Origin of the sequence: Nitrobacter vulgaris (assembly GCF_002028545.1) — a bacterium.
Lineage (GTDB): Bacteria > Pseudomonadota > Alphaproteobacteria > Rhizobiales > Xanthobacteraceae > Nitrobacter > Nitrobacter vulgaris.
Genome location: NZ_MWPQ01000026.1, coordinates 25,066 through 127,914, shown reverse-complemented (window position 1 = coordinate 127,914; position 102,849 = coordinate 25,066). Strand labels below are relative to the sequence as shown.

Annotated in this window: 89 protein-coding genes, 1 tRNA gene and 1 pseudogene; 30 read left to right on the top strand and 61 right to left on the bottom strand. The window is 60.0% G+C overall.

Annotation, left to right across the window (positions count from 1 at the left end; genetic code table 11):
• Positions 1-274 precede the first annotated feature (274 nt).
• Positions 275-1,423: an efflux RND transporter periplasmic adaptor subunit gene (locus B2M20_RS06700; protein ID WP_079446290.1), complete on the top strand. Its 1,149-nt coding sequence runs from the start codon at positions 275-277 to the stop codon at positions 1,421-1,423.
• A gap of 1 nt (position 1,424) precedes the next feature.
• Entirely contained in the window at positions 1,425-4,556 is a 3,132-nt protein-coding gene (locus tag B2M20_RS06695; RefSeq protein WP_079446289.1) for a multidrug efflux RND transporter permease subunit, read from the top strand.
• A gap of 76 nt (positions 4,557-4,632) precedes the next feature.
• Here B2M20_RS06695 and arsB read toward each other — a convergent pair whose 3' ends face one another.
• Genes arsB through B2M20_RS06680 form a run of 3 tightly spaced genes read right to left on the bottom strand, consistent with a single transcriptional unit; the run spans position 4,633 to position 6,531 of the window.
• Positions 4,633-5,688, bottom strand: a complete 1,056-nt coding sequence (gene arsB / locus B2M20_RS06690; protein WP_079446288.1) for an ACR3 family arsenite efflux transporter — start codon at positions 5,686-5,688, stop codon at positions 4,633-4,635.
• 9 nt (positions 5,689-5,697) lie between these two features.
• A complete protein-coding gene (gene arsC / locus B2M20_RS06685) occupies positions 5,698-6,123 on the bottom strand; it encodes an arsenate reductase (glutaredoxin) (protein WP_079446287.1) in 426 nt (141 codons plus the stop codon).
• 45 nt (positions 6,124-6,168) lie between these two features.
• Positions 6,169-6,531: an ArsR/SmtB family transcription factor gene (locus B2M20_RS06680; RefSeq protein ID WP_079446306.1), complete on the bottom strand. Its 363-nt coding sequence runs from the start codon at positions 6,529-6,531 to the stop codon at positions 6,169-6,171.
• Positions 6,532-7,036: 505 nt separating this feature from the next.
• Between B2M20_RS06680 and B2M20_RS06675 the strand changes: the two genes are divergently transcribed.
• The 8 genes from B2M20_RS06675 to B2M20_RS06640 all read left to right on the top strand — a co-directional run bounded on the left by B2M20_RS06675 (position 7,037) and on the right by B2M20_RS06640 (position 14,189).
• Positions 7,037-7,110 (top strand) — tRNA-Gln (locus tag B2M20_RS06675).
• 343 nt (positions 7,111-7,453) lie between these two features.
• On the top strand, positions 7,454-9,214 hold the full coding sequence (locus B2M20_RS06670; protein ID WP_079446305.1) for an ATP-binding protein: 1,761 nt from the start codon (positions 7,454-7,456) through the stop codon (positions 9,212-9,214).
• A 223-nt stretch (positions 9,215-9,437) separates the two neighbouring features.
• Entirely contained in the window at positions 9,438-9,782 is a 345-nt protein-coding gene (locus B2M20_RS06665) for a hypothetical protein (RefSeq protein ID WP_079446286.1), read from the top strand.
• A 189-nt stretch (positions 9,783-9,971) separates the two neighbouring features.
• Positions 9,972-10,253, top strand: a complete 282-nt coding sequence (locus tag B2M20_RS06660) for an acyl carrier protein (protein WP_011510017.1) — start codon at positions 9,972-9,974, stop codon at positions 10,251-10,253.
• 10 nt (positions 10,254-10,263) lie between these two features.
• Positions 10,264-10,737, top strand: a complete 474-nt coding sequence (locus tag B2M20_RS06655) for a 3-hydroxyacyl-ACP dehydratase FabZ family protein (RefSeq protein WP_079446285.1) — start codon at positions 10,264-10,266, stop codon at positions 10,735-10,737.
• Positions 10,730-11,935: a beta-ketoacyl-ACP synthase gene (locus tag B2M20_RS06650; protein WP_079446284.1), complete on the top strand. Its 1,206-nt coding sequence runs from the start codon at positions 10,730-10,732 to the stop codon at positions 11,933-11,935. Before B2M20_RS06655 ends, B2M20_RS06650 begins: the two co-directional genes overlap by 8 nt.
• Positions 11,936-11,963: 28 nt before the next feature.
• Positions 11,964-13,244 carry a beta-ketoacyl-ACP synthase gene (locus tag B2M20_RS06645; protein ID WP_079446283.1) on the top strand — a complete coding sequence of 427 codons (1,281 nt, stop codon included), beginning with the start codon at positions 11,964-11,966 and terminating at the stop codon, positions 13,242-13,244.
• A gap of 12 nt (positions 13,245-13,256) precedes the next feature.
• On the top strand, positions 13,257-14,189 hold the full coding sequence (locus B2M20_RS06640) for a lipid A biosynthesis lauroyl acyltransferase (protein ID WP_079446282.1): 933 nt from the start codon (positions 13,257-13,259) through the stop codon (positions 14,187-14,189).
• Between the two features lie 49 nt (positions 14,190-14,238).
• Here B2M20_RS06640 and B2M20_RS06635 read toward each other — a convergent pair whose 3' ends face one another.
• The 9 genes from B2M20_RS06635 to B2M20_RS06595 all read right to left on the bottom strand — a co-directional run bounded on the left by B2M20_RS06635 (position 14,239) and on the right by B2M20_RS06595 (position 24,972).
• A complete protein-coding gene (locus B2M20_RS06635) occupies positions 14,239-15,354 on the bottom strand; it encodes a polyamine ABC transporter substrate-binding protein (RefSeq protein WP_087881130.1) in 1,116 nt (371 codons plus the stop codon).
• Between the two features lie 13 nt (positions 15,355-15,367).
• Positions 15,368-16,522: an aminotransferase gene (locus tag B2M20_RS06630; protein ID WP_087881129.1), complete on the bottom strand. Its 1,155-nt coding sequence runs from the start codon at positions 16,520-16,522 to the stop codon at positions 15,368-15,370.
• Between the two features lie 15 nt (positions 16,523-16,537).
• Positions 16,538-16,873 carry a rhodanese-like domain-containing protein gene (locus tag B2M20_RS06625; protein ID WP_079446303.1) on the bottom strand — a complete coding sequence of 112 codons (336 nt, stop codon included), beginning with the start codon at positions 16,871-16,873 and terminating at the stop codon, positions 16,538-16,540.
• Positions 16,874-16,979: 106 nt separating this feature from the next.
• On the bottom strand, positions 16,980-18,884 hold the full coding sequence (locus B2M20_RS06620) for a potassium transporter Kup (RefSeq protein ID WP_079446280.1): 1,905 nt from the start codon (positions 18,882-18,884) through the stop codon (positions 16,980-16,982).
• Between the two features lie 148 nt (positions 18,885-19,032).
• A complete protein-coding gene (locus B2M20_RS06615) occupies positions 19,033-19,863 on the bottom strand; it encodes an OmpA/MotB family protein (RefSeq protein WP_079446279.1) in 831 nt (276 codons plus the stop codon).
• Positions 19,864-19,977: 114 nt separating this feature from the next.
• Entirely contained in the window at positions 19,978-20,751 is a 774-nt protein-coding gene (locus B2M20_RS06610) for a motility protein A (protein WP_079446278.1), read from the bottom strand.
• 427 nt (positions 20,752-21,178) lie between these two features.
• On the bottom strand, positions 21,179-22,090 hold the full coding sequence (gene pssA / locus B2M20_RS06605) for a CDP-diacylglycerol--serine O-phosphatidyltransferase (protein WP_244553442.1): 912 nt from the start codon (positions 22,088-22,090) through the stop codon (positions 21,179-21,181).
• Between the two features lie 58 nt (positions 22,091-22,148).
• Positions 22,149-22,895, bottom strand: coding sequence for a phosphatidylserine decarboxylase (locus B2M20_RS06600; protein ID WP_079446277.1), 747 nt, complete (start codon positions 22,893-22,895; stop codon positions 22,149-22,151).
• A 118-nt stretch (positions 22,896-23,013) separates the two neighbouring features.
• Positions 23,014-24,972 carry an ABCB family ABC transporter ATP-binding protein/permease gene (locus tag B2M20_RS06595; RefSeq protein WP_079446276.1) on the bottom strand — a complete coding sequence of 653 codons (1,959 nt, stop codon included), beginning with the start codon at positions 24,970-24,972 and terminating at the stop codon, positions 23,014-23,016.
• A 208-nt stretch (positions 24,973-25,180) separates the two neighbouring features.
• On the opposite strand from B2M20_RS06595, the gene B2M20_RS06590 reads away from it, so the two are divergent.
• A complete protein-coding gene (locus tag B2M20_RS06590) occupies positions 25,181-25,783 on the top strand; it encodes an LOG family protein (protein ID WP_079446275.1) in 603 nt (200 codons plus the stop codon).
• A 20-nt stretch (positions 25,784-25,803) separates the two neighbouring features.
• Here the strand turns inward: B2M20_RS06590 and cimA are convergent, their stop codons facing one another.
• From cimA to B2M20_RS19455, 4 genes are all read right to left on the bottom strand, one after another.
• Positions 25,804-27,402, bottom strand: a complete 1,599-nt coding sequence (cimA, locus tag B2M20_RS06585) for a citramalate synthase (protein ID WP_079446274.1) — start codon at positions 27,400-27,402, stop codon at positions 25,804-25,806.
• Positions 27,399-27,899: a GNAT family N-acetyltransferase gene (locus B2M20_RS06580; RefSeq protein ID WP_079446273.1), complete on the bottom strand. Its 501-nt coding sequence runs from the start codon at positions 27,897-27,899 to the stop codon at positions 27,399-27,401. The genes cimA and B2M20_RS06580 overlap by 4 nt, the downstream gene beginning before the upstream one ends.
• Before the next feature lie 114 nt (positions 27,900-28,013).
• Complete coding sequence (gene cysS, locus B2M20_RS06575) at positions 28,014-29,447, bottom strand: cysteine--tRNA ligase (RefSeq protein WP_079446272.1); 1,434 nt, start codon at positions 29,445-29,447, stop codon at positions 28,014-28,016.
• A 71-nt stretch (positions 29,448-29,518) separates the two neighbouring features.
• On the bottom strand, positions 29,519-29,842 hold the full coding sequence (locus B2M20_RS19455; RefSeq protein WP_158081508.1) for a hypothetical protein: 324 nt from the start codon (positions 29,840-29,842) through the stop codon (positions 29,519-29,521).
• On the opposite strand from B2M20_RS19455, the gene B2M20_RS20160 reads away from it, so the two are divergent.
• Positions 29,747-30,019 carry a hypothetical protein gene (locus B2M20_RS20160; RefSeq protein WP_244553443.1) on the top strand — a complete coding sequence of 91 codons (273 nt, stop codon included), beginning with the start codon at positions 29,747-29,749 and terminating at the stop codon, positions 30,017-30,019. The two genes, B2M20_RS19455 and B2M20_RS20160, sit on opposite strands and share 96 nt — an antisense overlap.
• Before the next feature lie 279 nt (positions 30,020-30,298).
• The gene (locus B2M20_RS06565) at positions 30,299-31,393 is read left to right on the top strand and encodes a DUF2865 domain-containing protein (RefSeq protein WP_079446271.1); all 1,095 of its coding nucleotides are present in this window, start codon (positions 30,299-30,301) and stop codon (positions 31,391-31,393) included.
• A gap of 81 nt (positions 31,394-31,474) precedes the next feature.
• Here the strand turns inward: B2M20_RS06565 and B2M20_RS06560 are convergent, their stop codons facing one another.
• The 5 genes from B2M20_RS06560 to rpiA all read right to left on the bottom strand — a co-directional run bounded on the left by B2M20_RS06560 (position 31,475) and on the right by rpiA (position 37,515).
• Positions 31,475-33,226, bottom strand: a complete 1,752-nt coding sequence (locus B2M20_RS06560) for an NAD+ synthase (RefSeq protein ID WP_079446270.1) — start codon at positions 33,224-33,226, stop codon at positions 31,475-31,477.
• Between the two features lie 25 nt (positions 33,227-33,251).
• Positions 33,252-34,640, bottom strand: coding sequence for a class II 3-deoxy-7-phosphoheptulonate synthase (locus tag B2M20_RS06555; RefSeq protein WP_079446269.1), 1,389 nt, complete (start codon positions 34,638-34,640; stop codon positions 33,252-33,254).
• Between the two features lie 239 nt (positions 34,641-34,879).
• Positions 34,880-36,265, bottom strand: a complete 1,386-nt coding sequence (gene gor, locus B2M20_RS06550; RefSeq protein WP_079446268.1) for a glutathione-disulfide reductase — start codon at positions 36,263-36,265, stop codon at positions 34,880-34,882.
• Positions 36,266-36,284: 19 nt separating this feature from the next.
• Entirely contained in the window at positions 36,285-36,794 is a 510-nt protein-coding gene (locus B2M20_RS06545; RefSeq protein WP_079446267.1) for a DUF2059 domain-containing protein, read from the bottom strand.
• Between the two features lie 22 nt (positions 36,795-36,816).
• Positions 36,817-37,515, bottom strand: a complete 699-nt coding sequence (gene rpiA, locus B2M20_RS06540) for a ribose-5-phosphate isomerase RpiA (RefSeq protein ID WP_079446266.1) — start codon at positions 37,513-37,515, stop codon at positions 36,817-36,819.
• Positions 37,516-37,692: 177 nt separating this feature from the next.
• Between rpiA and B2M20_RS06535 the strand changes: the two genes are divergently transcribed.
• The 4 genes from B2M20_RS06535 (at position 37,693) to B2M20_RS06520 (ending at position 42,313) form a co-directional block, all read left to right on the top strand.
• Positions 37,693-38,391: an HAD-IA family hydrolase gene (locus tag B2M20_RS06535; RefSeq protein ID WP_079446265.1), complete on the top strand. Its 699-nt coding sequence runs from the start codon at positions 37,693-37,695 to the stop codon at positions 38,389-38,391.
• Positions 38,392-38,657: 266 nt separating this feature from the next.
• Positions 38,658-39,689, top strand: coding sequence for a GTP 3',8-cyclase MoaA (gene moaA / locus B2M20_RS06530; protein WP_079446264.1), 1,032 nt, complete (start codon positions 38,658-38,660; stop codon positions 39,687-39,689).
• A gap of 471 nt (positions 39,690-40,160) precedes the next feature.
• On the top strand, positions 40,161-40,700 hold the full coding sequence (locus B2M20_RS06525; protein WP_079446263.1) for a TRAP transporter small permease subunit: 540 nt from the start codon (positions 40,161-40,163) through the stop codon (positions 40,698-40,700).
• Entirely contained in the window at positions 40,697-42,313 is a 1,617-nt protein-coding gene (locus tag B2M20_RS06520; RefSeq protein ID WP_079446262.1) for a TRAP transporter large permease, read from the top strand. The genes B2M20_RS06525 and B2M20_RS06520 overlap by 4 nt, the downstream gene beginning before the upstream one ends.
• A 236-nt stretch (positions 42,314-42,549) precedes the next feature.
• Here the strand turns inward: B2M20_RS06520 and B2M20_RS06515 are convergent, their stop codons facing one another.
• From B2M20_RS06515 to B2M20_RS06505, 3 genes are all read right to left on the bottom strand, one after another.
• Positions 42,550-43,638 (bottom strand): TRAP transporter substrate-binding protein, encoded by a 1,089-nt coding sequence (locus tag B2M20_RS06515; RefSeq protein WP_079446261.1) that lies wholly within the window; start codon positions 43,636-43,638, stop codon positions 42,550-42,552.
• A 187-nt stretch (positions 43,639-43,825) separates the two neighbouring features.
• Positions 43,826-44,965 carry an Mrp/NBP35 family ATP-binding protein gene (locus B2M20_RS06510; protein WP_079446260.1) on the bottom strand — a complete coding sequence of 380 codons (1,140 nt, stop codon included), beginning with the start codon at positions 44,963-44,965 and terminating at the stop codon, positions 43,826-43,828.
• A 157-nt stretch (positions 44,966-45,122) separates the two neighbouring features.
• Complete coding sequence (locus tag B2M20_RS06505; RefSeq protein WP_079446259.1) at positions 45,123-45,512, bottom strand: VOC family protein; 390 nt, start codon at positions 45,510-45,512, stop codon at positions 45,123-45,125.
• 240 nt (positions 45,513-45,752) lie between these two features.
• Here B2M20_RS06505 and B2M20_RS06500 point away from each other — a divergent pair, with 240 nt between their 5' ends.
• The 3 genes from B2M20_RS06500 to B2M20_RS06490 all read left to right on the top strand — a co-directional run bounded on the left by B2M20_RS06500 (position 45,753) and on the right by B2M20_RS06490 (position 48,961).
• Positions 45,753-46,622, top strand: a complete 870-nt coding sequence (locus B2M20_RS06500; RefSeq protein WP_079446258.1) for an NAD(P)-dependent oxidoreductase — start codon at positions 45,753-45,755, stop codon at positions 46,620-46,622.
• Between the two features lie 169 nt (positions 46,623-46,791).
• A complete protein-coding gene (locus tag B2M20_RS06495; protein ID WP_079446257.1) occupies positions 46,792-48,402 on the top strand; it encodes a sensor histidine kinase in 1,611 nt (536 codons plus the stop codon).
• 46 nt (positions 48,403-48,448) lie between these two features.
• The gene (locus B2M20_RS06490; protein WP_079446256.1) at positions 48,449-48,961 is read left to right on the top strand and encodes a TIGR02281 family clan AA aspartic protease; all 513 of its coding nucleotides are present in this window, start codon (positions 48,449-48,451) and stop codon (positions 48,959-48,961) included.
• Between the two features lie 119 nt (positions 48,962-49,080).
• Here the strand turns inward: B2M20_RS06490 and malQ are convergent, their stop codons facing one another.
• The gene (gene malQ / locus B2M20_RS06485; RefSeq protein ID WP_079446255.1) at positions 49,081-51,024 is read right to left on the bottom strand and encodes a 4-alpha-glucanotransferase; all 1,944 of its coding nucleotides are present in this window, start codon (positions 51,022-51,024) and stop codon (positions 49,081-49,083) included.
• A gap of 128 nt (positions 51,025-51,152) precedes the next feature.
• On the opposite strand from malQ, the gene B2M20_RS06480 reads away from it, so the two are divergent.
• The 6 genes from B2M20_RS06480 to B2M20_RS06455 all read left to right on the top strand — a co-directional run bounded on the left by B2M20_RS06480 (position 51,153) and on the right by B2M20_RS06455 (position 65,087).
• Positions 51,153-53,126 carry an alpha-1,4-glucan--maltose-1-phosphate maltosyltransferase gene (locus B2M20_RS06480; protein ID WP_079446254.1) on the top strand — a complete coding sequence of 658 codons (1,974 nt, stop codon included), beginning with the start codon at positions 51,153-51,155 and terminating at the stop codon, positions 53,124-53,126.
• An 8-nt stretch (positions 53,127-53,134) separates the two neighbouring features.
• Positions 53,135-56,419, top strand: coding sequence for a maltose alpha-D-glucosyltransferase (gene treS, locus B2M20_RS06475; protein ID WP_079446253.1), 3,285 nt, complete (start codon positions 53,135-53,137; stop codon positions 56,417-56,419).
• Positions 56,416-58,566: a 1,4-alpha-glucan branching protein GlgB gene (gene glgB / locus B2M20_RS06470; RefSeq protein WP_079446252.1), complete on the top strand. Its 2,151-nt coding sequence runs from the start codon at positions 56,416-56,418 to the stop codon at positions 58,564-58,566. Before treS ends, glgB begins: the two co-directional genes overlap by 4 nt.
• On the top strand, positions 58,563-60,641 hold the full coding sequence (gene glgX, locus B2M20_RS06465; protein WP_079446251.1) for a glycogen debranching protein GlgX: 2,079 nt from the start codon (positions 58,563-58,565) through the stop codon (positions 60,639-60,641). Before glgB ends, glgX begins: the two co-directional genes overlap by 4 nt.
• Entirely contained in the window at positions 60,638-62,401 is a 1,764-nt protein-coding gene (gene treZ / locus B2M20_RS06460; protein WP_079446250.1) for a malto-oligosyltrehalose trehalohydrolase, read from the top strand. Before glgX ends, treZ begins: the two co-directional genes overlap by 4 nt.
• 190 nt (positions 62,402-62,591) lie before the next feature.
• Positions 62,592-65,087 (top strand): glycogen/starch/alpha-glucan phosphorylase, encoded by a 2,496-nt coding sequence (locus B2M20_RS06455; RefSeq protein ID WP_087881126.1) that lies wholly within the window; start codon positions 62,592-62,594, stop codon positions 65,085-65,087.
• 120 nt (positions 65,088-65,207) lie between these two features.
• Here B2M20_RS06455 and B2M20_RS06450 read toward each other — a convergent pair whose 3' ends face one another.
• A complete protein-coding gene (locus tag B2M20_RS06450; RefSeq protein ID WP_079446299.1) occupies positions 65,208-65,507 on the bottom strand; it encodes an HU family DNA-binding protein in 300 nt (99 codons plus the stop codon).
• A gap of 280 nt (positions 65,508-65,787) precedes the next feature.
• Here B2M20_RS06450 and B2M20_RS06445 point away from each other — a divergent pair, with 280 nt between their 5' ends.
• The 3 genes from B2M20_RS06445 (at position 65,788) to B2M20_RS06435 (ending at position 70,172) form a co-directional block, all read left to right on the top strand.
• A complete protein-coding gene (locus B2M20_RS06445) occupies positions 65,788-66,144 on the top strand; it encodes a VanZ family protein (protein ID WP_079446249.1) in 357 nt (118 codons plus the stop codon).
• A 135-nt stretch (positions 66,145-66,279) separates the two neighbouring features.
• Positions 66,280-67,662 carry a cation diffusion facilitator family transporter gene (locus tag B2M20_RS06440; RefSeq protein WP_079446248.1) on the top strand — a complete coding sequence of 461 codons (1,383 nt, stop codon included), beginning with the start codon at positions 66,280-66,282 and terminating at the stop codon, positions 67,660-67,662.
• 203 nt (positions 67,663-67,865) lie between these two features.
• Complete coding sequence (locus B2M20_RS06435) at positions 67,866-70,172, top strand: PAS domain-containing sensor histidine kinase (RefSeq protein ID WP_079446247.1); 2,307 nt, start codon at positions 67,866-67,868, stop codon at positions 70,170-70,172.
• A gap of 7 nt (positions 70,173-70,179) precedes the next feature.
• Here the strand turns inward: B2M20_RS06435 and B2M20_RS06430 are convergent, their stop codons facing one another.
• The 27 genes from B2M20_RS06430 to B2M20_RS06300 form a co-directional block, all read right to left on the bottom strand.
• The gene (locus B2M20_RS06430; protein WP_079446246.1) at positions 70,180-73,143 is read right to left on the bottom strand and encodes a bifunctional [glutamine synthetase] adenylyltransferase/[glutamine synthetase]-adenylyl-L-tyrosine phosphorylase; all 2,964 of its coding nucleotides are present in this window, start codon (positions 73,141-73,143) and stop codon (positions 70,180-70,182) included.
• Positions 73,140-74,600 (bottom strand): sensor histidine kinase, encoded by a 1,461-nt coding sequence (locus B2M20_RS06425; RefSeq protein WP_079446245.1) that lies wholly within the window; start codon positions 74,598-74,600, stop codon positions 73,140-73,142. The genes B2M20_RS06430 and B2M20_RS06425 overlap by 4 nt, the downstream gene beginning before the upstream one ends.
• Before the next feature lie 71 nt (positions 74,601-74,671).
• Complete coding sequence (locus tag B2M20_RS06420; RefSeq protein ID WP_079446244.1) at positions 74,672-75,409, bottom strand: response regulator transcription factor; 738 nt, start codon at positions 75,407-75,409, stop codon at positions 74,672-74,674.
• A 322-nt stretch (positions 75,410-75,731) separates the two neighbouring features.
• Positions 75,732-77,282: a Do family serine endopeptidase gene (locus B2M20_RS06415; RefSeq protein WP_079446243.1), complete on the bottom strand. Its 1,551-nt coding sequence runs from the start codon at positions 77,280-77,282 to the stop codon at positions 75,732-75,734.
• Positions 77,283-77,649: 367 nt separating this feature from the next.
• Positions 77,650-78,213 carry a cytochrome c-type biogenesis protein gene (locus B2M20_RS06410; RefSeq protein WP_079446242.1) on the bottom strand — a complete coding sequence of 188 codons (564 nt, stop codon included), beginning with the start codon at positions 78,211-78,213 and terminating at the stop codon, positions 77,650-77,652.
• A 7-nt stretch (positions 78,214-78,220) separates the two neighbouring features.
• Positions 78,221-80,203 (bottom strand): heme lyase CcmF/NrfE family subunit, encoded by a 1,983-nt coding sequence (locus B2M20_RS06405; protein ID WP_079446241.1) that lies wholly within the window; start codon positions 80,201-80,203, stop codon positions 78,221-78,223.
• The gene (gene ccmE, locus B2M20_RS06400) at positions 80,200-80,688 is read right to left on the bottom strand and encodes a cytochrome c maturation protein CcmE (RefSeq protein ID WP_079446240.1); all 489 of its coding nucleotides are present in this window, start codon (positions 80,686-80,688) and stop codon (positions 80,200-80,202) included. Before ccmE ends, B2M20_RS06405 begins: the two co-directional genes overlap by 4 nt.
• A gap of 31 nt (positions 80,689-80,719) precedes the next feature.
• On the bottom strand, positions 80,720-81,823 hold the full coding sequence (gene ccmI / locus B2M20_RS06395; protein ID WP_079446239.1) for a c-type cytochrome biogenesis protein CcmI: 1,104 nt from the start codon (positions 81,821-81,823) through the stop codon (positions 80,720-80,722).
• Between the two features lie 162 nt (positions 81,824-81,985).
• A complete protein-coding gene (locus B2M20_RS06390) occupies positions 81,986-83,377 on the bottom strand; it encodes a hypothetical protein (protein WP_079446238.1) in 1,392 nt (463 codons plus the stop codon).
• A gap of 335 nt (positions 83,378-83,712) precedes the next feature.
• Positions 83,713-85,113, bottom strand: a complete 1,401-nt coding sequence (locus B2M20_RS06385; RefSeq protein WP_079446237.1) for a sensor histidine kinase — start codon at positions 85,111-85,113, stop codon at positions 83,713-83,715.
• Positions 85,103-85,774: a response regulator transcription factor gene (locus B2M20_RS06380; protein ID WP_079446298.1), complete on the bottom strand. Its 672-nt coding sequence runs from the start codon at positions 85,772-85,774 to the stop codon at positions 85,103-85,105. The genes B2M20_RS06385 and B2M20_RS06380 overlap by 11 nt, the downstream gene beginning before the upstream one ends.
• Before the next feature lie 136 nt (positions 85,775-85,910).
• Positions 85,911-86,162 (bottom strand): hypothetical protein, encoded by a 252-nt coding sequence (locus B2M20_RS06375; RefSeq protein WP_079446236.1) that lies wholly within the window; start codon positions 86,160-86,162, stop codon positions 85,911-85,913.
• A gap of 3 nt (positions 86,163-86,165) precedes the next feature.
• Entirely contained in the window at positions 86,166-86,558 is a 393-nt protein-coding gene (locus tag B2M20_RS06370) for a hypothetical protein (protein WP_079446235.1), read from the bottom strand.
• A gap of 20 nt (positions 86,559-86,578) precedes the next feature.
• Positions 86,579-86,818, bottom strand: coding sequence for a Pam3-gp28 family putative phage holin (locus tag B2M20_RS06365; RefSeq protein WP_079446234.1), 240 nt, complete (start codon positions 86,816-86,818; stop codon positions 86,579-86,581).
• A gap of 56 nt (positions 86,819-86,874) precedes the next feature.
• Positions 86,875-87,171 (bottom strand): hypothetical protein, encoded by a 297-nt coding sequence (locus B2M20_RS06360; protein ID WP_079446233.1) that lies wholly within the window; start codon positions 87,169-87,171, stop codon positions 86,875-86,877.
• A gap of 14 nt (positions 87,172-87,185) precedes the next feature.
• Positions 87,186-87,851, bottom strand: a complete 666-nt coding sequence (locus B2M20_RS06355) for a glycoside hydrolase family 19 protein (protein ID WP_079446297.1) — start codon at positions 87,849-87,851, stop codon at positions 87,186-87,188.
• 67 nt (positions 87,852-87,918) lie between these two features.
• Positions 87,919-89,307 carry a DUF2793 domain-containing protein gene (locus B2M20_RS06350; protein ID WP_338013161.1) on the bottom strand — a complete coding sequence of 463 codons (1,389 nt, stop codon included), beginning with the start codon at positions 89,305-89,307 and terminating at the stop codon, positions 87,919-87,921.
• 6 nt (positions 89,308-89,313) lie between these two features.
• Entirely contained in the window at positions 89,314-93,168 is a 3,855-nt protein-coding gene (locus tag B2M20_RS06345) for a baseplate multidomain protein megatron (RefSeq protein ID WP_079446232.1), read from the bottom strand.
• Complete coding sequence (locus B2M20_RS06340) at positions 93,168-93,614, bottom strand: C40 family peptidase (RefSeq protein WP_079446296.1); 447 nt, start codon at positions 93,612-93,614, stop codon at positions 93,168-93,170. The genes B2M20_RS06345 and B2M20_RS06340 overlap by 1 nt, the downstream gene beginning before the upstream one ends.
• Before the next feature lie 11 nt (positions 93,615-93,625).
• Positions 93,626-94,519: a DUF2163 domain-containing protein gene (locus B2M20_RS06335; protein ID WP_079446231.1), complete on the bottom strand. Its 894-nt coding sequence runs from the start codon at positions 94,517-94,519 to the stop codon at positions 93,626-93,628.
• Positions 94,516-95,157, bottom strand: a complete 642-nt coding sequence (locus tag B2M20_RS06330) for a DUF2460 domain-containing protein (protein ID WP_079446230.1) — start codon at positions 95,155-95,157, stop codon at positions 94,516-94,518. Before B2M20_RS06330 ends, B2M20_RS06335 begins: the two co-directional genes overlap by 4 nt.
• A gap of 3 nt (positions 95,158-95,160) precedes the next feature.
• Positions 95,161-95,736, bottom strand: a complete 576-nt coding sequence (locus tag B2M20_RS06325; RefSeq protein ID WP_079446229.1) for a phage tail tape measure protein — start codon at positions 95,734-95,736, stop codon at positions 95,161-95,163.
• Complete coding sequence (locus tag B2M20_RS06320; RefSeq protein ID WP_079446228.1) at positions 95,729-95,941, bottom strand: rcc01693 family protein; 213 nt, start codon at positions 95,939-95,941, stop codon at positions 95,729-95,731. The genes B2M20_RS06325 and B2M20_RS06320 overlap by 8 nt, the downstream gene beginning before the upstream one ends.
• Positions 95,938-96,258: a gene transfer agent family protein gene (locus tag B2M20_RS06315; protein WP_079446227.1), complete on the bottom strand. Its 321-nt coding sequence runs from the start codon at positions 96,256-96,258 to the stop codon at positions 95,938-95,940. The genes B2M20_RS06320 and B2M20_RS06315 overlap by 4 nt, the downstream gene beginning before the upstream one ends.
• A 15-nt stretch (positions 96,259-96,273) precedes the next feature.
• Positions 96,274-96,681 (bottom strand): phage major tail protein, TP901-1 family, encoded by a 408-nt coding sequence (locus B2M20_RS06310; protein ID WP_079446226.1) that lies wholly within the window; start codon positions 96,679-96,681, stop codon positions 96,274-96,276.
• A gap of 13 nt (positions 96,682-96,694) precedes the next feature.
• Positions 96,695-97,105: a DUF3168 domain-containing protein gene (locus B2M20_RS06305; protein WP_079446225.1), complete on the bottom strand. Its 411-nt coding sequence runs from the start codon at positions 97,103-97,105 to the stop codon at positions 96,695-96,697.
• 31 nt (positions 97,106-97,136) lie between these two features.
• Positions 97,137-97,700: a head-tail connector protein gene (locus B2M20_RS06300; RefSeq protein WP_079446224.1), complete on the bottom strand. Its 564-nt coding sequence runs from the start codon at positions 97,698-97,700 to the stop codon at positions 97,137-97,139.
• A 65-nt stretch (positions 97,701-97,765) separates the two neighbouring features.
• Here B2M20_RS06300 and B2M20_RS06295 point away from each other — a divergent pair, with 65 nt between their 5' ends.
• Positions 97,766-98,527 (top strand): S1 family peptidase, encoded by a 762-nt coding sequence (locus B2M20_RS06295; RefSeq protein ID WP_173815937.1) that lies wholly within the window; start codon positions 97,766-97,768, stop codon positions 98,525-98,527.
• A gap of 14 nt (positions 98,528-98,541) precedes the next feature.
• On the opposite strand, the gene B2M20_RS06290 is transcribed toward B2M20_RS06295, so the two are convergent.
• The 8 genes and pseudogenes from B2M20_RS06290 to B2M20_RS20150 form a co-directional block, all read right to left on the bottom strand.
• Positions 98,542-98,913: a DUF2019 domain-containing protein gene (locus tag B2M20_RS06290; protein ID WP_079446223.1), complete on the bottom strand. Its 372-nt coding sequence runs from the start codon at positions 98,911-98,913 to the stop codon at positions 98,542-98,544.
• Between the two features lie 226 nt (positions 98,914-99,139).
• The gene (locus tag B2M20_RS06285) at positions 99,140-99,517 is read right to left on the bottom strand and encodes a DUF2019 domain-containing protein (RefSeq protein ID WP_079446222.1); all 378 of its coding nucleotides are present in this window, start codon (positions 99,515-99,517) and stop codon (positions 99,140-99,142) included.
• A 299-nt stretch (positions 99,518-99,816) separates the two neighbouring features.
• The gene (locus tag B2M20_RS06280) at positions 99,817-100,113 is read right to left on the bottom strand and encodes a DUF2019 domain-containing protein (RefSeq protein ID WP_338013160.1); all 297 of its coding nucleotides are present in this window, start codon (positions 100,111-100,113) and stop codon (positions 99,817-99,819) included.
• A 138-nt stretch (positions 100,114-100,251) separates the two neighbouring features.
• Complete coding sequence (locus B2M20_RS06275; RefSeq protein WP_079446221.1) at positions 100,252-100,623, bottom strand: DUF2019 domain-containing protein; 372 nt, start codon at positions 100,621-100,623, stop codon at positions 100,252-100,254.
• A complete protein-coding gene (locus tag B2M20_RS06270) occupies positions 100,623-101,420 on the bottom strand; it encodes a hypothetical protein (protein WP_244553441.1) in 798 nt (265 codons plus the stop codon). Before B2M20_RS06270 ends, B2M20_RS06275 begins: the two co-directional genes overlap by 1 nt.
• Positions 101,421-101,619: 199 nt before the next feature.
• Entirely contained in the window at positions 101,620-101,997 is a 378-nt protein-coding gene (locus tag B2M20_RS06265; RefSeq protein ID WP_079446220.1) for a DUF2019 domain-containing protein, read from the bottom strand.
• Positions 101,994-102,260, bottom strand: coding sequence for a hypothetical protein (locus tag B2M20_RS20155; protein ID WP_244553440.1), 267 nt, complete (start codon positions 102,258-102,260; stop codon positions 101,994-101,996). The genes B2M20_RS06265 and B2M20_RS20155 overlap by 4 nt, the downstream gene beginning before the upstream one ends.
• 66 nt (positions 102,261-102,326) lie before the next feature.
• Positions 102,327-102,849, bottom strand: a pseudogene (locus B2M20_RS20150) (hypothetical protein); the annotation flags it as partial.

The window sequence follows — 102,849 nt, the reverse complement described above, 5'->3', positions numbered from 1 at the left end:
GCCCAAAGCGTTCGACAAGGCTCTGTAGCGCCGTCCAGATCGAAAAACAGGCTGCGTGTACGGGCACTCCTACCATGCTCCGCTATCAGAAAAAAGACGGAACACGGGCGCCACCGCCTTCAAGATCGGCGCGCCCCGCGTGGGTCGACAGCGTCCAAAGCTTTCAGATTGCTTAGAACTTCAAGGGATGGTGTGTTTACACGCAATACGCACGGATATACCACGGCGGCGCGAGTATTTTTTGAAAGCCTCTAATTTCCTAGGCGCAAGCATCATGTCCCGGTCGCGAATTGTCGGTTGGACGTCCCTCGTCGCGGTGATCGCTGTGATGGGCGGCTACGCGCTGTGGCACCACGGTACGGGAAAGCACAACGAGCCTACCAGAAACGCTGCACAGGTTCCGCCGGTTCCGGTCAGGATCGCAACCGTACGCAAAGGTGATTTCCCGATCTATCTGACCGGACTTGGAACCGTGCAGGGATTCAACACCGTCGTGGTCCGCACGCGTGTCGATGGTCAGATCGACCGGATCGCCTTCAAGGAGGGCGAGCTGGTCGAAAAGAACGACCTGCTCGCCCTGGTCGATCCGCGGCCGTACCGGGCCGCGCTCGACCAGGCCAAGGCCAAGAAAGCGCAAGATGAAGCCAATCTGGCCAACGCCGAACTCGACCTGCAGCGCTATACCAAGCTCGGCGAATTCGCGACGCGGAAGCAGACCGACACTCAGCGTTCGATGGTGCAGCAGCTCAACGCACAGATCGCTGCGGACGAAGCCGCGATTGCCAATGCACAGACCCAACTTGACTACACCGGCATCCGTGCGCCGATTGCGGGCGTCACCGGTTTCCGTCTTGTCGATCGGGGCAACATCGTCAATGCCTCAACCCAGACCGGCATCGTCACCATCGCGCAGATCGAGCCGATCGCCGTGATTTTTACCGCGCCGGAAGATCAACTGCCGCAAATCAAGGATGCCATCGCGGCCGGTTCGCCGAAGACGGTCGCGTACTCACCCGACGGCAAGAGGATGCTTTCCGAGGGAACGCTGACGCTAATTAACAATCAGGTCGACACCGCGAGCGGGACTATCCGCCTCAAGGCGGTTTTCGAGAACAAGGATCATATCCTGTGGCCCGGGCAATCGGTCTCGACCCGTCTGCTAGTGTCCACGACGAAGGATGCCGTCGTGGCTCCCGATGACGCGGTCAAGCATGGAACCGACGGACTTTATGCTTACGTGGTCAAGGAAGACAACAAAGCTGAGTTTCGCAAGATCAAGGTTGGCAAGTCGATCGACGGCGAAACCATCATCAAAAAAGGGCTCGCTCCGGGAGAGCGTGTTATTGTCGCCGGACAGTATCGGGTTCAACCAGGATCGGTCGTGACGGCGACAATCGCGAGCTCCGAGTCATCGGGCGACTAGGATGAACGACAGCATTTCTGCGCTGTTTATTCGCTATCCCATCGGAACATCGTTGCTGATGGCGGGCATTCTGTTTGTCGGTCTGGTAGCCTTCCCGCTGCTTCCGGTCGCGCCGTTGCCGCAGGTCGATTTCCCCACGATCCAGGTCCAGGCGAACCTGCCCGGCGCAAGCCCCGAAACCATGGCGTCGTCGGTGGCGCAGCCGCTCGAGCGGCAAATGGCGCAGATTCCCGGCATCGCGCAGATGACATCGACCAGTTCGATCGGGTCGACGTCGATCACAATCCAGTTCGATCTCAACCGCAACATCGACGGCGCGGCCAACGACATTCAGGGCGCAATCAACGCCGCCAGCGGCCAGTTGCCGAAGAACCTTCCGAGTCCGCCGACCTACCGCAAGGTCAATCCCGCCGACTCGCCCATCATGTTGCTGTCGGCAACATCCGACACCCTGCCCCTGACGACGGTGAGCGACGACACAGACGCCCAGATGGCGCAGCAGATCAGCCAGATTTCCGGCGTCGCGCAGGTCTTCGTTGGCGGCCAGCAGAAACCGGCGATCCGCATCCAGATCGATCCGGCGAAGCTCGTGGCCAAGGGCCTGTCGCTCGAGGACATCCGCAGCCAGATCACCCTGACGACCGTCAACGCTCCCAAAGGCAGCATCGACGGCGGAACGCGCAGCTACACCATCTATGCCAACGATCAGCTGACCGCGTCGAAGGATTGGAACGACGTGATCATCGCCTATCGCAATGGAGCGCCGCTGCGCGTGCGCGACATCGGCCGGGCGGTGACAGGCCCCGAGGACAACAAGCAGGCGGCGTGGGCGAACGGCAAGCGCGGCGTATTCCTCATCATTTTCAAGCAACCGGGCGCCAACGTCATCGACACCGTCGACAGGATCAAAGCGGAGTTGCCCAGACTGATCGCGGCGATCCCGCCTGCGATCAAGATCAAGATCATCAGCGACCGCACCACCACCATTCGCGCCGCAATCGAAGACGTTCAGATCACCCTACTCATCACCATCTGCCTCGTCATCATGGTGATCTTCCTTTTCTTGCGCAACTTCTGGGCGACCATCATCCCGAGCGTCACCGTTCCGCTGGCGCTGCTCGGCGCATGCGCCCTGATGTGGCCATTCGGCTATTCGCTCGACAACCTGTCGCTGATGGCGCTGACGATCTCGGTCGGCTTTGTCGTCGACGACGCTATCGTCGTGCTGGAAAACATCAGCCGCTATATTGAACAGGGCAAAAAGCCGATGGCGGCGGCGTTGAAAGGCGCGGGCGAGATCGGCTTCACCATCATGTCGATCAGCATTTCGCTGATTGCCGTGCTGATTCCGCTGCTGCTGATGGGCGGCATCATCGGGCGGCTGTTCCGTGAGTTCGCGGTGACGCTGGCAATGGCGATTTTCGTGTCGCTCGTCGTATCGCTGACGCTGACCCCAATGATGGCGTCGCGTTTCCTGCGCAGTCATGACAGCGTGAAGCACGGTCGGCTCTACCAACTCAGCGAGCGCGGTTTCGATGCGCTGCTCAACGCCTATCGCTGCGGTCTCGATCTCGTGCTGCGCTGGCGACGCACCACGCTTCTCGTGTTCTTCGTGACGCTCGGCCTCTCGATCTACCTGTTCGTGATCATCCCGAAGGGGTTTTTCCCGCAGCAGGACAACGGCATGATCCTCGGCACCTCCGAGGCCGCGCAGGACATCTCGTTCGCGGAAATGAAGAAAAAGCAGGAGGAGCTCGGCGGGATCGTGTTGGCCGATCCCGCCGTGCACAGCATCGCCATGTTCATCGGCGGCGGCGGCAGCGCACTCAACAACGGCCGCATGTACGTCACGCTGAAGCCGCGGGAGGAGCGCGATGCGTCGGCGCAGCAAGTGATCGAGCGGCTACGGCCGAAGCTTGAGCAGGTGGAAGGCGCGCGACAGTTTCTTCAGGCCTCGCAGGACGTCCGGCTCGGCGGCCGCGCGACCCGCACCCAATTCGAATATACGCTTCAGGACGCCGATCTCGACGAGCTGAATACCTGGGCGCCGAAGGTTCTGAAGAAGCTGCAGACGCTGCCGCAGCTGCGCGATGTCGCCACCGACCAACAGACCAACGGCACCACGCTAACGCTCACAATCGACCGTGACGCGGCGTCCCGCTACGGCGTCACACCGCAGCTCATCGACGATACGCTCTACGACGCCTTCGGACAGCGGCAGGTCGCGCAATACTTCACGCAGCTCAACACCTATCGCGTGATTCTCGAAATCCTTCCCGACTTGCAGGGCAAGGTCGACACGCTGGACAAGATCTACGTCAAGTCGCCGCTCACCGGCGAACAGGTCCCGCTGGCGGTTTTCGCCAAGTGGACGACCGTGCCGGTGCGGCCACTGTCGATCAGCCATCAGGGCCAGTTCCCCGCCATCACCATCAGCTTCAACCTCGCGCAAGGCGTGGCGCTGGGACAAGCAACCGACGCGATACAGAATGCAATGCGAGAGCTCGGTACGCCCGCCACCCTCAACGGCAGCTTCCAGGGCACCGCGCAGGCGTTTCAGCAGTCGCTCGGCACCGTTCCGCTGCTCATCCTGGCCGCGCTCATCGTCGTATATTTGATCCTGGGCATTCTTTACGAAAGCTACATCCATCCGATCACGATCCTGTCGACGCTGCCGTCGGCGGGTGTCGGCGCGCTCGCGACGCTGATGCTGTTCGGCTACGACTTCAGCCTGATCGCACTGATCGGGATCATCCTGCTGATCGGCATCGTCAAGAAAAACGGCATCATGATGGTTGACTTCGCGATCGCGGCCGAGCGCGAGGAGCATTTGTCACCGGAAGAGTCCATCCGCAAGGCCGCCCTGCTCCGCTTCCGGCCCATCATGATGACGACCATGGCCGCGATGCTCGGCGGCGTGCCGCTGATGTTGGGCACCGGAGCTGGATCGGAGATTCGTCAGCCGCTCGGTTATGCGATGGTCGGCGGGCTTCTGGTCAGTCAGGCGTTGACGCTTTTCACCACGCCGGTCGTCTATCTCTATCTTGACCAGTTCTCCAACTGGCTGTCCCGCTGGAGCCGTGGCGGTCGTAACCTGTCGAGCCACAACTCGATCAAGGAAGCGGCCGAATAGCGCGCGGGCCGTGGCCGCAACCCCGTGCCGACCGACCGAAATCCATTCCGGCCCTGGGCCGCCCGCTTTGGCAACATCAACGGTTTGCCTCCACAACCGCCGCCGCCTTACCGTCGCGCTCGTACCAACCTTTGGAGCGGTTCACGATCCACACGACGGAGAGCATGACCGGCACTTCGATCAGCACACCGACGACGGTCGCGAGCGCCGCGCCGGAATGGAAACCGAACAGGCTGATGGCGGCCGCAACGGCCAGCTCGAAGAAGTTGGACGCGCCAATCAGGGCCGATGGGCCGGCGACACAATGTTGCTCCCCCGAGATTCGATTGAGCAAATAGGCGAGCCCGGAATTGAAATAGACCTGGATCAGGATCGGCACGGCGAGCAGCGCGATCACCATCGGCTGCGCCATGATTTGCTCGCCCTGGAAACCGAACAACAGCACCAGCGTCGCCAGCAGCGATACCAGTGAGACCGGCCCGAGCTTCGCGAGCAGCCTGTCGAGCGCGGCCTGCCCGCCGCTCGACAGTAGACGCCGTCGGATGATTTGCGCGACAATCACCGGGATGACGATGTAGAGCGCCACCGATAAGATCAACGTGCCCCACGGCACGGTGATCGCGGACAGGCCTAGCAGTAGCCCGACGATCGGCGCGAAGGCCACTACCATGATCGCGTCGTTGAGCGCGACCTGGCTCAGCGTGAAATGCGGTTCACCCTTCGTCAGATTCGACCATACAAACACCATCGCCGTGCAAGGCGCGGCGGCGAGGATGATGAGGCCCGCGATATAGCTGTCGATCTGGTCGGCGGGCAGCAGGGACCGGAACAACCAGCCGATGAAGAGCCAGCCGAGCAAAGCCATGGAGAACGGCTTCACCGCCCAATTGACGAACAGCGTCACGCCGATACCGCGCCAGTGTCGGCCAACCTCACCGAGCGCGGCGAAGTCGATCTTGAGCAGCATTGGAATGACCATAAGCCAGATCAGTACGGCCACCGGCAGGTTGACCTTGGCGATTTCCGCTACGCCGATCGCCTGAAACACGCCTGGCATAACATGGCCGAATGCGATGCCGACGACGATGCAGAGCGCGACCCAGAAGGTGAGATAGCGTTCGAAAGTAGACATGATTTTTCCTCACACCGTCGCGATGCGGCGACCTCGTTCGTCGACAACGCGCTCACCGTCTTCCTTCGTGAGTTCGCCTTGCTGCGGCGGCAGCAAATTGAGAACTTCTTCGGACGGCCGGCAGAGTTTCACGCCCTTTGAGCTGACGACGATCGGCCGGTTAATAAGAATCGGATGCGCCATCATGGCGTCGAGAATCTGGTCGTCGGTCAGTTTCGGATCGGCAAGGCCAAGCTCCGCGTAAGGCGTGCCCTTTTCGCGTAGAAGTGCCCGCGCGGAGATGCCGATGCGCGCGATGAGTTGCGTCAGCAGCGTGCGTGACGGCGGCGTCTTCAAATATTCGACGACATGCGGCTCGATGCCGGAATTGCGGATCATCGCCAACGTATTGCGCGACGTGCCGCAGTCGGGGTTGTGATAGATGATGACGTCCATGATCGACCTCACGCCGCGCTGTTGCGAGGCGAGGACTGATCTGCATCAGACATTGGAAGCACCTTTCTCAGGTTCGCAACACGAGGACAGCGCGGCGACGGCCGGATTGCACACCTCGGGATGGCCCTGGCAGCAGTCGCGCATGAGGAATTCGACAAGATTGGAGAGCGTCACTAAGGCCGCGCTGTAGATGATCGACCGCCCTTCGCGCCAAGATTCGACAAGCCCGGCCTGTTCGAGATGACTCAGGTGAAAGGACATGCGCGAGGAGGATGCGCTGTCCATCGCTTCTCCGATGGCGCCAGCGGACATCCCTTCGCGACCCGCTTTCACCAGAAGACGGATGATGCGGAGCCTCGTTTCTTGCGCGAGCGCGGCGAAGGCGTCAAGCGCCTGTCTTTCGTGCATTGTCATCTCAATATTTCAATTATTATTGAAATATCAAATACACGAGAAATTCGTGGTGCGCCAGTCCTTCTGCGGCAATTCCAACTTCAAGTGCCGCCTTCAGCGGATCAAGCAGGGCTATGGATGGTTTTAGGTTTTATGCGGGTTTCCTGGATTTTCGCTGGTACGATCGCCACCCCTAGTTAAAGGCTACGAGGTCGACCAGATCGCCAACGACATCGGCATGTCACGGCAGAACGTCGAGCATTACATGCACTTCCGCGATCAGATGAAGGTCGGTGCCGACGGTCAGAAACGGCTGCAATTAATCGTAAATAGAGAGCCCATCTGAAGGGTGTCCCTACCCCTCTCGTGCTGTGGTAATAGTGGCGTCTCTTTCCGCCCTATGGGCTAGACCACGAACATTGAGGCGGCTATATCACGCGAGCAAATAGCCGGGCTTACAAAACTTTTGAGCGACATTGCAAAACTTTCCGAAAAAAGAAAGTTAAAACAATCGCTTAATTGGGGAATGGTGTAACGGTAGCACAACAGACTCTGACTCTGTTTGTCTAGGTTCGAATCCTAGTTCCCCAGCCAGTTACCCCAACCAGGATTGAATCGCGTTCGTCGGGGCGCAATGGCTCCGAGCGGCACAGATCGATCCGCGCGGCTAGGATGTGCCCGCGCTCCCTGGAATTCTATCGGCACCGCCTTCAGGTAAACGAATCTTTAAGCCCCAGGGCGCCGCCTGCCGCCCTCACTGCCGAATTTTGCAATAAAAACAGCAAGAAGAAAAACAGGTTGCGCCCAATTGAGACAGTCGCCGCGCATGGCAGATCTAGGGACGTGATCGATACCTTCGGCTTAACAGTTTTTTGCAATAACCCGTGCGAGCATTGAAGCTGCAGCAGCACACGACACAAGAAATGTGATCAGAAAAATGCTTCATTCGACTACCGCAAGCTCCTTCGGACGTGTCATTTCCGTACGGGGATCACAGGCGCGCGTGGGTATTTTGAGGACCGGCCGCATGTCGCCGGCAGCGACCCGCGCGACCGTCGGCCGGTTCGTCAGCCTGCGCAGCATGACCTCCACGATCGTTGCGATGATTACGGAGGTCTCCTGCGAGAATCTGCCCTCTGATGAGTTCATGGCAAGCGCCTCGGTCGATCTGCTTGGCGAAATCCTTGACAGCTCCGGTCCCCGCCCGCGTTTCCAGCGCGGCGTCACCAACTATCCGGCGATCGATGATCTAGCGGACCTGATCACCAATCAGGAGCTCCGGACCATTTACGCGCCCAACGGAGCGGATCAGATCGATGTCGGTACGTTGCAGCAAGATCAATCCGTCAAAGCCTTTGTCGACGTCGAAGAAATGCTCAGCAAGCACTTCGCCGTACTTGGCTCGACCGGCGTCGGCAAGTCGAGCGGCGTTTCGCTGCTCATCAACGAGATCGTGAGATCGCGCCCCGATCTCCGCATCTTCCTGCTCGACGTACACAATGAGTACGGCCGCTGTTTCGGCGATCATGCCCTCGTGCTGAACCCGCGCAATCTGAAATTGCCGTTCTGGCTGTTCAACTTCGAGGAAATCGTCGACGTTCTGTTTGGAGGCCGACCCGGCGTGCCGGAGGAGCTCGATGTTCTTGCGGAGGTGATCCCGATTGCGAAGGGAATCTATACGCAATATCAGCACGCAGATCGTGCCAGCCTCAAACGTATCGATCCCAAGAGCGTCGGCTTCACGGCCGACACGCCGGTGCCTTATCGACTGGTCGACATGATGTCGCTGATCGACGAGCGCATGGGCAGACTGGAAAACCGCTCGTCGCGTATCGTCTACCACAAGCTGATCTCACGCATCGAAACCGTGCGCAACGATCCCCGCTACGCCTTCATGTTCGATAACGCCAACGTCGGCGGCGACACCATGGCCGAGGTTGTCAGCCTGCTGTTCCGTCTGCCTGCCAACGGCAAGCAAATGACGATCATGCAGCTTGCCGGCTTTCCCGCCGAGGTTGTCGACTCCGTGGTATCGGTTCTCTGCCGCATGGCGTTTGACTTCGGTCTATGGAGCGATGGCGTCTCGCCGCTGCTGTTCGTTTGCGAGGAAGCGCACCGCTATGCGTCGGCCGACCGAAGTATCGGCTTCGGCCCCACGCGCAAGGCGATCTCCCGTATCGCCAAGGAAGGCCGCAAATACGGCGTTTATCTTGGTCTGGTCACGCAGCGCCCGGCCGAACTCGACGCCACCATCATTTCCCAGTGCAACACGCTATTCACGATGCGTCTTGCCAACGACCGCGACCAGTCGCTCTTGCGTTCGGCGGTCTCGGATGCGGCTGCTAACCTGCTCTCGTTCGTGCCGTCGCTCGGAACCCGCGAGGTGCTGGCTTTCGGCGAAGGCGTCGCGCTTCCCACCCGGCTGCGCTTCAAGGAAGTCCCGGCGCACCAGTTGCCCCGCAGCGAAGCCAAGATCTCGACGGTGCCGTCGGCCAGTCGCGGCCAGGATATGCAGTTCGTGGATGCCGTTCTGGAGCGCTGGCGCGGCGCGACCTCGCATCGCGATGCGCCCCATGATCCCGCCCCCATGGCGCCCATGGAACGACCCGCGTTACGCCCGCTGGACGCGCCGATGCTGCAGCCGTCTCTTAGCCTCGATCCCGACCGCTTCTCGTTACTGAAAAGGCCGTTGCGATAGAACGTGTAGCGACATCGCCCCCTCTTCGCGACGCCGTCACCAACATGCACCCGAACGACGGGCTTTTTCTGATGGGAGGTTGCCCAAACAGGAGCAGCCAGCGGCTACAGCGCGACAGCGGGAGCGTCTGGTTCCTTGATTTTCAGCCGCGGCCAAGACGACTTTCTGTGTCAGGATCGGGCGCGACGTGATAAATATATAGGAGCTTGTGGACCAAGCACCGATGAGAAAACAGCGGCCCAAGGTGTCGGAGGAAGAGCACGTGGTGCTCCAGTTCCGGCCGCGTGGCCGTGCGGGATTGCCGAGGCACCGCCCCCCGGCGGGGAATGCCGCAGATGCCCGCTCGCCAGACAAGGCTGACGATGCGTCGCCGCGTCGACCTTCTCGCGACCAACCCGACGACTTCAGCCACCGGATGCTGGCAAACGCGGCCGCAATGGCTTTCACGATTGCCTTGATCGCCATCGGACTGTGGTTGGCCAAGAACATCGCCGATCTGCGCAACATTCAGGATTGCGCCCAGATGGGGCTCCGGGGTTGTGCACACATCTCAACACCCCCACCGTAGACACGGCAACGATAGAAAACATACTGATTCGGCTATGGAATACGGCTTCATCCAATGCCCGCCACCATTGAACTCGGGACAGCGCTCCGATATATGGGCTCGGCACGAAGGACCGGACCTTGCGGGGACGGCGTCGGCGTCGTACGCCTATGTGGCGTACCTACTCTTCAATGTATCAAAGGCTTAGCGATGTCTTCCACATTCGATCGGGTCGCCACCATTATTGCGGAAACCTGCGACATCCCACGCGATACGATTACGCCCGAGAGCCATGCCATTGATGATTTGGGGATCGACAGCCTGGACTTCCTCGATATTGCTTTTGCGATCGACAAGGCTTTCGGAATCAAGCTCCCGTTGGAGAAATGGACCCAGGAAGTCAACGACGGTAAGGCGACTACCGAACAATACTTCGTCCTGAAAAACCTCAGCGCGCGCATCGACGAGTTGGTCGCCGCCAAGGGCGCGTAATCACGCGGTCATGCACCTCGAATATTTCCATTTGATCGATCGCATCACCGACCTAAGGACGGAAGAGCGATCGATAACCGTCGAAGCGCAGGTTCCCCGGGAAAGCACCATCTTCGAGGGACATTTTCCGGGACACCCTCTGATGCCCGGCGTGCTTCTGATCGAGTCGATGGCGCAAGCCTCCGGCTGGCTGTTGATCGCGCTGACCAAATTCGAGCGAATGCCCTTTCTGGCCGCGGTTAAGGAAGCCAAGATGAGGACGTTCGTTACACCTGGCGAATTGTTGACGATCGAGGCCGCCGTCATTCACGAAGGCTCCGGTTTCACCATCACCAGTGCGAAAGTCAGCGTCGGCGGAAAGCCGAAATGCAATGCGACGCTGACGTTCCGTCAGGTACCTTTTCCTAATGACGACTTGCGTGGCTACATGGAGACCATGGCCAAACGCATCGGGTTTCCGCAACAGATGTTTGCTCATGGCTGAGACAGCACCGCTTTCAGCGCCGATCGAAACCTGGATAACCGGCATCGGACTCGCCACCTCGCTTGGCGAAGGCCTTGATGCTCATTGGGAGGCGTTGAGTCATCGGCGTATCAATGCCGACGAGAAGAGCTTCGCACCCTACGTCGTTCATCCGCTGGCTCCGGTCAATTTCGATACTCAGATTCCGAAAAAGGGTGACCAGCGCCAGATGGAAGCCTGGCAGCGCATCGGAACGTACGCGGCGGGACTGGCGCTCGATTCCGCCGGCGTCAAAGGCAACACGGATATACTGGCGCGGATGGACATGATCGTCGCCGCAGGCGGCGGCGAGCGTGACCTTGTCGTCGACGCCGGAATTTTGAACGCGGAAACGAAGGGCAACTTCGCGCCCGGCTATCTCAATGAACGGCTGATGAGCGACCTCCGGCCGACACTCTTCCTGGCGCAGTTGTCCAACCTTCTCGCCGGCAACATCGCCATCGTGCACGGCGTTACCGGCTCGTCGCGCACATTCATGGGCGAAGAGGCTGCCGGCGTCGATGCGGTGCGCATCGCGCTCGCACGAATTGCAGCCGGTCAAAGCGACATCGTTCTAGTCGGCGCTGCCCATAACGGCGAGCGCAAGGATATGCTGCTCCTCTACGAGTTCGGCGACTTCAACCTGAAAAACGAATACGCGCCGGTATGGGCGCGCGAGCACAACAGCGGTTTCGCGCTCGGATCAGGCGGCGCTTTTCTGGTGATTGAATCCCGCCCCCATGCCGAGGCCCGCGGCGCCAAGCCGTTTGCGCGCCTAACCAATGTCGTCGCCGATCATTCACGGCGCAAAAGCTCCGGCGACACCGCATCAACGTTGGAATCGCTGTGGTCGAAACTTGGCGGCCGCACGAATGCCACCGCGATCATCACGGGCGCCACCGGCGCCGAGCCGGCCACCTCGGAAGAGCGTGCGTTCCTCCGTGCTCATCCGGACATCCCGGTCCGCGCGACCGGAACAATGTTCGGTCACACCATGGAAGCGCAGTTTCCGCTGGGTCTCGCCATCGCCGCGCTATCGCTGTCGCGCGGCGCGTTGTTCGCACCTGCCCATCCATCAGGCGAGGAGATTGATATGTCCAGGCCGCCGACCCAGATTGTCGTGATCGGAGCCGGACACTGGCGCGGCGAAGGCATGGCGCTGGTCGAGGCGATCAGCTGAGCCGACTTAAGGATTCGACGGGGAAACCATGACCGCAATGCGCGACAAATCCGGCAGGCCCGTCGTCGTCGTCACGGGTATGGGCGTCGTGACGTCTCTCGGCTCCGGCAAAACCGACAACTGGGCCAGACTTTGCGCGGGTGAATCCGGCATCAGGACAATCACACGTTTTCCGACCGACGGCCTGAGAACCACGATGGCAGGGACCATCGATTTCGTCCCGGTCGAGCCGTTCACGTCGACCGATCTCTCGGAACGGCTTGCGGATATCGCGACCGAAGAAGCCATCGCCCAGGCTGATATCGGCAGCGCCGGCGATTTTCCGGGCCCGCTGTTTCTCGCGGTCGCCCCGGTCGAACTCGAATGGCCGCAGCGTCACGAACTCGGCCGCCTCATCGGCTCGAATACCGAGATCGACTACGATCAAATACTGCGGGTCAGCGGCGGCGGCGCGTTCAAGCGGTATCACCGCCGCTTCCTGTTCGGCTCCGTTGCCGATCATCTCGCCGACACCTTCGGCACCAAGGGCTCGCCCATCTCGCTCTCGACGGCTTGCGCATCGGGAGCAACTGCAATTCAACTCGGGGTCGAAGCGATCCGCCGCGGCGAGGCCGAGGCAGCGCTGTGCGTCGCGACCGATGGCTCGGTCAATCCCGAGGCGCTGATCCGCTTCTCGCTGCTGTCGGCGCTGTCGACCCACAACGATCCTCCGCAGGCCGCGGTAAGGCCGTTTTCCAAGAACCGCGACGGCTTCGTGATGGCCGAGGGCGCGGGCGCGCTGGTACTCGAAAGCTTCGAGGCGGCGACCGCCCGAGGCGCGAGAATCCTCGGCATCGTGGCGGGATGCGGCGAGCTCGCCGATTCCTTCCACCGCACGCGCTCGAGCCCCGACGGCAAACCGATCATCGGATGCGTTCGCAACGCGCTGGCAGACGCCGGCGTGACCACCGAGCAGATCGATTACATCAATGCACACGGCACCGGCACGCCCGAAAACGACAAGATGGAATATCTCGGCATCTCAAGCGTATTTGGCGAGCGCGCCAGGCAGATCCCGGTATCGTCAAACAAATCCATGGTCGGTCATACCCTCTCGGCGGCGGGGGCCGTCGAGGCGGTGTTTTCGCTCCTGACGCTCGAGCACCAACGCATACCGCCGACCATCAACTATGACGTACCGGACCCGGCGATCCCGTTCGATGTCGTTCCCAATACAGCTCGCGATGCGCGCATTACCACCGTGATGTCGAACTCGTTCGGATTCGGTGGTCAGAACGCGTCGCTAATCCTGGCGCGCGAACCGGTGTGACGGCCAGTTCTGATGCCCCCCCTCCTCCTTCGAACCCGCGCCCGACTGCGCGACGTGGTCAAACCCGTGAGTGGAGCCGCTATCGGCGCATTGACGATCGGATTGTTGCGAGCGACGCGCTATTTCGATCCGATCAAAACTGCAAATCTGTTCGGCCGGATCACGCAGAAGATCGGACCGATGCTGCGCGAGCAGAAGATCGGTCGCGCTAACCTCACCGCGGCCTTTCCCGAAAAGTCATCAGACGAAATCGAGAGGATTCTGACCGGAGTATGGGACAACCTTGGCCGGATCGGCGCGGAGTTCGCTCATCTCGATCACGTCTGGGATCTTGATCCTGACCGTCTTGGAAACGGCCGCGTCGAAATCGAGCCAAAGAGCAAAAAGCTATTTGAGCGACTACGCGACGACGGCAAGCCGGCGCTGATTTTCGCAAGCCACCTCGGCAACTGGGAGCTGCCTGCGGTCGCCGCCGTCGCGCATGGGCTCAATGCGGCAATTTTGTATCGCCGGCCGAACATCGCATCGGCCGATCGCGCAATCGAACAATTGCGTTCTGTCAATATGGGGACGCTGATCCCGGCAGGTCGCGAGGCTCCGTTCAAATTAGCGCAAGCGCTGCAAAACGGTCAGCACGTCGCCATGCTGGTAGACCAGTATTTCACCAACGGCGTCGACGTCACCTTCTTCGGGCGAAAGACCAAGGCTAATCCCACGCTGGCGCGTCTCTTGCGGCAGATCGAATGCCCGATCCATGGCGTGCGGATCATCCGCCTGCCGGACCATCGCTTCCGTGCCGAATTGTCGGACGAGATTACACCGGCGCGGGATGCAAACGGGCAGATCGACGTGCAGGGAACGATGCAGGTCATCACCTCGGTGATCGAAGGCTGGATCCGCGAATACCCCGATCAATGGCTGTGGCTGCACCGCCGCTGGCGCTAGAGCATTTTCCGGCTAGGTGGAATCCGGTTAGCCGCAAGAAAGTGTCCTGCTACCACCCTGTCTTTGCGCGCGTCCAGAGTCTGTTGATCGAACGTTGCGTTGCAGGATCGCGCGAAGTGATGACGAACAGCCGTTTCATCACGGCCTTGTCCGGATAGATCGTTTTGTCATTGAAGATTTTCGGATCGATAAGCTTCTGGCTGGCCAAATTGCCATTGGCGTAAGACAGGAAGTCGGAATTCTTCGCCGCGACGTCAGGCCGATAGAGATAATTGATCAATTCATAGGCTTCAGCGACGTTCTTGGCATCCATGGGAATGGCCAGATTGTCGAAGAACATCTGCGCGCCTTCTTTCGGAATCGCATAGCCGATCTCGACACCGTTATGGCTCTCCGCCGCGCGGCTTCGGGCCTGCTTGATATCGCCGGACCAACCGACGACCAGGCAGATCTCGCCAGTGGCAAGGCCGTTCAAATACTCCGAGGAATGAAATTTTCGGACATAGGGCTTGATCTTACTAACGAGAGCCGCCGCCTGTTCGAGATCGTTCTTTTTTGTCGAATTCGGATCGAGGCCCAGAAAGTTGAGCGCCGCAGGCAAGATATCATCCGCGGAATCGAGCATCTGAATGCCGCAGTCCTTGAACTTTGCGAGCTTGTTCGGATCGAAGATGATATTCCAACTATCGATCTTGCCGTCGGGTCCAAGAATGCGCTGCACCGCTTTGACGTTGTAGCCGATGCCGGTCGTACCCCACATGTAGTTCGCGGCATACCGATTGTCGGGATCGTACACTGCGAGCTTCTTCGCCACCTCCGGCCAAGCGGAGGCCAGATTCGGCAGCTTCGACTTGTCTAATTTCCGAAAGGTATTCGCGCCGATCTGACGCTGTAGGAAGTATGCCGTTGGCACCACGACATCATATCCCGACTTGCCGGCAAGGAGCCGCGTTTCGAGCGTCTCATTGGCGTCGAAGGTGTCGTAGACCACCTCGATTCCGGTTTCCTTAGTAAAGGCCTCGAGCACACCCGGCGCGATGTAGTTCGACCAATTGTAGAAATTGACGACTCGCGCGGCGGCATCGGCGCGCGGTGTCGACAACACGCCCAGGCCCAGCGCGAACGCGGCGACAACAGAAATCCATGTGTATCGATTTTGAATCATCGCTTGCATCGTCCTAAAGAGCATGCATCGCGTCGGACAAGCGCTCCAGCGCGCTGTCGAGCGTGGCATCCTTCTTTGCGAAACAGAAACGCACGACCGAGGTGATCGCATCCCGTTCATAAAACGCGGAAACCGGGATCGCCGCGACCTTATAGTCCGTCACGATACGCCTGCAGAAAGCCTGATCGGTTTCATTGAGGCCGAGCGGCGCAAGGTCCACCGTCAAAAAATAGGTTCCCTGTGAGGGCAGTACGGGAAATCCAATGTCTTCAAGACCACGAGTCAGACGGTCCCGGCGTCGCGTCAGCTCGCGGCGCATCTCGAAAAAGAAATCGTCGGGCCTGGTGAGGCCGTAGGCAACCGCAGCCTGAAGATTGGGTGCCGTCGTGAAGGTGAGAAACTGATGCACCTTCGCGGTGACCCGCAGCAGCGGCGGCGCGGCGCAGACAAAGCCGATCTTCCAGCCGGTGAGCGAAAATATCTTCCCGGCCGAGCCAATTTTGATAGTGCGTTCGCGCATACCGGGAATGGTGATCAGCGGAAGATGCTCGCGGCCATCGAAAACGACGTGCTCCCAGACTTCATCGCAGATCGCGACCACATCGAACTCCTGGCAAAACCGCGCCAGCAACTCCAGATCCTCACGCGGATAGACCACCGCGGCCGGATTGAGCGGATTGTTGAAAAGCACCGCCTTCGTCTTGTGCGTGAAAGCGCCGCGCAACGCATCCTCCGTGATCCGCCAATGCGGCGGCTCCAGACGAACCAGGCGCGGAATGCCGCCGGCCTGCCTGATGATCGGGAGATAGGAGTCGTAGACCGGCTGGAAAACGATGACCTCGTCGCCAGGCTCGACCATGGCAAGAATGGCGCTGGTCAACGCTTCCGTGCCGCCAGAGGTAACCATAACCTCGGTCGCCGGATCGACCGAGAGGCCATGCCAATGGTGGTAGTGAGCGGCGATCGCCTGCCGCAACTCCGGAATTCCCATCATCGATGGATATTGATTGTAGCCGTCGAGAACGGCGTCTGCCGCCGCGCGCCGGATATCCTCCGGACCCGGATCGTCGGGGAAACCCTGCCCGAGATTGATGGCATCGTTATCACGCGCAAGCTGCGACATGGTCTCGAAAATGGTAACCGGCAGGTCGGCGAAGACCTTGTTCATCGAGAGTATCAACTCTCAGCCGCCAGGCCGCGTCGGCAATCCTGCCGCCTTCCATCCAAGAATCCCGCCAGCGAGATGCTTGTCGTAAGCAAGACCTCCCTCCTGCGCCGCCAGCGAAGCAGTCACCGAGCGCTTGCCGGAGCGGCAGGCAAACACGACCTGCTTGCCTTGCGGGTCGGGAATCGCCGCAGGATCAAAGGCCGACAGAGCGACAACGGCCGCGTCCGGAAAGGCCTCCGCCGCGACCTCGTTCGGCTCGCGCACGTCGACCAGCAGGTAGCGGCCATCGGCAATGCCTTTCGATACCTCTTCCGGCGACAAATCGTGAACTACAAAATTCTGATCCGCCAACGCACTCTCCCTTGCGCTTTTGCATTGGGCGTTCGCCCGCCGCTCGTCCGCTTTCCGGCCGCGCAAGGTCGCCCCTTGCGCCCATAAAATCAAGCGCCGCCAGACTCTAAATGATGACCTGCGTTCCCACCTCGACAACGCGTCCGGTCGGAATCTGGAAATAATCGATCGCATCGTTGGCCGACCGGCTCAGCGCGATGAATAGCCGATCCTGCCAGGCAGGCATTCCCGAGTGCGCGGAAGCCTTCAGCGACCGGCGCGAGACAAAAAACGAAGTCGACATGATATCGAACTGCCAGCCAAGCTTGCGCGCGATCACCAAAGCTTTCGGAACATTCGGCGATTCCATGAAGCCGAAGCGGAGGGTGACGATCGAGAACTTTTCGCTGATGTTTTCCATGCGCACGCGCTCGGTGGGATCGACGCGGGGCGTTTGCGCGGTTTCGATCGTCAGGATGACATTGTGTTCGTGAAGAACCTTGTTGTGCTTCAAATTGTGTAGAAGCGCAGTGGGCACGAAATTGGGATCGCTGGTCAGAAACACCGCTGTGCCCTTGACGATGTGCGGCGGCCGCTTTTCAAGGCTTTGAATGAGATCCTGAAGCGGCACCTCAATACGCCTGGTTTTTTTGATGAGAATTGCCACGCCGCGGCGCCATGTCCATATCAGCACCACCATGGCGATGCCGAACAAAAGCGGCACCCATGCCCCATCAAACAGCTTGAGCAGATTGGCGCTGAAAAACATCACGTCGACAATGACAAGCGGGACGACCAATGCGACCGCGGTCGCTGCATGCCAATTCCAAAGCTTCCGGACGACGACAAAGCCCATGATGCCGTCAGCGACCATCGTGGTGGATACGGCGATACCGTAGGCGGACGCGAGGCCGCTGGAGGTGCGGAATAACAGCACCAGCATCAGCACACCGATCAGCAACAGCATGTTGACGCGCGGCAGATAAATCTGACCGGCATGGGCCTCGGATGTGTAGCGCACCTCGAAGCGCGGCAGCAGGCCGAGCTGCACCGCCTGACGGATCAGCGAATAGGCGCCTGTAATGACTGCCTGACTGGCGATCACCGTGGCGGCGGTCGCAAGAATAACAAGCGGCAGGATCAACGGCGCGGGTGCCAGACGGTAGAAGGTGTTGTCGATGGCGTCGGGATGGGCGAGGACCAGCGCCCCCTGTCCGAAATAGTTCAGCAGCAGCGATGGCAATACCAGACAGAACCAGGCCACCTGAATTGGTTTGCGACCGAAGTGGCCGAGATCGGCGTACAACGCCTCGCCGCCCGTGACCGACAGAAAGACCAGGCCCATGATGACGAGGCCGAGCACACCGTGATTAAGCAGGAAGTGAATGGCGTACCAGGGATTCACCGCCAACAGCACATTCGGATCCTCGTGAATGTGCAGAACGCCGAGGACTGCAATCGTCACGAACCACAGCGCCATCACCGGAGCAAACGCCGAAGCAACCCGCGCGGTGCCGTGGCTCTGCACCGCGAACAGCATAATCAGAATCACCACTGTCAGTGGAACGACGTAATCCTCAAGCCCCGGCGCGGCGAGTTTTAATCCTTCGACAGCGGACAACACCGAGATCGCCGGCGTAATCATGGAATCGCCGATGAACATTGAGGCGCCGACCACGCCGAGCGCCAGCAGAAGCAAACTCCGCCGCCCCAGCGCTCGCTGCCCGAGTGCCATCAGCGACAGCGTTCCGCCCTCCCCGTTGTTATCGGCACGCAGCAGCAGGAGAACGTATTTCGCAGTCACGACGATAAAGAGCGACCACAGGATCAGCGACAGCACACCGAGCACGATCGCAGGCGTCACCACGCCCTGTTGCGCGGCGTGATCGACCGCCTCGCGGAAAGCGTACAAGGGCGACGTTCCGATATCGCCGAAGACCACGCCGATGCTTCCGAGCGTTAACGCCCAAAGGCCGCTCGTCTTCGCCGGAGCTTCGCCTTTGGCTCCGGCAATTGGATCGCTGACGGCCATGGTATCGTGCCAACGCTCTGATGATGGTTTTGATCCGGGCTATCGCGCACAAGCACCGGTCCGTCAATCATCGAATAACATTGACAGTCCGCCACCAACCTGCCCGGCGGCCGACAACTTCGTCCGGTAACATAATACTCGCGGCAAATCAGGGTTTCAAATTCGGTGGCAACGGAGGAGGCTCGCGCATCAAGGTAATGGTCACGCGCCGATTTGCCGCCAGTGACGGATCGTCCGGAAACAAAGGCATGCTGTCCGACTTGCCCGATACTGCGAAGATATGACTCGGAGGTAGCCCTTCCCGCTCAAGGATCTGACGAACAACGTTGGCGCGGTCCGCCGACAGGTCGAAGCCGTCATAATCGCTGCGCATTGCGATGAAGTTCGCAGCCGTATGGCCGGTAACTGAGATCCGAAACGGCGTCGCCGCGAGCGGAGCCGCAAGCTTACTGATCAGCATCCGCGTCCGCTCATAAGGTTGTTTTGAACCCTCCGCGAACATGGACCGGCCATCCTGGTCAACGATTTCCAGGTTGAGGCCTTCCTTGGTTTCCTCGAACATGATGTGTTTGGAGAGCTCTGTCAGTTCCGGCATATCCTGCAGCGCCTGTCGCAGCGACGCGGACGCAAGCGCGAACTCGCGATCCGTCTTGAGGCGAGCGCCGGCAGTCTTGGAACGCTCCTGTTCATCGGGGGTCGGGGTCGTGGAGGTTTCATCCGGCGGGACGCGCGCGGCGTTCTTCAGCTTGGGCCGCGTCGGCAGCCCATCCGATTCGATGATGCCGGAATATCGCACCTGGGTCTGGGAACCGAAGGCATCGCGCATCGAGCCCGCGACGATCTTGAGCTTTTGATTATCCATCGTGGAGAATGCGACAAGCATCACAAAGAAGCTCATCATAAGGCCCATCAGATCCGCGAACGTGACGAACCAGCCGTGCCCTCCGCCATGCGCATCGCCGCGCTTCTTTTTGGCCATCGCTGGTTTCCCGACTAGAGCCTTTCCGCTTCTGAAAGAATCAGAAGCGTGGCTCTATGATTTTTGATCTGACGCGTTGTCTTCACGCGAACCGGTATCCATTCTTGAAAACGCCTAGGCTGGAACCGGCTCGCCTTCTTCGTGGCGATGCTTTTCCGGCAAATAGGCCAGCAGCATTTCGCGCACCAGCGCCGGGCTCTTCGAATCCCGGATCATCAGGATGCCGTCTATGATCAAGGTACGATTGGTTTCCTCGTCCAGCAGCTTGCCGTGGAGCTTATCCGCGATCGGCAGGCAGAACAGGTTGGCGACGAGCGCGCCGTAAAGCGTCGCGAGCAGCGCGGTCGCCATGAACGGCCCCAGCTTGGAAGGATCGGTCATGTTGGCGAACATCTGCACCATGCCGATCAGCGTGCCGATCATGCCGAACGCCGGCGCGCAATCGCCAATTGCGCGGTAGATCTTGCTTCCCTCATCGAGGTGCATGAGAAAATTGTCGCGGTCGCGCTCGAGATTGTCGCGGATGAATTCAAGGTCGTAGCCGTCGGCGACGAAGCGGATTCCCTTGGCGAGGAACGGCTCGTTGGTCTCGACTTTCTCCAGACCTACCGGTCCCTGCTTGCGAGCGATCTCCGCAATCCGCGCCAGCTCATCGACAAGGTCGCGCGCCGACAGCCTGCTCATGGTGAAGGCGAACTTGGCGCCGAGCGGCAGGCCGTGCAGAATCGCACCGAGCGGGAAGCGGATCATCGTCGCAGCGATCGAACCGCCGAAAATGATGATCATTGCATGTTCGCTGACGAACATGTGCAGATCGCCACCCATGAAGATCATCATGGCGACTACGAGCATGCCGAAGGCAAGTCCGGCACCGGTCATGATATCCATGATGAACCCCACGCGTACTCGACCGGCCATCCTGGACGGCGGCGCGAACCGTTCTGAGTCACGCCTGGACACCCTAGCTTTTGCGCCATTAAAGACCCGTTACCGGAAAGGTAACTGTTGCCAATGTGTTAACGTCGAACCACAGCAGCTCTAGACAAGAGATCAACGATGCCGTGGTGTCTTGTGCGGTGGCCGCGCAGCCGGTCGGGGAATAGCGCTGGGGACCTATAGTGTTTTCGAGCGAAGCATGTCCTGGGGCTTGACCCGAGGATGGACACCGGTTCGCGTGAAGAAAAACGCGCTAAAGCCCCCGCATCCCATCTTCGATGGATAGATTGCCCGGTCGCCGCCGGCGACCAACGATCACTGAATATTTCCGCTCAAGCGCACAATGGTCCGGCTGCCCGACTGCTTTCTGCAGGGTTTCTCAATGCGGACGGGAAGACCGGTTGTCTGGCTTGCGCTGCCGGACCGGAATGGTGGGCGAGCCAGCCTCGGCGGATGGCGAGGCTGCTCCCGCGGATAACGGCGCATCGGGAAACGTTTCCTGCACGGCCGCCTTGAGATCCTGATCACGATAGGATTTCCAACCGATCGGAAGGGTCAACAGAAAAATAATCGAGCCGAAGGAGAGGACAACCCAAGGGTAACTGATCAAGAGCGCGATGAAGAATACCACCGACACGAATACCGGCAGCACGAGCTCCGGCTGCACCCGCATCCCGACCGCCTTGCCGGAAAAGACCGGCAGCCGCGACACCATGAGGATCGCGATTAGCAACGTGTAAAACGCCGTTAATACAGCGGGGGGCTGCGGTATGCCGAGAAACGAAAGATAGATCGGCAGAAGCACCGCGATCGCACCCGCCGGCGCGGGAACGCCGGTGAAGAAATTCGCAGCGAAGGCCGGTTTGTTCGGATCATTCATCGTCGCATTGAAGCGGGCGAGCCGCAGGCCGCCGCTGATCGCAAATATCATCGCTGCGATCCAGCCAACATTGCTGAGATCGTGCAACTGCCAGAAGTAGAGGATCAGGCCGGGCGCTACACCGAAATTGACGAAGTCGGCGAGACTGTCGAGTTCGGCGCCGAACTTCGACTGGCCCTTGATCATCCGAGCCACCCGTCCGTCGAGCCCGTCGAGCACGGCCGCGAATACGATGGCCGCGACCGCAAGCTCCATCCGTCCCTCGGTCGAGAGCCGGATCGCCGTTAGTCCCGCGCAAATCGCAAGCAGCGTGATGAAATTTGGCACCAGCATCCGTACCGGGATCGGACGAAACCGGCGGCGGCGCATCTCGGATGATTTCGGGTCGTATGACGTGTGCACGTCCCCCATATAGGAAGGCCTTGCCGGGGCTGCCATCCGCTAGGCACCCCGGCAAGGTACTCAATGGTCAACTGGTTCGAAAGGTCCGACTGCCGTCTGTTTGCTGGAAATCCGCCAACACCGTCTCGCCGGCGACCGCGGTCTGGCCTTCGGACACCAACAATTGCGTCCCCTCCGGCAGAAAGACGTCCAGCCGCGAGCCGAACCGGATCAGCCCGAAGCGTTCGCCCGCTTCGACCGTCTGTCCCTCATGCACGAAAGAGACGATACGGCGCGCAACCAGCCCCGCAATCTGGATCACGCCCACCGGCCCGTTATTCGGCGTTGAGATCACGAGTGCGTTGCGCTCGTTGTCCTCACTCGCTTTGTCGAGTTCGGCATTGATGAATTTGCCCGGGCGATAGGCAATCCGTTCGATCCGCCCCGCGACCGGACTGCGATTAACGTGGCAATTGAACACGCTCATGAAAATCGAAATGCGCTGCAGCGGCATCTCGCCAAGCTCGAGTTCGGCGGGCGGTACAACCGAAGCGATCATCGAGATTCGTCCGTCCGCGGGCGAGACGACAAGACCCTCTCGGATTGGCGTCACACGGGCGGGATTGCGGAAGAAAAGCGCACACCAAATTGTCAGCAGCGTTCCGATCCAGCCCAGCGGGCTCCAGATCCAGAACAAGATGATGGTGGCCAATGCAAAGCCACCGACGAAGGGATACCCCTTCGGATGAATCGGCGAAATCTGCGCTCGCACGGATCTGGCGCTGGAGCGAACGGATTTCGCGATGGATAGGAGAGTCTGTCGATCTATGGGCATGAGCACCTAATGATATGGAATGAACCTGAGGTGAAGGTGACTTATGAAAACACGATCGACCCTCGATCAGCACCGTTTGGTCCGATGCCTGATTCGGGAGGGTCACCTTGGACCTATTCTACCCCGCCGCGGCGGTTGGCGCCACCAGGGGATCGTCCACAGGAGGTGGGGCGCGATTCGGGGTGCCCTCGTCCTCGCCGATCAGCGCAAGCCTCTCCCGCGCCTCCTCGGCCTCACGTTGCCTATTCCACATGCTCGCGTAAAGACCCTCCGCTGCTAGAAGCTCGACATGGGTTCCCCGCTCGGCAATTCGCCCCCGATCAAGCACGATGATCTCGTCGGCGCCCACAATGGTGGAGAGCCGGTGCGCGATCACCAGCGAAGTCCGGTTGCGCGAGACTCGTTCGAGAGCCTCCTGGATTTCGTGCTCGGTGTGGCTATCGAGCGCCGACGTCGCCTCGTCCAATACGAGGATGGGGGGCGCCTTCAGCACCGTGCGCGCGATCGCCACGCGCTGCTTCTCGCCGCCGGACAATTTTAGTCCGCGCTCGCCGACCTCGGTCTCATAGCCTTTAGGCGACATCCTGATGAAGTCGTCGATTTGCGCCGTTCTGGCGGCGGCCTCGACCTCCTCGTCCGACGCGTCCCAGCGGCCATAGCGGATGTTGTAGCGGATGGTATCGTTGAACAGCACGGTGTCCTGCGGCACCATCCCGATCGCCGCGCGCAAGGACTCCTGCGTAACGTCGCGGATATCCTGACCGTCGATCAGGATACGGCCGCCAGAAACGTCGTAAAGGCGGAACAGCAACCGCGACAGCGTCGATTTTCCAGCTCCCGAAGGCCCTACGATGGCCACCGTTTTTCCCGCAGGTACATCGAACGTCAAACCCTTGAGGATCGGGCGGTCCGGATCGTAGGCAAACCGCACATCCTCAAACCTCACCGACCCCCGCTCGATGCGTAGCGGTTGCGCACCCGTACGATCCTGCACCTCCGCACGGCGGGTCAGCACAGCGAACATCTTTTCGATATCGATGATCGCCTGCTTGATCTCGCGATAGACCATACCCATCAGGTTGAGCGGCTGGTAAAGCTGAATCATCATGGCATTGACCATGACGAAATCGCCCACCGTATGAGTGCCATTGCGCACGCCGAGCGCGCACATAATCATGACGGCCGTCAGCCCGGCCGTGTAGATCACCGCCTGCCCCGCGTTCAGAACCGCCAGCGACGTATAGGTCTGCACGCTTGCCGTCTCGAAGTGCTCCATCGACCGGTCATAGCGCTTTGCTTCACGCGTCTCGGCGCTGAAATACTTTACCGTCTCGTAGTTCAAAAGCGAATCGATCGCCTTGGTGTTGGCATCGGAGTCGGAATCGTTCATCCGGCGGCGGATTTCGATACGCCATTGCGTCGCCTTGTAGGTGAAGGCCATGTAGACCATGACAGTCACCAGCGTCACCAGAACGTAGCGCCAGTCGAATTGCCAAAGCAGTACGCCCGTGAGCAATCCGACTTCGACCGCCGTCGGAACAAGCTGAAGGATGACGAGCCGCACCATCTCTTCGATGCCGTTGCGACCCCGCTCGAGCACGCGCGTCAACCCGCCGGTCTTGCGTTCGAGATGAAACCGCAGCGACAGCTCGTGCATGTGGACGAACGTCCGATAAGCCAGCCTGCGCACCGCGTGCATCGCGACCTTGGCAAAGATGCCGTCGCGCCATTGGGTTAGCAGCGCCATCAGCACACGGACGGAGCCGTAAGCCAGCGTCATCGCGAGCGGCGACACGATCAGCCACATCGCCCAGTTTTCGGGCTGAACGGGCGCACTTCCTGCGCCGTTCAACGCATCGACCGCCCATTTGAACGTGAAAGGAACGACCAGGGTCGCGACTTTTGCCGCAAGCAACAGCGCCAACGACCATACCACGCGCATCTTCAGGTCGGCGCGGTCTCCGGGCCACATATAGGGCCACAGATGCAAGAGCGCCCTGCCGAGGGTCGCGTTCCGGGTGGGGTCCGCTGAAGGTTTCGCCGGCACGGTTGCCTGATGGAAAGCCGCCTCAGGCATCGCTGAGGCCTGAACCCGGAAATGGCGTCCGCAGCCGCAAATATCGTCTAGTCGAGGTCATATATCCAGGTCATATAGAGCGTTTGGATGCTGCATGCACCCTTACCCGGCAATTCTTTTCGCTACGGAGGCCACCCGCCGGCACTTGACCCCGTGCCGGCAATAGCCGAGCCTTGACGCTGCAATTGTTCTGGGCCACATCGATTCTATGAACACCATCAAAACGGTCTGTGTCTATTGCGGCTCAGGTCCCGGTACAAATCCCAATTTCGTCGAAGCTGCCGTTGATTTTGGTAGAGCTCTTGCCCGGAACAAGGTCGGGCTGGTCTATGGCGGCGGCTCGGTCGGCCTGATGGGCGCCATCGCGACCGCGACCCTCGATCACGGCGGAATCGTCACCGGCATCATTCCGGATTTCCTGACCGCACGCGAACATGCGCTGTCGCGCGTGCAGGAGATGATCGTCACCCGCGATATGCACGAACGCAAGCGCCTGATGTTCGAGCGCTCGGACGCGTTCGTCGCTCTGCCAGGCGGGGTCGGCACGCTGGAGGAGCTGGTTGAGCAGCTCACCTGGCAGCAGCTCGGACGACACAGCAAGCCGATCATGCTGGCAAATGTCGACGGTTTCTGGGAGCCGCTGCTCGCTCTGCTCGCTCATATGAGGGATACCGCCTTCATCCGACCCACGCTCGCAGTGAATGTCCTGCAGGCCGACCGGGTGGAGGACATCCTGCCGAAACTCCGCATCGCCGCGAGCGGCACGCTGGACTCGAAACACATGCCGGCCGACGTCGCCGACCGACTATAACTAAACGGCAACGGGATCGTTTACGGTGACGCGCCGGACTTCACCAGCTTGTAAAAAACCGAATCCATCAGGGCCTGAAACGACGCATCGATGATATTGGGCGACACGCCGATCGTGGTCCAGCGCTCGCCCTCCTCGTCCTCGCTCTCGAGCAGTACCCGCGTCACGGCTTCCGTGCCCCCGTTGAGGATACGCACGCGATAATCGATCAGCTTCAGCCCCTCGATGTATTTCTGATATTTGCCGAGATCCTTGCGCAAGGCGACATCGAGCGCGTTGACAGGACCGTTACCTTCGGCAGCCGAAATCAGGGGCCGGCCGTCGACCCTGACCTTCACGACCGCCATCGCAACAGTGATGCGCTGACCGTGGGAATTGTAGCGCTGCTCGACGTTGACATCGAACTGCTCGACGTCGAAATACTCCGGCACGCGGCCGAGCGTGCGCCGCGCCAAGAGGTCGAACGACGCGTTCGCGGATTCGTAGGCGTAGCCCGCCGCCTCGCGCTCCTTCATCTCCTGGATCAGCCGCCCGAGCTTCGGATCGTTCCTGTCGAACGCGATGTTGGCGCGCTCAAGTTCGGCAAGCACGTTTGAACGGCCGGCCTGATCCGATACCAGCACCTTGCGGCGGTTGCCGACCGATTCCGGCGGGACATGCTCGTACGTCGCAGGATCCTTGAGGATCGCAGACGCATGAATGCCGGTCTTGGTAACGAACGCGCTTTCGCCGACGTAGGGCGCATGCCGGTTCGGCGCGCGGTTGAGCATATTGTCGAGCGTGCGCGATGCCTGCGTCAGAGCCGCAAGCCGATCCTCGGTTACCCCGATGTCGAAGAGGTCGGCGAATTCTTTCTTTAACTTCAACGTCGGTATCAACGAACAGAGATTGGCATTGCCGCAACGTTCGCCGAGGCCGTTCAAGGTGCCCTGAATTTGCCGCGCCCCTGCGCGCACCGCGGCAAGGGAATTGGCGACCGCCTGCTCGGTGTCATTATGGGCGTGGATACCGAGATGGCTGCCGGGGACGTGCCTCGTCACCTCGCGAACCGTCGCCTCGATCTCGTTCGGCATGGTGCCGCCATTGGTGTCGCACAGCACCACCCACCGCGCGCCAGACTCGTAAGCCGCCATGGCACAGGCCAGCGCGAACACCGGGTCTTCCCTGTAGCCGTCAAAAAAGTGCTCGCAGTCCACCATGACCTCGCGGCCAACTGCCTTGGCTGCCTTCACGCTGTCGCGGATCGACGCCAGATTTTCGTCGTTCGTGGTTCCGAGCGCGACCCTGACCTGATAGGCGGACGATTTCGCGACAAAGCAGATCGCATCCGCCTCGGCCTCGATCAGCGCGGCCAATCCGGGATCGTTGGAGGTAGATCGGCCAGGACGGCGCGTCATACCGAAAGCGGTGAACCGCGCATGACGGAGCGTTGGCTTCTGCGAAAAAAACTCGGTATCGGTCGGATTGGCGCCGGGATAGCCGCCCTCGACATAGTCGATGCCGAGATCGTCCAGCATCTTCGCGATCACCTGCTTGTCCTGCAACGTGAAATCGACGCCGTTGGTCTGGGCGCCGTCCCGCAACGTGGTGTCGAACAGATAGAGGCGTTCGCGGCTCATGCCGCCCCTCCCTCCGCCAGCGTTTTCTTCATCGTGGTATTGGCCAGCCACTCGTCGCCGATCGTCACCGAATTGCGTTGCATCGCGACGTAGCCGCGCTTGGCGAAGAATCGCTCCGCCGTATCGCTGGCTTCCACGGTCAGCGCCGTGGCGCCGCGCGCGCCGGCAAGCTTCTCAAGCGCATCGCATAGCGCGGTCGCAACCCCATGCCTCGCCGCGCTCGGATGCACATAGAGCATGTCGATGTGATCGGCGCCCTTGAGCGACGCAAAGCCAACCGGCGAACTCTGAAGCGTCGCCACCAGCGTCAGTTCGCGCGCGAGCCGCGCGCCGAATTTGTCCTCATCATCCGCAGCGGCAGCCCAGGCAATCTGCTGCGCCTCGTTATAGTCATCGCCGGTGAGCTCCTCGATGCTTGCGACGAAGATCGCCGCCAGCACGGGAACATCGGCAGGCAACATCGGCCGCAGCGCGGGTTTGAGAAGCGCCTGTCCCATCGCGTCAGAACACTCCGAACAGACGGGCGACCAGCACGACCGCTGCGACAATCACCGCCCACTTGATGAAAATGTAATAGCGCCAGTGTTTCGGAAACGGCGTCTCCGGCTTGGTCATCGCGCGATCTCCCATGTCGTCACCGGCTTGCCGTCGGCGTCCTTGCCGTCCTTCAGCACAACGCCCATCGCGGCGAGTTCGTCGCGTATGCGATCGGATTCGGCGAAGTCTTTTCGCTTTCTTGCCTCAAGGCGAGCGGCCACTAATTCATCGACGTTCGAACCTGCTTGCTGCTCCTGCGATCGCAGCCAACGCGCGTATGAAAATACGTCGATACCAATGGACAATAGCGCTTGATCAAAATCGTCGTCGTACTTGAGTTCACCAACCCTCGAGACCATCAACGGAGTATTCAGATCATCAACGAGCGCCTCTAATATTTCCGGTGAGAGATTCAGTTGACCCGATCGTTCTTTCGCCGCCATTCCGCGACGCACATAATCAAACTGTTTTATTCTACCGCAGATGCGACGAAGAATAGTTTCACTTTCTTCCAAGGCCTTGGTCGTCCAATCGATCGGCTGGCGATAGTGGGTACGTAACATATTCAGCCGCAACACCTCACCCGGCCACTTCCGTCCACCAAACTTCTCCGTGGTCAAAAGCTCATTGATCGTCACGAAGTTGCCGAGACTCTTCGACATCTTCTCGCCTTCGACCTGCAGGAAGCCGTTGTGCATCCAATAATTCGCCATGGCGTGCGCGCCGTGGGCGCAGCGCGATTGTGCGATCTCGTTTTCGTGGTGAGGAAAGATCAGGTCGAGGCCGCCGCCGTGGATATCGAAGACCTCGCCGAGATAGGCCGCGCTCATGGCCGAGCATTCGATGTGCCAGCCGGGACGACCCCTGCCCCACGGGCTGTCCCAGCCCGGCTCGTTATCCGACGACAGTTTCCACAGCACGAAATCGGCCGGGTTCTTCTTGTGCGCGTCCACCGCGACCCGCGCGCCGGCCTTCTGCTCATCCAGCCTGCGGCCTGACAGCAGCCCGTAGTCCGGCATCGACTGCACGTCGAACAGCACCTCGCCGCCGGCCTCATAAGCATGGCCGCGCGCGATCAACTGCCTGATCAACGTCACCATGTCAGCCTTGCCGTCGGCGCGCGGAGCCACGAATTCGGTGGCGCGCGGCTGATGCGTCGGCGGCAGGCAGCCGAGCGCGGCGACATCGGCCTGAAACTGCGCGGCCGTCTTTTCGGTGACCTTGCGGATCGCCTCGTTCAGCGGCAGGCCCGGAAAATCCCGCCCCGCGCGGTCGTTGATCTTGTCGTCGACGTCGGTGATGTTGCGGACGTAGGTGACATGGTCGGTGCCGTAGATGTGTCGCAGCAGCCGGAACAGCACGTCGAATACGATGACCGGCCGCGCGTTGCCGATATGGGCAAAGTCGTAGACGGTCGGCCCGCAGACATACATCCGCACGTTCGACGGATCGATCGGCGTGAAAACACGCTTTTCCTTAGTCAGCGTATCGTAAAGACGCAGTTCCATAGAATCCCGCTCCAAACCGCCGGGCGTCCAGTGCTCTATTGTGAGAAAAGACGGCCTCGGCCAGCGAATCGCTAGCCCGTAATCTCGCGGCAAATGCCACAAATGGCGAGGAAACCGTTCATTCCGGTCAACATGGAACAGCCGGGGTACATCGTCAAGTTGCGCCCCATAAACGCCTTATTTCGCCGCGAAATCGCCCCGTATTCCCCGTGGCGAACTCCGCCATCACCTTCTCCTTTTCCCGGCCCATCATGCATATTCTCCCCGCAGTTCGGGTTTTTCCCGTCATTCTGGCAGGCGTGGCTCTCTTTGCAGCCACCGCATGCGCCGACAGCCGCATCTTCATCATTGCCAACCACGCCGACGGGTATGGCGTTGACCAGTGCCTTGCCCAAGGCGAAAGCTGCGGAGCCTACGCCGCGCATTCCTACTGCCGGTCACGCGATTTTGCACAGGCCATCGCTTACAGACGCGTCCGGCCTGACGAGATGACGGATTCGATTCGAGGGTCCACAAATTCCTGCCGGCACAGCGGCTGCAACGAGTACGTCGCAATTACCTGTCAACGTTAACGCGCCGATTCATAGCAGGAAAAGCCTGTGTCGCACCAAGGCCGCCACACTCGCGCCCCGGAAACGACGTGACGCTGCCGCGAGAAGCGGATAAGACACGGCCACGCTGGCGAACGGCCATCTAAGTAACGCATCCAGCCTGCACCATCAGCGTGTCGCAACGCAATCAGGCTCGCTGGTTGCGGAAAGATCATCGCGATGGGCTCGTTGTGCGGAAGACAGTTCCTCTTCGTAGAGCAAATTTGCAGAATCGCTCCGGGATCGCTCTGATGGCGGATCATGCCTGACCTTTCCTTTGCCCGCACGATAAGAATATTGGCTTGCGCCGTCGGCATTGCGGGCGCGGCCGCCGATACCTTGGCGCAAGGCGTTCCGCCAGGGGGCAATCCGATTTGCCCGCGGCTCGAGGCGCAGCTCGCAAGCATCGACCGCGGCGGCACCGATCCTGCGCGAGCCGGACAGATCCGGCGCTATGAGGAGGCAGCAGGCCGGCAACAGGCCGAGCTCGAACACGTCATTGCGCAAGCGAGGAGCACGGGCTGCGACAGTTCAGGATTCTTTCAGCTCTTCAATGCCCAGTCCGCGCAATGCGGACCGGTCACCCACCAGATCCAGCGCATGCGGACCAACCTCCAGCAGATCACCACCAACCTGGAGCGGCTGCGGGCCGGCAACGGCGCCAGCCCCGAGCGCGACAGTCAGCGCCGCTCCGTGCTGATTGCACTGGCCCAGAACAATTGCGGCCCGCAATATGCGGCAGCCGCGAGGAACCAGGGTTCCTTCTTCGACGACCTGTTCGGCAACCACTCCGACAATCAGACGATCCTGCCGCCGGTCGATTCGGGCGCGCAATCTGGAACCTATCGGACCGTCTGTGTACGTTCGTGTGACGGTTTTTACTTTCCGATCTCGTTCGCCACCACTCCGAGCCGGTTTCCCGACGACGAGCGGACCTGTAAGAATCTTTGTCCTGCGGCAGACGCTGCTCTCTACGCGTATCGTAATCCCGGCGAAGACATGAATCAGGCCGTCTCTACCAGCGGGCAGCCTTATTCGTCGTCGCCGAACGCATTTCGATACCGCCAGGAGTTCAATCCGTCGTGCTCGTGCAAGGCTGCGGGCCAGACATGGGCAGAAGCGTTGAAGGGACTTGACGACAAGGCGACGGCCGCCCAGCAGGGCGACATCATCGTCACGGAAGACGGCGCGCGGAAAATCTCACAGCCGACCGGAGACAAAGGTTCGCAAAAGAAAAACTCAGCGGCGAAAGCCGATGCACCCCAGACCAGCCCCGCGGATACTGCGCCGACCGCCTCCACACCCTCGAACAAGCCGATCCGGTCGGTGGGGCCAACGTTCATACCCGCGCATTAGAGCGGGATGAAAATTGGATGGCGGTTTCCCATTTGCGCTGGCGCGGCCCTTCGGGGCGGGGTCATACTCTGATTTCAGCCGTCATCCCTCGAAGGCTTCCGCCGAAACCGTCCCCGACCGCGAGACGAGATTCTCATCCGGTGCCGGCAATGGTTTACCGGAATCGCGAAACCGGTTGGTGATCGGATAGCGCCGGTCGCGACCGAAATTTCGGCGCGTGACCTTGACGCCCGGCGCCGCCTGGCGACGCTTGTATTCGGCGGCGTTCAGCAAGCGGTCGACTCGCACGACCACATCGCGGTCGAACCCATCCGCGACGATCGACGCCAGCGGTTCCTCCCGCTCGACCAGCCGCTCGAGAATCGCGTCGAGTAGCTCATAGGGCGGCAGCGAATCCTGATCTAGCTGGTTCTCACGCAACTCGGCCGTCGGCGGCCTCGCGATGATGCTGGGCGGGATCACCTCGCCCGATGGACCAAGCGCGCCGTCCGGCTTCCACGCGTTGCGCAGGCTTGCCAGCCGGAACACCTCGGTCTTGTAGATATCCTTGATCGGATTGAAGCCGCCGTTCATGTCACCGTACAGCGTGGCATAACCTACCGACATTTCCGATTTGTTGCCGGTGGTCACCACCATCGCACCCAGCTTGTTGGACATCGCCATCAGAAGCGTGCCGCGGGCGCGAGACTGCAGGTTCTCCTCCGTGATATCGCGGGGGAATCCCGCGAACGTGCCCGAGAGAATCTCCTCGAAACCATTCACTGCCGGCGCGATCGGCAGCACGTCGTAGCGAATGCCGAGCGCCTTTGCGAGCGTCGCAGCATCGTCGAGCGAGACCTGCTCGGTAAAGCGGAACGGCAGCATGACACCGTGGACGCACTCCGCTCCAAGAGCATCGACGGCGATGGCCGCGCACAAGGCCGAGTCGATGCCGCCCGATACGCCGAGCAGCACGCCGGGAAATCCGTTCTTCCGCACGTAGTCGCGCAAGCCCAACACACACGCGGCATAGTCGGCTTCGTCATCGTCGATCTGGGGGGCGACAGGTCCGTTGCAGTGCCATCCTGCCGCGGACCTGGTCCATTGCAGGGTGATAATGCTTTCTTCGAAGGCTGGAAGCTGGGCCGCCAACGAGCGATCGGCATTCAACACAAAAGAAGCGCCGTCGAACACCAGTTCATCCTGACCGCCGACCTGATTGAGATAAACCAGCGGCAGATCGCTCTCGGTCACGCGCGCGACCGAGATCGACAGCCTGATGTCGCTCTTGCCTTTTGCATAGGGCGAGCCGTTGGGAACGACAAGAATTTCCGCGCCGGTCTCCGCCAGGCACTCGACGACGTTCTCGTACTCGGCGGATTCCTCGACCCACGTATCTTCGCAAATCGGCACGCCGATCCGCACGCCCCGAATTTTCAGGGGTCCCCCGACCGGCCCCCGCGCGAATACGCGCTTTTCATCGAACACGCCGTAGTTCGGCAGATTGACCTTGAAGCGGATCGCCGCGACCCGCCCCTCATCCAGCAGCGCATACGCATTATAGAGTTTGCCGCCATCGACCCATGGCGTACCGATCAGCATGGCCGGGCCGCCGTCGGAGGTCTCCCGCGCGAGACCTTCGATCGCCTCGCGGCAGGCAGCCTGGAACGCTGGCCTCAGAACCAGATCCTCGGGCGGATAGCCGGCAATGAACAGCTCCGGAAGCGCCACCAGCGCGGCCCCGTCGGCCTTGGCCTGGGCACGCGCCGCGCGAGCCTTGGCGGCATTGCCGGCAATGTCTCCAATCGTCGGATTCAATTGGCCGAGCGTGATCTTGAAGGTTGTTTCGGTCATGGACGCTTGTTACCCGCCCGGCGTCTCAGAAACCAGAGACCGCCGGAATAGGTTTCACCTTTCCGTTCCGATCGTGCCTCAGCAACTCGGCAATGAGGAATGCCATGTCGATCGACTGCTCGGCGTTCAGGCGCGGATCACAGACGGTGTGATAGCGGTCGTTAAGATCCTCGTCCGTGATCGCGCGCGCGCCACCGATGCACTCGGTGACGTTCTGCCCGGTCATCTCCAGATGAACGCCGCCAGCGTGCGTGCCCTCCGCGGCATGGATACTAAAGAACGACTTGACCTCCGACAGGATGCGGTCGAACGGACGGGTCTTGTAGCCGCTCGTCGACGTGATGGTGTTGCCGTGCATCGGATCGCATGACCACACGACAGCACGGCCCTCGCGCTTCACCGTGCGGATCAGTTGCGGCAGATAATCGGCCACCTTGTCCGAGCCGAAGCGGCCGATGAGCGTCAGGCGCCCCGGTTCATTCTCAGGATTTAGCACGTCGATCAGCTTCAAAAGTTCGTCCGGCTTGAGCGACGGGCCACACTTCAGCCCGATCGGATTCTTGATGCCGCGGAAATACTCGATGTGGCCATGATCAAGCTGGCGGGTGCGATCGCCGACCCAGATCATGTGGCCCGACGTCGCGTACCAGTCGCCGGTCGTGGAATCGACCCGCGTCAAGGCCTGCTCGTAACCGAGCAGCAGCGCTTCGTGACTGGTATAGATGTCGGTCGACCGCAGTTCCGGGTGGCTCTCAAGGTTGAGCCCGCAGGCGCGCATGAAATTGAGCGCGTCGAAAATACGATCGGCCAATTCCTTGTAGCGGCGCGACTGCTGGGAGTCCTTCAGAAAACCAAGCATCCACTGATGCACGCTGCCAAGATTGGCAAACCCCCCGGTCGCGAAGGCACGCAGCAGGTTTAGCGTCGCCGCCGACTGCCGATAAGCCATGATCTGACGATGTGGATCGGGTATTCGCGACTGTGCGCTGAACGCAATGTCGTTCACGATGTCGCCGCGGTAGCTCGGCAATTCGACGCCGTCGATCTTCTCCATCGGAGATGAGCGCGGCTTGGCAAACTGGCCAGCAATCCGGCCGACCTTCACAACCGGCAACGCGCCGGCATAAGTCAGAACCACCGCCATCTGTAGCAGCACACGGAAGAAGTCGCGGATGTTGTTGGCGCCGTGCTCGGCGAAGCTCTCGGCGCAGTCTCCGCCCTGCAGTAAAAATGCCTCGCCGTTTGCGACTCGGGCCAAGGCTTTCTTCAGATTGCGCGCCTCACCCGCAAACACCAGCGGCGGAAACGTAGCAAGCTGCGCCTCGACTTCGCCCAATACCTTCGTGTCCGGATAAACCGGAACCTGCTGCACGGGCTTGGTGCGCCAGCTATCGGGTGCCCAGCGCTCGGACATAAGGTCAACTCCTGAGCAAAAACCGTCACTTAACGGGAATGAAGACCGGTATATACACTCACCGGCCGGGCCGCGCCAGTTGGCATTAAGTTTTGCCGCACAAGGCGTTGTGATAAAAGGAATACTTTCTTCCGACTTATCGAGAAAGACCCCGATCCTGATTGGCGTCGGACAACAGTTGCTTTCAGGTATGTCGCCGGATCAAAGTCCTCAATACCCACGGGGTTTGGTCCGAACGTTCACTCGCTGCTTTTACGCACATGGCGTTCAGTGGGCGTCCGCATCGTCACGAGTTCTTCGGCCGCGGTGGGATGCAACGCCATGGTGGCGTCGAAATCGGACTTGGTCGCCTTCATTTTGATCGCAATGCCGAGAACCTGCACCATCTCGGCCGCGCTATCGCCGACGATGTGGCAACCCAGCACGCGATCCGTCGTCGCATCCACGACAAGCTTCATCAGGATACGGGTATCGCGACCAGACAATGTCGCTTTCATCGGACGGAAGGTCGTCTTGTATATATCGACGTGGGTGAACTGCGCGCGAGCCTGCGCCTCGGTCAAACCTACCGTGCCGACCTCGGGCTGGGAAAAGACCGCAGTCGGAACATCCGCATGATCCACGCGCGTGGGCTTGTTCCCGAACACCGTATCCGCAAACGCGTGCCCTTCCCGGATGGCAACCGGCGTAAGGTTGAAGCGATGCGTCACATCGCCGACCGCATGGATATGCGGTACGTTCGTTTGCGAAAAGCCGTCAACGGCAATGCCGCCGTTCTCCGGGTTGATGGCAACGCCCGCCTTCTCGAGGCCGAGATTTGCAACGTTCGGATGCCGGCCGATCGCAAACAGTACCTGATCGGAGGCAATACTCGACTCGTTCGATAAATGAGACGTGAACTCGTCGCCGTGCCGATCGACCCTTTCGACGACGCAACCCGTCAGGATCGTGATGCCGTTCTTTTCCATTTCGGCGCGGACATGAGCGCGGACGTCATCGTCGAAGCCGCGCAGGATATTATCGCCGCGATAGATCAGGGTCACATCGCTGCCGAACCCGGCAAAGATGCAGGCGAACTCGAGAGCGATATATCCGCCGCCCTGAATCGCAATTCGCTTCGGTAGCTCCGCGAGATGAAACACCTCGTTGGAAGAGATTACGTGCTCGATGCCGGGAATGGCACGTCCGTGGTTGGGCGCGCCCCCTGTTGCGATCAACACATGCTTCGAACGGATCGTCTCACCAGTCGTTAGTCGGAGCGTGTGCGCATCCTCAAAGACCGCCCTCGTCTTGACGACCCGCACGCCCGCCTTCTCGAGGGTAGACGTGTAAGCCGCCTCGAGCCGGGCGATCTCCTTGTCCTTGTTAGCGATCAGCGTCGGCCAATCGAACGTTGCGGACGAAATCGACCAGCCAAAACCGGCGGCATCCTCGATGTCGTGGCGGATATGAGAGCCGTAGACCAATAGCTTCTTCGGCACACACCCCCGGATGACGCAGGTACCGCCCATCCGGTATTCTTCCGCAATCATGACGCGCGCGCCATACCCGGCGGCGATGCGCGCGGCGCGAACGCCGCCCGACCCACCGCCTATGACGATCAGATCGACGTCGAAATCAGCCATGCTGAGGAGCTAGCCGAACTCAGATTTCCTTGCCGCGCTTGCGCATTTCCGCACGAAATTCGCCATTGACGACATCGGCGAACTGCTGCGCCCATTCGTTCATGTACTTCATGCTCGCTTCGATCGCCTTGGGCTCCTCTGTGATCAGCTTTTGCCCCAGCGCAGACTTGTAGAACGTGACAAGGTCCTTCAACTCCTGCTCCGTGAAATGACTGGCATAAATCTTTGCCATGCCGTCGCCGATCTCCTTCTCACGGCCCGCCAGCGACTTTGCAACGATCAGGGCAACCTCGTTGAGATCCTTCTGATAGTTCAGGTTGGCTTGAAGCAGCGTGGTCTTGGTCCGCTCGACCATGCCCGGAATGGCATTTGCGTATATCGCCCCCGCGTGCTTCAGCGTCAGAAGTTCCTTGGCCGAAGCGACGGCGGCGGCCGTCGGCTGGCTGGCTTGCTGAGCTTGTGCAAGGGCTGGGAACGCCAGCGCCACGGCAAGACAAGCTGCTGGCAGAAACTTTGAAAGACACCTCATCTCAATTCTCCTTATTGCGGCGCTATCGCCGCTCGACAATGCGAATTCCCTGCGCGCCCGCCAGCATCGCCACGCCTGCCAGGCCAATGAAAAGGCCATGTTCGACGACGCCAGGTATCGGATTCAACAGTCCGGCCAGATAGGATGCATCGGGTATTTGCCCAAGATGGGCATCAAAAATCCAGTGGCCGCCATCAGTGACGAAAGCATGACCATCCGGTCCCTTTCTGATGACCAGTTCACCCGAAACGCCGGCTTTTGCAAACACCTCCGTAATCGCACGTCGCGTTGCGGCGAGCCCGAACGGAATGACTTCGATCGGCAGGGGAAAGCGGCCCAGCCGCGCCACCCACTTTGTCTCATCCGCGATTACGATCATGCGGTCCGACGCTGCAGCCACGATTTTCTCGCGCAGAAGCGCCCCGCCGCCACCCTTGACCAGATTTAGATCGGGGTCGATTTCGTCGGCGCCATCAACCGTCAGATCGAGCCTGTCGAGGTCGTCCAGGGTGGTCAAGGGAATGCCGCACCGCTCCGCGTCGGCTCGCGTGACCTCTGATGTCGGCACGCCCACAACTTTCAACCCGTCGCGCACGCGCTCGCCCAAAAGCTCGACAAAGTGCTTGGCGGTAGATCCCGTTCCGAGACCCAGTCTCATGCCGTCCTCGACATATTCAAGGGCACGCGCCGCAGCCTGTCTTTTCAATGCATCCAACGTCATGAGGACCTCGATCTTGCGCGGCCTCGCCCTGGCTGCGAGGCATTTCCAGGATGGTTACTAGCGGCGTTTGGCCGGAAGGAACAGGGCGTCGGGTGTTTTTCGTAGCCTTCCGAGAGCCGAGGCCAGCCGCACTTCACCCTTGCATGTCCGACGGGAGGCGGATACCGATCCACCATCATGACATCTTCCCCTCCTCCCATGGTCGTGTTCGACCTCGACGGGACGCTGGTTGATACCGCGCCCGATCTCGCCGCCGCGCTCAACTTCGTCCTGGACCGCGAGGGCCTGCGCACGGTGTCGTTGCCGACAGCCCGCTCGATGATTGGCGCAGGGGTTCGCCGCATGATCGAACGTGGCCTTGAGCATGAGGATCGCGCGGCGACACCCGATGAGGTCACGCGGATGATGGGCGACTTCATCGACTACTATACGGCGCATATCGCCGACGCATCGCGTCCGTTTGAGGGACTTATCGAGGCGCTCGACGAGTTGTCGGCGCGAGGACATTGTTTCGCCGTCTGCACCAACAAGCTGGAAGCGCTTGCCAAGCTGCTGCTTGACCAACTGGGGTTGAGTTCGCGGTTTTCTGCAATCTGTGGCGGTGACACCTTCGGCGTGTCCAAACCAGATCCCGCGATCTTGCGGCAAACCATCGCGCAGGCGGGGGGCAACCCCCAAACCACCATTATGGTTGGTGACGCAGGTCCCGACATAGGGGTGGCGCGCCGGGCTGGAATCCCCGTTATCGGGGTCACATTCGGCTATACCGAAGTCCCGGTCGCAGAACTCAAACCCGACCGTGTTATCAGCCACATGAGGGAGCTGCCGGACGCAGTCGCCGCACTGCAAGCTGCAACTCTGAACGTAACCGGCTGATCGATCGGTCCAGTCGAGCGGATCTTGAGATATTATCGCGACCGAGGCCGTAGCGGGCGATCTTCCCGCCACACGGTCCAGCCGGCGATGGTGGGACGGTTCGCCGCCTCGAGGGATCACGCGCCGTCTCGGCCTGCTCCGGTGCGTTAATCTCAATGGATTTCTTGCGCACCGCAGCAGAGCCGGTACATTGTGCCCCGGCCAGAACACGCCTACATTAGAAAAGAAACAAATACCTCATACGCCGTTGCAACAAGGCAAATGAAATGACCGGTTGTTCTGCCCCCGCCGAGACTTCGGGCTCCCGGAAAATGGTCGACCCGTTCGGCCGAAACATCAGCTATTTGCGCGTGTCGGTCACGGATCGCTGCGACCTTCGCTGCTTTTATTGCATGTCCGAGGATATGACTTTTTTGCCCAAGGCGGATCTGCTCACGCTGGAGGAGCTTGATCGTCTGTGTTCGGCTTTCATCGCCAAGGGCGTGCGCAAGCTGCGGCTGACAGGTGGGGAGCCGCTGGTTCGCCGCAACGTGATGTCGCTGATCCGCTCCTTGTCTCGCCATCTCGGGACAGGGGCGCTGAAGGAGCTGACGCTCACGACAAACGGATCGCAATTGGCCCGTTTCGCGAACGAGCTTAAGGATTGCGGCGTGCGACGGATCAACGTGTCGCTCGATACGCTTGACCCTGCCAGATTTCGTGAGATCACGCGCTGGGGCGACATCCAGAAAGTCATGGCAGGCATTGACGCTGCACAAGCCGCGGGCCTCGCGGTCAAGATCAATGCGGTTGCGCTCAAACACCTGAACGAGGACGAAATTCCATCCCTGATGGAATGGGCGCACAGTCGAGATATGGCACTGACTCTCATCGAAGTCATGCCGATGGGCGATATCGGCGCATCCCGCGCCGATCAGTACCTGCCGCTATCCATGCTGCGCGCTCGGCTCGAAGGTCAATACACCCTCACGGACCTCGATGACAGTACAGGCGGTCCCGCCCGCTACGTTCGAGTCAGTGAGACCGGCGGCAAACTTGGCTTCATCACGCCGATGACCCACAATTTCTGCGAATCCTGCAACCGCGTCCGTATCACCTGCACCGGCACCCTGCATACCTGCCTCGGACACGAAGACGCCTCCGATCTGCGCCGGCCGCTCCGCGCATCACCCACCGACGATCTGCTGTACGAGACGATCGATCGCGCCATCGGCCTCAAGCCGAAAGGCCACGATTTTATTATCGACCGTCACAACCGTCCGAGTGTAAGCCGTCACATGAGCGTAACCGGCGGGTAGCGATTTAGACATTCGCCCGTCTGGCCGCATCCCGAAGCGAAGGTTGGCGGACCTGCCTTGACGGTATCGGTGATCCATTATGCGTGGGGCTTGATCCGAAACCCCATGCCCGCAATGACATTCTCAAAGGCTTCTATCCAAGTCGTGATTTCCTGGAGCCTTCCGCTTCTGACGAAATCAGAAGCTGCTCCATGACTCTCATCTAACGCGTTTTCTTCACGCGAGCCGGTATCCACTTCGCTCGAAAACGCTATAACCGCTCAGCGGTCCGCCACACCCCAAAACCATCAACGGCCCGGTTGACTGTGGCAACGTAGCATTGGAATGGTGCGACGCCCTTCATAGCCAGCATCCGACAGGCCGCCGTATTCCACAATCTGGCACAAACAACCGGTGTTGCGGCTTCGGAGATACTGGGGGTCTGAAGTCTGGCTTCAGTGATCGCGCTCGGCGGCCACCGGGAGGAAATTGATGCGTCCGTTACTGGCGCTTAGCACGGCTATCGACCGGCTCAATGAAAAGGTTGGGTACGTATGCAATATCCTTGTGCTGCTTGCCGTGCTGGTGAGTGCCGGGAATGCGATGATCCGATATGCCTTCGACTACAGCTCGAACAGCTGGCTCGAATTGCAGTGGTACATGTTCGCCATCCTCGTAATGTTCGGTGCATCTTATACCTTCAAACGCAACGAACACGTCCGCGTCGAGATCTTCTATCTGTTCCTGTCCGAGCGCGGCAAGCTCTGGCTTGATCTCATCGGAACCCTTTTTCTTCTCATTCCGGCCTGCCTGTTGCTCAGCTACCTGTCATGGCCTTTCTTCATGCAGTCTTATGCGATCGGCGAAATGTCAGGAAATGCCGGTGGTCTCGTCCGCTGGCCGATCAAGCTCGTCGTCCCCCTCGGATTCATCATGCTCGCGCTTCAAGGTGTCTCGGAAGTGATTAAGCGGGTCGCGGCGCTACTCGGCGTTGTCACGATCGATGCGACGTACGAGAGACCGACTCAATGATCACGCTGGAAATGATGCCGCCGATGATGTTCGGCGGCCTGGTTCTGGCGATGTTGATCGGCTTTCCGGTCGCCTTCACATTGGCTGCTGTGGGGCTCTCGTTCGGATTCCTTGCGATCCATCTTGGCTTCTTCGATCTGAATTTCCTTCAGGCCATACCAGGGCGCGTGTTCGGGAGCGTGCTGTCTAACGAGTTGCTGCTCGCGATTCCTTTTTTTACGTTCATGGGATCGGTGCTTGAGCGCTGCGGCCTCGCGGAGGACATGCTCGACTCGATGGGCCAACTGTTTGGACCAATCCGCGGTGGCCTTGGCTATTCGGTCATACTTGTCGGGTTCATCCTTGGCGCCATCACCGGCACGGTCGCTGCTCAGGTGATCGCCATGGCGCTCATCTCGATGCCCGTGATGATGCGGTATGGTTACAACATTCGCTACATCACGGGCGTGCTGGCAGCATCCGGCACCATCACTCAACTCGTTCCGCCTTCCCTGGTGCTGATCGTCCTGGCCGATCAACTCGGAAAATCGGTCGGCGACATGTATCTCGGCGCGTGGGGGCCTTCGCTGTTTCAGATCATGCTGTTCGCCGGCTACACTTTCCTGCTTGGCCTCTTCAAGCCCGATCACGTCCCCCCGGTGCCACAGGAATCCCGCACGCTCGCCGGCTGGCCGCTTTGGCGCAAGTGCCTGATGGGCATCATTCCCTCCGCCGTCCTAATCTTCGTCGTGCTCGGCACCATGATGTTGGGCCTTGCGACTCCGACGGAAGCAGGTGCGATGGGCGCTGTCGGCGCTATCGTGCTGGCGACCATTCACCACAAAGATTTCAGCAGTACCGGCCGAAAACTCCTGATCATCGGCGCGACCACCGGAGGCATCGGAACGCTCGTCGGAATTTTCTTGGCCGAGGGATTGGTCTTCAAGATCGCGTTCGCTGTTACCTATCTCGCAGTCGTGTGGATTTGTCTGGAAGCCGTCCGTATCCCGGGACTGCGTGACCTCATCAAACAGGGTTATCGATCGACGATGCGCCTCACCACCATGGTGACGTTCATTTTGATCGGCTCGACATGTTTCTCGGTGGTGTTTCTCGGGGTATCCGGCGGCGAGTGGCTGGAACACCTGCTGACATCGCTGCCAGGCGGCGTATGGGGCTTTCTCATCTTCATCAACGTCTTCATCTTCTTCCTGGCGTTCTTCCTCGATTTCTTCGAGATCGCCTTCATCATCCTGCCAATGATCGCTCCGGTGGCCCAGAAACTTCTCGCTCCCATCGTCGGTGCGGATGCGGCCTTGATCTGGTTCGGCGTTATGATCTGCGTCAATATGCAGACCTCGTTCCTTCACCCGCCATTCGGTTTTGCGCTGTTCTACCTGCGCGGCGTCGCCCCGCGAGAGGTAAAGAGCTCCGACATCTACTGGGGCGCGGTGCCCTGGATTGGATTGCAAATCATCATGGTCGTTCTTGTGATCGCGGTCCCCGCGAGCGTGACAAGTCTGCTTGGCAAAGCGACAGCCGTCGATCTCAACAAGATCAAGATCGAGATCGAGGTTCCGATTATCGATGTAGCGCCGCTCGATTTGGGTCCAGCACCAACAAACCGACAATAGATGCAACTTCAGGATTCGTTCCTAGAGTCTTATCGCTTCTGATGAAATCAGAAGCGAAGCTCTGAATTGTTGTTTTGACGCGTTCTCTTCACGCGAACCGGTATCCACTTCGCTCGAAAGCGTTGTAGCGAACTCCACTCGCTCAAGCGATTACAAGCGAGCCTGGATATCGGACAAAGGACACCTCGCCTTCGCGCGAAATAGGACGCGAAACAACGATCGATGTTGGAATGTGATCAGCCGCGCGTCCGCGATCGGATCATGAAGGTGTCATAGGTATACTCGGCCACCTGCCACCACAAATACTGGTCCGATCGATAAGCTTGCATCGCGTCGATCGCCTTCTTGAAGTCCGGGTTGTTCGCTGAAATCTCGTCCCACAATTCGTTCGTGGCTTTCAGGCAGGCGTCGAGAACATCATTACTGAACGGCCGAAGTTGGGCACCACCTGCAACGAGCCGCTTAAGGGCGGCCGGATTTTGCATGTCATAGCGAGTAGCCATCCAGGTGTTGGCCGTCGCCGCCGCGTTCATCAATATCGCCTGATAGGTCTTTGGTAACGTGTTCCACTTCTCGAGATTGCAGAACGCATGGATTGTCGGTCCGCCTTCCCAGAAACCCGGATAGTAATAATATTTGGCGACTTTCTGAAAACCCAGCTTTTCATCATCGTAGGGGCCAACCCATTCGGCCGCGTCGATCGCACCCTTCTCAAGCGAGGGATAAACGTTACCCCCGGCAAGCTGCTGCGGTACCACACCGACCTTCTGCAACACCTGACCGGCAATGCCACCGATCCGCATCTTCAGGCCAGACAAATCAGCCACGGTCTTGATCTCCTTGCGGAACCAACCGCCCATCTGCGTACCGGTGTTGCCGCAAGGAAACCCGATGACGCCGAACTTCTTGAAGAATTCATTTGCAAGCTCATTGCCGCCGCCCTGAACCAGCCAGGAATTCTGCTGGCGCCCATTGAGCCCGAACGGGACCGACGCGAAAACCGCGAAGGTGGGATCCTTTCCGACATAATAATACGAAACGGTGTGACTCATCTCGACCGTCTTGTTGGCCGTCGCATCGAGCGCCTGCAATCCAGGAGCGACCTCCTCGGCCGGGAAAACCTGGATCTGGAATTTGTTGTCGGTCATTTCCGCAACTTGCTTGGTAAAGACCTCGGCAGTGCCATAGATCGTGTCGAGCGATTTGGGGAAGCTCGACGTCATACGCCACTTGATCTCAGGCGCCGATTGCGCAATCGCCGGTGAGGCAACGGCCGAGACAGCGGCACCCGCGGCCGAACCTTTCAAAAAATCACGACGTTTCATTAGATATCCCTTTGACGATAGTTCTTGAGATTCCAGCGAAGACACGAATTTGAGCCTCGCTGATCGCGTTGCAGCGAACCCCGCAAGCGAATCTCAAACTCGAAACTTGAAACTGTAGCTAGTGGTACTTTGATTCTGAAATTTGCAAGCCTCCCGCCGTGACGGAAATGCAAATCTTAGAATCGGATCACCGGGCTACGGCGACCGCGTCGTGGAGCCGGTCACGAATAGTTTCGGCGATGGCACGATAGATCGCCGCATGGGGACCCTCAGGCTGGCTCTCGACTACCGGATAACCGGAATCGGAAGTCTCGCGAATCGACATATGAAGCGGGATTTCGCCAAGGAACGGTACTCCCAGCCGTTCCGCCTCGTGTCGCGCGCCCCCATGGCCAAAGATATCGCTTCGCCCCCCGCAATGTGGACACTGAAAGAAACTCATGTTTTCGATAATGCCGAAAACCGGCACGTTGACTTTTCTGAACATGGCAAGTCCGCGCCGTGCGTCGATCAGTGACAAATCCTGCGGTGTCGAAATGATGACGGCGCCCTTGAGCGGCACGTTCTGAGCCAGCGTCAGCTGAGCATCGCCGGTTCCGGGCGGCATGTCCACGACCAGAACGTCGAGTTGGCCCCAAGCCACATCGCGCAGCATTTGCCTGATCGCCGAGGCCACCATCGGGCCGCGCCAGATCATCGCACTTTCTTCCTCGATCAGAAAGCCGACCGACATGATGGCAAGGCCAAACCGCCCGATGGGCACTATCTTCTTGTCGTCTGTCAATTGCGGCTTTTCACGAATACCGGTCAATCTTGGAATTGATGGCCCGTAGATATCGGCATCGAGCAGACCGACACGCAAACCGAGATCCCGTAGGCCCAGCGCGAGATTAAGCGCGGTGGTCGACTTGCCGACACCGCCCTTGCCGGAAGCAACGGCAATAATGGCGGCGACTCCGGGAATATCCGCCTGTCGCGCCATCGGTGAAGCTGATGCCGAATTTTGTGTTGACCGACGTGTCGACACGTGCGGAATCCCTTGCTCCGACCGCGACGATAAACTTGGCGTCGTGCTGTCCGGCTTGCGTTCAGCTGTCAAAGCCACCATCGCGACCGACACTCCCGGAATCGCGCGCACGGCCGCTTCGGCGTTGGCGCGAACCTCCTCCCAGACCTTGATTTCCGGCGCCTCGACGTTGATAGAGAAAAATACCTTGTCGCCGTTGACAGCGATCTCCGACAGCACATCGGCGACGGTCAGCGCCACGCCACCGGGAGAGAGCACACCGGCCAGCCGGTCGAGAACTTGCTGTGGTGTTACATTCAAGTCGTCTCTCCTGAGTAGGCGCTCTCTGCTTCGAAAACAGGGTCTACATGGCTACCCGCCGCAGCCGGGTCAACGCCTGTATCTTGGCTAATCGAGAAAGCAAACCTTGGCCGAACGAACGGCCGCAGCCCGCCTCACCCCGTCAAGGCCGGAAAAGTCAGACCCGTTCAGCCACAGCGTCATAGTTGAGTTCGATCAACACGCCGTTCGGGTCGCTGACGAAAATCTGCCAGATGGCTCCGCCGGGGACTTCGCGAGACCTGAACGTGAACCCTTTCGACTGAAGGCGCTGTTTCATGCCCCCGAAATCGCGGCTTGCGAAGGCGATATGATGGACAACACCGGAATCCGGCTTTTGGGGTTCGGAGGTCGGCGCAATGTCGACGAGGTGAACCACAGGCTTGCCCTCGCTGTAGAGCCACGCGCCCGGAAACGCGAAATCTGGTCGATCCCCGTTCGTCAGACCGAGAATCTCCTCGTAAAACCGTACCGTCTCGGCAAGTTTGCGGGTCCGGATATTGAAATGATCGAGCATCCCAACGCTCATGCGCGCGCTCCCTTGTCCGGCCCGGAAAATGATTGTCCCATTCCACTCTAACGCGTTTTGAATCGCGTTGGAAATTCGTTCGTCACAATACCCGTCGCCTCCGGACTCCTTCAGGCTTTCCGACCTTTGCCGCTGCGATCTCAAGAGCTATGCTGATGATGGCGAGATTTCGCAACTCGTTCATCGCAACGCGCTCATCACTCTTTCAGTGAAACCTCAGGATTTGAACAAGGCTCGGTCATGGCTAAAGTCGCATTTCTCGGTCTCGGCGTCATGGGGTTCCCCATGGCAGGACATCTCGTCGCAAAGGGCGGCCACGAGGTGACCGTGTTCAATCGAACGCCGGCCAAAGCCAAGGCATGGGCCGAAAAATTTGGCGGGAAAACCGCAGCGACGCCGGAAGCGGCCGCCGGAGGTCAGGATTTCGTAATGGCGTGCGTCGGCAACGACGACGACCTGCGTGCGATCACAATCGGCGCAGGCGGTGCCTTTGCGGGAATGAAGCCAGGATCAATCTTCGTCGATCATACGACGGCCTCCGCTCAGGTCGCACGCGAGCTTGATGCCGAAGCAACCAGGCGCGGTTTTGGCTTTGTGGACGCCCCGGTCTCCGGGGGCCAGGCCGGCGCCGAAAACGGCTTTCTTACCGTGATGTGCGGCGGAGAAGAGGACGCTTATACTCGCGCCGAACCGATCATCGCGGCCTATGCCAGGATGTGCAAACGGCTCGGCCCAGCGGGTGCCGGTCAATTGACCAAGATGGTCAATCAGATCTGCATTGCCGGCCTCGTGGAGGGATTATCGGAAGGTATCCACTTCGCCAAAAAGGCAGGACTTGACGTCAATGCAGTTGTCGACGTGATTTCGAAGGGCGCCGCGCAATCCTGGCAGATGGAGAACCGTTCCAAGACGATGAATGAAGGCAGGTTCGATTTCGGCTTCGCCGTCGAATGGATGCGCAAGGACCTTTCAATCTGCATCTCCGAGGCCCGTCGCAACGGCGCAAGCCTGCCAGTCACAAGCCTTGTGGACGCCTTTTACTCGGAAGTCGAAAAGATGGGCGGCCGCCGCTGGGACACGTCCAGCCTTCTGGCGCGACTCGAACGTTAACGGCTGTCCGATTCACGACGCTCCCCCTGCCCCGGTCGATCGCCGTCGAAAGCAATTAACGTCCCGTTAACCGGATTATCCTGCTTTTTAAGGCCGCCTTTAAGGATTTGGCGCGAGAAATGGATCAGTAACGACTCGCGCGGCCGCGTACAGGATTTGTGTCTGGTTGATGAGTACTCCCGCCGATAAACCTGAAGTCGTCCAGCTTCCGGTCGCTCCCGCGATTGTACCGTCCGCACGTCATCGCCGCGCCACCACGCAGCGCGTCCGCGAAGCGCGCGACCGCCTGACTTCAACCAGCGGAACACGGCCGGCGTTCGATCACGAACTGCTCCGGCAATATGCGCAAACACGACTGTCGGCATCGTTTGTCGTGATGCTGCTCTTGGTTGCAACTGGCGTGCTCTTCGGCTTCTGGATAGCGCCCACCGCCGCCGCGGCGTGGACGTTCGGAATGCTCTGCCTCCACGCAGTCATCATCTACAACTGCAAGAATTATCTCAAGACACCATCATCGGCCAATAGCACACGCAAATGGCGCGCGCGTTTCATTTTGCTCGATCTCCTATACGGCCTGTGTTGGACGACGATTCTAGTGCATCCTGCCGGCTCGGATCAGGTCACAAATACCCTGATGATGTTTCTGATGCTGCTGGTCGTGGCGGTATCGAGTATGCTCTCGGCCAGTCTGCCGATTGCCGCCCTTGCCGCAACCGCCCCCGTAACCTCGGCAATCGCGCTGAAGTTCGCGACTGCCGGCAGCTTCAACAACTACATCCTTGCCATTCTGGCGCTGACTGCGGAGGGCTTCTTCGCCCTGCTCGCGCATCGTTTGCATTCCACGACGCTGGCGACGCTCGAAGCGCGGGCGGAGAAGGACGCCCTAATCGGCGAACTTGAGCAGGCGAAGGCTATTTCGGACGAAGCGCGGCATCGCGCGGAATCGGCCAACGTCGCAAAATCACGGTTTCTGGCTCAAATGAGTCACGAATTGCGGACGCCCTTGAATGCCATTCTCGGATTTTCCGAGGTCATGAAGAGTGAAATTTTCGGCGAGCACGCGGTTGCAGTTTACAAGACCTATTCGGCCGACATTCATAACTCCGGCGTTCACCTCCTGAATTTGATCAATGAGATTCTTGATCTATCGCGGATCGAGGCCGGCCGTTATGAACTCAACGAAGAGGCCGTATCTCTGGTCCATGTCGTGACCGAATGTCACCATCTGCTGAAGTTACGGGCCTCGAACCGCGGCATCACAATTTATGACGTGTTCGAACAAGATATGCCTCGCATCTGGGGTGACGAGCGCGCCACGCGCCAGATCGTGCTCAATCTGTTGTCGAATTCAATCAAGTTCACGCCACAAGGCGGAGAGATATTGCTGAAGGTCGGATGGACTGCTTCAGGCGGGCAATACCTCAGTGTCAAGGACAACGGCTCCGGGATCGCGGAAGACGAAATCCCGATTGTGCTTGCCTCGTTCGGACAGGGATCGAATTCGATCAAATCCGCAGAACAAGGCGCGGGTCTTGGTTTGCCGATCGCTAAGAGCCTGATCGACATGCACGGCGGTACGTTCACGCTGAAATCCAAGCTTCGCGTTGGCACGGAGGTCATCGTTACCTTTCCGCCGGAACGCGTGATGTCTGCTCTGGCGCCCATGGCGGAGGAAAGTCCGCGGCTTCAACCTGGGCAAGCGGACGATCACATAGCCGACGAAAGACGCCGCCTGCGGAACACGCCGATCATGAACGCTGGAACAGGTCTTAGAGCATGATGGCGACTCGCACTCCAGGTCTGGCCGAAAACGCGGCAGGTGCGTTGTGATCCGCATCCTGCTCGTGATCGGAATGCTGGTGGCAACCGCCGGAGCGGTGGTTGCCTATGGGGATCCCGCACGAATATCGGCTGCGGGAAAATTGGTCTCGACGATGCTGCACAAGGCCGCCGCGAGCCCCCCACGGAGCGTCCAGATTCCTCGGACAGAGAACGGCGATTTTACACTTCACGCAAAGATCAACGGCGTGAAGACGCCAATGATCATTGACACCGGCGCAACGTCCGTCGTCCTCACCTACGAAACGGCGAAGGCTGCCGGATTACCGCTGGAATTGCTGAACTACGATGTCGATGTCGAGACCGCCGGCGGGCGAGCGCGCGCCGCTCGCCTGACGCTCGACAGGCTCGCAGTTGGGAAACTTGTCGAGCGATCCGTGCCTGCGCTCGTCGTGCCGCGCGGCCAGATGAAAGCCAACCTTTTAGGGATGAGCTTCCTCAATCGACTCGAGAGTTGGGAAGTTCGCGCGGACCGGTTGATGCTGCGCGGCTATCCCTGAGCCGCTCTGACTGCGTCCTTGTCGTTAGGGCTATAAGCCCGTTCCTGACGGTCCATTCTTTAGGTGATGCGTCGTAGCCGCTTAGCATATTGAGCATCTGGATTATCCCAAACGCTGTTTCAGCGATCACGGAGCGCGTGTCGGAGCGCGCCGAGGTCGATGTGTTGGTCCAGATCTTCCAACTTGACTGGAATTCGTCTTCGCCAGTTGGGGTGCTCATTCACCGTACCTGGAATATTCGGCTGATCCGTCAATCCGATCAGATCGTCGAGCGCGATCGCGAGAATGCGAGACGGCGTGCGCGCGAGAAATTCAACGGCCCCAAGAAAATTCTTCGCTGCGATATGTTCTTCACCGAGCTTCCATTCGAACGCGTGGCGCGCATTCGTCCGCTCCGCGTCGGTTTCGCCGGGATCGATCCCAAGCTCCCGCTTCACCCTGAGATCGGAATGCGATTGCCAGCCGGCGAAGGACGCAAGATCATGCGTCGTGAAGGTGACAAGCGCATTCGCGGCATATTCCGACGACTCAATAAAAGCACCATCGTTGCCGCGTTCGAACATCATCACCTTGTAAGACCACACACCCCATGCCGCAAGACTGTCGCGAAAACCCTCCAGTACCGTTCCAAGATCCTCGCCGATGACGATACAACGCTGGCCGACGCTCTCTTGCGCGATAACGCCGAGCATCGCCTGCAACGGCATCTCCACATATGCTCCCTGTAGAGGCGATGCTCCGGCCGGTATCAAGTAAAGCCGGCTGAGACCGAGCACATGATCCAGCCGTATGGCTCCCGCGAAACGCATCGAAGCGCGCAGCATCTCCCGAAACGGTGCAAAGTCGCTCGCCTCGAGGCCAGCGGCATGGAATCCCGCCAATCCCCAATCCTGCCCCGACGTGTTGAGTTGATCTGGCGGCGCTCCAACCGAAAGCGCGCGCGAGATGGCATTCTGCTCATTCCAGGCGTCGAACCCGCCGGCCTGAACACCGACGGCGACATCCAGATAAAGCCCGACCGCCATTCCGCGTTTAGCAGCGAGATCGGCGCATGACTGTAGCTGAGCCGCCGCGCACCATTGCACGAACTCGACGAACTTCACCTCCTCGCGCTGTAGGCCGCTGCATATGGCTTGAATTCCGGCATCAGTCGGGTGGCGCCACTCTTCCGGCCACAGCCACCAAGGCGACGGACCGAATTTCCGCCGCAACACTTCGAAGCAGGCGTAGCGTTTCAACAGCTCGCCTCTCTCCTTCCTGAAGATTTCGAATGCGGCTTGCGCGGCCTGATCATGCTGAAACTCCGAAAAAGCCTGCCGGAATGCGGCGTATTTCAGTTTCGCAACCGCCGCATAATCGACCAGTTTGCCTTCCCGGACCCGATCGAGTTGTTCACGATGCTGCCTCAGCCACGCGCTCGAAAAATTCGGCATCCGCTCGGGATCGATATAAAGCGGATTAAGAAACAGCCGGCTGTTTGGCGCATAGGGGCTGCATTCAAGAGGGCGGTCATCGAACAGGGCGTGAAGTGGATTGAGGCCGATGCCCTGGCATCCCCAATCCGAGGACAGTTCGATCAGCGATGCAAGATCGGTGAAATCACCAATTCCCCAGTTGCGCGACGATGACAGCGCGTACAGTTGAACAGACAGGACCCAGACGCGCTCGAACGAGCCTTGAAAGGCTTTTTCAGGCGTGACCAGCAAGGGAACTGAATCGATGATGGTGCCATTGCCACTTTCGAGTTCCAATCGATAAGTACCGACCGCTATTGAACGCCGGATATCGATCGTTGCCGAAGCGATGTATCCTTGAGCGAGCACCGCATCACGTTGCACGAGTCGCCAGGCGATGCCGTTAGCCTCGGCTTCGACAGGAATGCGAGACTTAGCCTTGTCGGCGACGATGACCACGGGCTGTTTCAAGAAGCGATGGCGCGGGGGCGATGGCAAACTCTCAATAAAGGCGCGCAATCGATCATTTTCCAGGAGATGACGGCGGCCTAGTCCGTCGACAAAGTCCAGATTGATGCCCAAATCGCGCGCTTTTGAATAGATATCCATCCCCGTACCGGCCCTCACAGAGGGAACAAACTCGGGAACAAAAGGGCAGTTCCATCGGGAACTTTGCGGCTGCCCTGGGGTTAGCTTTCGAGTCTTTCATTATTCATCAGCAGGTTAACTGGCGCGTGATGTCCGTATCGACGCAAAAAAGCATGCCGTTGCGTGCAGACGAAAGAGGCGCAACCGTCGGCACATTTCATATTGAAGACGTTTATCCCTGCATCGACGCCGGACGCTTTCCCGTTAAGCGCCTCGCTGGCGATAGGATCGATGTCTGGGCCGACATCTTCCGAAGCGGGCATGACGTCATCGTCGCACAGTTGATATGGCGGCATGAGCAGGATCGCGACTGGCAAAGGTCGGTTATGACCCTGCAAGACAATGATCGCTGGTTTGGAATCCTCGCACCGGCCGAACCAGGACGTTACGTTTATGCCATAGAGGCCTGGACCGACGAATTCGCCACCTGGAAGCGTAATTTCGAACTCAAGCAGAAGGCCGGTCAGGACATCACCCTCGACGCACTCGAAGGCGCCGCGCTGCTGACGCGCGCGCAGTATGGCGACAAGGACGCGACCGCGATCATCCTCCGTCAATGCGAAGACTTTCTTCACAAGGGTGACCCCGCCAGCCTGCTCGTGCCGGAATTGACGAGCGCCATGGCCGAAGGTTGTGTCCGGTCCGATCTCACACGCTCCCGGTCTTACCCGCTGACGGTCGACCGCACCCTTGCCGTCGCGGGAGCGTGGTACGAGATGGTGCCACGCAGCCAGAGTGCCGTCCCCGGCCAGCACGGCACGTTCCGGGATTGTATTGCTCGGCTGCCCGATATCGCGGCCATGGGATTTGACGTCCTTTACTTCACGCCAATTCATCCCATCGGCAGAACTAATCGGAAGGGGCGCAACAATGCGCTGACGGCCGCCGACGACGATCCTGGCAGCCCCTACGCCATCGGCTCCAAGGAAGGTGGGCACGATGCCATTCACCCCGATCTCGGTACTTTCGACGACTTCCGGGAGTTGATAGCAGCCTGCAAGACTCATGGCATGGAGATCGCGCTCGACATCGCCGTGCAATGTTCGCCCGATCATCCCTGGCTCACCCAGCATTCCGACTGGTTCAAGCGGCTTCCGGACGGCTCGATGCGTTATGCGGAAAATCCACCCAAAAAATATGAAGATATTGTCAATCCAGATTTCGGTTGCGAGGACGCAGGGTCACTGTGGAACGCGCTTCGCGATGTGATCTTGTTCTGGATCAATCAGGGCGTGCGCATCTTTCGAATCGACAATCCGCACACCAAGCCGTTCAATTTCTGGGAATGGCTAATCCGTGAGGTCCAGACCAAGGATCCCGGCGTCATCTTCCTTGCCGAAGCGTTCACCCGACCCAAGGTCATGAAGGGTCTCGCCAAGCTCGGCTTCACACAATCGTATACCTACTTTACCTGGCGAACCCAGAAAGGAGAGATTGAATCCTATCTCAACGAACTGACGGGATATCCTGAGCGCGACTATTACCGGCCCAACTTTTTCGTCAGCACGCCAGACATTCTGCCTTACCATCTGCAAAGTGGCGAGCCGTGGATGTTCAAGTCTCGGGTTGCCCTGGCAGCTGCGCTGTCGAGTACCTACGGAATCTACAACGGCTTCGAGATTCTGGAGCACGAGGCCATTCCGGGGCGCGAAGAATATCTCAACTCGGAGAAGTACGAGATCAAGGTTCGCAACTGGGATGCACCCGGAAATATCAAATCTTACATCGCAGCGCTCAATCGGGCGCGGCGCACCAATCCGGCGCTTTTGCAAACTCGTAATCTGAGGTTTCTCCCTGTCGACAACGATCAGATCATCGCCTTCACCAAGCAATCCGACGATGGCTCCAACACGATCGTCGGGGCCATCGCGCTTTCGCGCGAGAGCCGTGAACTCTGGCTTCCGCTTGAGTCGATCCGGATGGAGACCGTGAATGGATCAAAGCCTCCCGTCGCAATCGAAAACCTCATGACCTGCGAGCGTCACGCCATTGAGTGGGGCGGGGTACGATTGAGACTTGATCCATTACGCGATCCCGCGCTCTTGTTTCAATGTCTGGCGTGAGGTCCGTTATGAACGAAATGTCGCAGATAGATGCCGACAGATACGTCCAGACCGACGATCTCTGGTATAAGGACGCTATTATCTATCAACTTCACGTCAAGGCATTCGCCGACAACAACAACGACGGCATCGGCGACTTCGTAGGTCTGACCAACAAGCTTGATTACCTTCAGGAGCTCGGCGTTACCGCTCTGTGGTTACTGCCGTTTTATCCATCGCCAGGGCGCGACGACGGATACGACATTGCCGATTACGGCTCGGTCAATCCCGATTTCGGCACCATGAAGGAATTCCGCCGGTTCATCTCGGAAGCAAAGCGGCGTGGCTTACGCGTTATTACCGAACTCGTTATCAATCATACATCCGATCAGCACAGATGGTTTAAGCGAGCCCAGCGCAGTCCACCAGGATCGAGCGCGCGCAACTGGTATGTCTGGAGCAATACCGACAAAAAATATCAGGGCACCAGGATCATATTCACAGACACGGAAAAGTCGAACTGGGCCTGGGACGCCGAAGCCAACGCCTACTATTGGCATCGCTTCTTCAGTCATCAACCGGATCTCAATTTCGACAACCCGCGGGTCGTCCGATCTGTCATCCAGGTGATGAAGCGATGGCTCGACACGGGCGTCGACGGGTTTCGGCTGGATGCCATTCCGTATCTCTGCGAGCGTGAGGGCACCAACAACGAAAATCTCCCTGAAACGCATGCGGTGATCAAACATATTCGCGCCGAGCTTGATGCCTACGCCAAAGGAAAGGTTCTTCTTGCCGAAGCCAATCAATGGCCGGAAGATGTTCAGTTCTATTTCGGGGATGGCGATGAGTGCCATATGGCCTATCACTTCCCTTTGATGCCGCGCATCTACATGGCGATAGCTCAGGAGGATCGCTTTCCGATCACTGACATTCTGCGGCAGACGCCCGACATTCCCGACAGTTGTCAGTGGGCGATGTTCCTACGAAATCATGACGAACTGACGCTTGAGATGGTGACCGATATCGAGCGTGATTATCTCTGGTCGACCTATGCCGCAGATCCTCGCGCGCGCATCAATCTCGGTATTCGCCGCCGCCTTGCGCCCTTGATGGATAACGACCGGCGCAAAATTGAGCTGATGAATTCGTTGTTGATGTCGCTTCCGGGAACGCCGATCATTTACTACGGCGACGAAATCGGGATGGGCGACAACATCTATCTCGGCGACCGCAACGGCGTTCGCACCCCGATGCAATGGACTCCGGATCGCAACGGTGGATTTTCTCGATGCGATCCTGCGCGGCTCTATGCTCCTCCTGTCATGGATGCCGTCTACGGCTATGAGTCTGTCAATGTAGAGGCCCAGTCGCGAAGCCTTTCTTCGTTACTGAGCTGGATGAAGAAGCTGATCTCGGTACGCAAATCCAGCCACGCTTTCGGCCGGGGAACGATGTCATTTGCGCGCTCTTCGAACCGGAGCGTTCTCGCTTATGTGAGACAATACAACGATGAGGTCGTGCTCTGCGTCGCCAACCTGTCGCGATCAGCGCAAGCCTCCGAACTCGATCTGTCCCACTGGAAAGGTCGTTCACCGCTTGAAATGCTGGGACGAACGACCTTTCCCGATATCGGCGAGTTGCCGTACCTAATTACGCTCGCGCCTTATGGATTCTATTGGTTTCGGCTGAATGAAAAACCGCCGTCCCCGAACGTTGCGACCGCGACCGTACCTGATTACGAAACGCTGGTCGTACCGCTGGGTGCAACCTGGATGTCGCTGGCACGGACACGCTCGATCTTCGAGCGTGATGTGCTGCCATCCCATCTCGCCCGCGCGCGCTGGTTTCCGGAGCGATCCGCTGGCGCCATCACTGCGCGCGTGCCGGCGGCGATACCACTTACGAAGGACCAGGAATCCAGGCCGTGGCTCGTGATCTTCGACGCCGCCCATCGCGGACAATCAGGGCGATACGCGATACCGATCCGAATCCGGTGGGATCGACTGGACCGCCGAAACTATGACGCTAAAAACCTCGCCGCCGTGCGGCAGGGCTCGCGCGAAGGAACGCTGATCGACGCCGCCTATGAAGGTGATCTGATCGCGGGCATCATCGACGATCTGCGCCACTGTGCAACCTTTGAGGAAGGTCACTTGAGGCTTGCTTACATTCCTACGGAGCGGCTGGCTTCGATTGCGGAGGAGCCCATTGAGAACGTGCGAGCAGTTCAGACAGAACAGTCGAACAGCACCGCGCTGGTCGATCAAAAATTTGTGGTCAAACTCTACCGAACGCTCGAGAATGGCATCAATCCCGAAGTGGAAGTGGGACGCTTCCTGACGGACGTTGCTGGATTTACCAATACGCCCGCTCTGCTTGGCAGCGTGGAGTTGACGGGACCTGACGTGCAGGCCGCCATAGCTATCGTTCATGCCTTTGTCGGTAACCAGGGCGACGCATGGACCGTCAGCAGCGCCGCACTGGATCGTTTCGTCGACGAACAGCGGCTCGTCGGGGCGAACGACTCAGCTCCAGCGCTTGAAGAAAAAGCGGCCTATCAGCGTTACATGATGCAAATCGGTAAGCGCGTCGCGGAAATGCACGTGGCACTGGCCAGCCGCGACGATATCGAGAATTTCAGTCCTGAGCCTGTGACCGCTTCGGATATCGCACATTTTATCGATCGGCTGATGGCACGTTCGGAGCAAACGTTTGATCGACTCGCTCAAGCTAAACTTTCGGAAGCGGATCGGATTCTTGTCGACGAAATCCAGAGTCTCCGCCCAGATTTGCATGGCTTGCTCACCGAGTTGCTGCCGTCATCGATTCAAATGCACAATATCCGGCATCACGGCGACTTTCATCTAGGGCAGGTTCTCGTCGTTCGCGACGACGTCTTTATCATCGACTTCGAAGGCGAACCGCGACGAAGCCTTTCCGAGCGGCGGATGAAGGCGCCGGCAGCTCGTGATGTCGCCGGGCTGATCAGATCCATCGATTATTCCGTGACCTCGGCGCAAGAGCGCGTTCTAAAAACCGGAGCGGACGACGATGGACGACTGACGGAGGCCTTGTCGGCATGGCGTGACGAGGCGACGCAGACCTTTATGGCCGCTTATCAAGAAGCGATGTCCGATTCGCGATTATGGCCGGAGGAGCTGGACGATAAAGGCGGGATGCTGCGATTCTTCCTGCTCGAGAAGGCGCTTTATGAGATCGACTACGAGCTGGCGCATCGCCCAGATTGGCTGCGGGTCGCGCTGGATGGCGCACTACGGGTGCTGCGCAACAGGAAGCGAGATCGGGCATGACCGAATTGTCATCCGAAGCACGCGCCATCGTTGAAGGGCGACATTCGGACCCCTTTCACTATCTCGGCTGTCATCGCGAGACAGATCGCAACGTGGTTCGCGTTTATCTACCCGAGGCATCCGAAGTACGCCTGGTCGATGAGACCGGCGAAGAGGTCCCTCTGACGCGGATTCATGACGCCGGACTTTTCCTTGGAAATTTACCGGACGGGGCGGAGCACTACCGTCTCCGCGCTCGGTATGGTGCCGACATGGTTGAGCTTGAGGACCCTTATCGCTTTGCGCCCATCCTAAATGATTTCGACCTTTATTTGCTCGGAGAAGGAACGCACCAGAGGCTGTACGACAAGCTTGGCGCTCATCCCATAACGATGGAGGGGGTGGACGGAACGGGATTCGTCGTGCTGGCGCCGAACGCTCGGGCCGTGGCCGTCGTCGGCGATTTCAACTGCTGGGATCAACGCCGACACCCGATGCGTGTGCGGGGTAACGGATATTGGGAACTGTTCATCCCCGGTGCGCAGGTGGGTGATCGCTACAAATTCGCGATTACGACTCAAGATGGCTTTCTGCTCCCGCTGAAATCCGATCCGATGGCGTTCGCTGCCGAGGTCCGTCCGAACACGGCGTCGATCGTATTCGACGAAACAGCCTTGCCCCGCCCGACACCGACGGCCACCACGATCAATGCACGTAACGCACCTATCTCGATTTATGAAGTTCATCTTGGATCATGGCGCCGTGGCGACGGCAATCGCTGGCTATCCTATCGTGAGCTTGCCGAGACCCTGCCGCGCTATGCACGCGGCCTCGGATTTACGCATATCGAGCTGATGCCGGTGAACGAGCATCCGTTCGACGGTTCATGGGGCTACCAGCCAACCGGCCTCTACGCCCCGACCAGCCGCTTCGGCACGCCCGCCGATTTTGCATATCTGGTCGAAGCCTGCCATCGCGAAGGACTCGGTCTTTTGCTGGATTGGGTGCCAGGCCATTTTCCTGACGATCCGCACGGGCTCGGCCGTTTCGACGGAACGGCTCTGTACGAACACGCCAACCCATTGCAGGGCCGCCACCTCGATTGGGATACCCTCATCTACAACTACGGCCGCACCGAAGTTGTCAATTTTCTCGTCGCTAACGCACTGTTCTGGCTTGAACGCTATGGCGTGGATGGTCTTCGCGTCGATGCTGTCGCGTCGATGCTCTATCTCGATTACAGCCGCCCCGAAGGCGGATGGATTCCGAACAAGCACGGCGGCCGGGAGAATCTGGAAGCCATCGAATTTATGCGCCGGTTCAACAGGGAAGTATTTGGCAGATTTCCGAACGCTACAACCGTGGCTGAAGAATCGACGGCTTGGCCACAGGTCTCGCGACCGACCGAGTTCGGCGGTTTAGGGTTCGGTTACAAATGGAACATGGGCTGGATGCATGACACGTTAAGCTATTTCGGCAAGGACCCCATTCACCGCAAGCACCACCATGATCAAATTTTGTTTGGACTACACTATGCGTTCTCGGAAAATTTCATTCTGCCGCTGTCGCACGACGAGGTGGTGCACGGTAAGCGTTCCATCCTTGGCCGCATGCCGGGCGACGACTGGCAGCGGTTCGCAAACTTGCGCGCCTATTATGCCTTCATGTTCGGCCACCCCGGCAAGAAATTGATGTTCATGGGGGCTGAGTTCGGCCAGGAGCACGAATGGAACCACGATCACTCGCTCGACTGGCATCTTCTCGATCAAGCTCGTCACCAAGGGGTCCAGGCTGTTGTTCGGGATCTCAACGCGCTCTATCGCGATGTGTCGGCGTTGCACGAACTCGATTGCGATCCAGCCGGCTTCGAATGGATTGTAGCCGACGATGCAGATCACAGCGTCTTCGCATGGATGCGAAAGGGTGAGAGCGGGCGGGCCCGCTGTCTCATAGTCGCGAATCTTACACCGACGGTCCATTGCGATTATCGCGTGCGCGTCCCCTTCACCGGGCGGTGGCGCGAAGCGCTTAACACCGACTCCACTCATTATGGTGGGACCAACGTCGGAAATGATGGCGTGGTCGAGACATCAGGGGAAATCATTCCCGAGCTCAGGCTGACGTTGCCGCCTCTTGGGGTGATTTTTCTGGTTCCGGAAACTGCATGACGAGAATTTCAGAAGGTACACATGTCCGCCTCGGCTCGACTTGGGACGGCCGCGGAACGAATTTCGCACTTTTTTCCGCTCACGCAGAAAAGGTCGAGCTTTGCTTGTTCGACAGTAAGGGCCGCAGAGAGATCGAGCGTATCGCCCTGCCCGAGCACACCGAAAACGTCTGGCACGGCTATCTGAACGATGTCGCGCCCGGGCAGCTCTATGGCTACCGCGTCTATGGCCCCTACGATCCTCAGCGTGGCCATCGGTTTAATGCTCACAAGCTGCTGCTCGATCCTTATGCGAGGAAGATCAGCGGGCGACTGGTCTGGAGCGATGCACATTTCGCCTACCGCGCCGGAAGTCCGCGTGAGGATTTATCCTTCGACAGACGCGACAACGCTCGCGCCATGCCTAAAGCCACCGTCATCGACGAGACCTTCAACTGGGGAAGGCGTGAGCCGCGGCCCAGTGTCGCTTGGGAAGACACGATCATCTACGAAGCTCACGTCAAGGGCTTGACCAAGACGCGCCGGGATATTCCTCCAGAACTCCGGGGCACGTACGGTGCGCTGGCTGCGCCGGCCATGATCGATCACCTTCGACGCCTGGGCGTCACCACGATCGAACTTCTGCCGATTCATGGCTTCGTCGACGATCGCCACCTTGTCGAGCGCAAGCTAAGCAACTACTGGGGATACAACTCCATCTCGTTCTTCACGCCGGAGCAGCGTTACGCGAAGGACGCAGCGCTGGACGAATTCCGCATGTCCGTGGCCCGTCTTCATGACGCAGGCTTCGAGATCATGCTCGACGTCGTCTATAATCATACCGCCGAAGGAAATCACCTTGGCCCGACTCTGTCATTCCGCGGCATCGATAACGCCTCCTACTACTGGCTGATGCCGGACAATCCCCGCTACTATGACGACTTCACAGGAACCGGCAATTCGCTAAATCTGACCCATCCGCGCGTGCTCCAGATGGTTATGGATTCGCTGCGCTATTGGGTCGAAGTCTGTCACATCGACGGCTTCCGCTTTGATCTCGCAAGCACACTGGCGCGAGGCCCTCACGGTTTCGACCGCAACAGCGCTTTTTTCAATGCAATCCGGCAGGATCCCGTTCTCGCTAACGTTAAGCTGGTCGCGGAACCGTGGGATGTCGGCCCCGGCGGTTATCAGGTCGGCGGCTTTCCTTCGCAATGGTCGGAATGGAACGACCGGTATCGCAGCACAATGCGCCGTTACTGGGCCGGCGAAGGAAATCTGATCGGCGATGTCAGCGGCCGCATGACAGGATCATCCGACCTTTTCAATCATGACGACCGCGCACCGCGCGCCGGCATCAATCACGTCACCGTCCATGACGGCTTCACCATGGCGGATCTGTTTTCCTATAACGAGAAGCACAACGAAGCCAACGGCGAGGACAATCGCGATGGCTCCAATGATAATCTCAGCAACAATTGTGGACACGAAGGGCCGACTGACGATCCTGTAATCCTGACGCTCCGCCGTCAGCTTCGCAAGAACCAGCTCGCGTGCCTGCTGCTAGCCCAAGGGTTGCCGATTCTTCTTGCGGGCGACGAGGTCGGCAACAGCCAGAGTGGAAACAACAACGCTTATTGCCAGGACAACGAGATCGGCTGGATCGATTGGAGCAATCTTGGCGACAAGGACAACGACCTGACCGACCTCATCGGACGCCTTACCGCAATCCGAAGGCGCTTTGCCCAGATCAGGTCAAGACAATGGGTGACAGGGAAAAGGATAGACAGTTCCTACGGCGTGCTGTGGCTCACGCCGGAAGGCAACGAAATGACCGAGGCTGACTGGAGTTTCCCCGAAGGAAGGTTTCTTTCCTACGTGCTCGGACCCACGGAGCCACACCAGCAGGCGCTTTACATCGTCCTCAACGCGGCGCCGGAGCCGATCGAGTTTAAAATTCCGAACCTGGAAGAGTACAAGACGTGGTCGATCGTGCTTCATACCACGAACGACGACATCGACGTCGCCTCGCACCACCCTAACGCGACCATGCAGGCACCGCCTCGCAGTGTCATCGCGTTCGCAGGCCAGCCATGAGCGTCGGCCGCTTCGGCTCTACTCTCACGCCAGACGGCGCAACGTTCCGGCTGTGGGCGCCGGCAGCCGGCAAAGTGGCCATCGTTACCGATACCGCACATATGATGGAAAAAGACAGTAGCGGCTGGTTCGTCGCGGAAGTGGCCGCAGCAAGCGCCGGTACGCGTTATCACTACCGGATCGATGATGAGCTAGACGTACCGGACCCGGCGTCATCCTATCAACGCGATGATGTGTCCGGTCGGAGCGAACTTATCGACCACCGCCGTTTCCGTTGGAAGGCAATCGATTGGCGTGGGCGGCCATGGCATGAAACGGTCATCCTAGAATGCCATGTCGGTACCTTTACGCCTGAGGGCACCTATCGTGCCATGATCGACAAGCTCGACCATCTGGCGTCAACTGGAATCACCGCCCTCGAGTTGATGCCGCTCGCCGACTTCGCTGGATCGCGAAATTGGGGTTACGACGGCGCGATGTGGTATGCGCCTGATCATGTTTACGGCACGCCGGACGATCTGAGAGAACTGATCGATCAGGCTCATCTGCGTGGCCTGATGGTCTTTCTCGATGTCGTCTACAATCACTTCGGGCCGGAGGGAAATTATCTGGGGCGCTACGCACCGCATTTTTTTTGTGATGTAAAGACTCCCTGGGGAGCGGCAATTGATTATCGCGTTCCCGAGGTTCGCGCGTTCGCCGTCGACAATGCATTGCACTGGCTAGGCAACTATCGATTTGACGGTCTTCGCCTCGATGCGGTGCATGCCATCCCCGAGCCAGGCGAGCCGTCAATCTTGAACGATATCAGCCGCGCTGTCGGGATTCTGGCGCGGCAAGATGGACGCCATATCCACCTCGTGCTGGAGAACGACGATAACCGCGCGGGTCTGCTCGATCCTTCTTCAGGTGTGCCGAACGGGAAGTATCGCGCACAGTGGAATGACGACTACCATCATGTGTGGCACGTCATTCTCACTCAGGAAACCCACGGCTATTATGAAGATTATGCCATCCATCCACGCCATCTTCTCGCGCGAACACTCCGGACGGGTTTTGCCTACCAGGGCGAGGCCTCTGCTCATCGCGGCGGGCGAGCTCGCGGAGAATTGATCGGCGAACTGCCCCCGGCCGCTTTCGTGAACTTCCTTCAGAACCACGATCAGATCGGCAACCGCGCGCTGGGCGATCGACTCGAATGGTCCGCTGACGCGCGTGCTATCGAGGCGGCGCTAGCGATCACATTGCTAGCGCCGATGCCGCCACTGATGTTCATGGGCGAGGAATGGGGAGCAACCACGCCCTTCCCTTTTTTCTGCGATTTTAAGGGCGATCTCGCCGATGCGGTACGAGCAGGCCGGCGGAGGGAATTCGCCAGCGCCTACGAAATGTTCGGTAATGACGTGCCGGATCCCCTGGCGCTGTCCACATTCGAAGCGGCGATTCTTGCTTGGCCCGACCCAGGCCAGCACCTACCGCGTCATGCACTCGTCAAGCGGCTATTGCAGGTCCGCCGGAATGAACTCATGCCGCATCTTGGCAACGCAATGTTCGCTTCCGCTGAGCTTTGCCAGAACGACCGTCTGCTGATCGCACGCTGGTCGCTGGGCAACGGCGCACAGTTGCACCTTCGCGCCAATATTTCGGATCATAACGTGACTGATGACACGTCGCCGATGCCGGGGCGACCGATTTGGGGTGGTGAGTTGCCGGCACGCCTGCCGGCATGGTCAGTTTTCTGGTCCGTGGGAGCGACCTGATAAACAGGCATTCCGCGCGTAAGCGGTGAACAAAGGTTCCACAGACAGAACAGGAACGATATAGTCGAAAACGAAAGGTCAACGCTGCTAAACCGCCAGTTGATCCCGGACTGCAGAAGGCGTCACATACTCTAAGTCGTGCCAGTTGCGGCTTACGAGTGATCCAGGCGGAAACAGATCGGGAGATTGGATGGTTTTAGAGATTTCGCCAAAGCGACTTCGTCGCCTCCAAGAGGACGCATCGGCGTGGCCCGAGCTTGAAGACGATGACATCGTCGCGGAAATCAAGAGTGCGATCCTGTCCAAGATCGTTCTGGTGGCGGGAAAGGACGTCAAACATGCCAACATTCACGACTGGTACATAGCGGCGGCGCTGACGCTACGTGATCGCATCGTCTACCAATGGTTCAAGTCCGATCGGGCCACTCAGAATCATGGCGCCAAGCGCGTCTATTATCTCTCGCTTGAGTTCCTGATCGGACGGTTGCTGACAGACGCGCTGACGAATATGTCGCTGATGAGACCATTCCGAATGGCGATCGAGGATCTCGGTATCGACTTCGACGAGTTACGCGATGTCGAACCGGATGCGGCGCTCGGAAACGGCGGCCTCGGCCGACTTGCCGCATGTTTCATGGAAAGCATGGCGTCGCTCGCGATTCCAGCACGAGGTTATGGCATCCGCTATGAACACGGGCTGTTTCGCCAGATTGTTTCAGACGGATGGCAGGAAGAGTTTCCGGAGCAGTGGCTACTCTCAGGAAACCCGTGGGAGTTCGAACGCGGTGATGTCGTGTTCGACATCCAGTTTGGTGGACATCTCGATCGCATTGAGAAGCACGGGCAGGAAAGCCAGACACGATGGATACCCGATGAGACCATCCAGGCGATCGCGTACGATACGCCGATCGTCGGCTGGCGCGGCCGTCACGTCAATGCGCTGCGGCTATGGTCCGCGCGCGCGGTCGATCCGATGCGCCTCGATACCTTCAACAGCGGCGATCACCTCGGCGCGATGTCCGAGATGGCGCGGGCACAAGCGATATCGAAATTTCTATATCCAAGCGACGAGACACCAGCCGGGCGCGAGTTGCGCCTGCGTCAGGAATACTTTTTTGTTTCCGCCTCGTTGCAGGATATTCTCAACCGTCATCTCTACACCGACGGAGATCTCCGGTCTCTGCCGTCCCATGCGTCAATCCAGCTCAACGACACCCATCCCAGCCTGGCCGTTCCCGAACTGATGCGGCTGCTGATGGATAAATATCACATTGGCTGGAACGATGCCTTAGACATCACAACGAAGACAATCTCCTACACCAACCACACGCTGTTGCCTGAGGCGCTCGAGACATGGCCGGTCGAACTGTTCGAACGGATGTTGCCGCGGCATCTCGATATTATTTACCGGATCAATGTGAATCATCTTGCAGCTGCGGAGAAACATTTTGCAGCAGACACGCGGTCGCAAGCCTCGGTGTCGCTGATTGACGAGACCGGCGGCCGTCGTGTCCGCATGGGTCATCTTGCGTTCGTCGGTTCTCATCGCATCAATGGCGTTTCAGCCATGCATAGCGAACTCATGCGTGAGACCGTATTTTCCGATCTGAACAGCCTTTATCCGGATCGCATTACGAACAAGACCAATGGAATTACCTTCCGCCGCTGGCTGCATCAGTGCAATCCGGAACTCACCTCCCTGCTGCAGGATGCATGCGGAGCCGCAGTTCTCGATGAGCCCGAACGGTTACGGATGCTGGAGAGGTTGTCGGATGACCCTGCGTTTCAACAGCGATTTCGAGCCATAAAGCGAACCAACAAGACTGCGCTCGCCCAGATCATAGCCAGACAATTCGGGATAGTCGCCGATCCGTCGGCACTGTTCGACGTCCAGATCAAGCGCATCCATGAGTATAAGCGCCAGCTTCTCAACGCGGTTGAGATAGTCGCCCTTTACCAGGCCATCCTGGCGGACCCCCAAGGCAACTGGACGCCGCGCGTCAAGATTTTCGCCGGAAAAGCCGCCGCGAGCTACCGGCAGGCCAAGCTCATCATCAAGTTCATCAATGACATTGGTAATGTGATCAATAACGATCCTCGAATCAGGGATCTTCTCAAGGTCGTCTTCATTCCCAATTACAACGTCAGCGCTGCTGAAGTAATCGTCCCGGCGAGCGATCTGTCCGAACAGATTTCCACCGCAGGCATGGAAGCGTCAGGCACCGGCAACATGAAGCTCGCGCTGAATGGTGCAATCACAATCGGAACGCTCGACGGCGCCAACATTGAAATTGCCGAACATGTCGGCGAAGAAAATATCTATATCTTCGGCATGAAAGCGGATGAAGTTGTACGACGCCGCGCCATGGGGCTGGATGCAACCGATGTCATAGCGTCGTCGCCGAAACTGGCTGGCGTGATCGAGGCCATCGAGCGCGGTGTATTTTCGCCGGATGACGTTTCGCGTTTCGTGCCCATTGCTCACGCGCTGCGGTTTCTGGACTACTATCTGGTATCTGCCGATTTCGACGATTATTACCGCACGCAGCGCGCTGTCGACACAAAGTGGGACAGTCCGGAATGGACTCACTCCAGCATACTCAATGTCGCGCGCATGGCCTGGTTTTCTTCGGACCGCACGATCCGGGAATACGCCGAGGACATCTGGAACATACCCGTGGCCTGATACCGGTTACCGAGATACCGGCAAAAACCTCGACCCAATCGGCACCTGCGGATGAACCGTAGGCAAGCCTCAACATCGAACCAGCGCTTGGAAAAACAAGGGCCCCGAAGGGCCCCTGCATCACACCGCGTCTTTCGCAGCCTTGACCGGCCGCGCTCTGACGATCTTTCGGGCGGGTTTCGCCTTGAAAGTCATGGGTTCACCGGTGAAAGGGTTGGTTCCTTTGCGCGCCTTGGTCGCCGGCTTCTTGATAACCACGAACTTCGCAAAACCCGGAACCAAAAAGACACCGGTCTTTTTAAGCTCTTTGTAACCTGTCGTCGCAAGCGCCTCGAGAACGCCCTTTACGTCACTTTTGGACAATCCGGCCTGAGCCGAGATCTTCTCAACGAGCTGCGATTTCGTCATCTGGGTTGCCATCATCGATCCTGTCTGTTGATTCGGCCCAGAAAACAATATTTCCAAATCCAACGAAAAAAACACGCCTTGTGGGATTTATAACAGCTTACTTCGACCGCAGGGCTGGTCTCCCCCAGCGATTTGCAAGCAAAACCACGGTCGGGGGCGGTTCGACGAGCAGGAATTGCCCGCAGCCGCCTTCAGGAATGCTTCGACTCGGGCCGGCGCGGCCCGCAGATGTAAAGCGCGGCTGCGGTTCACGCGGCCTTCCCGTAGCGGCAAATTGTGCTATGCGCCAGCGATGAAGATTTTCTTCCGCATCGGCGCTTTCGTTCTGATCACGGCGGTCGTGTTCGCGACACTCGGGCCGGCGCGCTATCGTCCGCATGCCCCGCTCGGACAAGATGGCGAACACGCGCTAGCCTTCATTCTGCTTGGTCTCGCGGTGGGCCTTTCGTTTCCCCAGCGACGGCTACGCGTCGCGGCGGTAGCCATCCTCCTGATCGGCCTTCTTGAGATCATGCAACTGTGGGCGCCCGGCCGCCATGCGCGGCTAGAGGATTTTCTAGTTGATGCCGCGGCGGCGTGTCTCGGCCTTGTCGGCGCTGCCGCGATCGGCTGGCTTACCGCGCGATTGCGTGGATCAGTATCCCGATAACACATGAGCGTCGTTAACCGCAGCTCAACCGCTTTATAATCAGAACAATTCGCAATAACAGAGTCTGCAAATGAAAGGCGCTTGCGCAATCGGGCCGCGCTTTTATCCTGGGTGGCGGGCTGCTAAACCCCGCAGATGTCACGCCTTGCCTCCAAGTCAAAAACCAAAGTCGCCGCCATCTCGATGATGGCCAGCGCCAGCATGGCGACGATCAAGCTCGTGGTCGGAATTGCGATCGGCAGCCTGGCGCTGATTTCCGAGGCGCTGCACAGTTCGATCGATCTGGTCGCCACGATCGTCACGTGGATTGTGGTGCGGATTTCCGACCGTCCCGCCGATGCCGAACATCATTATGGCCATGGCAAAATCGAGAGTCTCTCGGCCCTCGGTGTCATTGCGATGCTGTATGTCCTTGCCGGCGGCATTGTGGTGCAGGCTTACGTTCATTTGCGCGAAGGCGTGCCGCCGCCGACCCTCTCCGCCATTCCGTTCGTCGTGCTGGTCGCGGACATTGTCGTCAATGCCTGGCGCGCCCGTGTGCTGCACCGAACCGCGCTCGACACCCGCAGTCAGGCGCTGGAGGCCGACGCCCTGCACTTTGCCTCCGATGTCCTGGGATCCATCGCGGTCATCATCGGGTTAACGCTGTCTGGACTGGGCTACGCGTGGGGCGACGCCACTGCTGCGATCGGCGTCGCCGTCCTGATTTCCATTCTGGGTTTACGGCTCGGACGCGCCACCATCGAAACCCTCCTGGATCGTGCGCCGGATGGTGTTGCCGAACGAGCAGACGCGGCGATCAGAGCGCTGCCGGATGTCGTCGGCATCGCGAGACTAAGGGTGAGAATGGTCGGTCCTCGGCATTTCGTCGATGTGACCGCCGAAGTCCCTCGAACCTATCCGATCGACCGCATCGACGCCATCAAACAGCAGGCGCAGAACGCAGTGTCCGCCGCTCTCGGCGATGCTGATTTGACGTTTACTGCGATACCGGTCGCTCGCGACAACGAAAGCGTACGCGAACGCATCATGGTGATTGCTCGCAATTCGGGTCTCGCGATTCATCACGTCACGGTGCATGACCTTGGAGAAAAGCTGACGGTCAGCATCGACCTCGAGGTCGACGGCGAAATGCCCCTGGTGGATGCCCATGCAATCGCGCATCGGCTGGAGCATGATATTCGTCACGAGTTCGGTGCAGATGTCGAAGTGGATACGCACATCGAGCCGTTGGAGCCTGAGCTTCCGCTCGGGACCGATGCTGTCCCCACGCGTATCCACGCCATCCGGACAGCCTTGTCTGGTTTCGCCGCCGGCGGGGCGATCCACGACATTCACAACGTGCGAGTCAGAGACACCGAAGCCGGCGAAATCGTCAACTTCCATTGCCGCGCCGCGCCGTCGATGAGTGTCGCCAAGGTGCACGAAAGCGTCGATGAGATCGAACGGGCTCTGCGTCGCGCATTCCCGAGCGTTAAGCGCGTCATCAGCCACGCGGAGCCACCGCGCGAAAGCTGAAAATCCTCGCCGCTCACATGTTCTCGTTTCGGACTCAAGCGGCAACGGCAGCTAGGTACTGAATTTCTCTGTTGGACAAAATTCTTCGCGTTAACGAATCGTTGACTCTCGACAGATTCAAAAAAGTGGATTCAAATCGGAGTGATTCGGAGAAGTCAGAAATTACTCCGATGTGCGGAAAAATTCACACGGGGGCTAAAGGCATGGCGCGCGCTCAGGCGGCGAGCGCTTGCGCTCAATCCGATTCGATCAAAGGATTGGCGCAATCGATCGCGAAACCAGCCTATCGTAGACTGCTGACCGCCGAGCCTTTGCTTCGACGTGCCGTCCCAGCCCTGATCATCGCTTTCCTTGTGACGATATGCGTTGGCGCGCTGGTGCAAGTCATCGATCAGACGCGGCAAAAGCAGGTAATGACGAAACATGATCTGCTGGCACTTGCCGATCTTCTGGCAGAACAGCTTGAGCATGCCGGCGTCGTCGATCAAAAGCGCTCCGCCTCTATCGAGCGCCTCCAAAACCTTTTGCCAAAGCTCATTCCATCTTGGGGCGTTGCCGCCGGTCGCCACGTCATCGTCACCGGCGCTGATCAACGCGTTCTCGCGCGGGTGCCGATCGGGACCGAATCCGGCGAAAGTGGCCGGATATTCGAACTCATCAACATCACACAATCGCCGGCCTTGCGCGGCACGTCGCCTGCAAGCGTCGCCGACATCGTCCTGCTGGATGGCAGCAGCGCGCTTGCGGTCCAGCGAGTCGTCAGATCATTGCTGGGCCAGGTCACCGTCGTTCAGGAAGCCGACACAGTGTGGCGCCCGGACACCGCGTTGTCGATCACCCTGTCGGCCACGACCGGGTTCGTGGTCCTGATTTTAGGCTTTGCCTTTCACTGGCAATCTACCAGAGCTCGCGAAGGTGATCTGATCAATGATGCGGTCCGTGGTCGCATCGATACCGCGCTCAATCGCGGCCGATGCGGACTTTGGGATTGGGATTTGTCGCGCGGCCGAATCTTCTGGTCGCAATCGATGTTCACCTTGCTCGGACTGGAAAGTCGCAGCGACCTACTCACCTTCGGCGAGGTGACCTCACTGGTGAATCCCGAAGACATCGACCTGTTCGAAATAGCGGACCAGCTCATCTCGGGAAAGATTGGTCATATCGATCAAAGTTTCCGGATGCGACATAACAGCGGACACTGGATCTGGTTACGCGTCCGTTGCGAACTCAGTCGCAATGCGAGCGGCGGCGCTCATCTGATCGGGATTGCCGTCGATATCACGGAACAGAAGAGCCTCGCGGAAAGATCGGTCGAAGCCGATCTCCGGCTGCGAGACGCGATTGAATCCATTCCCGAGGCCTTTGTGCTGTGGGATGCAGACGACCGCCTGGTACTTTGTAACTCTCACTTCCAGCGGCTCCACAAGCTTCCGGACAGCGCGGTTGTGGTCGGTACCCCCTACGAGACCGTGGTCGAGGTCGGCCGCATGCCCGAAATCAGGGCGCGGCAGTCCGAAACCGGAACGGTGATATTGGAGTCGCACACCTTTGATGCGCAGCTCGCAGACGGCAATTGGCTTCACATCAGCGAACGCCGCACCAAGGATGGCGGCTATGTGTCGGTTGGAACGGACATCACCCGTATCAAGGAGCATGAGCAAAAGCTTGTCGAAAACGACCTCCGACTGCGGGCGACCGTTATCGATCTTAAACGAACGCAGGCAACGCTTGAGCAACAAGCCATCGAACTCGCGGACCTGGCACAGAAGTACGCGGATGAGAAAAATCGTGCCGAAGACGCCAATCGGGCGAAATCAAAATTCCTCGCCAACATGAGTCACGAACTGCGAACGCCGCTTAATGCCATCATCGGGTTTTCCGAGATCATGAGCAACGGCATGTTCGGAACCCTCGGCTCGAAGAAGTACAGCGAATACTGCCGCGACATTCTGGCTAGCGGCCAATATCTCCTTGAGGTCATCAATGACGTCCTGGATATGTCCAAGATTGAAGCGGGCCGGATGAATCTTGACCTGGAGGCACTCGATCTCACCCGGGTGCTCGACGAATCGCTGCGGGTCGTCTCGGGCCGCACCAGCGACAAGGGCCTGACCTTCGACGTCAAAAGCGATGATGACATCTCCATCCATGCCGATCGTCGCGCGGTCAAGCAGATCATCGTCAATCTGCTTTCCAACGCAGTCAAATTCACGCCGGACGGCGGGCGAGTCATGGCGCGAAGCAAGATATTCGAGAATTCTATAACTCTGACGATTGCCGACACTGGAATCGGCATTGCATCACACGCGCTCCGCAAACTTGGCAAACCGTTCGAGCAGGTCGAAAGCCAATTGACCAAAATCCACGCGGGATCTGGCCTTGGCCTTGCTATAGCCAAGTCGCTGGTCAGCCTACACAGCGGCTCGATGCGGCTTCGCTCGAAACCCGGTGCGGGGACGGTAGTTCGCGTCACCCTGCCCCGTCACTGCCAAGAGCGAACGGCGGCCTGAGCGCAGCTCAAGTCTTGCCTTCTAACAATCTGAGAAATACGGCACGCACATCTGCCTGAGTATCGCGAACGCGCGCCTCGAGCGCCGAAAAATCGGGAGCGTCCCCCGCTCGCGCCAGCACCGGCAACAGATCATCGCCTGCCGTTTCCGGATTGAATTTGTCGCTGACACAGAGCCGCAGGATTTGGGTCAGGTCGTGATAGAGCCGCGCTGCTGGCCGCAGGATTTCCGCATCCGGCAACGACAGCACGCCAAGCCGCTGCGCGTTATCAAGGGCCTGCTGGGTATCGACGTTGAGAATGTCCGGCATGTCCGCAGCGTGCACGAGTTGAAGATACTGCGCGATGAAATCAATATCGACCATGCCTCCAGCGGCATTTTTCAGGTCCCATATATCGTCCTCGCCTTTTTCCAGCGCGATCGCGCGGCGCATCTCCGCGACATCGCTGGCGATAAGACGGGCGTCGCGCGGTCGCATCAGGATATCGCGAATAACTCGCTCGATCCGCTCACAAAAGTCGGGCGACGACGAAATCACACGCGCCCGCGTCAGCGCCATGTGTTCCCATGTCCACGCCTCATGCTCCTGATATTCGGCAAATGAATCGATATGCGAGGCGACGGGACCGGAACGCCCTGACGGGCGCAGCCGCATATCGACCTCGTAGAGAACGCCGTAGTTCGTTCGGGTGGTGAATGCACTGATAAGACGCTGGGTGAAGCGCGCGAAGTATTGCGCGCCCTGCAGCGGCCGCGCCCCGTCGGAATCCGGATGATCGGAATCGAAATCATACAGCAGGATGAGATCGAGATCGGACGATGCAGTCATTTCGCGACCGCCAAGCTTGCCCATCGCAACAATCGCAGTCTCCTGCCTGGAGATCTGGCCGTATTGATTTACGAACTGGTGATTCACCAGCCCATGCACGGTATCAACGATACCCTCGGCAACATCGGCGAACACATGTCCCGCCTGCCGCGCAGATACGGTACCGGACAGGATGCGGGTGCCGATTAGAAAAAGGCTTTCCTGGCCGAACAGCCGTATGCGGTCGAGAAATTCCTCGTAGGAATCCGCGTCTTGGAGCGTGGCCGAGAGCCGCGTGGACAACTCAAGCCGATCCGGCATGGCGCCGAAAAAGCGAGGATCAATCAGCCCGTCCATGATCTGGGGCCGTCGAGCCAGCATATCAGCGAGACGTGGCGCCGCACCGAGCACAAGTGCAACCAGCGCGACGAGATCCCTGTTCTGGCTCAGCAGCGATATCAGCCGACCGCCGCGCTGCAGCGCTTGCAGGAAACGATCAAACGTGACCACGGCGCTATCCGGCTCCTCGGCACGGGCCAAACCGTCGATCAGCGTCGGCACGAATGCTTCAAACGCGATACGCGTCGTCTCGGCCTTGAGGACTCGATATCCGCCTGCCATCCATTGCTGGACGGTGTCGGCAACCATTCTCGGCTGCTTAAAACCGAGCTTCGTGAGATGATCGAGAAGTCGCGGGTCGTCGGGTCCGGACCTGTAATCCGCGACCGGGAGCTTTTCTGCACCCGCGGGGTCGCCCTCAAACAACCGACTGTAGTGTCCCTGCACGCAATCCAGGTGCGCCAGCAGCTCTGCGGCAAAACTCGCCCGATCCTCAAACCCCAGAAAGCGAGCGAACCGCTCCATCGCTTCGGCGTCCGCGGGCAGAGCGTGGGTCTGCTCATCGGCGACCATCTGGATGCGGTGCTCGACCCTTCGCAGAAACAGATATGCGGCGGTCAGTTCATCCCGGGCCTGATGGGTGATCCAGTCGCTTGAAGCGAGAATATTCAGCGCATCGAGCGTGGGACGCACCCGTAATTCGGGGTGCCGCCCGCCAGCCACCAACTGCTGCGTCTGCGCGAAGAACTCGATCTCGCGGATACCGCCGCGTCCGATCTTGACGTTATGGCCTTCGACCGCGATCTCGCTTTGCCCTCGGAAGGTCTGCATCTGCCGTTTCATGTCGTGAACTTCGGCAAGAGCCGCGAAATCGAGATGCTTGCGCCAGACAAAGGGCGATATCTCCGCGATCAAGATCTCGCCAGCCTTCTGGTCGCCGGCGCAGGGCCGCGCCTTGATCATGGCGGCACGCTCCCAGGTCCGTCCTTCCCGCTCGTAGTAGTCGAGCGCGGCGGCGGTCGAGACGGCGACCTGCGTTGACGCGGGATCCGGCCGCAGGCGCAGATCGACCCGGAAAACATAACCGTCACCGGTCCTTTGCTGCAGCAGGCGCGCAAGTCCCTGCGTCAGGCGCACGAAGAAGGGCTGCGGCTCGATCCCGCTCGCGAGCGTCGGAGCCGCAAGATCGAAAAACACGATCAGATCGATGTCGCTGGAATAGTTGAGTTCGCCGGCGCCCATCTTGCCCATTGCGAGCACCACCAGGCCGCTGCCGCCTTCTGGATAGTCGAGATCAGGAGGGCTCAAACGGCCACGCCCCGTCTCCTGCCGCAACAGGAATCGCAACGCGCTCTGAACCGCGGCGACGGCAATGTCGGTCAATCCCGCCGTGATCTGCATCACCGGCCATACCCCGCCGATGTCGCACAACGCAATCAACAGCGCGGCCTCCGCCTTGACCGCCCGAAGCCGCCGCATGGCTTCGGCTTCATCGGCGGCCTCCGCTGCTTCCCAAATCTTGGCGATCAGCCGCCCGAGACGGCCTTCGGGATCGCCTTGTAACAGACGAAGCATCCGGTCGGGATCGGAGCACACCAGATCAAAAAGATAGGGCGAGGACTCCGCGATGCCGAGCAGGATGGCTTTGACCTGCGGAAATGTACCGGCCAGCGTCCTGATCTCGCCCGATTGCTGCGGTGTCAGATCGGACAGCCAATCTTCCAGCCGGCGTTCGGTCTCGATAGGCGCGAACAGTTTTGGTCCGTCCGCAAGACGCGCCGCCAGACAGGCCGCGTCCGCGTCGCCCTTAACGGATGAAATCATGCATCAATCTGTTGCACGTCCACCGTCGGGGCTGCAAGCCCTGAGGCGCTTCGCGCGGGGAGCGACAGCGTGGCGCGCAGACCCGGCTGCGCATCGTCGAGCGTGAGATCGCCGCCATGCAGCTTGGCTACCGCCGACGCCAGGCTCAGACCGAGCCCGGATCCCGCCAGGGTCCGGCTGGTCTCGAGCCGCACAAACCGTTCGACCGCGTGCTTGCGGTTGGCTTCGGGAATTCCGCAGCCATGGTCGGTTACGGCGAGAATAATCCGATCGCCGTCATGGCGAGCTTCGATCAGTATCGTGCCGCCGGCCGCGGCCTCATCCGCGTCGGGCGGCTGCGCAGGCTTGGCCGGCTGCCCGTACTTGATCGCATTTTCGACGAGGTTTGCAAGCGCCTGACTTATCAGTTCGCGATTGCCATGCAGCGGCGCAAACTCGGTCTGAACGCGGAGTTTCAGCCCGTTGTCTTCGGCTAGCGGCTCGTAGAGTTCGTGAATTCCCTGCGTGACCACTGCCGCGTCGAAATCGGCCATGTTGTCACGTGCATGTCCGGATTCCGCCCGGGCGATCATCAAGAGCGCATTGAAGGTGCGGATCAAACCATCGGATTCCTCGATAGTCTGTTCCAATGCCGCGCGATAATCGCTTTCATTGCCGGACTTGGCGAGCGCTTCCTCGGCGCGATTGCGTAGCCGCGTGAGCGGCGTTTTGAGATCGTGGGCGATATTGTCGGACACCTCCCTCAATCCATTCATCAGCGCTTCGATGCGTTCGAGCATCGCATTGAGGTTTTCCGCCAGCCGGTCCAGTTCGTCGCCGCTACGACCGACCGGAAGCCGGCCGCTCAAGTCGCCGGCCATAATGCGCTTCGTGGTCCCGGTCATAGCGTCGATCCGGTGCAGCACCCGCCTCGCCACGAAGATGCCGCCGCAAAGGCCGAGGACCACGACGATCAGCAGCGACCACTGCGCGGCCGAAGCAACCACGCCGATAATGCGATGCCGCTCCTCCAGATCGCGGCCGATCAGAAGCCGGAAATGGTTCGACAGTTCGGTCACGCGAACCAGCGCGTAGTGATGGGCTTGGTCCTGCTCGTCCAACCGGCGATAGGCGGTTTGGGCCCAGCCAGCGGTCTCCATCACACCGGGCTGAAGCGACCCGACATTGCCCGCCACCGCCAGTCCTGCCGGCGTCGTCACCAGATAAAGGTTGGAACCGGGTCGCAGCGCCCGATTTTCAATGGCGCCAACCAATCCGCGCAAGCCGCGGCGGTTGAACACGCCCGTGAGCAGGTCGATTTCCTCGCTGACTGTCGCCGTGATTTGATCGGTGATCAGGCGGCGAGTATTCCAGGCGAAGTACCCGAGAAGGGAGGCCGCAAACAGCGCGAACAACAGCAGATAGACCAACGTCAGCCTTAACGCCGTGGTACGGAACAGCTTACCGAACGCCGTCACGGATCGTCACTCTTGGACCATAGGGTTACTGCCGTCCATTGATCGAAACGCTGTTACGGATATCTATGATTTCAAGCTCGGGATGAGTGAACACCATCACGTATCATGTATCCAGCGCCTCGGATCGTGTGCAGCAGGGGCTGCTCGAAGCCTTTGTCGATCTTGGAGCGCAGCCGCGAAACGTGCACGTCGATAACGTTGGTCTGCGGATCGAAATGATAATCCCAGACGTTCTCGAGCAACATGGTTCTGGTCACGACCTGACCCGCATGTTTCATAAGATACTCCAGGAGACGAAATTCACGCGGCTGCAGCGTCAGTTCCTCCCCACCCCGCGCGACGCGATGCGACAGCCGGTCGAGTTCGAGATCGCCGACGCGATAGACGGTCTCCTCAGCCCGGCCGCCATGACGGCGCGACAGAACCTCCACCCGCGCCAACAACTCGGCAAATGAATAGGGTTTCGGCAAATAGTCGTCGCCACCAGCGCGCAAGCCCTTGATACGATCGTCAACCTGGCCAAGCGCAGAGAGGATGAGCACCGGAGTCCGGATACCCTTGTCGCGCAGACAACCGATCACGGAAAGCCCGTCGCGCTTGGGCAGCATCCGGTCGATCACCAGCACGTCGTAATCCCCACCGTCGGCAAGGGAGAGCCCCTCCTCACCATCGCTGGCGAGATCCGCGACATGTCCGACCTCGCGAAACGCCTTCACGAGGTAGTCTGCGGACTCGCGATCGTCCTCGATGATCAGCAGGCGCATCTGGCTACTGGAATTGTCCAAGAGGTATTGTCTTTCCATCACCATGGCGTGCTCATGCCCCGTGCGCAAGACTGCAAGACCAGACCCCACTACGCAAAAAACGGGCGGTGAAGCTTGGGGCAACTTCACCGCCCTAGTCCTTCCGACGGAGGGGGGCTTTTCCCATCGGAAGGTAACTCAAGGGAACGGGCTTTTGACCCGCTCCCCGGAAAGTGCCGTCGGCGGGGGGCGACTGATGCCGACGACGCTTCCCATCTCCCGCAAGGCTCGTACTTCAAGTCTGGTTGAACTGCGCTGAACCAGACTGAGCCTTATCGATCGGGCATAATCCTATTCAAAAATCCAGATTCACTTTTCGGCATCAGGCTTAGCCCTTCGCGATCGGTATCGCGATGAATCGCGCCGTGCTGCCAGTGCGAACCCGCATCAGAACGCTGTTCTTCTCGTCCGCGCGTGCCGCTTTGATTGCATCGCGTACGTCGGCCGAGTTGGACACACTCTTTCCCGCAACTTCCAAAATCACGTCGCCTTCCTTGAACCCGCGATCGGCCGCCGCGCCTTTTGGATCCACGTCGACGACAACAACACCCTCCGTTCCAGCACCCGCCACTGACGCCGCCGGCGCAACGCTCAAGCCAAGCCTCGGAACGTCGCTATCGTGCGATGAGTCACGATCGCCATAAAGATCAGCCCGGGCTTCCACAGTGTTGGGCAGGGTGCCAAGCGTCAGATTGACGACTTTGTCCGTGCCCTTGTGCAGGATATTCAGCTTGATCGACGTTCCCGGTGCGAAGCTGCCGATGGTCCGCGCCAGTTCTCGCGCATCCCTGACATGGTCACCGTTGACGGCGGTGATCACGTCGCCGGATTGGATACCCGCCTTGGCCGCCGGGCCGTTGGGCTGCGGCTCCGCCACCAGCGCGCCTTCCGCTTTCTTGAGACCGAGGCTATCGGCGATGTCGGATGTCACCGGCTGGATCTGGACGCCGATCCATCCGCGGCTCACCGAGCCCTTGTCCTTAAGCTGAGCGACGACGCTCTTCACCGTGTTTGCGGGAATCGAAAACGCAATGCCGACGCTGCCGCCGGACGGCGAATAGATCGCGGTATTCACGCCGATGACATCGCCCTTCATGTTGAAAGCCGGGCCGCCGGAGTTGCCCTTGTTGACCGGGGCGTCGATCTGGATGAAGTCGTCATACGGACCGGTGCCGATGTCACGACCGCTGGCGGATACGATGCCGGCGGTCACCGAGCCACCAAGACCGAACGGGTTACCGACCGCGAGAACCCAATCGCCAATCCGCACCTTGTCGTCCGACAGTCTTGCAAACGGGAAATTAGAGCCGCCCTCGATTTTGATCAGAGCAATGTCTGTGCGCGGATCGGTCCCTATCACCTTGGCGGTAAAGGTCTTGCCTTCGTCTGTCGTGACTTCGACCTTGTCGGCGCCGTCGACCACATGGTTGTTGGTTACCGCATACCCGTCAGCCGAAATGAAGAAGCCGGAGCCCTGCCCTGTTACGAGGCCATGGCCACGCCGGCCACGCATTCCTGGAGGCAGACCATCCGGTCCGCCAAAGCGGCGAAAAAAACGTTCCATCGGCGAACCCGGCTGGAACGACCATTCCTCGCCGCCGGCTTCCGCCTTCTCCTTCATACGGATCTTGACCGAAATCACCGATGGTTTCACGCGCTCGACGATGTCGGCAAAGCCGATAGGCTGCGCGACCTTGCTAACGTCGGTGTTCACCTGCGCATGGGCGGGACTGGTGAAGAACTCGGCTTTGTCTGCGGAAGGGTTAAACCCGTATACGGCTACGCCGACGCCCGCGACGACCGACGCCATCAACGCGAACTTGCGCGCGGTGACTTTAGAACGAGCGGGGTTTAACTGAGAGGTCGGCAAGTCGATCATGCGAAAATCTCCAGAGACAGATTTGATATAGGTGCTGAAAACCAGCACTTCATGTCCCTGAAGATGGGTATTTGCACCTTACGGCACGCTGGCCGTGAAATTAATGTTTCGTAACAACAGCAAGCGCCCTCATGCGGCGGTTTGGCGCACATCAAGGAGTTTCCGCTTCTGATGGAGTTGAAGTGAGTTCTCCGCTTTTTTCTCGCGAACCCTTTGACACTTTGCTCGGAGCCGCTGTGAGCTGACTGGGTCGTCAACCGTCGCACTCCAGAACACAAAGCCAAAAACCGCTCGCTGGAGCACGATCCCAAAAATCGTACGCGGTTTAGGATGCGATCATGTCAACGCAGATGAGGTTGAAGTCGACTCAACCCTTGGACGTCTCACCCGCAGGGCGTTCCGTCGCCACCAGCTTCGCGAGCCGGACCTCTTCTTCCTCGCTCAATCGCGGCGGCGTATCCTGGGCCGCCTTCAACGCTTTCGACCGCCGCCGGCTGTATCCCCAAAGCACCAGTCCGCCGCCGACCAGAAGAATGGGAGTCAGAAGCCAAAGCGCCAGCGTGCTGGTCTCGAAAGGCGGCTTCAGCAGGACGAAGTCGCCATAACGGTCCACCAGAAAATCCAGCACCTGCTGATCGCTGTCGCCAGCGGCGATGCGCTCGCGCACCAGCAGACGGAGATCTCGGGCCAGCGGCGCCGAAGAATCGTCGATCGACTGATTCTGGCACACCATGCAACGCAACCCGCGCGACAGGTCGCGCGCGCGCGATTCCTGTGCGGGGTCGGACATGATCTCGTCAGGCTGCACCGCATGAGCGGAAGACACCGCCACGAGCACAAAACAAAAGGCGGCGCCGAAAACAGGCAGGAACCTGCCCGGTGCAATGAACCGTCTGCGTAGCGACGATAATGCTTGCACGAGTTCATGCATGGCGGCCTTACTCCGCCGGCTGGAGAGCGTGGCCAGACTTCGCCGGTTTCGGCGCCCCGACCCGCAAACGGCGGTCTGACAACGATAGCACGCCGCCAAAAGCCATCAGAACCGGCCCAAACCAGATCAACAGCACCATTGGCTTGTGGTAGATGCGCACCGCGATCGATCCATCGGCGGAGGCATCACCGAGCGAGATGTAGAGCTGGCTCACACCCCGCGTCAGCAGCGACGCTTCCGTAGTCGAAGCCGGGCGCGTCGTGAAGTTACGCTTCGACGGCGTCATCACCGCGATCGGCTGCCCGTCTCGACTGACGGTGAAGCGCGCGATCTGTTCACGATAGTTGGATCGCTGTTGCTGCGTCGTACCCTCGAACGTCAGACTGTAGCCACCGACCTGCGCTACATCGTTCGTCTTCATCGAGGCGATGTATTCAGTGTTCCAGGTGGTTTCGCAGACGATGCCGATCAAGGCCACTCCGAGGCCGGCGTGGGCGAAGACCGTACCCCAGGTCGAGCGCGGCAGCCCCTTCGCCCGGCGCAAGGACACCGCCAGCGACGTACGGAACAGGTTGATGCGCTCGGCGAGATCGCAAAGGGCCCCGAGAATCACGAACACCGCCAGCCCGATCGCCAGCGGCGCAAATGTACTGCCGCCCCGTGTCCACGCCAACAGCACGGCCACTGCGATCACGCTGCCGACGCCGGCGGCGATCAGCCGTTGCGAAGCGCCGAGCAGATCACCCCGCTTCCACGCCAGCAGCGGCCCGAACGGCACCGCGATCAGGAGCGGAACGAACAAGGGTGCGAACGTCAGGTTGAAGAACGGCGCGCCGACCGAAATCCTGTTGCCGGTGATGACCTCAAGCGCAAGCGGATACAGCGTACCGATAAAGACCGTGGCGCAGGCGGTGGTCAGGAACAGGTTGTTGAGCACGAGCGCACCCTCGCGCGAGATCGGCGCGAACAGTCCGCCCTGCTTCAACGCGGAGGCACGCCAGACGTACAGGGTCAGGCTGCCACCGATGAAGGTGCAGAGGATCAGCAAGATGAAGACGCCGCGCGTCGGGTCGGTGGCGAAGGCGTGGACCGAGGTCAGCACGCCCGAGCGAACCAGGAAGGTGCCGAGCAGCGATAGCGAGAAGGTCAGGATCGCGAGCAGAATGGTCCATACCCGGAGCGCGTTGCGCTTTTCCATCACCACCGAAGAATGCAGCAGCGCCGTACCCGCCAGCCACGGCATGAGCGAGGCGTTCTCGACCGGATCCCAGAACCACCAGCCGCCCCAGCCAAGTTCGTAATAGGCCCAGTACGACCCCATCGCGATCCCGAGGGTAAGGAAAATCCACGCCACCAGCGTCCATGGCCGCACCCAACGCGCCCAGGCTGCATCGATGCGGCCTTCGATCAGAGCGGCGACGGCGAAGGAAAACGCGATGGAGAATCCGACATAGCCGAGATACAGCATCGGCGGATGCACCGCGAGCCCGATATCCTGCAACACCGGATTGAGATCGCGGCCTTCCATCGGCGGGTTGGCGATCCGCATGAACGGGTTCGATGTCAACAGGATGAACAGGTAGAACGCTGTCGCAATCCAGCCCTGCACCGCCAGCACATGGGCGCGCAGCGTCAGCGGGAGATTATTGCCGAACGCGGCGACCAGTCCGCCGAACAGCGCGAGGATCGTCACCCACAAAAGCATGGAGCCTTCGTGATTGCCCCAGACGCCGGTGATCTTGTAGATCAAAGGCTTCAGCGAATGGGAGTTCTGGAAGACATTGACGACCGAGAAATCGGAAACGACGTACAGTGTCGCCAGCGCAAAAAACGAAGCAGCGACAAACAGCAATTGCGCTAGCGCGGTCGAGCGCGCCACGTTCATCAACGCGCCGTCGTGCAGTTTCGCACCGATAATCGGAACCACGGATTGTATCAAGGCGAGCCCGAGCGCCAGCACCAGCGCGTAATGTCCGATCTCAGCGATCATTGCGACACCTCCGGCTTGCCCGAGGCCTCAACAGCTCCGGCCTGCGCGCCATAATCGTCCTTCCAATGCCCCTGCTTCTTCAAGGCATCAGCGACCTCCTTCGGCATGTAGGTCTCGTCGTGCTTAGCCAGCACGGTGTCGGCCTGGAACACACCCGACCTATCGAGCGCCCCCTCGGCGACCACACCCTGCCCTTCGCGGAACAGATCGGGTAGAATGCCCTTGTAGGTCACCGGGAGAGTCGCGCTTCCGTCAGACACCTGGAATGTCACTGCGAGATTGTCACCGCGGACCAACGAGCCAGTCTGCACCAGTCCGCCCAGCCGGAAGCGTTGCCCCGGCTGAATGTGTTTCTCCGACACCATCATCGGCGTCGAAAAAAACACAATGGAGTCGCGCAGTGCATTCAGCACCAGCGCGGCTGCGATACCGAGCACCACGAGCGATCCGCCGATCATCGTCAAGCGCCGCTGCTTGCGAGTCATGTTTCACCTGCGCGCAAAGCAAATACCTCGATCATCCATCTATCCCGAGCGCCTTGAACCCTTCGTTGAGCTGGCGCAAACCTGCTTCATTCTGCCCGAGCGCGCGGCGCGCGTCATCGCGCACGGCGCGCGACTTCTCCGGCTCATTGAGCACCATATAGGCGCGAGCCAGCCGCAACCATCCTTCAACATCGTTGCTGTCCTGCTTCAGGCGCGCAGCAAGCCGGTCGACCATCCTGTGAATCATTGCGGTGCGATCCGCTTCATTCATGTCGTTCGCCGCGGCCACCGCTTCGTCCGTCGGACGAGGCGCGCCGTCCCCGACCTGCGCCAGCGCCTCCTGTACGGTCGCACGCCACTGCGCATCCCCAGGCGCATCGGCCAACAGGGCCTTCCATATCTTGACCGCGTCGGTCGTGCGGCCGTCCTGCTCCGCGGCCATTCCGAGGAAAAAGCGCGCCTTCACCTCCTGAGGATTCAGCGCGACCGCTCGCTCGAACTCGTTTTTCGCGTCGGCAGTGACGATGCCATTGGCGGCCCCGGTCATCGCTGCGCCGAGTTCGGCGCGGCGTTGCGCGGTTTCGCCCTCATACGTGATCACGTTGCGATAGGCGCGCGCTGCCTCATCGAAGCGACCGAGTTTTGCGAGCACCGGCGCCAAAACGGTCCAGCCCCGGCCGTCAGCGGGATTCTTTTCCAGGTGCGATTCGACCTGCGCCACGAGGTTGTCTAGGGATTGCGATGAATCGGCCGTTTGAATGCGCGCCGCAAGGGGAAAATCGGGCAGTTGGGGCGACCCCAGGGGAAGGTAGATCACGAACGCCAGCAACGGTATCCCGGCCAGCGCTACGACCGCCACCGCACGACGCAGCCAGAGTTGCGACTCTTGGGGCTGATGGCTTTCCGCATCAGCCGCCTCCAGGAGCCGCCGTCCGATCTCGACTCGCGCCGCAGCCGCCTCTGGCTCGCCGATCAGGCCCGCGGCGGCATCACGTCCGACCTCTGCCAGCTGGTCGCGGTAAACTGTGGTCTCGCTGCCACCCGAGGTTCGCCGCTTGCTCGACCGGCCGAGGGGCCACAGCACCGCAAAAGCCGCTCCGGCGGTCATCAGCGCGAACACAAACCACAACGTCATCTCATCAGGGTTCCGTTGGACCGGCGACGGAAACGGCCGATCCGATGGCCGGGTTACATCACGACTGGGAAAAGGACGCAATTGACAATTGCGGCACAATCGGCGGCAAACATCCACAACCGCATGATTTGATGGAGTTTATTCAGAAACGCCCCTGCCTGCTCACCCCGCCCGCGATGATTTGCGTTCGACCGTGAGCGCTTGTTCTGCCGCCCGGCTCATCAGCGACGAATAGTCTTGACCAAACAGAACCTCGCAGAAGCGGATCACCGCCTTGACCTGTTGCTGGCGGAATGCGCGGACACGCTCATCACCGTTGCGAAGCGATTCGACCAGTGTTTCGGCGGTCCGCTCGACGTAATGCTGCAAATCCGAATAGGTCCGCATGGTGACTTCGTTGATAGCCAGCTCGCTGGCGTAGTTCCGGCACACCGCGACGAAATCGATCAACGCGGCGGTTTCCTCGACCTCGATCGGGTCGAGCTGCGCACCGGATGGAATGTCCTTGTCGGGCCGCTGACGCAGCAGACGCCGCACGCGGCCGGAGACGCCCTCGATTTCCGATTGCAGAACCTCGGAAATATTGACCCTGATCGCCGCGAGCTGACGACCCCAGTTTGAATCGGAGCGGATATCGAGTTCGGTCCGCAGCCCGCGAACGCCATCATGCAAGGTCTTCAAGTGTTGGGAGACATTCTCGAACCGGCCGCGCCGGATATCGGTCCGCAAGCCTGCGGACGTCTGCGACAGATCGTCGAGCGCCATCTTGACCGCCACGCCATAAGGCGTCGCCGCCACTCGTATCTCGTCGTCCGAACCCGCTACCCGGACCGCCAGGCGGATGATCTGCCACGATGCGGACAACCGCTGCATCACCAGCGACAATGCAAACGGCAAGGCCAGCGGCGTTTGCAGGGAAGGAACATTAAGCGCCATCATCACGGAGGCGATCTGCGACTCGCCGAAGATGTGCAGAAAACTCGGCAGCCGGCTATTTAGGGTGTCGAGGGCATCGCGCGCGTTCAGAACCGCTCCGATTGCGGCCAGATCTTCAACGACGCTGGGGGCTCCGATGCGACCAAGTGCGCGCTGGCGATCCATATCGGAACGATCCGTGAGGGTCCGCTGGATCGCGGCTGCCGCGGCCAGCTGAAAAGTCCGCGCGGCCGCCTCGATATCGGACGTCGATCCAATCTGAGTCGCCAACGCAGCCTCGAACGCGTGCGCGGCGGCCGGTGCACCCTCGCGCGCCAGCCACTGCCAGACCGGCATGAGCGAGGTGCGCCGGATCTGCCCGGGGCGTAACACGACGCCGTCCTCCACAAGAAACGGATGCAGATGACGGAACAGATGTTGAGCCGGGTCTTCATTCCGCTGCTCGCCGTCACCCGATCTGCGGACGATCCGGCGCAGCTGATCGAGTACAAGGTTGGCGACCGCGGCGTCTTCGCCGCGCTCCGCCGCGCGCTCGAACTCTCGCATAAGCAACGCCTGCGATTTCGGCGGAAGCTGCGCGAGATAGTCCTTCAGCCGTTCAATCGAGGTCTGGTCCATGCACGCACATCTTCGCGCGAACGATCGCGCGGGCACCGGAAAGCCGTAGCGTGTCATATCAGAGACGGTCTTAAGGATGCGTTGCAGAAGGCCAGAGGACTTTCGAGACAACGGGATACCGGTTCGCGTGAAGAAAATACCTCAAATAAAATCACAATCCCGCTCCGATTCCATCGGAAGCGAAAGGGCTCGTTCGAGACTCGAACACAAATCAGCAAAGCTTTGATTTGATTCAAACTCGCGGGCCTTCCGATCGCGCCCCAGTTCTCGTCGGCATTCCGGCAAGTGGTTCTGCGCACAGTAGGGAGTTGGCATGGGGCCAGCGAAACGGGAACTCAAACCGCCGGCAGCAAGAGTTCGGCGCGCAATCCGCCGGTCGGCGCCGTATCCAGTGTCAGGCGACCGCCATAGAGAGCCGCCAGATCGGTGACGATCGACAAACCCAGTCCGGAACCTGGCTTGGTCTCGTCAAGGCGGCGCCCGCGCTGCGAAGCCTGCATCCGCTCGGCATCCGACAGTCCCTGACCGTTATCGTCGACAATAATCCGCAACATCGCGGGTTCCGCTCCGGAAGACGGACGGACCGAGACGTTAATGAACGCCCGCGAATGCGCCCACTTGCAGGCATTGTCCACGAGATTGCCAACCATCTCCTCGAGATCCTGGCGCTCGCCGCAAAACTTCGCCGCCGGGCTGACGTCGACATCGATAGCGACATCGCGGTCGCGGTGAATCTTCTCCATGGTCCGGCGCAGCGCCTCGACGACGGGCGCGACATCGGTCACCGTTCCAACGACGGTGAGCCGCGCAGCCATGCGGGCGCGTTCCAGGTGATGAGCGACCTGATTGCGCATCATCTCGGCCTGTTCGAGCATTTTCACGGCGAAGGGATCGCGCTCATGCGAGCTGGCCTCATTGATGATAACCGAAAGCGGTGTCTTGACCGCGTGCGCGAGGTTACCGACGTGGGTGCGGGCACGCTCGACGATGTCACGGTTGGCATCGATCAGCGCATTGGTCTCGCGGGCGAGCGGCGCGATTTCGACGGGGAATTCGCCCTCCAGTCGTTCCGCACGGCCGGACCGGATATCCGCGATCGCGTCTGAGATGCGTTTCAGCGGCGCAAGACCAAACCGCACCTGAAAGATCGTTGTAAAAAGCAGCCCGATCGTGAGCGCGGCAAATGTGCCGCCGAGATAATAGTCGAAAGTCCGCGATTCATCGAAAATTTCGCTGGCGTCTCCGGCCACAGCGACACGGAACTTGCCGTCGGCGCCAAGATCGACCGGCCGCTCCACCATGCGCAGGGTTTGCCCTTCTGGCCCGTCGACATATCCGACGCGGACTCCGGATAAGGAAAGCTCAATCCCCTGATCCTCCAGCTTCGGCAGCTTATTGTCCCATAGCGAGCGTGACGCGCGGGTTTCCTTTTTCTTGTCCGGATCGCTGCGGTCAATTTCCCAATACCAGCCGGATAACGGCAGATCGAACAGCGGCTCGCCGAGCGACTGGAACTGATGATCGGCAGGCTCGTCAGGCGCCGTCACTTCGGCAATCAGGGTGCGAAGATAGAGGTTGAGGCGACGGTCGAAGGCACGCTCGGACGCTGAGCGATAGACCGACGACAACACCACGCCGGTGATGAGCAGAACGACCACAACCCACGCGGTCGCGGAGAGAAACAGCCGCGTAGCCAGCGAATTGGAACGGACGCCCGGAAACTGCCTAGCGCGCATTTGCCGGCGGCGTGAGCAGATAGCCGAGTCCGCGCACCGTCTGGATGATATCGACGTCCAGCTTTTTGCGGATGCGGCCGACAAAAACTTCGATGGTGTTGGAGTCGCGATCGAAATCCTGATCGTAAAGGTGTTCGACCAGCTCGGTGCGCGACACCACCCGACCGGTGTGGTGCATGAGATAGGCCAACAGCCGGTATTCATGCGACGTCATCTTGACCGGATTGCCGCCGACGCTGACGCGGCCCGTGCGGGTATCCAACGTCACCGGCCCGCAGGTCAGTTCGGATTGGGCGTGTCCTGTGCTCCGTCGCAGCAGCGCCCGCATCCGTGCCAGGATTTCCTCCAGATGGAACGGTTTCGCGACATAATCGTCGGCGCCGGCGTCGAATCCCTGAACCTTGTCGCTCCAGCGGTCTCGCGCGGTAAGAATCAGGACGGGCATGGTCCGTCCCCCGCGTCGCCAAGCCTCCAGCACGGAAATGCCGTCCATCTTCGGCAGGCCGATGTCCAGCACCACCGCGTCATAAGGCTCGCTGTCGCCAAGGAAATGTCCCTCCTCGCCGTCAAACGCGCGATCGACCACGTAGCCGGCGTCGGTCAACGCGGTCGTAAGCTGGCGATTGAGGTCGGGATCATCTTCGACGACGAGAAGGCGCAAAGCGGACTCCTGATTCCTCCCGTCAAGATGGACCGCCACCGCGTGAATGGCAAATGAACAGCAAGAACCCGCTTACGCCTTTTTTCCGCCCGGGGGGCGGACACGCCTGCGCTGGCCGCCGAGCCGACCTACCAGGTCACGTCGTGGTCGAGCCATCATCAGGCGGCAGCGGACTCAGGAACACGTCGGCCTCGGCGTTGATCCGGGCCAGCACCGCATCGATCTCTTCGGCGGTTGCATTGCTGCCGCGTATCAGGCCGGCGATGGCCTGAACGTAGGGGATCGAGGAGACCACGCCTTGCTCGATCGCGGGGGCGACCTTGACGATGGCGCTGACGATGGCTTCAGCGGCCGCAAGGCCGGCTGTTACTTCTGCTGCGGTGACCATGCGCTATGCTCCTGATAAGAGGATTTGCTGGACGACGATCAGCGCCGACCGCGCCGCCGCTAGCGCGTTGGTGATGTCGACGGACGGATAGGCCTTCTGCAACGCGACCAGATTGTTCACGGCGAGGCGCGCCTTGCGCATCGCCGATTGCAACCTTTCGATCACCGAACGTTTGGCACAGATGTTGGCCACCCCCGGCTCGGTTCCCGTCCGGCAAAGTGGCAGCGCCTTATAGGCATTGGCGGCATTCACCGCGACGCCAAAGGCGTTCTCGATGCCGTACACCGTATTGAGCGAAACGGCGGTGTTCAGATTCAGCGACGGCAGCGCGACGGTCTGGCAACCTGCCAGCGCCAGACCGGAAACGACCGCTATCGTGGCGACAAGTTTTCGCATGAAAGCTCCTGTTGTCTGGATTACTTGACCGCGCCGGTCGCGCCGCTGACGGTCGGCACGTCGGGACGCGCGGCGGTGGCCGAGCGAACCGTCCTGGTGTCGGCCTTGACGTAGAGCCCCCATGCCACCGTAAAGAGCGTACCGATCGCGCCGATGATGCCGGTCACCTGGTCAGCGGTGACCCATCCCTTGCCGGTAGCGAAGCTTCCCGCCGCGATCAGCAGGTAGCGCACGATCTGCCACACCGAATCCGATGTCATGTGTTGTCTCCAGTAATGTTTTGAGGATTGCGCGAGCCCGTCGCGCGGCGGTCGTTCTATTCACTCGCGACCCGCGCGTGCGAAGTAATCAGATTGGTATCGATGCGCTTGAACTCGATTTCGCGCTCGCTCGCCATTCTGGCCAGCTCGTAGTCTCGCTTGGCGTCGGTCTGCCGCTTGCTGGCTTCGTCCTCGTTGCGAAGCCGGATCTTCGCGAGTTCGAGTTCCTGATCGAGGGCCAGACGGCTGCGCCGCGTGACCGCGAGCGACGCAACGGCTGAAAGGCAGATGAAGGCAACACAAAGCACGGCGGCGGAATTGAAATCCACCGGCCCAACGATTTGAGAGAGCATGAAAGATTTTCCCTTTAGTGGATTCCGAGGCTACGCTTCCATCTTGAAAGCCACGCCTCGCGATCTCGCAGCCCGACATAACCGCCGTTCAGCCGCTTTGTGACACCGCGCACGTCGTCTTTTTGAGCGAACGGAAGGCATCCGCAATTGACGAAATCTGCGACTCCGCATTTCAGAAAGTGCGCCGGATCGTTCACTAGGTCGGGATGCGTCACGACATCGAGGCCGGTCGCCGCCGCTAGTCGCCGATAGCCGTCCCTTCCTGTTGTTTGAACGGCGCCTCGGCCGCGAAAATTCCAGCCGTCGTCGGAGTCCGCACGATTGCCCATGCGGCCATTGTAGACCTTGTTGGCGAGCGCACGCGGATTATGCGCGTAAGGCGCGGCGCTGGACGCGTTCGGAAACCGCGACGGCCAAACCTGGGTCATTCGGCCCGCCGAATAATTCAGGTTCTCAATCACGGCAGTCCCGGCCCCGCATTCATGGCTGATCTGGGCCATGACATGGGCAATCAGCAGCGGCGTGGCGATCTCGTGTTCGTCGAATACGGCCGGTGCCGTTGCCGTGATGGTCTCGACCAGCCCGGCAATTCTGCTATTGCCGAACGGCCAGAGCTTGCGAAGCGCTGCTCCGAAATCAGGCATGGCGGAAGCGTTCGCGGCCGAGGCTGCGTTGGGCATTGGATTGGTCCTTTTGGCGATGGAGCCGGGCTTCACCCGGCGAGGGCATCTGATGCTTTTCGCAAATTCACTGACGACCGAAGACGACGACACTGAAGGCGCGATCGATCGCGCTGCCGCCGGCGCCCGTCCCGGTGATGGCAAGCGTCACGCTGGATGAAGAGCGGCTCGCAAACACCTCCTGAACCGTTTCCGTGGTCCCCACCCCTCCGAACTGGTTGACGGTGGCAACTAGTGCAAAACTCGTCGAGGCAAAGGGCGTCGTGAAGCCGATTGTGAGATTCCCCGTCGAATTTTTGCTGATGCTTGCGATGTTGTAGCCGGCCGACAAGGTGTATGTGCCGCCGGACTGGGTGAAATAGCCCCATGCCTTTGCCGCACTGTCATGATCCTGCTGATGCGCCGGCGTTACCGCCACTGTGTTGTCGGCGCCCGCCTGCTGCTGCGACTTGGTTGCAGCCGCCCCCGCCCCGCGCGCGATCACTTGCCAGCGCGCGGCGGTGCCGTCGTAACGAAGGATCGCGGCCTGCTTCGCCGACATCGTAAGGTTATTGTCGAGAGACAAACGATTCGATGCCGACGACGATGCGCTTTCGTTCAGCAGCGTGATCGGCTGGCTGCCCACGTTGATGACGATGAGACAACGCCCTTCGGCTCCGCCCGCAAGGCCGGACACGTTGCGCGCAGCGTTCGAACTGATTTGCAGCACCGACGCCGCCGCAAGGCCCGCGGGATTATAGTCGTTCTGATCGGCCGTGATCTGTGCGGGAGCAACGACACCGGTCAGTGCCAATCCGCGTGGCAGCGTCACCTGCCCGGTATCCTGATCGATATCGAGAGCCTCGGTCCAGCTTGATCCGTCCGCCGACACCTTGAGCTTGAAGGTATCAGCGCCGACGAGGCCGAACTCCGCTCGACCTGAGAAATTGTCGGAAAAGAAGATCGACGCCGTGTTAGCGGAGCTTTCCTTCGATACCTGAAGTCGCATGTCGCCGGTGCCGCCGTCGGCAGCGTCGATGGCGGCAAACAGCGCGGCATTGGATTTGACCGCGAGCAGATTGGGACTGCTCGCAGCGGTGTTGACGCCGAGATGCGCCAGGTTATCGAGCGCCGACGGACCGCCCGCGCCCTGCCACGCAGAACCGTCGAACACGAACAGGCTCTCATCTGCCGCCGACCAGATACACCATCCGGTCTTCGGCGCGAGGAAGGCCCAGGCGCCGTCCTGCCAGGTCGCGATTGTATCGTCCTGCCCGGCCCACGCGCCGGTCGCGCCGCTTGCGACCACATGACGTTCGCCCTCCGCTGGACTGGAGGGCGGCGCGGTGAGCGTCAGATCGAGCACGCCGATCTGAATCGCCGCGTCGAGAATGCGCAGCGCCTCATTGTGAGTGACGTGCTTCTGGGCTTGGCTGCCATCGATATACGGCAGTCCGAGATTCGGTGTGTCTGTCATGGCAACTCAGAGGGTGAGAGTAAGTTCAGTAGGGTGACCGGGGCCGACGGTCGCCGATACTTGCGCGACGCGGAGGTGCAGACTGCTCTGCGGCGCGCCGAAATCCGTCAGTTCGTCGGCATCGGGGTAAAACGCTTCGGGCGCGCTGCATGCGATGCTGCGCACGATCGCTCCGCCCGAGAAAACGTCGAGCGTGTATGCTTCGACATCCTCGCCGAGCGGCACTTCGACGCCCCAGCCGTCGCCGTCGATGCGCGTCCGGCGAATCCACGAGATACGCACACCGCCGTTCTCGCGGAACGCTTTCACATGCACCGGTGACAGCGGCAGCAGGGCAGTCGCGCGCGGCGTGACCGTCAGCGCCACCGCCGTGGGATCGTCATGGTTGCGTCCGGCGGCGGCAAGCCGCACCAGGATCGGACGATCCTGCGCGTTCAATCCTTTCGCCAGCGGCACAAGACGCGTGTCGAGGAGAACAAAGGGCGCGCCCGGCGGCAACACATCAGTGATGGCGTAATCGCTGCCAGCCTGCCCGCGCAGCAGGCGCGACAGTTTATACGTGCCGCTGTCCACCAGCTCCGCATTGGCAAACTGTAGGATCTCCCAATCGCCGTTCGGGTTCTGCACCGCCGCCGCATTGGCGCCGGCGAGCACGCGGGCATCGGACACCGACGTGAGCAGGCCGCCGTAGAGACGCACGCGCAAGGCGTTGCCGCGGTCCCATCGCCCTGGGGCTCCGGCCGGCAGCGGATCGAGCGTTTCGCCCGATGTCGAGGGCGCCGGAATAATCGCCGCCGGCTGAAAACCCGCACCGTCCGGCGAGGTCCATACCGTCACCGACGTCGGCCAGGGGCTGGCAAAGACGGCGAGCCGCGTCAGGACCGGCGGCTCCGATGACTCGATCATCGGCAGATCGAGCACTGCAACCTGAACCGGTCCGAGCGCCGCTGGAATTCCGGGTCGCGTCGGCCGCGGTGTCGACAGCGGCACGGAGAAGACTTCGGGATCGATGCTGCGGGCAGTGACTTGCCGCGCTTCGGCATCAAGCAGTGCGCTGATTTCGAATAGCCGTCTCCGCCCGTTGATCGTCACGGCGATTACATCGCCCGGCGTGAGCGACAGGCATTGCGGTCCGAGCGCGAACGCGGCGCTTTCGCGGCCGGCCCACAAATCCTGAAGCCAAACCTCGGTGCGGCGCGCCATCGCCGCGTCATCGCTGACAACCGCGAGATCGGAGTGAACGCTCCGGTTCGAACCACCGGCCAGCCGGCGCGAGGTCACAGCAGAGCGCCTGTAATCGACCGTCCCGTCGGTAAAACCAAAGCGCGCTTCGCGCGGCAATTCGGTTTCCTGCGCGCGCGTGAGCCGCGCCAGCCCGCCGTCGCCCGTCAGCACCAGATCATCTTCCACAAATTCCGCAATCGGGATACCGCCCCGCGAAACGAAGCGCAGCGTTCCGTCTGCCGCGGAGGCATCGAAGGCGTAAGCCCCGGCAAGCGGTTCGATCATGGCGCGCGGCGACATCGGCCGGTCGACCACGTAGCCGTCGCAGCTCTCGCGCAGCGCCGAGGTGTCGGCGCCGGTGACGTCGCAATCGGCAAGAAGCGCCTGCACCAGCGCATCCATCGGCGCCGCGCCGAGACGGCCGGTGAGCCAGTGCCCGGTCTGCCAGTTCGGTCCGTCGCTCCAGACCTCGGTCGCGGCGGGAAACGCCGGATATGGTCGCGCATCCCAGGTCCAAAGGTGGATCGCGGACGGCTCGATCATGCGGCTCCCATAGATCGGAGAGACGGGATTGTCGGCATCCGCCGCGCCGAACGATGGATCCAGCTTGCCGAGAAAGGCTTGCAGATAGCGGCGCTGGATCAGATCATCGCGGCTACCGCTCGAGAAATACGGCAGGTGGTTTTCCGACGATTTGGGGTCGGGAAACACGTTCGGTTGGTTGGCGCCTTTATCTACCGCCGGACAGCCGACCTCCGTCAGCCAGACCGGCTTGCTTTGCGGCGCCCACGCGGTCGGGCTTGGAAGTTCGACCCCGCCGACCCGCTCATAATGCGCTGACGACCACCACGACTTGATGTCCTTGACGCGGAATGTCCACGGCTTGCCAAGTCCGTCGGTAATCGGCGTGCGGTTCTGCGCGGCGCGCGCCGAGTCATCTGTGTAATACCAATCGAAACCCTCGCCGCCATAGACATTCTCCGCGAGGTAATCGAGATCATAGGTCGAGGCTGCGACGCTTGCATCCAGATGTCCGGCCTCGTCGCGCCAGTCCGCGAGCGGCGCATAGTAGTCGATCCCCACCGCGTCGATTGCACTGCACGCCCACAGCGGATCGAGCGGAAAGCGAACCTCGGACGCACCGGCGTCAACGACATCCGCGCCATATTCTGTCCAGTCCGCGCCATAGGTCACGATCGTCGACGAGCCGACGATGGATTTCACGTCCACCGCAAGCGTCACCAGCGCATCGACGGCAGGATAGATGCCGGCCCCCGAGCGCACGCGCGTCAACGACCGCAACTCCGAGCCGATCAGAAACGCATCGACGCCTCCCGCGGAGGCCGTCAGGTTGGCATAGTGCAGGATCATGGCGCGGTAGTTCCAGCTTCCACTCGTGAAGAAACTGGCGACCTGCGTCGCCGCCGGCGCGGTGTCCTGCGGCGAACCCGTTTGTCCCGGCGCGGGATCGCAAGTGATGCGGCCGCGCCAGGGATAGGCTGGCTGCGACGAGGCTCCGCTCCACGGATCGCTCAGGCCGTTACCTGCCGGAAGGTCCATCATGATGAAGGGATAGAACGTGACCTTGAGGCCGCGCGCCTTCAGTTCTGCAATCAGATGCACGACACTGTCGTCGGACGGCGTGCCGCCGAAGGCCGGACGACCATCGACCTGTGACACCACATAAGCGCTTTCTCGTGTCACCCCAGCCACCGACCAGTCGCTGCCGCGCGTGATCTTGCTCGCGCTGTCGACGCCGGGACGCACCACGCAGCTTCCGGCGCGAAGGTCCGATCCGAACCACGCCACCACTACGGCCACGCGTTCGAGATTGGGGCACATGCCCTGCAAGTCATCGAGCGCCGCGATCACGTCGGATTCAGCATTCATCACATGCCGGTTTTCCGGCGCCGACTGACCCGGACCGAGCGATCGCACGATGGCGGACGGCTCATAGCCGAATTCGGTGGTGCCGGGGATCAGCGTCACGGCACGTACCATCCGTTCAAGTTGGCCTATGGGGCGGATGATCTCGAACGAGAGCTGCGGAATGCGGTTGCCAAATTTTGCCAGCGGCATCCGCTCGAACACGACATAGGCGAGCCCGCGATAGGCCGGCGCGTTGCTCGCCCCTTCTTTTGCGACGATCAGATCGTCAGGAGCCTGATCCTCGGTGCCACGATGGACCCGGAAGGTCAGGCCGGACACATCCAGAGGACTGCCGTCGGCCCAAATCCGCCCGACACGGCCGATGACGCCTTCGCAAAGACCAACCGCGAAATTAGCGAAATAGCTGTAAGTGGTGGTCGTCGTGCTCGGTCCGCTGAACAGGCCGCCCTTGCCGCCGGACGACGAGGTTTCGCTGTTGACGGCCTCTTCGAGCCGCGTCGCCCAGATCACCTGACCCGACAGCCGGGCGCGTCCGTAAACGCGCGGAATCGGCGCGCCCTCGGTCGAGGCCATCACATCGAGATCGGCGAGGCGCGGCCCGACGATCGTCTGGTTTCCTGGCCCGAACAGCTTGCGATCGACGACATTTCCGATCAGCGCGCCGGCGAGACGCCCGGCAATTGCACCTGCCGGCCCGAACAACGCGCCAGCGGCGCCGCCTGCGACGGAAAGAACAAGCGCTGCCATCAGTCAGAAACTCCGGGAAAACGAAATGCATAAGCCAGCCGTCGCCGCCACCACGGCGCGAGGACGATTTCGCAGACGGCCGCGCCGTCATGTGCATGAATCATGGTGCGCTCACTCGATGCGATCGCGACATGCTTGGCGACAAACCCGTCACGCCACCGAAACAGCAGCACGTCGCCCGCTTCGAAACCGTCGCACGTGACCGGAACGAGATGGCGCAGCGCCGCCGCGGCCAGTGTCTCGTCGCCTTTTGCTTCGGCCCAGTCCGGCGCGTAGGGCGGCGGCACTTCCGGCTCATCGCCGATGCAATTGCGCCAGACGCCGCGCACGAGGCCGAGACAGTCGCAGCCGACCCCCTTGAGCGAGGCCTGATGCCGATAGGGCGTGCCAATCCAGGCGCGGGCTTCCGCGACGATGGCCGCGCGGGTCGAATACGCGCAAGTCACGAGCGGCTCCTTCACAACGCCTTGCTGCCGTTGCCGTTGTCGGGCGAACCGGGCAGCGGATAGCTGACGACGAAATCGTTGCCGGGAATCTGCGGAAAGCCGCGAAAATTGTCGGTGTTGGCAAAGCGGTCGCGGCAGGTCGCGAAACTCTTGTCGCAGCCGGCGGTGATCACGAAGCTGTCGCCGATAGCTATCGGCTCCGCCATCGCCTGCCACAGCGATATCAGCACCTCGCCCGCGACGACGCGGTGCTGTTTGACCTCAATCGCAAGCCCGGCGTTGGCCCCGCCGGTCCAGTTCAATCGCCCCGCTGTGAACCAGCCGCCGGCAAAGCCAATAAGGCCCGAAACGGCGAGGATCGACGTTCCTTCGATTGCTGTGACCGTCCCACTGCTGCGAAAGGTCGAGCTGGTCAGATCGACACGGCATTTTCCGTCGCCAAGATCGACACCGCACCGCGCCGTAAACAGGCGTCCGCTATCCTGCGTCAGCGCATCCGCGAGCCCGCGCAATTCCGCGGTGAACGCGGCCCCCTCGCGCCGGACCTCTCCTATGGTGCCGCGGGCGATCAGGATCTTCAGCGAGACGTCGCTCCAATCAACCAGCCAGGTCGCGACCTCGGCGGCGTCGTAACGTCCGGCGGAGAGATCGGCTTCGCTCAGAGTATCGTCCGAGAATGCCCCCGATATCTCGGCGCCATCGACAGCCAGATCGAAGCGGCTGGTGGCTTCCGACGCGGTAAAGCCGGTCGCGGCGCGACAGACGACGCTGCCGATCGTCAGATCGCAATCGTGATCGGTGAAGCCGAGCACGACGCCGTCGCGCCGCGTCACAATCCAGCAGCGCGCCAGAGTGGTCGCGCCGGAATCGAGTTTTGCCTGAAGCGCGGAGGGAATGCTTCTCACGTGCGGATCTCCACCAGCGGAATCTTCGGAATGGCGCCGGCGGCGAAGGTCGCGAGATCGACTTCGAGATAGTCGGTGTCGAACCGCACCGGCACGTCGAAATTGAATCCGGCGGTGACAGCCGCTCCCGGCGGCGGCGTGTGCCCCGGAAGAAACGTCACAACGCCGACGGTGGCGTCGCAGGTGAAGGTCGATCCCGCCACCATCTCGCTATCGGCAACCGCGACACGCACGCTGCCGTTCACCGGCTTGGCGATCACGCGCGCATAAGGCGCGAACGCGCCGCCATATGTCTTGATCAACTGAAACGTCGATGTCGTTCCGTCTCCTATTCCGATGACCTGATCGAGCGGCGAGATAACGCTCCCAGTCGTCGCGGAACCGCAATCCAGCCGGTCACGCCAGCGAAAGCCGTAAAGCCTTCCGCGCCGCTCCTCGAAGAAAGCAATAACAGCCTGCAAGGTATCCAGCGTCTTGACGCCGTAGCCGGCGTCAAAGCGCCGCCGCGACTGCGCCCAGCGCGCGTTGCGCGCCTCGCGGCCCGAGCCGAAGCTGACGATATCGGTTCGCCGCTCCGGCCCGCCCGCGCTCTTCAGCGCGACGTCGAGCGGAAACAGCACTTCGTGAAAGCTGGTCATGTGTCACAAGCTCCGCTGTCCTCGCGCCACCGCGCGCGCGATCTGGCCCGCGATGTAACTCTCGGAGCGGCGGAAGCTGTCGATGTCGGGCGTCGCGATCTGCACCGTGATGCTGTTACCGCCGCCCTTGCCGGAAACGCCAAGCCGGCCGTCGGACCCGCGCGCCAGCGGCATGATCGCTTCTGGTCCCGCCTCCCCGGCGAGACCAACGCCGCCATCCATCATCGGAAAATAGCTAGGCATGCCGATCACGCCGCCGGTCGCGAACGGCTTGATCGAGCCAAGCGCGTTGGACGCGGTCGAACCAATGCTGCCAGCAAGCCCCGAAAATAGGCTGGAGATGCCGCTGGTCAGGCTCGCCGTCAGCGGCTTGAACGCCGCCGTCACGGCGAGACCCGAGACGCGCAGCGCCAGCGTCTTCAGCACGTCGTCGAACTGCTTGCCGCCGACGACCGATGATGAAAAAGCCTGCGTCATCGCTCGTGCAAAACCGCCTGCGCTGATCGTCAGCGCCTGGGTCTTTGCGGTGAGGCCATCCAGCGTGCTCGACGTATCCTGCAAACTCGTGTCGTCAGTCATCGCGTCCTCCCTTGGGCGGCGCATCCGGAAACCGTGCCTGCAATTCATCGAGCTCGGCCCGCGCCAGCGGCGCGGTCGCATACCCCTGGATCGCGCGGATCGCCTGCGCCAGTTCGCGCGGCGTCATCCGCCAGAAATCATCCGGCGCAAGACGCAACACGCCGAAGCCGAAGCCCATTGCCTGTTGCCACGGGAACGGCTTCATGGAGCCCCGCTCTCGTCGAAGGTCGCGCCGATCAGATCCGCCGCGATCCTGACGAAGCCAGCCGCGCCGCCCTCCACCGTCATCACGGCCACATCATCGTCGCTGACAGCCTCTCCCGCACCGCGCAGGCCGGCACCGATGATACGGATCAAGTCGCGCGACGACACTCGCCCCGAACCGAACCGCTCCGCGAGCGCCATCAGGTCGCCAGCGCCGAATGCGGATTCAAGCTCCGCCAGGGCGCCCAGCGTCAACACCAGCGTGCGCTGCCGTCCGCCAAGCTCGGCACCGATCTCACCGCGATATTTGTTGGGCATTTGAATCCTTTCGTCTCACAGCGCCGTAAACGTCAGAGCGCCAGCGGACTCGAGCGAAAGATCGAACGTCACCTCGCCATTGTGTTCGCCCGCGAATTCGAGGCTTGCGATCTGGAACGGACCCTCGATGGCACCGAAGTCCGGTACCACCACCTGACAGTCATTGATCGTGCCGTTGAAGAATGCCTGTCGAACCAGCGCGTCGGATCCGGCGTCCTTGAACAGACCGCGTCCCGACAGCGACGCTCGCCTGACGCCGGCGCCCGCAAGCAACTCGCGCCAGCGGTCGGTCGATTCCGCATTCGTAATATCGACAATCTCCGCGTTGAACGCGATCCTGCGGCTGCGCAGTCCCGCCACCGTGACGAAGCTCGAGCCATCGCTCATCTTCAGAAGCAGGTCCTTGCCTTTTTGTGCGCCCATGACGGCTCCTTGATTAGGTTCTGGGTTCGGTCACGGCGCGGAAACGCACCTGTGCGTGATAGGTGCGGCCGTCGGACTCGCGCCGGATGTCGGCGACCGCGAAGCGGAAATTGACCAGCCGGTGAGCGGCGAGCGTCAGTGGCGCGTCGTCGAGAGCCTGCAACACCGCGCCGGCGATGGCATGAGCTTCGCTTTGGCCGCCTTGACGGGAACGCGCATGAAGCGTGATCTGGTGCTCCTGTGTCGGCCCCTCGTCCACCGATGCGTCGGTGATGCGCGCCTCGCCGATCGAAACGTAAGGCAACAGCGCTCCGCGCGGCGGCTCGTCATAGATCCGCTTGCCGCCGAGCACGGCCTGAAGGCCGCTGTCGGCAGCGAGCGCATCGTGAACGGCAGCGCGAAGCGCTGCATTGGCGCTGGTCATGATGATGTCCTTTTCGAGAATGCGAGAACGATCAGAGCGAATGGACGCGATAGCTCGCGATCATGGCGCTGACGCTGGCCGGCATCATCGCGACGCTCTGGCCGATGGCGATAAGGCTGCGGTTCTCGTACCAGTGCGCCACGAGCGTCCGCACCGCATGGCGAAGCACATCAGGCACGTCGGTCGCGCTCGTACCAAATCCGATCTCGACATCGAGCTCGATGCCGGCGCTGGCGCGGCCCGGCAGCACCCACGCGGATGAGACGATCACGCCCGCCGCCTTGTCGAGAACGAACGTTCCGGCGTCGATCGGCGTGGCGATCCCCGCGGAGTTGTAGACGCGCGCCGCGGCGAGCGCCCGCAGCGGTCCCCGGCCCAGCTTGATGCGGCCGTCATTCGGCCACTGGTCCAGCACCAAGCGCCAGGTCTGAGCGATCAAAGCACAGCGAGTCATCGCTTCCACATGGCTTCGTGCCGCTGCGATCAGCGACGCGATGATCGCGTCGTCGTCATCGTTCTCCGCGCGCAGGAAGCTCTTGGCCTCTTCGACCGACCATGGTTCGACCGCAGATCCGGTCAGGAGTATCGACGGCATCGGATATCCTCGCTGTGACGATGCATATGTTGACAGACACGCGACGCGATGGCTCACATCGCTGCATGATTCAAAAATTCATTCGTTTGGCTGCAGCCGCGACAGCCGTGATGCTGACGCACCCTGCCCTTGCCATGGTCGGCGGCGGCGGTGCGCCTTCGCCCGCGGTGGCGAACGCAGTCGTCACCATCGTCGGCTCGCGCGGCTCATCCTGCACCGGCACGCTGATCGCGCGCGATATCATCCTGACCGCCGCGCACTGCATCGCGCCCGGCGTCACCACCAAGATGGTGGACTACAAGAGTCAGCCGCCGCGCCTGCTTGATATCAAGAGCGTAGCCGTGCATCCGCAGTTCAACCCGCAGAGCGTGTTCGCGCACCGCGCCACCGCCGACGTCGGCTTGTTGCAACTCGCCGCGCCGCTCGCTGTGCAACCCCTCCGGATCGGCGGCGCGTTGATGCCGATCAACGTCGGTCAGCGCCTCACCGTCGTGGGCATGGGCGTCGCAACCGTTGGCGACGGCCGCAGCGGCGGCGTGGCGCGGGCCGCAAGCCTTGCGGTGACGGGGCAGCCCGGCACCTTGCAGATCCGTCTGGTCGATCCTTCAACCAACAACGCGCGCGCGGGTCTTGGCGCCTGCACCGGAGATTCCGGCGCGCCGGCGATTCTCGACTCCAGCGGCGGCGCTGTCATCGTCGGTGTCGTGAGCTGGTCGACGGGACCGAACAACGCGTCAGGCTGCGGCGGCCTTACCGGCGTCACGCCGCTCGCGCTCTACCGCGACTGGATTCTGACAACGGCGCGAAGCTGGGGCGCTGGGATATGAAAAAGGTTCGTCCCTCACTTCGGAATGTAGCTGCCTTCATCGAGCCTTCTGATAGCCGTCGCCGCCTCCCCGTTCTGTGGCTCGATGCCGGATTCACGGATACTCTCAAGAGCATTGCGAGCCAAGTCCGGATAGAGCGCGAGGAGCGAACGCGCCGTTGCCAACCGAACCTGAACGTTCGAATGTGAAAGCAGCGGCAACAGCGCCCTTCGCTGATCGCCAGGCATCTCCTTAAGCTCCGCCCTTATACGCTCCATCTTTTTGTACAAGCGACTGTACTTAGCATTGTCGATCACATAGATCGCATCATATTGCGCAAGGTCGATCTCGACGAACTGAGTGACGAGACTTTGTACTCGAGCGTCGTCCCATTGAACGGAGGTCATCACTTAAGCACTCCTTTACGCGCAGGATATTCAACTCCTCTCGCATTTGCTCATTCCAGCTCCTGCCGCGAAGATAGTCCCGTGGCGATAAATCACCATAATCCGGGCTAGGCGTAGAGTACCATCCATTGATGCGAAGATGTTGGACCTTTGAAATCCACGCCGCATTCTCCGCTCTATCGCAACTTGATGGCGATGACGTTGCGAAGCTGGCGGAGGCCGTGAGCTACGTCGGCTTGAAAATTCCACGATCAAGGTTAAGCAAGCACATGCCGGCATCGCCAGATTGAGGTAACCATCGCGAAGATGCAATGGCCTCAATTTTCCTGCGAGCCTCGTCAGACACAACAGCCAGCGTGAGCTTGGCTGCCTGCAGCTGAACCTGCATGTTGGGGTGGTTATAAAGCGCTATCAATGCGCGTCGTTGATCGCCTGGACGTCCTTTCAGTTCTTCCGAGACTTCCATCATTCGATCGAAGAGACGATTGAACTTTGTGAGTTCGTTGCCGAGAAGCGCGTCATCCTGTGCGGCAGTGATTGCCGCAAATCGAACGACCAGCTGATCGACGGCCATTGCGTCGAGTCTAATTTTTCTGAAGATCATGGCTTGAGAAAGTATGTCCTTGAGGACATGCGCTCCAAAAAGGAAAGCGGCGCGATTATACTTAGCATTGTCAGACTACATAAATCGCATCATATTGCGCGATGCCGACCTCGATGAACTACGCAACGAGACTTTGTACTCGGGCGTCATCCGATTTGAACGGAGGTCATCACTTAAGCACTCCTTTACTGCGCAGAATCTTCAATCCCTCTTGCATCTGCTCGTCCCAACTCTTGCCGCGAAGATAGTCACGACAATGGCACGGAGTTGAAATGCGAGGATATAGGGAGCGAGCCGGTTTAATCCCGCTTCAATCCCGCCAGCTTCAAGTCACCATCCATGATGGCCAGTGCCATGCCGGCGTCGCCCGCCTGAGGCATCCAGTGGCTCTCGGCGATAGCCTCGATTTGCTGGCGAGCCTCAACGGGCAAAACCTCGCGCGTGTGTATCGCGGCTTTGAGCCTGACCTGCATATTTGGATGCTGATAAAGAGATGCAAGCGCCCGTCGCTGATCACCGTCCCGCTTCTTCAGTTCATTCGATAGTTCAACCATTTGTTTAAATAGGCGATTGAATTTTGAGGTCTGGCCCCCCAAGCAATGCCTGATCCTGCGCAACACCGATCTCTGTAAAACGCTCGACGAGATCAGGAGAGCTCATTTCTTTCAAGTTGGCGCGTTTCATTGGCTTAGAACCTTGAATTTAACTAGAGCAAGGTTTGTCTCTGTCGTTCCTCACTTTGGAATATAGCTGCCCTCATCAAGCCCGCTGATTGCCATTGCAGCCTCTCCATCTTGTGGCTCGATGCCCGATCTGCGGATACTTTCAAGCGCATTGCGAGCCAAATCCGGATAGAGCGCAAGAAGAGAGTGAGCCGCTTTCAGTCGAACCTGTACGTTCGGATGGGAGAGCAGCGGCAACAGAGCCCTCCTTTGATCGCCAGGCATCTTTTTTAGCTCTGCTCTTATACGCTCCATCTCCTTGTACAAGCGATTATACTTAGCATTGTCGATTACATAAATCGCATCATATTGCGCTATACCGACCTCGACAAACTGCGCAACGAGGTTCTTCACAAGAGCATCATCCGGCTGAACAAATATCATTACTTGAGCACCCCATTCTTGCGCAGGATTTTTAGTCCTTCATGTGTCTGCTCATCCCAACTCTTGCCACGAAGATAATCTCTGGGCGACCGACCATTATATTGCTCGTTGGCCCTTGAATAGTAACCGTTGATATCGAGGTGCTTTACGACAGGAATCCGCACCGTATTTTCAGGGCTGTCAATCCGCACGCGCCCGAATTGCAGCCTGTTTTGCGCGAATTGACCAACGATGTGATGATCCTGGTAGCCGGGCTCGCTGGGCAGCTGCGCGCGGGCTTGCAACTCCTCGAGCGTGCGCGGCGGATCATTTGCTGATTTGATCGCCGCCGTCTCTCCCCTAAGTCCCTCGGCTTGCCGCAGCGCCTCGAAAACTGAGTCAGCGGCAGGCGACATAGGACCGACGACGCGAAGATATTTAATCACTCGGCGAATAAGCTCGATCGGTCGTTCCCCTGGCTTCCGGGCAGCTGGTGGAATCTCCGGCGGTTCTTCGGTGGACGGCGGTTCTCCCGCAAGCCGCACGCCGTCGATCGTGTTATCGCGCGGCGTGATCTGAAAGAGGCCGAGACTACCTCCTCCTGCGCCGCCATCCGTCCACTGCCCGCCGTCGGAATTGCCCGCCGGCACACGCGGCTGGTTTGGATTGTATTTCCAGGCCAACGTCGGAAACGCTTTGGCTACATCTGCGCCGGGCGGGAGAAACCGCGCGGCGTCGGGACGAATCCAGCGTGCCGCATCCGGCCGCAGCCATCGCGATTGCTGATGGCGCAGCCAGGCGTCGTGATGCGGTGGCATGAAAATATGTCCTTGAGGAACGACGCGCGCTCCAAAAAAAGAAAGCGGCGCGCCAAAGAAGCGCGCCGCTGAATTTCCGGTCATGCTTGAACGCAGGCGCGAAACGCGCGGCAACGCTGGCGCTCTACCGCGACTAGGTTCTAACAACGGCACGAAGCTGGGGAGCGTGGATATAAGTTACGACAAGCCCCGTGGTCCATCAGCTCGGCTTGAATGTGCCATTTTCGAGAAGCTCAAGACACATCCCAGCATCCTCAGCTTGCGGCATCCAATGTGTCTCCGCGATAGACTCGAGTTGCTGTCTTGCTTCGATCGGCAAGACAGCAAGCGTATGCTTGGCCGCTTTAAGCCGCACCTGCATGTTTGGATATTCGTACAGCCTTACAAGGCTACGGCGATGATCCCCTGTGCGCGCCTTCAGCTCGTTGGAGACATCACTCATTAGCTCGAACAACCGATTGAATTTCGCGATTTGCCCACCGAGCAGCGCTTGATCCTGCTCAACACCGATCTGCGCAAATCGATCAACAAGGTCTTCTGTTGATACGTCAGCCAAGCGAACCCGTTTGACGTTCATGGCTTTAATACCTTAAACCTTACAAGAGCCTGCAGGCCAACCCGCCGACGCGAATCCCAGCCCTTGTCCGCAAGATACTGACGCGGCGAGAGCCCGCCAAATTCTTCGGTGCTGGTCATATACCAGCCTGTTATTTGATAATGCGTCAACCGTGGAATACTGACAGGATTGGATGGATCGTCGATCTCGCTGCGGCTATAGCCGAACCGCTCTGCCCACGTCTGCTCGACGATATGATGATCATCGTAACCTGGCCGCTTCAAACCGACATTGGCTTGTAATTCGTCAAGCGACTTCGGTTCGTCGCGCGCCGCTTGAACCAGATCACGTTAATTCTTGAGCCATTCCGCATTGTTCATTGCGCCGGTGTAAATTTCGCCTGCGAGCCCTCCGTGCCGGACCAGCCAACTAGCGGCCGCACGGAGATAGCTCGTTCGTTCGGCGCTTGTGCTAGGTCGCTTTGGCGGAATTTGCGGCGGCTCGTCACTCGGAATGCCGGGTCCGTCATCCGGCGGCCAATCCCCCGCGAGCCGCACGCCGTCGATCGTGTTATCGCGCGGCGTGATCTGAAAGAGGCCGAGACTGCCTCCTCCTGCGCCGCCATCCGTCCACTGGCCGCCGTCCGGATTTCCGACCGGCACGCGCGGCTGGTTTGGATTGTATTTGCGCGCCAGTCTGGGAAACGCTTTGGCAACATCCGCTCCGGGCGGAAGAAAGCGCGCGGCGTCGGGACGAATCCAGCGTGCCGCATCCGGCCGCAGCCATCGCGATTGCTGATGGCGCAGCCAGGCGTCGTGATGCGGTGGCATGAAAATATGTCCTTGAGGAACGACGCGCGCTCCAAAAAAACGG

Excerpts from the sequence above, each read along its gene's own strand:
- B2M20_RS06645 (WP_079446283.1), top strand. The coding sequence starts at position 11,964 with ATGACCGCAATGCGCGACAAATCCGGCAGGCCCGTCGTCGTCGTCACG.
- B2M20_RS06535 (WP_079446265.1), top strand. The coding sequence starts at position 37,693 with ATGACATCTTCCCCTCCTCCCATGGTCGTGTTCGACCTCGACGGGACG.
- B2M20_RS06620 (WP_079446280.1), bottom strand. The coding sequence starts at position 18,884 with ATGGCCGTCAGCGATCCAATTGCCGGAGCCAAAGGCGAAGCTCCGGCG.
- B2M20_RS06680 (WP_079446306.1), bottom strand. The coding sequence starts at position 6,531 with ATGCACGAAAGACAGGCGCTTGACGCCTTCGCCGCGCTCGCGCAAGAA.
- B2M20_RS06595 (WP_079446276.1), bottom strand. The coding sequence starts at position 24,972 with ATGCCTGAGGCGGCTTTCCATCAGGCAACCGTGCCGGCGAAACCTTCA.
- rpiA (WP_079446266.1), bottom strand. The coding sequence starts at position 37,515 with ATGACGTTGGATGCATTGAAAAGACAGGCTGCGGCGCGTGCCCTTGAA.
- B2M20_RS06300 (WP_079446224.1), bottom strand. The coding sequence starts at position 97,700 with ATGCCGTCGATACTCCTGACCGGATCTGCGGTCGAACCATGGTCGGTC.
- B2M20_RS06265 (WP_079446220.1), bottom strand. The coding sequence starts at position 101,997 with ATGAACGTCAAACGGGTTCGCTTGGCTGACGTATCAACAGAAGACCTT.
- B2M20_RS06410 (WP_079446242.1), bottom strand. The coding sequence starts at position 78,213 with ATGCATGAACTCGTGCAAGCATTATCGTCGCTACGCAGACGGTTCATT.
- B2M20_RS06565 (WP_079446271.1), top strand. The coding sequence starts at position 30,299 with ATGCCTGACCTTTCCTTTGCCCGCACGATAAGAATATTGGCTTGCGCC.
- B2M20_RS06350 (WP_338013161.1), bottom strand. The coding sequence starts at position 89,307 with ATGACAGACACACCGAATCTCGGACTGCCGTATATCGATGGCAGCCAA.
- B2M20_RS06320 (WP_079446228.1), bottom strand. The coding sequence starts at position 95,941 with ATGAAGCCGTTCCCGTGGCAACAGGCAATGGGCTTCGGCTTCGGCGTG.
- B2M20_RS06390 (WP_079446238.1), bottom strand. The coding sequence starts at position 83,377 with ATGGACCAGACCTCGATTGAACGGCTGAAGGACTATCTCGCGCAGCTT.
- glgB (WP_079446252.1), top strand. The coding sequence starts at position 56,416 with ATGACCGAATTGTCATCCGAAGCACGCGCCATCGTTGAAGGGCGACAT.
- B2M20_RS06310 (WP_079446226.1), bottom strand. The coding sequence starts at position 96,681 with ATGGGCGCACAAAAAGGCAAGGACCTGCTTCTGAAGATGAGCGATGGC.
- B2M20_RS06580 (WP_079446273.1), bottom strand. The coding sequence starts at position 27,899 with ATGGGACAGGCGCTTCTCAAACCCGCGCTGCGGCCGATGTTGCCTGCC.
- B2M20_RS06660 (WP_011510017.1), top strand. The coding sequence starts at position 9,972 with ATGTCTTCCACATTCGATCGGGTCGCCACCATTATTGCGGAAACCTGC.
- B2M20_RS06415 (WP_079446243.1), bottom strand. The coding sequence starts at position 77,282 with ATGATCGACTTGCCGACCTCTCAGTTAAACCCCGCTCGTTCTAAAGTC.
- B2M20_RS06615 (WP_079446279.1), bottom strand. The coding sequence starts at position 19,863 with ATGGCCAAAAAGAAGCGCGGCGATGCGCATGGCGGAGGGCACGGCTGG.
- B2M20_RS06560 (WP_079446270.1), bottom strand. The coding sequence starts at position 33,226 with ATGACCGAAACAACCTTCAAGATCACGCTCGGCCAATTGAATCCGACG.
- treS (WP_079446253.1), top strand. The coding sequence starts at position 53,135 with ATGAACGAAATGTCGCAGATAGATGCCGACAGATACGTCCAGACCGAC.
- arsB (WP_079446288.1), bottom strand. The coding sequence starts at position 5,688 with ATGTCTACTTTCGAACGCTATCTCACCTTCTGGGTCGCGCTCTGCATC.
- arsC (WP_079446287.1), bottom strand. The coding sequence starts at position 6,123 with ATGGACGTCATCATCTATCACAACCCCGACTGCGGCACGTCGCGCAAT.
- moaA (WP_079446264.1), top strand. The coding sequence starts at position 38,658 with ATGACCGGTTGTTCTGCCCCCGCCGAGACTTCGGGCTCCCGGAAAATG.
- B2M20_RS06360 (WP_079446233.1), bottom strand. The coding sequence starts at position 87,171 with ATGCTCTCTCAAATCGTTGGGCCGGTGGATTTCAATTCCGCCGCCGTG.
- B2M20_RS06430 (WP_079446246.1), bottom strand. The coding sequence starts at position 73,143 with ATGATTTCATCCGTTAAGGGCGACGCGGACGCGGCCTGTCTGGCGGCG.
- B2M20_RS06295 (WP_173815937.1), top strand. The coding sequence starts at position 97,766 with ATGATTCAAAAATTCATTCGTTTGGCTGCAGCCGCGACAGCCGTGATG.
- cimA (WP_079446274.1), bottom strand. The coding sequence starts at position 27,402 with ATGAGCCGCGAACGCCTCTATCTGTTCGACACCACGTTGCGGGACGGC.
- B2M20_RS06520 (WP_079446262.1), top strand. The coding sequence starts at position 40,697 with ATGATCACGCTGGAAATGATGCCGCCGATGATGTTCGGCGGCCTGGTT.
- B2M20_RS06670 (WP_079446305.1), top strand. The coding sequence starts at position 7,454 with ATGCTTCATTCGACTACCGCAAGCTCCTTCGGACGTGTCATTTCCGTA.
- B2M20_RS06495 (WP_079446257.1), top strand. The coding sequence starts at position 46,792 with ATGAGTACTCCCGCCGATAAACCTGAAGTCGTCCAGCTTCCGGTCGCT.
- B2M20_RS06555 (WP_079446269.1), bottom strand. The coding sequence starts at position 34,640 with ATGTCCGAGCGCTGGGCACCCGATAGCTGGCGCACCAAGCCCGTGCAG.
- B2M20_RS06405 (WP_079446241.1), bottom strand. The coding sequence starts at position 80,203 with ATGATCGCTGAGATCGGACATTACGCGCTGGTGCTGGCGCTCGGGCTC.
- B2M20_RS06440 (WP_079446248.1), top strand. The coding sequence starts at position 66,280 with ATGTCACGCCTTGCCTCCAAGTCAAAAACCAAAGTCGCCGCCATCTCG.
- B2M20_RS06450 (WP_079446299.1), bottom strand. The coding sequence starts at position 65,507 with ATGGCAACCCAGATGACGAAATCGCAGCTCGTTGAGAAGATCTCGGCT.
- cysS (WP_079446272.1), bottom strand. The coding sequence starts at position 29,447 with ATGGAACTGCGTCTTTACGATACGCTGACTAAGGAAAAGCGTGTTTTC.
- ccmI (WP_079446239.1), bottom strand. The coding sequence starts at position 81,823 with ATGACGTTGTGGTTTGTGTTCGCGCTGATGACCGCCGGAGCGGCTTTT.
- B2M20_RS06545 (WP_079446267.1), bottom strand. The coding sequence starts at position 36,794 with ATGAGGTGTCTTTCAAAGTTTCTGCCAGCAGCTTGTCTTGCCGTGGCG.
- glgX (WP_079446251.1), top strand. The coding sequence starts at position 58,563 with ATGACGAGAATTTCAGAAGGTACACATGTCCGCCTCGGCTCGACTTGG.
- B2M20_RS06525 (WP_079446263.1), top strand. The coding sequence starts at position 40,161 with ATGCGTCCGTTACTGGCGCTTAGCACGGCTATCGACCGGCTCAATGAA.
- B2M20_RS06500 (WP_079446258.1), top strand. The coding sequence starts at position 45,753 with ATGGCTAAAGTCGCATTTCTCGGTCTCGGCGTCATGGGGTTCCCCATG.
- B2M20_RS06370 (WP_079446235.1), bottom strand. The coding sequence starts at position 86,558 with ATGCGAAAACTTGTCGCCACGATAGCGGTCGTTTCCGGTCTGGCGCTG.
- B2M20_RS06455 (WP_087881126.1), top strand. The coding sequence starts at position 62,592 with ATGGTTTTAGAGATTTCGCCAAAGCGACTTCGTCGCCTCCAAGAGGAC.
- B2M20_RS06700 (WP_079446290.1), top strand. The coding sequence starts at position 275 with ATGTCCCGGTCGCGAATTGTCGGTTGGACGTCCCTCGTCGCGGTGATC.
- B2M20_RS06420 (WP_079446244.1), bottom strand. The coding sequence starts at position 75,409 with ATGGTGATGGAAAGACAATACCTCTTGGACAATTCCAGTAGCCAGATG.
- B2M20_RS06515 (WP_079446261.1), bottom strand. The coding sequence starts at position 43,638 with ATGAAACGTCGTGATTTTTTGAAAGGTTCGGCCGCGGGTGCCGCTGTC.
- B2M20_RS06355 (WP_079446297.1), bottom strand. The coding sequence starts at position 87,851 with ATGCCCAACGCAGCCTCGGCCGCGAACGCTTCCGCCATGCCTGATTTC.
- B2M20_RS06385 (WP_079446237.1), bottom strand. The coding sequence starts at position 85,113 with ATGCGCGCTAGGCAGTTTCCGGGCGTCCGTTCCAATTCGCTGGCTACG.
- B2M20_RS06375 (WP_079446236.1), bottom strand. The coding sequence starts at position 86,162 with ATGGTCACCGCAGCAGAAGTAACAGCCGGCCTTGCGGCCGCTGAAGCC.
- B2M20_RS06315 (WP_079446227.1), bottom strand. The coding sequence starts at position 96,258 with ATGCCCAACAAATATCGCGGTGAGATCGGTGCCGAGCTTGGCGGACGG.
- B2M20_RS06630 (WP_087881129.1), bottom strand. The coding sequence starts at position 16,522 with ATGAACAAGGTCTTCGCCGACCTGCCGGTTACCATTTTCGAGACCATG.
- B2M20_RS06650 (WP_079446284.1), top strand. The coding sequence starts at position 10,730 with ATGGCTGAGACAGCACCGCTTTCAGCGCCGATCGAAACCTGGATAACC.
- B2M20_RS06290 (WP_079446223.1), bottom strand. The coding sequence starts at position 98,913 with ATGACCTCCGTTCAATGGGACGACGCTCGAGTACAAAGTCTCGTCACT.
- malQ (WP_079446255.1), bottom strand. The coding sequence starts at position 51,024 with ATGGATATCTATTCAAAAGCGCGCGATTTGGGCATCAATCTGGACTTT.
- B2M20_RS06600 (WP_079446277.1), bottom strand. The coding sequence starts at position 22,895 with ATGCCCATAGATCGACAGACTCTCCTATCCATCGCGAAATCCGTTCGC.
- pssA (WP_244553442.1), bottom strand. The coding sequence starts at position 22,090 with ATGGGGGACGTGCACACGTCATACGACCCGAAATCATCCGAGATGCGC.
- B2M20_RS06330 (WP_079446230.1), bottom strand. The coding sequence starts at position 95,157 with ATGACCAGCTTTCACGAAGTGCTGTTTCCGCTCGACGTCGCGCTGAAG.
- B2M20_RS06345 (WP_079446232.1), bottom strand. The coding sequence starts at position 93,168 with ATGGCAGCGCTTGTTCTTTCCGTCGCAGGCGGCGCCGCTGGCGCGTTG.
- B2M20_RS06325 (WP_079446229.1), bottom strand. The coding sequence starts at position 95,736 with ATGACTGACGACACGAGTTTGCAGGATACGTCGAGCACGCTGGATGGC.
- B2M20_RS06445 (WP_079446249.1), top strand. The coding sequence starts at position 65,788 with ATGAAGATTTTCTTCCGCATCGGCGCTTTCGTTCTGATCACGGCGGTC.
- B2M20_RS06305 (WP_079446225.1), bottom strand. The coding sequence starts at position 97,105 with ATGACCAGCGCCAATGCAGCGCTTCGCGCTGCCGTTCACGATGCGCTC.
- gor (WP_079446268.1), bottom strand. The coding sequence starts at position 36,265 with ATGGCTGATTTCGACGTCGATCTGATCGTCATAGGCGGTGGGTCGGGC.
- B2M20_RS06655 (WP_079446285.1), top strand. The coding sequence starts at position 10,264 with ATGCACCTCGAATATTTCCATTTGATCGATCGCATCACCGACCTAAGG.
- B2M20_RS06285 (WP_079446222.1), bottom strand. The coding sequence starts at position 99,517 with ATGATCTTCAGAAAAATTAGACTCGACGCAATGGCCGTCGATCAGCTG.
- B2M20_RS06275 (WP_079446221.1), bottom strand. The coding sequence starts at position 100,623 with ATGATATTTGTTCAGCCGGATGATGCTCTTGTGAAGAACCTCGTTGCG.
- B2M20_RS06635 (WP_087881130.1), bottom strand. The coding sequence starts at position 15,354 with ATGATTCAAAATCGATACACATGGATTTCTGTTGTCGCCGCGTTCGCG.
- B2M20_RS06590 (WP_079446275.1), top strand. The coding sequence starts at position 25,181 with ATGAACACCATCAAAACGGTCTGTGTCTATTGCGGCTCAGGTCCCGGT.
- B2M20_RS06505 (WP_079446259.1), bottom strand. The coding sequence starts at position 45,512 with ATGAGCGTTGGGATGCTCGATCATTTCAATATCCGGACCCGCAAACTT.
- B2M20_RS06435 (WP_079446247.1), top strand. The coding sequence starts at position 67,866 with ATGGCGCGCGCTCAGGCGGCGAGCGCTTGCGCTCAATCCGATTCGATC.
- B2M20_RS06270 (WP_244553441.1), bottom strand. The coding sequence starts at position 101,420 with ATGCCACCGCATCACGACGCCTGGCTGCGCCATCAGCAATCGCGATGG.
- B2M20_RS06665 (WP_079446286.1), top strand. The coding sequence starts at position 9,438 with ATGAGAAAACAGCGGCCCAAGGTGTCGGAGGAAGAGCACGTGGTGCTC.
- ccmE (WP_079446240.1), bottom strand. The coding sequence starts at position 80,688 with ATGACTCGCAAGCAGCGGCGCTTGACGATGATCGGCGGATCGCTCGTG.
- treZ (WP_079446250.1), top strand. The coding sequence starts at position 60,638 with ATGAGCGTCGGCCGCTTCGGCTCTACTCTCACGCCAGACGGCGCAACG.
- B2M20_RS06365 (WP_079446234.1), bottom strand. The coding sequence starts at position 86,818 with ATGACATCGGATTCGGTGTGGCAGATCGTGCGCTACCTGCTGATCGCG.
- B2M20_RS06640 (WP_079446282.1), top strand. The coding sequence starts at position 13,257 with ATGCCCCCCCTCCTCCTTCGAACCCGCGCCCGACTGCGCGACGTGGTC.
- B2M20_RS06480 (WP_079446254.1), top strand. The coding sequence starts at position 51,153 with ATGTCCGTATCGACGCAAAAAAGCATGCCGTTGCGTGCAGACGAAAGA.
- B2M20_RS06610 (WP_079446278.1), bottom strand. The coding sequence starts at position 20,751 with ATGGATATCATGACCGGTGCCGGACTTGCCTTCGGCATGCTCGTAGTC.
- B2M20_RS06695 (WP_079446289.1), top strand. The coding sequence starts at position 1,425 with ATGAACGACAGCATTTCTGCGCTGTTTATTCGCTATCCCATCGGAACA.